General features: G+C 59.1%; 99 protein-coding genes and 7 pseudogenes (1 of these 106 only partly in view). 55 read left to right on the top strand and 51 right to left on the bottom strand.

The annotated features are described in order from the left end of the window. The 3 genes from ACA070_RS19540 to ACA070_RS19530 all read left to right on the top strand — a co-directional run. Positions 1-106, top strand: the 3' portion of a protein-coding gene (locus ACA070_RS19540; RefSeq protein WP_497447967.1) for a purine-cytosine permease family protein. The gene continues 1,292 nt to the left of window position 1, outside the view; the window shows 106 of its 1,398 coding nt (coding positions 1,293-1,398); its start codon lies off the left edge, out of view; the stop codon is at positions 104-106. A 159-nt stretch (positions 107-265) separates the two neighbouring features. Then, positions 266-919, top strand: a complete 654-nt coding sequence (locus ACA070_RS19535) for a peroxiredoxin (protein WP_094467986.1) — start codon at positions 266-268, stop codon at positions 917-919. Between the two features lie 19 nt (positions 920-938). Next, complete coding sequence (locus ACA070_RS19530; protein WP_497447966.1) at positions 939-1,397, top strand: GNAT family N-acetyltransferase; 459 nt, start codon at positions 939-941, stop codon at positions 1,395-1,397. Between the two features lie 230 nt (positions 1,398-1,627). Here the strand turns inward: ACA070_RS19530 and ACA070_RS19525 are convergent, their stop codons facing one another. After that, a complete protein-coding gene (locus ACA070_RS19525; protein WP_497447965.1) occupies positions 1,628-3,088 on the bottom strand; it encodes a M15 family metallopeptidase in 1,461 nt (486 codons plus the stop codon). Between the two features lie 92 nt (positions 3,089-3,180). Between ACA070_RS19525 and ACA070_RS19520 the strand changes: the two are divergent. Continuing rightward, positions 3,181-3,385: pseudogene (locus ACA070_RS19520) on the top strand (response regulator transcription factor); the annotation flags it as partial. Here ACA070_RS19520 and ACA070_RS19515 read toward each other — a convergent pair. The 3 genes from ACA070_RS19515 to ACA070_RS19505 all read right to left on the bottom strand — a co-directional run bounded on the left by ACA070_RS19515 (position 3,348) and on the right by ACA070_RS19505 (position 6,119). Next, complete coding sequence (locus ACA070_RS19515; RefSeq protein ID WP_497447964.1) at positions 3,348-3,947, bottom strand: LOG family protein; 600 nt, start codon at positions 3,945-3,947, stop codon at positions 3,348-3,350. The pseudogene ACA070_RS19520 and the gene ACA070_RS19515 sit on opposite strands and share 38 nt — an antisense overlap. Before the next feature lie 101 nt (positions 3,948-4,048). Next, positions 4,049-5,461, bottom strand: coding sequence for a MocR-like pyridoxine biosynthesis transcription factor PdxR (gene pdxR / locus ACA070_RS19510; protein WP_497447963.1), 1,413 nt, complete (start codon positions 5,459-5,461; stop codon positions 4,049-4,051). A gap of 52 nt (positions 5,462-5,513) precedes the next feature. Next, positions 5,514-6,119: an FMN-dependent NADH-azoreductase gene (locus tag ACA070_RS19505; protein ID WP_497447962.1), complete on the bottom strand. Its 606-nt coding sequence runs from the start codon at positions 6,117-6,119 to the stop codon at positions 5,514-5,516. A 215-nt stretch (positions 6,120-6,334) separates the two neighbouring features. Between ACA070_RS19505 and ACA070_RS19500 the strand changes: the two genes are divergently transcribed. The 3 genes from ACA070_RS19500 (at position 6,335) to ACA070_RS19490 (ending at position 7,642) form a co-directional block, all read left to right on the top strand. Beyond that, entirely contained in the window at positions 6,335-6,790 is a 456-nt protein-coding gene (locus ACA070_RS19500; protein WP_497447961.1) for a carboxymuconolactone decarboxylase family protein, read from the top strand. An 81-nt stretch (positions 6,791-6,871) separates the two neighbouring features. Then, entirely contained in the window at positions 6,872-7,192 is a 321-nt protein-coding gene (locus tag ACA070_RS19495) for a DMT family transporter (RefSeq protein ID WP_497447960.1), read from the top strand. A 114-nt stretch (positions 7,193-7,306) separates the two neighbouring features. Continuing rightward, entirely contained in the window at positions 7,307-7,642 is a 336-nt protein-coding gene (locus tag ACA070_RS19490; RefSeq protein ID WP_497447959.1) for a hypothetical protein, read from the top strand. Between the two features lie 192 nt (positions 7,643-7,834). On the opposite strand, the gene ACA070_RS19485 is transcribed toward ACA070_RS19490, so the two are convergent. From ACA070_RS19485 to glcD, 4 genes are read right to left on the bottom strand one after another with little or no spacing between them, the layout of a single operon-like run. Next, on the bottom strand, positions 7,835-8,236 hold the full coding sequence (locus ACA070_RS19485; protein WP_462027750.1) for a heme-binding protein: 402 nt from the start codon (positions 8,234-8,236) through the stop codon (positions 7,835-7,837). Continuing rightward, positions 8,233-9,474 (bottom strand): glycolate oxidase subunit GlcF, encoded by a 1,242-nt coding sequence (glcF, locus tag ACA070_RS19480; protein WP_497447958.1) that lies wholly within the window; start codon positions 9,472-9,474, stop codon positions 8,233-8,235. The genes ACA070_RS19485 and glcF overlap by 4 nt, the downstream gene beginning before the upstream one ends. A gap of 3 nt (positions 9,475-9,477) precedes the next feature. Continuing rightward, complete coding sequence (glcE, locus tag ACA070_RS19475) at positions 9,478-10,542, bottom strand: glycolate oxidase subunit GlcE (RefSeq protein ID WP_497447957.1); 1,065 nt, start codon at positions 10,540-10,542, stop codon at positions 9,478-9,480. After that, positions 10,542-12,041 (bottom strand): glycolate oxidase subunit GlcD, encoded by a 1,500-nt coding sequence (gene glcD / locus ACA070_RS19470; RefSeq protein ID WP_497447956.1) that lies wholly within the window; start codon positions 12,039-12,041, stop codon positions 10,542-10,544. The genes glcE and glcD overlap by 1 nt, the downstream gene beginning before the upstream one ends. A 234-nt stretch (positions 12,042-12,275) precedes the next feature. Here glcD and glcC point away from each other — a divergent pair, with 234 nt between their 5' ends. After that, complete coding sequence (gene glcC, locus ACA070_RS19465; RefSeq protein WP_497447955.1) at positions 12,276-13,043, top strand: transcriptional regulator GlcC; 768 nt, start codon at positions 12,276-12,278, stop codon at positions 13,041-13,043. A gap of 45 nt (positions 13,044-13,088) precedes the next feature. Here glcC and ACA070_RS19460 read toward each other — a convergent pair whose 3' ends face one another. Further along, the gene (locus tag ACA070_RS19460; protein WP_497447954.1) at positions 13,089-14,849 is read right to left on the bottom strand and encodes a caspase family protein; all 1,761 of its coding nucleotides are present in this window, start codon (positions 14,847-14,849) and stop codon (positions 13,089-13,091) included. 789 nt (positions 14,850-15,638) lie between these two features. Between ACA070_RS19460 and ACA070_RS19455 the strand changes: the two genes are divergently transcribed. From ACA070_RS19455 to ACA070_RS19435, 5 genes are all read left to right on the top strand, one after another. Continuing rightward, the gene (locus ACA070_RS19455; RefSeq protein WP_497447953.1) at positions 15,639-17,642 is read left to right on the top strand and encodes an aminotransferase class I/II-fold pyridoxal phosphate-dependent enzyme; all 2,004 of its coding nucleotides are present in this window, start codon (positions 15,639-15,641) and stop codon (positions 17,640-17,642) included. Between the two features lie 28 nt (positions 17,643-17,670). Continuing rightward, positions 17,671-18,453, top strand: a complete 783-nt coding sequence (locus ACA070_RS19450) for a transporter substrate-binding domain-containing protein (RefSeq protein WP_497447952.1) — start codon at positions 17,671-17,673, stop codon at positions 18,451-18,453. 202 nt (positions 18,454-18,655) lie between these two features. Next, a complete protein-coding gene (locus ACA070_RS19445) occupies positions 18,656-19,369 on the top strand; it encodes an ABC transporter permease (protein WP_497447951.1) in 714 nt (237 codons plus the stop codon). A gap of 5 nt (positions 19,370-19,374) precedes the next feature. Continuing rightward, positions 19,375-20,073 carry an ABC transporter permease gene (locus ACA070_RS19440; protein WP_461959342.1) on the top strand — a complete coding sequence of 233 codons (699 nt, stop codon included), beginning with the start codon at positions 19,375-19,377 and terminating at the stop codon, positions 20,071-20,073. Then, positions 20,073-21,080, top strand: coding sequence for a DMT family transporter (locus tag ACA070_RS19435; protein ID WP_497447950.1), 1,008 nt, complete (start codon positions 20,073-20,075; stop codon positions 21,078-21,080). The genes ACA070_RS19440 and ACA070_RS19435 overlap by 1 nt, the downstream gene beginning before the upstream one ends. Here ACA070_RS19435 and ACA070_RS19430 read toward each other — a convergent pair. Continuing rightward, a pseudogene (locus ACA070_RS19430) lies at positions 21,036-21,521 on the bottom strand (TetR family transcriptional regulator C-terminal domain-containing protein); the annotation flags it as partial. The gene ACA070_RS19435 and the pseudogene ACA070_RS19430 sit on opposite strands and share 45 nt — an antisense overlap. A 172-nt stretch (positions 21,522-21,693) precedes the next feature. Between ACA070_RS19430 and ACA070_RS19425 the strand changes: the two are divergent. Continuing rightward, on the top strand, positions 21,694-22,710 hold the full coding sequence (locus tag ACA070_RS19425) for a M14 family metallopeptidase (RefSeq protein ID WP_497447949.1): 1,017 nt from the start codon (positions 21,694-21,696) through the stop codon (positions 22,708-22,710). Between the two features lie 50 nt (positions 22,711-22,760). Here ACA070_RS19425 and ACA070_RS19420 read toward each other — a convergent pair whose 3' ends face one another. Further along, positions 22,761-22,916: a hypothetical protein gene (locus ACA070_RS19420; protein WP_497447948.1), complete on the bottom strand. Its 156-nt coding sequence runs from the start codon at positions 22,914-22,916 to the stop codon at positions 22,761-22,763. 163 nt (positions 22,917-23,079) lie between these two features. On the opposite strand from ACA070_RS19420, the gene ACA070_RS19415 reads away from it, so the two are divergent. The 6 genes from ACA070_RS19415 to ACA070_RS19390 all read left to right on the top strand — a co-directional run bounded on the left by ACA070_RS19415 (position 23,080) and on the right by ACA070_RS19390 (position 29,173). Beyond that, entirely contained in the window at positions 23,080-23,460 is a 381-nt protein-coding gene (locus ACA070_RS19415; RefSeq protein WP_497447947.1) for a RidA family protein, read from the top strand. A 184-nt stretch (positions 23,461-23,644) separates the two neighbouring features. Next, positions 23,645-24,994, top strand: coding sequence for a GntT/GntP/DsdX family permease (locus tag ACA070_RS19410; protein WP_497447946.1), 1,350 nt, complete (start codon positions 23,645-23,647; stop codon positions 24,992-24,994). A gap of 137 nt (positions 24,995-25,131) precedes the next feature. Next, positions 25,132-26,457: an OprD family porin gene (locus tag ACA070_RS19405; RefSeq protein WP_497451992.1), complete on the top strand. Its 1,326-nt coding sequence runs from the start codon at positions 25,132-25,134 to the stop codon at positions 26,455-26,457. 825 nt (positions 26,458-27,282) lie between these two features. After that, positions 27,283-27,921, top strand: a complete 639-nt coding sequence (locus ACA070_RS19400; RefSeq protein ID WP_497447945.1) for a P-loop NTPase family protein — start codon at positions 27,283-27,285, stop codon at positions 27,919-27,921. After that, a complete protein-coding gene (locus tag ACA070_RS19395; RefSeq protein ID WP_497447944.1) occupies positions 27,921-28,352 on the top strand; it encodes a phage holin family protein in 432 nt (143 codons plus the stop codon). Before ACA070_RS19400 ends, ACA070_RS19395 begins: the two co-directional genes overlap by 1 nt. Beyond that, on the top strand, positions 28,349-29,173 hold the full coding sequence (locus ACA070_RS19390; protein WP_497447943.1) for a DUF3618 domain-containing protein: 825 nt from the start codon (positions 28,349-28,351) through the stop codon (positions 29,171-29,173). The genes ACA070_RS19395 and ACA070_RS19390 overlap by 4 nt, the downstream gene beginning before the upstream one ends. A 60-nt stretch (positions 29,174-29,233) precedes the next feature. Here the strand turns inward: ACA070_RS19390 and ACA070_RS19385 are convergent, their stop codons facing one another. Beyond that, positions 29,234-29,446, bottom strand: coding sequence for a hypothetical protein (locus ACA070_RS19385; RefSeq protein ID WP_497447942.1), 213 nt, complete (start codon positions 29,444-29,446; stop codon positions 29,234-29,236). Positions 29,447-29,500: 54 nt separating this feature from the next. On the opposite strand from ACA070_RS19385, the gene ACA070_RS19380 reads away from it, so the two are divergent. From ACA070_RS19380 to ACA070_RS19370, 3 genes are all read left to right on the top strand, one after another. After that, entirely contained in the window at positions 29,501-30,385 is an 885-nt protein-coding gene (locus ACA070_RS19380; RefSeq protein ID WP_497447941.1) for a manganese catalase family protein, read from the top strand. A gap of 237 nt (positions 30,386-30,622) precedes the next feature. Next, positions 30,623-31,552, top strand: coding sequence for a ZIP family metal transporter (locus ACA070_RS19375; RefSeq protein WP_497447940.1), 930 nt, complete (start codon positions 30,623-30,625; stop codon positions 31,550-31,552). A 36-nt stretch (positions 31,553-31,588) separates the two neighbouring features. After that, on the top strand, positions 31,589-32,740 hold the full coding sequence (locus ACA070_RS19370) for a carboxylate-amine ligase (RefSeq protein WP_497447939.1): 1,152 nt from the start codon (positions 31,589-31,591) through the stop codon (positions 32,738-32,740). Between the two features lie 283 nt (positions 32,741-33,023). Here the strand turns inward: ACA070_RS19370 and ACA070_RS19365 are convergent, their stop codons facing one another. Then, a complete protein-coding gene (locus ACA070_RS19365) occupies positions 33,024-34,730 on the bottom strand; it encodes an amidase (protein WP_497447938.1) in 1,707 nt (568 codons plus the stop codon). Between the two features lie 127 nt (positions 34,731-34,857). Then, complete coding sequence (locus ACA070_RS19360; protein ID WP_497447937.1) at positions 34,858-35,751, bottom strand: LysR substrate-binding domain-containing protein; 894 nt, start codon at positions 35,749-35,751, stop codon at positions 34,858-34,860. 127 nt (positions 35,752-35,878) lie between these two features. On the opposite strand from ACA070_RS19360, the gene ACA070_RS19355 reads away from it, so the two are divergent. The 4 genes from ACA070_RS19355 to ACA070_RS19340 all read left to right on the top strand — a co-directional run bounded on the left by ACA070_RS19355 (position 35,879) and on the right by ACA070_RS19340 (position 40,959). Further along, positions 35,879-37,225 (top strand): NAD(P)/FAD-dependent oxidoreductase, encoded by a 1,347-nt coding sequence (locus ACA070_RS19355; RefSeq protein WP_497447936.1) that lies wholly within the window; start codon positions 35,879-35,881, stop codon positions 37,223-37,225. A 36-nt stretch (positions 37,226-37,261) separates the two neighbouring features. Continuing rightward, positions 37,262-38,917 (top strand): FAD-dependent oxidoreductase, encoded by a 1,656-nt coding sequence (locus ACA070_RS19350; protein WP_497447935.1) that lies wholly within the window; start codon positions 37,262-37,264, stop codon positions 38,915-38,917. A 4-nt stretch (positions 38,918-38,921) separates the two neighbouring features. Next, positions 38,922-40,091 (top strand): NAD(P)/FAD-dependent oxidoreductase, encoded by a 1,170-nt coding sequence (locus ACA070_RS19345; RefSeq protein WP_497447934.1) that lies wholly within the window; start codon positions 38,922-38,924, stop codon positions 40,089-40,091. A 70-nt stretch (positions 40,092-40,161) separates the two neighbouring features. Beyond that, positions 40,162-40,959, top strand: coding sequence for a transporter substrate-binding domain-containing protein (locus tag ACA070_RS19340; RefSeq protein WP_462027725.1), 798 nt, complete (start codon positions 40,162-40,164; stop codon positions 40,957-40,959). A 41-nt stretch (positions 40,960-41,000) separates the two neighbouring features. Here the strand turns inward: ACA070_RS19340 and ACA070_RS19335 are convergent, their stop codons facing one another. Beyond that, positions 41,001-41,138, bottom strand: coding sequence for a hypothetical protein (locus ACA070_RS19335; protein ID WP_497447933.1), 138 nt, complete (start codon positions 41,136-41,138; stop codon positions 41,001-41,003). Between the two features lie 30 nt (positions 41,139-41,168). Between ACA070_RS19335 and ACA070_RS19330 the strand changes: the two genes are divergently transcribed. Next, entirely contained in the window at positions 41,169-41,561 is a 393-nt protein-coding gene (locus ACA070_RS19330) for a GFA family protein (protein WP_497447932.1), read from the top strand. 3 nt (positions 41,562-41,564) lie between these two features. Here ACA070_RS19330 and phnE read toward each other — a convergent pair whose 3' ends face one another. The 5 genes and pseudogenes from phnE to ACA070_RS19305 form a co-directional block, all read right to left on the bottom strand. Further along, positions 41,565-42,332 carry a phosphonate ABC transporter, permease protein PhnE gene (phnE, locus tag ACA070_RS19325; RefSeq protein WP_497447931.1) on the bottom strand — a complete coding sequence of 256 codons (768 nt, stop codon included), beginning with the start codon at positions 42,330-42,332 and terminating at the stop codon, positions 41,565-41,567. Next, the gene (locus ACA070_RS19320) at positions 42,329-43,156 is read right to left on the bottom strand and encodes a PhnE/PtxC family ABC transporter permease (protein ID WP_497447930.1); all 828 of its coding nucleotides are present in this window, start codon (positions 43,154-43,156) and stop codon (positions 42,329-42,331) included. The genes phnE and ACA070_RS19320 overlap by 4 nt, the downstream gene beginning before the upstream one ends. Next, a complete protein-coding gene (locus ACA070_RS19315) occupies positions 43,150-43,947 on the bottom strand; it encodes a phosphonate ABC transporter ATP-binding protein (protein WP_497447929.1) in 798 nt (265 codons plus the stop codon). Before ACA070_RS19315 ends, ACA070_RS19320 begins: the two co-directional genes overlap by 7 nt. Continuing rightward, positions 43,944-44,795 (bottom strand): putative selenate ABC transporter substrate-binding protein, encoded by an 852-nt coding sequence (locus ACA070_RS19310; RefSeq protein ID WP_497447928.1) that lies wholly within the window; start codon positions 44,793-44,795, stop codon positions 43,944-43,946. The genes ACA070_RS19315 and ACA070_RS19310 overlap by 4 nt, the downstream gene beginning before the upstream one ends. A 170-nt stretch (positions 44,796-44,965) precedes the next feature. Next, positions 44,966-45,393 (bottom strand): annotated as a pseudogene (locus tag ACA070_RS19305) (HIT family protein). 195 nt (positions 45,394-45,588) lie between these two features. Here ACA070_RS19305 and ACA070_RS19300 point away from each other — a divergent pair. Further along, on the top strand, positions 45,589-45,972 hold the full coding sequence (locus ACA070_RS19300; protein WP_131063055.1) for a VOC family protein: 384 nt from the start codon (positions 45,589-45,591) through the stop codon (positions 45,970-45,972). Between the two features lie 156 nt (positions 45,973-46,128). Here ACA070_RS19300 and ACA070_RS19295 read toward each other — a convergent pair whose 3' ends face one another. Further along, the gene (locus tag ACA070_RS19295; RefSeq protein WP_497447927.1) at positions 46,129-46,488 is read right to left on the bottom strand and encodes a DUF6124 family protein; all 360 of its coding nucleotides are present in this window, start codon (positions 46,486-46,488) and stop codon (positions 46,129-46,131) included. Positions 46,489-46,937: 449 nt separating this feature from the next. After that, positions 46,938-47,186, bottom strand: coding sequence for a hypothetical protein (locus ACA070_RS19290; protein ID WP_497447926.1), 249 nt, complete (start codon positions 47,184-47,186; stop codon positions 46,938-46,940). A 207-nt stretch (positions 47,187-47,393) separates the two neighbouring features. Here ACA070_RS19290 and ACA070_RS19285 point away from each other — a divergent pair, with 207 nt between their 5' ends. Then, positions 47,394-47,735 (top strand): hypothetical protein, encoded by a 342-nt coding sequence (locus ACA070_RS19285; protein ID WP_497447925.1) that lies wholly within the window; start codon positions 47,394-47,396, stop codon positions 47,733-47,735. Between the two features lie 130 nt (positions 47,736-47,865). Continuing rightward, positions 47,866-48,326: pseudogene (locus ACA070_RS19280) on the top strand (acyltransferase family protein); the annotation flags it as partial. Between the two features lie 79 nt (positions 48,327-48,405). Here the strand turns inward: ACA070_RS19280 and ACA070_RS19275 are convergent. From ACA070_RS19275 to ACA070_RS19265, 3 genes are all read right to left on the bottom strand, one after another. Next, a complete protein-coding gene (locus ACA070_RS19275) occupies positions 48,406-49,008 on the bottom strand; it encodes a P-loop NTPase family protein (RefSeq protein WP_497447924.1) in 603 nt (200 codons plus the stop codon). Between the two features lie 108 nt (positions 49,009-49,116). Further along, the gene (locus tag ACA070_RS19270; RefSeq protein ID WP_497447923.1) at positions 49,117-49,551 is read right to left on the bottom strand and encodes a GNAT family N-acetyltransferase; all 435 of its coding nucleotides are present in this window, start codon (positions 49,549-49,551) and stop codon (positions 49,117-49,119) included. 81 nt (positions 49,552-49,632) lie between these two features. Then, a complete protein-coding gene (locus ACA070_RS19265; RefSeq protein ID WP_497447922.1) occupies positions 49,633-50,010 on the bottom strand; it encodes a winged helix-turn-helix transcriptional regulator in 378 nt (125 codons plus the stop codon). 90 nt (positions 50,011-50,100) lie between these two features. On the opposite strand from ACA070_RS19265, the gene ACA070_RS19260 reads away from it, so the two are divergent. Continuing rightward, the gene (locus ACA070_RS19260; RefSeq protein WP_497447921.1) at positions 50,101-51,258 is read left to right on the top strand and encodes an alkene reductase; all 1,158 of its coding nucleotides are present in this window, start codon (positions 50,101-50,103) and stop codon (positions 51,256-51,258) included. A gap of 477 nt (positions 51,259-51,735) precedes the next feature. Here the strand turns inward: ACA070_RS19260 and ACA070_RS19255 are convergent, their stop codons facing one another. Beyond that, a complete protein-coding gene (locus tag ACA070_RS19255) occupies positions 51,736-53,859 on the bottom strand; it encodes a TonB-dependent receptor (RefSeq protein ID WP_497447920.1) in 2,124 nt (707 codons plus the stop codon). 616 nt (positions 53,860-54,475) lie between these two features. After that, positions 54,476-55,405 (bottom strand): LysR family transcriptional regulator, encoded by a 930-nt coding sequence (locus ACA070_RS19250; RefSeq protein WP_497447919.1) that lies wholly within the window; start codon positions 55,403-55,405, stop codon positions 54,476-54,478. 181 nt (positions 55,406-55,586) lie between these two features. On the opposite strand from ACA070_RS19250, the gene ACA070_RS19245 reads away from it, so the two are divergent. The 5 genes and pseudogenes from ACA070_RS19245 to ACA070_RS19225 all read left to right on the top strand — a co-directional run bounded on the left by ACA070_RS19245 (position 55,587) and on the right by ACA070_RS19225 (position 60,063). Further along, positions 55,587-56,615, top strand: a complete 1,029-nt coding sequence (locus tag ACA070_RS19245; protein ID WP_497447918.1) for an alpha/beta hydrolase — start codon at positions 55,587-55,589, stop codon at positions 56,613-56,615. A 38-nt stretch (positions 56,616-56,653) separates the two neighbouring features. After that, a complete protein-coding gene (locus ACA070_RS19240; protein WP_497447917.1) occupies positions 56,654-57,874 on the top strand; it encodes an MFS transporter in 1,221 nt (406 codons plus the stop codon). 24 nt (positions 57,875-57,898) lie between these two features. Continuing rightward, on the top strand, positions 57,899-58,387 hold the full coding sequence (locus ACA070_RS19235; protein ID WP_497447916.1) for a cyclophilin-like fold protein: 489 nt from the start codon (positions 57,899-57,901) through the stop codon (positions 58,385-58,387). A 78-nt stretch (positions 58,388-58,465) separates the two neighbouring features. Beyond that, positions 58,466-59,335: pseudogene (locus ACA070_RS19230) on the top strand ((R)-mandelonitrile lyase). A 269-nt stretch (positions 59,336-59,604) separates the two neighbouring features. Next, positions 59,605-60,063 carry a metallophosphoesterase family protein gene (locus ACA070_RS19225; protein ID WP_497447915.1) on the top strand — a complete coding sequence of 153 codons (459 nt, stop codon included), beginning with the start codon at positions 59,605-59,607 and terminating at the stop codon, positions 60,061-60,063. Between the two features lie 95 nt (positions 60,064-60,158). Here ACA070_RS19225 and ACA070_RS19220 read toward each other — a convergent pair whose 3' ends face one another. Next, positions 60,159-61,223, bottom strand: a complete 1,065-nt coding sequence (locus ACA070_RS19220) for an alpha/beta fold hydrolase (protein ID WP_497447914.1) — start codon at positions 61,221-61,223, stop codon at positions 60,159-60,161. A 325-nt stretch (positions 61,224-61,548) separates the two neighbouring features. On the opposite strand from ACA070_RS19220, the gene ACA070_RS19215 reads away from it, so the two are divergent. Further along, complete coding sequence (locus ACA070_RS19215) at positions 61,549-62,148, top strand: HD domain-containing protein (RefSeq protein ID WP_497451991.1); 600 nt, start codon at positions 61,549-61,551, stop codon at positions 62,146-62,148. Positions 62,149-62,220: 72 nt separating this feature from the next. Here ACA070_RS19215 and ACA070_RS19210 read toward each other — a convergent pair whose 3' ends face one another. From ACA070_RS19210 to ACA070_RS19200, 3 genes are all read right to left on the bottom strand, one after another. Then, a complete protein-coding gene (locus tag ACA070_RS19210; RefSeq protein WP_497447913.1) occupies positions 62,221-62,589 on the bottom strand; it encodes a DoxX-like family protein in 369 nt (122 codons plus the stop codon). Beyond that, complete coding sequence (locus ACA070_RS19205; protein ID WP_497447912.1) at positions 62,586-63,038, bottom strand: thiol-disulfide oxidoreductase DCC family protein; 453 nt, start codon at positions 63,036-63,038, stop codon at positions 62,586-62,588. Before ACA070_RS19205 ends, ACA070_RS19210 begins: the two co-directional genes overlap by 4 nt. A gap of 75 nt (positions 63,039-63,113) precedes the next feature. Beyond that, positions 63,114-64,025 (bottom strand): LysR family transcriptional regulator, encoded by a 912-nt coding sequence (locus ACA070_RS19200; RefSeq protein WP_497447911.1) that lies wholly within the window; start codon positions 64,023-64,025, stop codon positions 63,114-63,116. Positions 64,026-64,178: 153 nt separating this feature from the next. Between ACA070_RS19200 and ACA070_RS19195 the strand changes: the two genes are divergently transcribed. Further along, positions 64,179-65,189 carry a zinc-dependent alcohol dehydrogenase family protein gene (locus ACA070_RS19195; RefSeq protein ID WP_497447910.1) on the top strand — a complete coding sequence of 337 codons (1,011 nt, stop codon included), beginning with the start codon at positions 64,179-64,181 and terminating at the stop codon, positions 65,187-65,189. 340 nt (positions 65,190-65,529) lie between these two features. Here ACA070_RS19195 and ppk2 read toward each other — a convergent pair whose 3' ends face one another. After that, positions 65,530-66,447, bottom strand: a complete 918-nt coding sequence (ppk2, locus tag ACA070_RS19190) for a polyphosphate kinase 2 (protein WP_497447909.1) — start codon at positions 66,445-66,447, stop codon at positions 65,530-65,532. 199 nt (positions 66,448-66,646) lie between these two features. On the opposite strand from ppk2, the gene ACA070_RS19185 reads away from it, so the two are divergent. Continuing rightward, positions 66,647-67,582 (top strand): Ppx/GppA phosphatase family protein, encoded by a 936-nt coding sequence (locus ACA070_RS19185; protein ID WP_497447908.1) that lies wholly within the window; start codon positions 66,647-66,649, stop codon positions 67,580-67,582. A gap of 354 nt (positions 67,583-67,936) precedes the next feature. Here ACA070_RS19185 and ACA070_RS19180 read toward each other — a convergent pair whose 3' ends face one another. Then, positions 67,937-68,230 carry a DUF3077 domain-containing protein gene (locus tag ACA070_RS19180; protein ID WP_438661464.1) on the bottom strand — a complete coding sequence of 98 codons (294 nt, stop codon included), beginning with the start codon at positions 68,228-68,230 and terminating at the stop codon, positions 67,937-67,939. Positions 68,231-69,353: 1,123 nt separating this feature from the next. On the opposite strand from ACA070_RS19180, the gene ACA070_RS19175 reads away from it, so the two are divergent. The 3 genes from ACA070_RS19175 (at position 69,354) to ACA070_RS19165 (ending at position 73,102) form a co-directional block, all read left to right on the top strand. Continuing rightward, positions 69,354-71,267 carry an alpha/beta fold hydrolase gene (locus tag ACA070_RS19175; protein WP_497447907.1) on the top strand — a complete coding sequence of 638 codons (1,914 nt, stop codon included), beginning with the start codon at positions 69,354-69,356 and terminating at the stop codon, positions 71,265-71,267. Positions 71,268-71,330: 63 nt separating this feature from the next. Further along, positions 71,331-72,614 (top strand): MFS transporter, encoded by a 1,284-nt coding sequence (locus tag ACA070_RS19170; protein ID WP_497447906.1) that lies wholly within the window; start codon positions 71,331-71,333, stop codon positions 72,612-72,614. Positions 72,615-72,766: 152 nt separating this feature from the next. Then, entirely contained in the window at positions 72,767-73,102 is a 336-nt protein-coding gene (locus ACA070_RS19165) for a hypothetical protein (RefSeq protein WP_497447905.1), read from the top strand. Positions 73,103-73,326: 224 nt separating this feature from the next. On the opposite strand, the gene ACA070_RS19160 is transcribed toward ACA070_RS19165, so the two are convergent. From ACA070_RS19160 to ACA070_RS19150, 3 genes are all read right to left on the bottom strand, one after another. Beyond that, entirely contained in the window at positions 73,327-75,012 is a 1,686-nt protein-coding gene (locus ACA070_RS19160; protein WP_497447904.1) for a sensor domain-containing diguanylate cyclase, read from the bottom strand. A gap of 178 nt (positions 75,013-75,190) precedes the next feature. Continuing rightward, a complete protein-coding gene (locus tag ACA070_RS19155) occupies positions 75,191-75,499 on the bottom strand; it encodes a DUF7693 family protein (protein ID WP_497447903.1) in 309 nt (102 codons plus the stop codon). A gap of 67 nt (positions 75,500-75,566) precedes the next feature. Beyond that, positions 75,567-76,142 (bottom strand): acyl-CoA thioesterase, encoded by a 576-nt coding sequence (locus ACA070_RS19150; RefSeq protein WP_497447902.1) that lies wholly within the window; start codon positions 76,140-76,142, stop codon positions 75,567-75,569. Positions 76,143-76,248: 106 nt separating this feature from the next. Between ACA070_RS19150 and ACA070_RS19145 the strand changes: the two genes are divergently transcribed. Beyond that, entirely contained in the window at positions 76,249-77,214 is a 966-nt protein-coding gene (locus ACA070_RS19145) for a GlxA family transcriptional regulator (RefSeq protein WP_497447901.1), read from the top strand. A 38-nt stretch (positions 77,215-77,252) separates the two neighbouring features. After that, the gene (locus ACA070_RS19140) at positions 77,253-77,642 is read left to right on the top strand and encodes a c-type cytochrome (protein WP_497447900.1); all 390 of its coding nucleotides are present in this window, start codon (positions 77,253-77,255) and stop codon (positions 77,640-77,642) included. Between the two features lie 248 nt (positions 77,643-77,890). On the opposite strand, the pseudogene ACA070_RS19135 reads toward ACA070_RS19140, so the two are convergent. Further along, a pseudogene (locus tag ACA070_RS19135) lies at positions 77,891-78,094 on the bottom strand (phage infection protein); the annotation flags it as partial. A gap of 767 nt (positions 78,095-78,861) precedes the next feature. Here ACA070_RS19135 and ACA070_RS19130 point away from each other — a divergent pair. From ACA070_RS19130 to ACA070_RS19120, 3 genes and pseudogenes are all read left to right on the top strand, one after another. Next, a pseudogene (locus tag ACA070_RS19130) lies at positions 78,862-87,924 on the top strand (non-ribosomal peptide synthetase); the annotation flags it as partial. A gap of 157 nt (positions 87,925-88,081) precedes the next feature. Beyond that, on the top strand, positions 88,082-89,290 hold the full coding sequence (locus ACA070_RS19125; protein ID WP_497447899.1) for an MFS transporter: 1,209 nt from the start codon (positions 88,082-88,084) through the stop codon (positions 89,288-89,290). Positions 89,291-89,337: 47 nt separating this feature from the next. Continuing rightward, positions 89,338-89,817, top strand: a complete 480-nt coding sequence (locus ACA070_RS19120) for a VOC family protein (RefSeq protein ID WP_497447898.1) — start codon at positions 89,338-89,340, stop codon at positions 89,815-89,817. A 26-nt stretch (positions 89,818-89,843) separates the two neighbouring features. On the opposite strand, the gene ACA070_RS19115 is transcribed toward ACA070_RS19120, so the two are convergent. From ACA070_RS19115 to ACA070_RS19080, 8 genes are all read right to left on the bottom strand, one after another. Then, entirely contained in the window at positions 89,844-90,737 is an 894-nt protein-coding gene (locus ACA070_RS19115) for an alpha-amylase family protein (RefSeq protein ID WP_497447897.1), read from the bottom strand. Further along, complete coding sequence (locus tag ACA070_RS19110; RefSeq protein ID WP_497447896.1) at positions 90,704-91,678, bottom strand: alginate O-acetyltransferase AlgX-related protein; 975 nt, start codon at positions 91,676-91,678, stop codon at positions 90,704-90,706. Before ACA070_RS19110 ends, ACA070_RS19115 begins: the two co-directional genes overlap by 34 nt. Beyond that, complete coding sequence (locus tag ACA070_RS19105) at positions 91,675-92,328, bottom strand: alginate O-acetyltransferase AlgF (protein WP_497447895.1); 654 nt, start codon at positions 92,326-92,328, stop codon at positions 91,675-91,677. The genes ACA070_RS19110 and ACA070_RS19105 overlap by 4 nt, the downstream gene beginning before the upstream one ends. Before the next feature lie 8 nt (positions 92,329-92,336). Further along, positions 92,337-94,880, bottom strand: coding sequence for a bacteriophage N4 adsorption protein A (locus ACA070_RS19100; RefSeq protein WP_497447894.1), 2,544 nt, complete (start codon positions 94,878-94,880; stop codon positions 92,337-92,339). Then, positions 94,877-96,991 (bottom strand): glycosyl transferase family protein, encoded by a 2,115-nt coding sequence (locus ACA070_RS19095; RefSeq protein ID WP_497447893.1) that lies wholly within the window; start codon positions 96,989-96,991, stop codon positions 94,877-94,879. The genes ACA070_RS19100 and ACA070_RS19095 overlap by 4 nt, the downstream gene beginning before the upstream one ends. A gap of 12 nt (positions 96,992-97,003) precedes the next feature. Continuing rightward, entirely contained in the window at positions 97,004-99,217 is a 2,214-nt protein-coding gene (locus ACA070_RS19090) for a hypothetical protein (RefSeq protein WP_497447892.1), read from the bottom strand. A 41-nt stretch (positions 99,218-99,258) separates the two neighbouring features. Continuing rightward, positions 99,259-100,497: a non-hydrolyzing UDP-N-acetylglucosamine 2-epimerase gene (wecB, locus tag ACA070_RS19085; protein ID WP_497451990.1), complete on the bottom strand. Its 1,239-nt coding sequence runs from the start codon at positions 100,495-100,497 to the stop codon at positions 99,259-99,261. A gap of 607 nt (positions 100,498-101,104) precedes the next feature. Continuing rightward, on the bottom strand, positions 101,105-101,992 hold the full coding sequence (locus ACA070_RS19080) for a LysR substrate-binding domain-containing protein (RefSeq protein WP_497447891.1): 888 nt from the start codon (positions 101,990-101,992) through the stop codon (positions 101,105-101,107). 135 nt (positions 101,993-102,127) lie between these two features. Between ACA070_RS19080 and ACA070_RS19075 the strand changes: the two genes are divergently transcribed. Genes ACA070_RS19075 through ACA070_RS19060 form a run of 4 tightly spaced genes read left to right on the top strand, consistent with a single transcriptional unit; the run spans position 102,128 to position 106,334 of the window. After that, entirely contained in the window at positions 102,128-103,180 is a 1,053-nt protein-coding gene (locus tag ACA070_RS19075; protein ID WP_497447890.1) for an agmatine deiminase family protein, read from the top strand. A gap of 4 nt (positions 103,181-103,184) precedes the next feature. Beyond that, a complete protein-coding gene (gene aguB / locus ACA070_RS19070) occupies positions 103,185-104,093 on the top strand; it encodes an N-carbamoylputrescine amidase (protein ID WP_497447889.1) in 909 nt (302 codons plus the stop codon). A 1-nt stretch (position 104,094) separates the two neighbouring features. Next, positions 104,095-105,192, top strand: coding sequence for an extracellular solute-binding protein (locus tag ACA070_RS19065; RefSeq protein ID WP_497447888.1), 1,098 nt, complete (start codon positions 104,095-104,097; stop codon positions 105,190-105,192). A gap of 23 nt (positions 105,193-105,215) precedes the next feature. Further along, positions 105,216-106,334: an agmatine deiminase family protein gene (locus ACA070_RS19060; protein ID WP_497447887.1), complete on the top strand. Its 1,119-nt coding sequence runs from the start codon at positions 105,216-105,218 to the stop codon at positions 106,332-106,334. Positions 106,335-106,383: 49 nt separating this feature from the next. Here ACA070_RS19060 and ACA070_RS19055 read toward each other — a convergent pair whose 3' ends face one another. Beyond that, complete coding sequence (locus ACA070_RS19055; RefSeq protein WP_497447886.1) at positions 106,384-106,743, bottom strand: DUF6124 family protein; 360 nt, start codon at positions 106,741-106,743, stop codon at positions 106,384-106,386. A 421-nt stretch (positions 106,744-107,164) separates the two neighbouring features. Further along, on the bottom strand, positions 107,165-107,632 hold the full coding sequence (locus ACA070_RS19050; RefSeq protein ID WP_497303515.1) for a hypothetical protein: 468 nt from the start codon (positions 107,630-107,632) through the stop codon (positions 107,165-107,167). A gap of 222 nt (positions 107,633-107,854) precedes the next feature. Between ACA070_RS19050 and ACA070_RS19045 the strand changes: the two genes are divergently transcribed. Beyond that, positions 107,855-108,466, top strand: a complete 612-nt coding sequence (locus ACA070_RS19045; protein ID WP_497447885.1) for a LysE family translocator — start codon at positions 107,855-107,857, stop codon at positions 108,464-108,466. Positions 108,467-108,874: 408 nt separating this feature from the next. Here ACA070_RS19045 and ACA070_RS19040 read toward each other — a convergent pair whose 3' ends face one another. Both ACA070_RS19040 and ACA070_RS19035 read right to left on the bottom strand, forming a co-directional pair. Beyond that, complete coding sequence (locus ACA070_RS19040; RefSeq protein WP_497447884.1) at positions 108,875-109,291, bottom strand: hypothetical protein; 417 nt, start codon at positions 109,289-109,291, stop codon at positions 108,875-108,877. Positions 109,292-109,601: 310 nt separating this feature from the next. Continuing rightward, positions 109,602-111,038: an IS1182 family transposase gene (locus ACA070_RS19035; protein WP_497447883.1), complete on the bottom strand. Its 1,437-nt coding sequence runs from the start codon at positions 111,036-111,038 to the stop codon at positions 109,602-109,604. Between the two features lie 666 nt (positions 111,039-111,704). On the opposite strand from ACA070_RS19035, the gene ACA070_RS19030 reads away from it, so the two are divergent. Next, positions 111,705-112,172, top strand: coding sequence for an NUDIX hydrolase (locus tag ACA070_RS19030; protein ID WP_497447882.1), 468 nt, complete (start codon positions 111,705-111,707; stop codon positions 112,170-112,172). 176 nt (positions 112,173-112,348) lie between these two features. On the opposite strand, the gene ACA070_RS19025 is transcribed toward ACA070_RS19030, so the two are convergent. After that, on the bottom strand, positions 112,349-112,597 hold the full coding sequence (locus ACA070_RS19025) for a hypothetical protein (protein ID WP_497451989.1): 249 nt from the start codon (positions 112,595-112,597) through the stop codon (positions 112,349-112,351). A 536-nt stretch (positions 112,598-113,133) separates the two neighbouring features. On the opposite strand from ACA070_RS19025, the gene ACA070_RS19020 reads away from it, so the two are divergent. Continuing rightward, the gene (locus ACA070_RS19020; RefSeq protein ID WP_497447881.1) at positions 113,134-113,958 is read left to right on the top strand and encodes an alpha/beta fold hydrolase; all 825 of its coding nucleotides are present in this window, start codon (positions 113,134-113,136) and stop codon (positions 113,956-113,958) included. Positions 113,959-114,321: 363 nt separating this feature from the next. On the opposite strand, the gene ACA070_RS19015 is transcribed toward ACA070_RS19020, so the two are convergent. Then, positions 114,322-115,161: an alpha/beta fold hydrolase gene (locus ACA070_RS19015; protein WP_497447880.1), complete on the bottom strand. Its 840-nt coding sequence runs from the start codon at positions 115,159-115,161 to the stop codon at positions 114,322-114,324. Positions 115,162-115,343 lie beyond the last annotated feature (182 nt).

Here is a 115,343-nt window from a genome sequence, read left to right as displayed (position 1 = left end):
CGATATTTCCTGGATCGTGGGGCTGGTGGTGCCGGGCATTCTTTACTACGTGCTGGCGAGAACATCAGCGGTGGCGGTGTTGCCTGAGCAGCCTTCAAAGGCCTGAATCAAGGACTTACAAAGTGCATGCGCCGGTCACCGGCATGTCTTGAAGCGTCTCCTATACTGATCCGCGTTGACAGGTTCAACACAGATCCCGAATGCCGTTGGACCAGCCACATTCGTCCGACGGCTTCCCTACGAACTCACCGTCAGGAGAACGATCATGACCATCCGCATTGGCGACGAAGCGCCGGACTTTACCGTCGAAAGCACCGAAGGCACGCTGCATTTCCATGAGTGGATCGGCGACAAGTGGGCGATTCTGTTCTCGCACCCCAAGGACTTCACCCCGGTGTGCACCACTGAACTCGGTTATATGGCAGCGCTCAAACCAGAGTTCGACAAACGCAACACCAAGGTCGTCGGGCTCAGCGTTGACCCTGTCAGTAACCATGCGAGCTGGGCCAAAGACATCGAAGAAACCCAGGGACATGCGGTCAACTACCCCATGATCGGCGACGAGAACCTGGTGGTGGCCAAGCTCTACGACATGATTCATCCAAATGCCAGCGGCGGCGCACGCACTGCGGTGGACAACGCCACGGTGCGTTCCGTGTTCATCATCGGGCCGGACAAAAAGGTCAAGGCGATGCTCATCTACCCGATGAGTGCCGGGCGCAACTTCGATGAGGTGCTGCGCCTGCTCGATGCGCTGCAATTGAACGCCAAGCACACCGTTGCCACCCCGGTTAACTGGCGTCCGGGCGAGGACGTGATCATTCCGACTTCGGTGTCCGACGAGGACGCGAAGAAGAAATACCCGGATGGTTTTAAAACAGTGAAACCCTATTTGCGCACCGTCGCGCAACCGAAGTAACCCATACGGGACCTCAAGCATGGCCGTCCAAGTCCTGCGCGTCGACGCAACGCACATCGACAAAATCGCCAGCCTCTTCGACGCTTATCGAGGCTTTTACGGCCAGCCATCGAACCTGCTGCAGTCCCGGGATTTCATCGCCGAACGCATCGCCCGGGATGAGTCCGTGATTTTCTTCGCCTCGGACTCCACCGATGATGCGCTGGGGTTCGTCCAGCTGTATCCGACGTTCTCCTCCATCGACGCCCACCGGACCTGGCTGCTCAGCGACCTGTTCACCGCCCCCGAAGCACGGGGGCAGGGCGTGGGGAGGTTACTGATGAACGCTGCCCGAGACTTTGCGCTGTCGACCGGCGCCAAGGGCATGGTGCTGGAAACGGCCACGGATAATTTTGCGGCGCAGCGGTTGTATGAATCATTGGGTTACGTGCGCGACACCGGTTATTACACCTACTGCCTCGATTTGAAGCAGGGCTGACCAAGGCCCGGCGAACACCATTATCAGCAACACCAACGTTCATGTAGCAGCTGCCGAGCAGCGCGAGGCTGCGTTCGGCGACGCAGTCGTCGTGAAATCAGGACGCGCGGTGCATCAGGATGACCGCATGCACAGGTCTTACGACGACTGCGTCGCCGAACGCAGCCTCGCGCTGCTCGGCAGCTGCTACAAGGCTCCGTGATTACCCTGCACTCGATTCACCCGTTCCATCAACGCTGCGGCAACTTCCAGCTTTCGCGCAATCGCTCATATTGCGCTTCAGGCATCTGGACCAACACCGGAGACTCACGCGGATCCAGCCACTCGAACAACCGCGAAATATCCCCCTGATCCATCGCCGTACACCCCAACGTAGGCGAGTCAGGCCCCCGCCAGATATGGAAAAAGATGCACGAACCTGAACCCGGGGTCGCCGGTGTGTTGTGCTCGATGAAGATGCCTTTGCGATAACCATCCTCTTTGCGCATCTGCTCAGAACTGGTCCAGTCCTTGGCCATCGCCGCCCCGTCGACCAGTTCGTTGTAGCGTTCGGATTTGCTGTCGTCCACGCATTCAGTGGTCGATGTCAGCGCGAGATAAGGCAGTTTTGTGTCGCCCGTCGTGTCGTAGCCAAACGCCGTTCCAAGCTTGAAAATCCCGGCAGGTGCTTTTCCATCACCTTCACGTTTGACCGGTCCTTCAACGGAATCCACGTCGCCCAAACCCTTGCCCCAGGCCATCCCGTTCTTGCCAACCACCACCGCAAACCCATCACCGACTTTTCTAAAGCCTTCCCCAACCCGTTCATAGCGCTGGGCGATGCCCTGAATGTCATCCCAGTTTTTTGTGGTGACCACAATCAGCTGGTGACTGCTGTCCAGCACATCGCTTGCACTCAGCGGCGTAATGGGGAAATCCATCACGTTCTTCGGCGCTCCCTCGCCACCAAAAGTGAAGTGCCACCACTCTTTCGAGTACCCGGCAAATCCCTCTTTTTCCATGGCGCTGCTGAGCCGCTGACGGTTTTCCTTGGCGGTCGCGTTGATCGTCGGGTTGGCAGTATGGGCGCGCTCATCGAAGCAATCGAACCCGGTGCCCATGTCGAGTGCGCCGTCGTGCCAGCGCTGGGGATAAGGCGCGGTGCAATCGCTTTGCGCGGCCGAGGGTGTCCAGGTGCCAGCGGGCAGGGCATTTGGACCGGTCAGTGTCAGGTCCACGGTCGAGCCTCTGGAGTGATTCGACACTCGCGCCACATAACCCAGCCGCCAGAAGTCCTGCTTGTCCACGCGCGGATAGAACTCGGCCTTGCGCGGGTCTCCCGGCTCAGTCGCGAAGCGGCCCATATCGGCCACGGCACGGCTGGGTCGATAGCAGTCGAACACCTTCAAGCCGTAGCCTTGCTTTTGAAGTGCCTGTTGCACCCGGGCGAGGGCCTGGGCGGTGTCCAGCGACAGCAGGCACTCGGAAGCGGCGTAACCGTCGAGTGGGTGTCCGGTGAAGTTGTGGGCGCTGGCGTAGCGAATGTCTTGCTCGATGGTCGGATCAATCGTGCGCAAATAGACCATGTGTTCTGGCCTTGGCTCGGCACTGGCGATGCCTGGAACGATGAGGCTCAACAACAGCAATGATCGCAGGCACGGGCGAGCGAACAGGCGGCGGCATTGAACCGGAATTGGTAGCGAGGAGGGCATACGAACCTTCAGGTTTAAGCGCATGAAGTTTTTGTCCGGAGAACACTTCAAACGGATCTTAAACCATGACCGCCGGTGTCTGGCTGATTCATGTCCTTGATGTACGACTTCAAGGTAATAGCGGTCTGGACTTCCAGCGACAGCCGGTTGAATCAAACGCAAATATTCCGATCATTTTCATTACCGGCCAATGGCGACATCGAGATGTCGGTCAAGGCGATGACAGCCGGCGCCGTGGACTTTTTGGCAAATCCGTTTTTCAAGCACCCACCGGCCCAATCCATTTCGTCACGTTTGGCGCTTGCCACTGCTCAAGTGCATCGATCAGCGCCGCAGGGTCGGTGTTGAAGATCAGCATTTCGCTGTGTTCGGTCTTCATGAAACCTTCGCTCACCGCGTGGTTGAGCAGGCTGCGCACCGGGTTGAAAAAATCGCCGATGTTCAGACAGGCAACGCCTTTGTGATGTTCGCCCAGCTGGGTCAGTGTCGCGACTTCAAACAACTCTTCAAATGTTCCCAGGCCACCGGGCAACGCAATGAATGCATCTGCCGAGTCACTCATGCGTGTTTTGCGGCTGCGCATGTCGGGCGTGACTTCATGGCGGGTCAGCCGAGGATGAAGATGCCCGAGGTCGAACAGCAGGCGCGTAATGATGCCGACGACTTCACCGCCCTCGGCGAGCACGGTATCGGCCATGACCCCCATCAAGCCCTTGTCGGTGCCGCCATAAACCAGGCGCAGGCCGCGTTTGGCGATTTCCCGACCCAAGGCCCGGGCACCTTCGACATACGCGGGGTTGAAGCCGTAGTTGGAACCAGAGAACACAGCAATGCTGCGAAGTGGGGGAGGCGTGGGCATCGGATGTTTACCGCAGAAAGGGAGAGCGCCTCATCCTGCGTTCTCCTGGCCTGGTGCAAAAGAGCCAAGAACGGGCTATTTGAATGGGCCATCCGACACGTTTACAGCAACTCGAGGATGCGTTTGCCCAGGTGTTCGGCGCTGTCCTGCGACTGAATGTTGGCGAACCCGAGCAGCAGCGCAGAGCTTGCCGGGCCGCTGATGCTCCAGTCCGAGAGGGCTTCTGCATAAATGCCCGCGTGTTGCAGGCGCTCGACCAGCGAGCGATCGGACTGGGGGTCCGTCAGTCGCACAATCAAGTGCATGCCGCCCGGCTGGGCATCAATGCGAATGTGTTCGCCCAGGGCTTTCTTTAGCCCGCGCACGGTCGCCTCCCGGCGTTCACCGTAGAGCTTGCGCATGCGCTGGATATGCCGGGCAAAATGCCCTTCGGTCACGAACGTGGCGACGATGGCCTGGGTGAGTTCCGGGCAGCCACCGAGGAACGTCTCGCTGACGTGTTCGAAGCGCTCGACCTGGGCTTCAGGAACCACCACGTAGGCCAGGCGGATGCCAGGAAACAGCACTTTGCTGAACGTGCCGCAATAAAGCACCCGACCCTCGCGATCCAGGCTTTTGAGCGCGGGCAGCGGGCGGCTGATGTAGCGGTATTCGCCGTCGTAGTCGTCTTCGACAATCCAGGCTTGCTGCCGGGTCGCCCACTCCAATAGTTCCAGGCGTCGCGGCAACGACAGCGACACGCTCAATGGGCTCTGATGGGCCGGGGTGACGACGGCGGCCCGCGCGCCTTTGTTCAGTCCTTGCTCCACCCGCATGCCGTCCTGATCGACCGGAACGGGGGCCACTTCGATTTGCAGATGCTCCAGCAACTGCCGGGTGGGCAGGTAGCCAGGGTCTTCAACGAGCACGCGATCCCCCGGTTTGAGGAGCGCGTGAGTGATCAGTGACAGTGAGTTCCGGTACCCCGAGGTGATAAACACCTGATCGGGCGAGCAGGTGATGCCCCGTGCGACCTGCAGGTAGGTGGCGATCGCGTTGCGTAACGATTCCAGGCCATAGACCGACGGGTTGGCCATGTCATGGATCTGCGTGGCGCGAACGCATCGGGCGCCGATCTGCGACCAGATTTTCCTCGGAAAGGCGTCCAGCGCGGGCAGGGCCATTTGAAAGGGCATCACCTGCGCCTTTTGCCTGATTGAGCTGCCGGCGGTTGAGCTGAAGGGGCGTTCCGTGGGGGATGAAGACACCCTGGCGTTGATCCCCGGCGCCACGACCGTGCCCGCCTGGCCGCGCGCCTGGATGTAACCCTCGGCGGTCAGGAGTGAGTACGCGGTATCGATGGTGCCCCTGGCCAGTCCAAGTTCTTTGGCCAGCGCCCGGGCCGCGGGAATGCGGTCGCCGGGGGCGAGCAGACCGTCCGCTATCGCACCACGGAACCGCCAGTAGATCTGCCGATAAATGGGCTCGCTGGAGCTGGGGTCGAGCGGTGAAAAGTTGTTGATCTGATTGGCCATGGCCTCGCCGGATTCTGTTTATTTTTGCTTCAGGACATTCAGCATGATGGCATCACAGCAAAGAAAAATGCGCGTGCAGAGCTTGATCTGCCTTGCTCCTGGCCTCGGCGACAACGTCCGGACCCAGGGCTGTGCCTTCAACAGAGAAGAACGTTAGTGCATGCAGTCCGATCATGCCCAGAACGGCTTGCAGATACGGCGTCAGAAAGTCTGGCTGGCGTGGATTCACCCCTGAAAATCTTCCGCCCGAAGACACCGCGACATAGACGGGCCGATCGCGCAGCAAGCTTGTTTTGCCTTGCGCGCCCACATTGAAGGTACGACGAACGCGGGCGATGTGATCGATCCAGACTTTGAGAGCCGCCGGTACGGTGAAGTTGTGCATGGGCGTTGCAATGACCACGGCATCAGCACTGTCCAGTTCTTCAATCAGCTCATCCGAGAGGGCAATAGAACCTTCCTGAGTGACATCTTCCGACGACTGTTGGGACTGCGCGTATTGCTCATCTACCTGCGCGATGGCATTACCCGCTACAACCCGTTTGATGATCGTTGCCGTCGGATCGTTGTTCAGCAGAAAGCCAATAATGTTGTTGGAAAGTCTGTAGCTCTCGGAAGCTTGGCCGCGAGGGCTGCAAGTGACGTGGAGGATTTTCATGATTCACCCGTTTATTAAATGGCGTGGTTGAGGGGAATCATTCTAGGAAGCCCATGACCTATACCAAAGATCCATGAACAGGCTATTGAACTGGGCCATGTTTGTTCGGGAGTGCCGCGCACATGGCCCAGTACACAACACTATTCTTGGACCTTATCAAATAGACCAAGAGACAGCACGATGGTGTCCTCATCCAGCAAACAACAGGACTCATCATGAACAATCGTATCGACTACGCCAAAGCTTCCCCTGAAGGTTACAAGGCATTTGGTGGCGTGTACGTCTGCCTGCAAAACAGTGGTCTGTCGCACGAATTGATCGACCTTGTTTACCTGCGGGTATCGCAAATAAACGGCTGTGCCTTTTGCATCGACATGCATTCCCGCGACTTGCTCAAACTCGGCGTTGCCGTCGACAAACTGGTACTCGTACCGGTATGGCACGACTCGGGTGACGTGTTCAGCCACCGTGAACGCGTTGCATTGAGTTGGGCGGAAACAGTTACCCGCGTCGCTGAAACCGGTGTGCCCGATGCCGACTATGAAGCCGCGGCTGCCGAGTTCGGCGATAAGGAACTGGCGGACCTGACGTATGCCATTGGTTTGATGAACGCCTTCAACCGATTCGGCGTGACGTTCCGTTCGAAACCAGCGGCCGCCAACAAGGCGTGAACCAACCCGTAAGTCATTAGAACTCTCACCACGCCTCGCCGGGCTGTAACGCCTGGCGAGTCAACTGACGGAGCTATCACCATGGCATGGGCATTACTGGGTATCGCCGGCATTCTCGAAATCGCATTTGCCTTCTACATGAAAGGGTCTGAAGGTTTCACGCGATTAGTCCCCGGGCTGATTGCCGCGGGGACCGGTTTATCGAGTGTCTTTCTTCTTTCACTTTCGTTGAAATCACTGCCCGTGGGTACGGCCTACGCGGTCTGGACCGGGATCGGTGCGGCGGGCACCGCGATTCTGGGAATGGCGGTGCTGGGCGACGCTACGACGGCACTGAGAATCGGCTGCATCGTGCTGATTCTGGCCGGCGTGATCGGGCTCAGGCTGGTCTCGGGAAGCTGAGGCTGTTGGCGGGCGGCATCCGATCAATCCATAAGGTGCAAAAGAGGCATTTTGCTGGCCCCGAAGCTTCAAAGTTGTCGCCAAAATCACTTCATTTTCAGGTGGTTAGGCGGAATGCAATTGCGAAGTGTATTTGTCACGATGATCTCGTTCGCCCTGGCCAGCGTTGCAGCCTCTGCCCAGGCCAAGGAATTGGCCACCAATGATCGGTATATGTGCAGCTGGGGCGCGGGGACGGCGGCGAGAGCCCAGGAACTCAAGTTGGCCGGAGTCTCTCTGTATGCTGCTCGTCAGAAGTTACAGGCTTACAAATTCAACCAGCCGTGGATGCGCATGATGGCGATGGGCATCACCGAGCAGACCTACGACAGCAAATCGCGGTTCAAGCCGGCGGATGTGCGTCAGAGTTTCTATGAGGAGTGCGTGCGGTATAAATTGGCGCGCAAGTGAAAAAAGGCCGGACGCCGGTCAGTCCGCAATTTCTGCGACGACACGATTTCTGTAGCAGCTGGCGAAGCCTGCGTTCGGCTGCGAAGCAGTCGTGAAACCTGAGTTCGCGGTCATTCTGAAGCACCGCATAGTCTGATTTCACGACTGCTGCGCAGCCGAACGCAGGCTTCGCCAGCTGCAACAGGACCGCCTTCACTTCAGGCACTGCGCCCCAGCCTTGGCCACTTGCGCATCCTGTTCGGCTTTCACACCGGACACACCCACCGCGCCAATCACCTGCCCATCGACAATAATCGGCACGCCACCCTCAAGGGAGGTCAGCAACGGCGCTGACAAAAACGCGTGACGGCCACCGTTGACCATCTCTTCATAACCTTTCGACTCACGCCGACCCAGGGCAGAGGTGCGGGCCTTTTCGGTGGCGATGTAGGCGCCGATCGGGGCGCAACCGTCGAGGCGTTCGAGGGCCAGAGGATGGCCTCCGTCATCGACAACCACGATGGTCACGGCCCATTGATTGTTCAGTGCTTCGCTGCGGGCGGCGCTGAGGATCTGGCTGACTTCGGTCTGGCTCAGTACGGCTTTGCTTTTCATGGGGATACTCCAGGGCTCGATGAGGGCAACGCGGCTTCGACCAGTTCGATCCAGTGGCGGACGGGTGTTCGGCCCGCACCGTCGAGGTGGGACTGACAGCCGATATTGGCCGTGACAATGACTTCGGGATGACCGCTTTCCAGCGCATTGAGTTTGTTGTCGCGCAGTTGTCGGGACAGCTCCGGCTGGGTCAGCGAATAGGTGCCCGCCGAGCCGCAACACAGATGACCGTCGGGAACGAACGTGAGGTTGAAACCCAGCCTCGTCAGCAACACTTCAACCGCACCACCGAGCTTTTGCGCGTGCTGCAAGGTGCAGGGGCAATGGAAGGCCAGGCGTTGGTCACTGTGGATGCCGAGCTTTTCCAGCGGCTCGTCACGCAGCACTTCAACCAGATCCCTGGCCAGCGAACTGACCTTTTTCGCCTTTTCGGCATACGCCGGGTCGGTGCTGAGCAGGTGGCCGTAGTCTTTGATAAAGGCGCCGCAACCGCTGGCGGTTTGCACGATGGCCTCGGCACCTTGTTCAATGCTCGGCCACCACGCGTCGATGTTGTGGCGGGCGCGATCCAGACCGGCCGCCTGCGCGTCCAGGTGATAATCGACCGCGCCGCAGCAGCGGGCCTCGCGAGCCGGTGTGACACTGATCCCCAGCCGATCGAGGACGCGCGCGGTGGCCGCATTGGTATTGGGCGACAGACTCGGCTGCACGCAACCTTCGAGCATCAGCACCTGCCGCGCATGGCGGGTGGTCGGGCGTTGCCTGGCCGGATACACGTGGCGCGGCAACTTGGCTCGCAGGGTGTCGGGCAGCAGCGCACGGAACACCTGACCACTGCTGACCAGCGCTTTGAACAGCCCCGGATTGGGCACGACGCTGCGCAAGCCTTCGCGCAACAAGCGCTGGTCGAGTGAGCGCGGCACGGCCGCATCGACCACGGCGCGGCCGATGTCGAGCAAGTTGTGGTAGTCGACGCCCGAAGGGCAGGTGGTTTCGCAATTACGGCAAGACAGGCAGCGATCCAAATGCTGTTGGGTCTTTTGGGTGACCTCGTTGCCTTCCAGCACTTGTTTGATCAGGTAGATACGCCCACGCGGCCCATCCAGTTCATCGCCGAGCAATTGATAGGTCGGGCAGGTGGCATTGCAAAAACCGCAGTGCACACACGTGCGCAGGATGCTTTCGGCTTCTTCGGCGCGGGGCAATTGGCGGGCCTGTTCGCTCAAGGTGGTCTGCATGGGTCAAAGCTCCACGTACAGGCGACCGGGGTTGAAGATGCCCCGTGGATCGAGTTGGTCCTTCAAGTTGCGGTGGTAGCGCATCAGTGCCGCAGGCAACGGTTGGAACGGGCTGTCGATCAGGCCGTGGCTGTAGCAGGTCACATGCCCGCCGACCTCATCGACGACCTTGCGAATGAACGCCGCTTCGGCGTCTGATTTGAGCCAGCGCTGGGCGCCGCCCCAGTCGATCATTTGCAGCCCGGGCAGGGAAAGCCGGGGCGTGTTGTGCGGGACGGACAGGCGCCAAAGCGGCTGGTCTTCATCAAAGAAACTCAAGCGATGCTCGTTGAGATCCGCCCAATATGAAGCCTCCAGCAACTCACCACCCAAGCGCTCATGCGCCGCCTTCACCGAGCCTTCGCCACCCTCAAGCCGCAGGTGCAGGCGCTGACCGTCGTGACACGCGGCGCTGATCGGCAGCGGTTGCTGGCCCCATTCCGCGAGGCGCAGCAAGGCGCGATCGCTGTCCATTTCCAGGCTGATGCTTAACGCTTGCCGAGGTTTGGGCAGGACCTTGAGCGAGACTTCGGTGATCACACCCAGCGATCCATAGCTGCCAGCCATCAAACGCGACAGGTCGTAACCGGCGACGTTTTTCATGACTTCGCCACCGAAGCGCAAATGCTTGCCATGGCCGGTGATGACCCGTGTCCCGAGGACGAAGTCCCTGACCGATCCTGACCACGGGCGCCGCGGTCCCGACAGCCCGCTGGCGATCATTCCGCCCACGGTCGCGCCGTCGCCGAAGGAGGGCGGTTCGCAAGGCAGCATCTGCTGCGCCGCGTCCAAGACTTCGGCCAGTTCTGACAACGGTGTGCCGCAGCGTGCGGTGATCACCAGCTCGGTCGGGTCGTAGCTGACGATGCCACGATGGCTGCGCGTATCGAGCACTTCACCCGCCACGATGCGCCCTAGGAATGCCTTACTGTTGGAACCCTGGATGCGCAGCGGCGTTGCGTTTTGCAGCGCCTGGTTGACCTGCTCCAGCAGTGCGCCGCTGTCGTCGATATCGTGTTCGCTGCGCATCAGAAACGCTCCAGTTCAGGGAAGGGCAACTGACCCATGTGAACGTGCATTGCACCGAACTCGGCGCAACGGTGCAGCGTCGGAATATTCTTGCCAGGATTGAGCAGGCCACCCGGATCGAACGCGGCTTTGACGGCATGGAATAGCGTCAGCTCATCACTGTTGAACTGCGCACACATCTGATTGATTTTCTCGCGGCCGACGCCGTGCTCACCGGTGATGCTGCCGCCGACTTTCACGCACAACTCCAGAATCTTGCCGCCCAGGGCTTCGGCGCGATCGAGTTCGCCGGGTTGGTTGGCATCGAACAGAATCAGCGGATGCATATTGCCGTCGCCGGCGTGGAAAACGTTGGCCACGCGCAGGTCGTACTCGGCCGACAGCGCAGCAATCGCGTGCAGCACGCCGGGCAGTTCGCGGCGCGGGATCGTCCCGTCCATGCAGTAATAATCCGGCGATAGCCGGCCCACCGCCGGGAACGCATTCTTGCGCCCTGCCCAGAAACGCACGCGTTCGGCCTCATCGCGGGCCTGGCGGACTTCGGTGGCGCCGGCCTGTTCCAGCACCTGGCGCACGCGGTCGCAGTCATCGTGAACGTCGGCTTCGACGCCATCGAGTTCGCACAGCAGAATGGCTTCGGCGTCGACCGGATACCCCGCGTGGATAAAGTCTTCGGCGGCGCGAATGGCCAGGTTGTCCATCATCTCCAGGCCGCCGGGAATGATGCCGGCGGCAATAATGTCGCCCACCGCGCGACCCGCTTTTTCCACGGAATCGAACGCCGCCAGCAGCACCTTGGCGGTCTGCGGCTTGGGCAGCAGTTTGACCGTGACTTCGGTGATCACCCCCAGCATGCCTTCGGAACCAGTGAACAACGCCAGCAGATCAAACCCGGGCGAGTCGAGCGCCTCGGAGCCCAGGGTCAGGTGTTCACCATCGACGGTGAGGATGTCGACTTTGAGCAGGTTGTGCACCGTCAGACCGTATTTCAGGCAATGCACGCCACCGGCGTTTTCGGCCACGTTGCCGCCGATGGAGCAGGCGATCTGCGAAGAGGGGTCCGGCGCGTAGTACAAGCCGAACGGCGCGGCGGCCTGGGAAATCGCCAGGTTGCGCACGCCCGGCTGAACCCGCGCCGTGCGCGCGGCGGGGTCGATGTGCAGGATGTTATTGAAGCGCGCCATCACCAGCAGAACGCCTTTTTCGAGCGGTAGTGCACCGCCGGACAACCCCGTGCCGGCGCCGCGAGCGACCACCGGGACGTGAAACTCGTGGCAGAGTTTAAGCACGCCCTGGACTTCGTCGATATGGCGCGGCAGTACCACCAGCATCGGCGTGGTGCGGTAAGCGGAAAGTCCGTCGCATTCGTACGGTTTGAGTTCTTCCTGCTGATGCAGGACTTCCAGGTCTGGCAAGCGAGCGTGCAGTGCTTGCAGCAGGGCCGCTCTGTCGACATCAGGCAGAACGCCGTCGACGCGTTCGTCGTAGAGGATGTTCATAAGCAGTTCACGACCCTCAGTTGTTTTTATTTGAGGTCTGTTTCCGGTCACAGCTAACTTGCATCATTGGCCTGACGCGTCCTACTGTCCATGTGTTGTTTGACTGGTCGAACCAGTTCCTCAACGGCTATTTCTTTACTTCTGGAAAAAATAGACGGTTAAACAGGCAGTTAAGGTTGGATTCGAGCGTGAAGGGTTTTACTGGCGAAGCTGGTCATACCAGTTGGAGGTTCGATGGACAGTGCGCAAGTGACCCGTAATCCCCAAGTCGCAGACGTGGTCTGTGAACGTATAGAACGGCTGATCGTGGACGGTGTACTCAAGACCGGGCAGTTGTTGCCTTCGGAGCGTCGCCTGACCGAAAAGCTCGGCGTTTCGCGCACAGCACTTCGCGAGGGGCTGAAGTTGTTGCGTGCCCGGGGGATTATCAAGACGGAGCAGGGCAAGGGATCGTTTGTCGCGGATCTGTCGGGCCACGGTGCCGCGTCGCCGCTGATGCACCTGTTCAGTTCGCAACCGCGCACGCTTTACGATTTGTTCGAGGTCCGCAGCCTGCTGGAGGGCGAGTCCGCTCGCCTGGCTGCACTGCGCGGGACCGAAGCGGATTTTGTCCTCATCACCCGAAGCTACGAAGCGTTGCTCGATGCCCACACGCGGGCGATGGAAGCGAGCGAACACGCCCGGTTCGATCATGCGTTCCATCTGGCGATCTGCGAGGCCTCGCACAACCCGGTGCTGGTGCAAACCTTGCGTTCGCTGACGGACTTGCTGCTCAACACCGTGTTCGCCTCGGTCAACAACCTCTACCATCGCGCACCACAAAAACGTCAGATCGACCGCCAGCACGCCCGGCTCTACAACGCCGTCACCGGCCGCATGCCGGAGCAGGCGCGCAAAGCGGCCATCGCGCACATCCAGAGCATCTGCGAGAACCTCAGGGAGATTGAAAGCGAGGAGCAGCGCCTGGTTCGTGCGACGTTGCGACTGGAAGGGTGGGCATGAAGCTGCCGACCTTTCGCTGCTCCTTCCTGTATCGAGGCTGACCACTCAGGGTACAACTTTGCCGAGCAGTTTCGACGGCCCGACGATCGCCGGCTTCTGGTCATAACCCAGGTCGGCCAGCAATTTGCCCGTCGCACGGACCAGGGCATTGAACGTCGGTCTCTGCTTGGATGAACGCAGCGTTTGGGCCAGTGCGTAGGTGAACGCACCATACGAAATAACGCCGTGACGGTATTCGTAAGACAGCTGGGATTCGCCGCAGGCGTACATGAGAATCGGCAGAAAGGGCCCATCGTGCTTGTAAGCGTTGCGTCGTTTGTCGTAGAGCTTATCGTCATGACCGCGCACCGCAATGGCCTGGCCGACCCGTCGAATACCGTCGCGATTGCTCACGGTGTTGGCTGCTTCGGCCTTCTGCGCACTTTTGCGCGCCCGTTTCACCCAGTCACGCTCGACCCACATCTGCAATTGAGGCTCCCAGCGCAGCGCGCGATGACGGATGTCATCCGGCGGCGTCAGCCCGCGAGCGCGCCGAGCGCCCTCACGCGTCATGCCGCCCGAATGGCAGCAATCGAAGATCGTGATGAACTGCGTATCGTACGGAAGCTGGATGTAGAGGTCGCGAAAGTCGTTGTCGACGATGGCGCGTGCCGGCGTCCAGTCGAAGTCCCACGGGCACAGGCATTCGTCGATGCGGTCGGCTTCGCCCGCGGCATTGGTACTGGGAATCTGCGCACCGTGCCCGGAATAGAAGAGTACCCGGCGATCACCCGCCTGGGCGTCGTCGAGCAGCCAATGCAGGCGATCGCGAATGCCGGCAGCCGTAGCGCGGTCATCAAGTACGACCCGGATATCTTCCGGCGAAAATTTCGACTCTTGCAACAATGAACTCATCAGGAAAACGTCGTTGACGCAGCCTTCGAGTCGATCTGAAGGGTTGGGGTAATTGTTGATGCCGATCAGCAACGCCTTGTCCCGCGAGCGACGCACCGTGCCTCCCTTGGGGACCGCAATGCCCAGTGACTTGTCGACGGCGGCGAGCCGCTTGTCGAAACCTCTCACTCTGCCCGCCTGCAAAAGGGGGCCCCAGACATTGGTCACGGTCTCGGCATGGCCGAGGTAGTAAGTCGCATCATGATTGAGGACGTCGCTGGGCTTATCGAACGGCGTCATGACCTGGGTGAAGTTGGTATCGCGCAGGTACAGCGGCGCCGTAAAAACCTGATCGTGCTCGTTGTAGAGGTGGTACCACTTGCGCGCGTCGTCGATTCCCTCGATGCGCCCGCCAAACGTCTCGCGTACGGCGGGATTGGCGATCTGCGAGCCAAACGTGATCAGCACCCGATTGCTCATCAGGGAGGGATCCCGACGGAACGTGTCATAGGCGACCAGCGTACCCAGGCTGTGCGCGCAGACGATGTCCGGTTGCGAAGCGCTGATAACGGTGGCGAGATCCTTGCGCAGTTGGGTACGCAGTGCCTCGTCCGCGGACCACTGGGCGACCATGCCGGCCGTCCAGCGCAGGCGGTCGGGAAACTGCCCGATGCCGCGGTTGCGCCGGAACACGTCACCCACTGAATGAATGACCGCGCTGGTCAGAAGGCGCAGCGTAGCCTCGGCGATTTCGGACGCACCCAGGCCGCTGGAGGAAAAGCGCTCGTCGTATTGAAAATAGTCAAGCTCGAGGTCCGCACTCGGCGCCACGCGTGACACCGCAGTGGTAATCGCCCGGTGCCAGGACGCCTGAAAACTCTCGTCTGCCTCTTCGTGGCCAATGCCATGGATACACAGAATTTTAATTTTCATTTTTCATTCCCTTGCAGTGACGGCGAATTTGCCGGCGACGTTCAAGGTGGGTGTTTCTGCGGGTGGGTTATTAACGCCCCGTGTGTGGAAACAAGTGCTCGTCTGTGGCGTTGTGGGGGGTGTTGATTATGTAATGTGAGTGCTGTCTTGTTGAGCATATTAGAGGAGTTAAATTCGTTATTTTTGTTTTTATGATGAATTGGAATGAAGGTGCGATTTTTCAGCTGGGTCAGTTGGCTGCTGTTTTTGTTAGGTATTTAAGATGCTGATTTATGAGCATTAAATATAAATAAAAGAAGCTGTTTCGCTGAAATTTAAGTTGCTCTTAAAATTCGCATTTTGAGCATTTTTGAAAGGTTTGTTGAGTGCTACGACGCTTTTACTGTCGACTGTCTTATTCGCGTTACAAACAGGTGTGCCAAACTTGAAACAGTGGGTTCATTTTTGAAACAGATAGTGCTGGTCCGTGGGGAGAAGTTGTTTTCTTGAACCTCAGTTGGCTGCCGACAATAGCCGGATTCATAAACGCTGTTGTTGCTAACTTCGAGTGAAACCAAGCCATCAAGGCACGACAATAATGGGTTGCCAGGCAACGGGCGAAGTTCTCCGAACTCACTGCCGATCCAGGACCTGGAAACGGCATGACTGTCGTAAAAACGACCTGTTTACGCTGAACGCGAACCCTGGTCATTTTTCTGTTGAACGAGTGTTCAGCTTCGACTATGTTCGTTCCACCTCCCCGGCTGGTTTCGCGGGCTTGCGTTTCTTCTATTCGAACGAGGCACTGGCATGCGGTTTTCACCCTTTGTTGAGCGGATCTCAGGCGACGGCGTTGCCGCCTGGGATATTCACAATGCGGCATTTGAAGCCCAGCGTCGTGGTGAGGATGTGATCATTCTCAGCGTCGGCGACCCGGATTTCCCCACCCCCGACTTCATCACCGATGCCGCGATTCATGCGCTGCGTGAGGGAGACACCCACTACACCGAGATCGCCGGTCGACAAGCGTTGCGCGAAGCCATCGCCGCTCGGTACAGCCAGCTGTTCGACCGTGAGGTGACAGCGCCAAACGTCATCATTTCGGCGGGGGCGCAGAACGCGCTGTTCATCACCTCGATGTGCCTGCTCAACACCGGCGACGAAGTGATTGCCCTGGACCCGATGTACGTGACTTACGAGGCGACGCTCAAGGCTTCCGGCGCCACGTTGGTTCGTGTGCCGTGCTCGGCGGATTCAGGTTTCCGCCTCGATGCCGCCGTGCTGGCCAAGGCCATCACCCCGCGCACCCGGGCGATGTTCTTCTCCAATCCGAATAACCCCACCGGCGTCGTGCTCAACCGCGAAGAGCTGCAAGCCATCGCTGACCTCGCCATCCAGCATGACTTGTGGGTCGTGGTGGACGAGGTCTACGAGAGCCTGACCTTCGAGCGTGACCACCTCAGCCTGGCGGCGTTGCCGGGCATGGCCGAGCGATGCGTGGTGATCGGCAGTCTGTCGAAATCCCATGCCATGACCGGCTGGCGCACCGGCTGGATCGTCGCCGATGAAGCCCTCGTGGCTCACGCCGAAACCATGGTGTTGAGCATGCTTTACGGCTTGCCGGGCTTTGTCATGGAGGCTGCGCTTAAAGCCGTGCAAGCCCATGAGGACGTGACCCACGGCATGCGCGATATCTATCGCAGGCGTCGCGATCTGGTGGTGAGCAGCCTGTCGGATTGCCCGGGGATTTGCGTGCTCAACCCCGATGCCGGCATGTTTGTCTTGATGGACGTGCGCGAAACCGGCCTGACTTCGCTGGAATTCGCCTGGCGGCTGCTACGCGAGGCGCGTGTTTCGGTGCTGGATGCGGCGGCTTTCGGCGAGCCGGCCCAAGGTTTTGTGCGGCTCTCGTTCACCCTCGGTGAAGAACGACTGGCCCAGGCCTGCCAGCGGATTCGCGACTTTGTCCTGGTATTGAAAGGCGAAGCGCCGCGGCCGGTGATCTGCCGTGTCACCTGTGAAGCGGTGGTTGAACCGGTGGCGACCAAGACCATGATCGAGGTCGACGGCCTGCACAAACGCTTCGGCAATATCGAGGTCCTCAAAGGCGTTTCCCTGACGGCCCGCGAAGGCGATGTGATCTCGCTGATCGGTGCCAGCGGCTCGGGCAAAAGTACCTTGCTGCGCTGCATCAACATGCTCGAAGTGCCGGACCAGGGGCGCATTCTGGTGGACGGCGAAAGCATTCACTTGAACTTCGATCGTCCCGGCGCGCCGCTGGTGAAGGACGCCAAGCAACTGGTGCGGATCCGTTCGAGCCTCGGCATGGTGTTCCAGAACTTCAACCTCTGGCCCCATCGCACGGTGCTGGAAAACCTCATCGAAGCGCCGACCCAGGTCCTGCGTGAAAGCCGTGCGGAGGCCACTGAACGGGCCGAAGCCTTGCTTGAACGCGTGGGGCTTGCGGCCAAGCGCAACGAGTACCCGGCGTTTCTCTCCGGGGGGCAGCAACAACGGGTGGCCATCGCCCGGGCCTTGGCCATGCGGCCCAAGGTCATGCTGTTCGATGAACCCACCTCGGCACTCGACCCGGAACTGGTCGGCGAAGTGCTGCGGGTAATCCGTTCCCTCGCGGAAGAAGGCCGGACCATGATCCTGGTGACTCATGAAATGGCGTTCGCCCGCGATGTCTCTTCCAAAGTCGCCTACCTGCACCAAGGGCTGATCGAGGAAGCCGGTACGCCGGACGAAGTGTTCGTACACCCACGCAGCGAGCGTTGCCGACAATTCGTCAACGCTCATCAGACTCGCTAATAACATCATAAAAAGACGGGGCAAAATCATGGGAAATCGACGTTTGGCAAACTGGTTTACGGGCGTGGCCTGCGTATTGCTGGCCGGGATGAGCGCAGCGCAAGCCCAGCCGATCAGGTTCGCGGTCGCGGCCGAACCGTATCCGCCGTACACCGAGAAACAGGCCAACGGTGTGTGGAAAGGCTTTGAAGTCGACCTGATCCACAAGCTGTGCAGCGAAATGAAAGCCGAGTGCGAGATCAAGGAAGTGGCGTGGGACGGGATCATTCCGTCGCTGCTGTCGAAGAAGATCGATGTGATTTTCTCCTCCATGTCGGTGACCGAGGAGCGCGAGAAACAGATCGCGTTCAGCAAGGCGTATTACGACTCCGTGATCGCGATTGTCGGCCCGAAAGGCACGTCTGTGAAAAAGTACCCGGATGACCTCAAGGGCAAGATCATCGGTGTGCAGAACTCGACCGTGAGCGCCAGCTACCTCAAGCAGTACTACGAAAAAATCGCCGACGTGAAGTATTACGACACCCAGGACTCGGCCAACGCCGACCTGATTGCCGGGCGCATCGACCTGATGATGGCCGACGGCACAGCGATGACGGCCTTCGTCCAGACCCCTGATGCCAACAACCTGGAATACCTCGGCGCCGTGCCGTATGACCCGATCTTCGGCAAAGGCGTGGGCGCCGGTCTGCGCAAGGACGACGCCGAACTCAAGGCCAGGCTCGACAAGGCCATCACCTCCTTGCTGGCCAGCAAAGCCTATGACGACCTGTCCCAACACTACTTCGGTACCAGCGTGAAACCCGCCTTCTGACGGCGACGCGCTGAACAATTCCATGGAAAGAAAACTTTCCTGAGGAAACACCAATCCCTGTAGGAGCGAGCGATGCGGCGACCCGACTTGCCCGCGAAGCTTTTGGCGGCTTCAAGGGCCCCTTCGCGGGCAAGTCGGGTCGCCGCATCGCTCGCTCCTACAGAGGGCGGTGGTGCATCAAGACCACCGATTGGAGACTGAAATGCCAGCCATGTTCGAATTGATCAACTTCAGCGAAACAGGATGGGGCGGTGCGCTGTTGAAGGGTCTCTGGATGACCCTGCAAATATCGGCCGGAGCCTTTGTGCTCGGGCTGTTCATCGGTCTGGTGGTGGCCTGCCTGAAGCTTGGCGCGCCAAAACCTATCGCGGCGCTGATGCGCGGTTACACGACCTTGTTTCGCGCGATTCCGGAATTGCTGCTGATTCTGTTGCTGTACTACGTCGGCTCCATGCTCCTCAATTCACTGATGGCCCAGATGGGCTACGGCGTCATGAATGTCAGCGGTCCGCTGGCCGCCATCGTGGTGCTGGGGTTGGTGCAGGGCGCCTACGCCTCGGAGATTTTCCGGGCGGCGATCCAGGCGATTCCCTATGGCCAGATCGAAGCGGCGAGGGCATTCGGCCTGAGCGGTTTCGGTCTGTTTCGACGCGTCACGCTGCCGATCATGGCGCCGTATGCGATGGCCGGGATGGCCAACCTGTGGATCAACCTGATCAAGGACAGCGCATTGATCAGCGTGGTCGGCACCAACGAGCTGTTGTACACCGCCAAGCAAGGGGCGGGTTCGACGCGTCATTACTTGTTGTTCTACCTCACGGCCGCGGCGATGTATTACGCGGTGACGTTGGTGTCCAACTACCTGTCTGGACGGCTCGAGCGGCGTATTCGTCGCTGGATGCCTTTGGCTGAGTGAATGAAATGATTCCAGCGTGGATAGTTGAATACGCGGCGCTGTTGGGCCGGGGACTGCAAACGACCATTACCATCCTGTTGATTTCCAGCGTGTTCGGTTTCGCCTTGGCGGTGCTGGTGGCGCTGGCGCGGATCTCGAAAAACAAGGTGATCGCCAAGGCCAGTGTGTTCTACACCAGCGTGTTGCGCGGTACGCCGTTGCTGATCCAGATCTACATTTTCTACTACGGGCTCGGCAGCCTGTTTGCGCAATTCCCGCTGATACGCGGCAGTTTTCTCTGGCCGTATTTGCGAGACGGATACTGGTACATCGTGTTCGCCCTGGTGTTGTCGGTAGGCGCGTATGTCGGCGAAGTGATTCGCGGCGGTCTGTTGGCGGTGCCCAAAGGTGAGATGGAAGCGGCCTCGGCGTTTGGCATGACACCGCGCCAATCGCTGCTGCGGGTACGCTTGCCTCGGGCGCTGCGGTTGCTGTTGCCGACACTGGCCGGGGAGACCGTGATGTTGCTCAAATCCACGGCCCTGGCCTCGACGATTGCGATTGTCGATCTGCTGGGCGCGGCCAACGTGGTGCGGGCGCAAACCCTGCAAGTCTATGAGCCGCTGTTGCTGGTGGCCGGGGTCTATGTGTGCCTGACGTTCCTGATCGAGGCTTTGTTTGCCTTTGCCGAACGGCGCGGGACGCCCGTGCGCAGGTCGGTGTAATGAGCACGTCAGGAGTCGTCGACCGCTCGCTGCAGGGCATTGGCCTGTGCACGTTGGGGTACGCGTTCCTGGCGTTGCAGGACGCTGTGATCAAGTGGCTGGTGGCCGATTATTCGGTGGTCACCATTCTGTTCTGGCGCAGCCTGGTGGTGGTCGTTGCCTGCCTGTTGGCGGGGCGCCTGCGCCTGGTCCAGCGGGCCTGGCGCTCGCCGAGCCGACGCTTGCTGGTGGTGCGCGGTTTGCTGTCGATTGTCGCCTGGCTGTTGTATTACACGGCCGCCCGGGACCTGACGCTGGCGGAAATGACCACCCTGTATTTTTCCGCGCCGATCATGGTCACGGTGCTGGCGGCGGTGATTCTCAAGGAGCGCTCCAGCGGTTGGCAGTGGTTTTCCCTGATCATCGGTTTTGTCGGGGTGATCATCGCCTGCCGCCCGAGCAACATCGCCGATCCGTGGCCGATTGTGCTGACACTGCTGGCGGCGATGTGCTGGGCGTTCACTTACATCCAATTGCGCCAGGTGGATGACCAGACTTCAGTGCTGGAGCAGATGCTGATCACCAACGTGGTGTTTGTGCTGTGCATGACGGTCGCGTTGCCCTGGACGCACACCCCGGCACCTACTCCGGCCTGGCTGGGGATGCTGGTTGCCGGTCTGGTGGGCGGTATCGGCCAGTTCCTGCTGTTCGCCAGTTTCCGGCGGGCCACCGCCACCTTGCTGGCGCCGTTCGAATACACCGGGCTGATCTGGGCGTTCCTGCTGTCGAGTCTGATCTGGGGCACGTTGATGGACGTGTCGCTGATGATCGGTGCCGGGCTGATCGCGGTCAGCGGCACCCTGGCGATGATCTTCGGTCGTCACCCATCACAAGATGTCGTCGGTGCTGAATGCTCCGTGACGCAATCCCTTTATCCAGCAACGACAGATATGGAGGCCGTTGGCGGGGCTGAAGGTTTCGGGGTTGAGGCACCACTCGATCCAGAGTCCGTCGAGCATCGCCGATAAACCGATGGCGGCCAGGCGCGTGTCGTGGATCACGAAACCTTCGCTGGCGGCCATGTCATCGAGCAGTTGGCGCAGCAGATCGAGGTAGGCGCGGTAGCTTTTTTCGTGGGACAGGCTGACATGTTCGGAGTGCCGAATCAGGCTCCAGAACACCACCCAGACGCTCAGCAATTGCGGGTCCATGACCCTTGGCGAAAAAGAGCCTTTGAGAAAAGCGTCCATCTTTTCCGCCGGGGTGCCGACCTGCTGGATTTCATGGAGCAGAGCGGTGGTCAGTTCGTTCGCGATCTTCTGGTACGTGTCGGCGATCAACGCATCGATGCTGCCGAAATGGTGATTGAGCAGGCCGACGGACACCCCGGCTTCGGTGGCGATCCGGCGTACGGAAATGCCGGCATGACCGTCACGCACCAGGCAACGCACCGTGGCGGCCACCAGCATTTCACGGCGCTCATCGGGTTCTGCTCGACGGTTTTTCGGAGAGGGGGTTGTCACAAGGGAATCCTTGGGTGCGGTGCCAGGTGGCGAGCTTAGTTGAACATGCGTTCAATCTCCAGTGTCGACCGCCGCGATGCACCGGTTTTTAACGTTCATGACGGGGGAGGAAAAGCAGATGGCGCAGGACATTTCGTTCAGTGTTCGCACCAATAACGGCGACACGGTGCCGGTCGGCGCGTGGCGTTTCGAGGGCGACGGCAGCGGGCCGAAGGTGCATTTGCAGGCAGGCGTGCATGCCGATGAAATTGCCGGGATGCTGGTGCTGCATCTGTTGATGCAACGGCTTCACGTCGTCGAGGCGCAGGGCCGGCTCAAGGGCAGTGTGACTGTAGTGCCGCAAGCCAATCCTCTGGGCATCGGGCAGTTTCGACAAGGGCGGATTCTCGGTCGCTTTCACGATGCGACCGGGCATAACTTCAACCGTTCGTTCGACCAGTCCGCCGCGATGGAGCGACCTTCGACCAACGTCCAGGAATGGCAAAAAAGCCTGGTGCAACTGGCGGCCACGGCGGATGTGATGCTCGACCTTCACACCGATGACGAGGCCTTGCCGTACCTCTACGTGCACCGCCGTTTCTGGCCCCGAGGTCGCGAACTCGCGGCGGCGATGAAGATGGACGTGGCGATCATCTGGGATGACGGCGGCGACGGTTCCTTCGAAGAAACCATCATTGCGCCGTGGCTGCGCGATGGCACCACCGACCAGCGCATGGCCGCGACCCTGGAGTTGCGCGGGCAGGGTGATGTCAACGACCGGTTGGCCGAGCAGGACGCCGCAGGACTGTACGCCTGGCTGTGCAGTTACGGAGTGATCGATGAGGCGCTGCCACCCGCTGACTGGCCTGTCGAGGTGATGGAAATGGGCCAGATGGAGACCATCCTCGCACCGCAACCCGGGGTGTTGATCTTTGAAAAGGAACTGGGCGATTTCGTCGAGGAAGGGCAGCGCTTTGCGCGGATTCTGCGGCGCCCCGGTGATCCGTCTTCCGAATTGGTGCTGGTGGCCGAGCAAGCGGGGCGGATGGTGACACGCTACCGGGACCGGCTGGTGTCGCAGGGCATGGTCGTGGCGAAATTCACCGGGAGCCGTGTGTCGCGTAACTGGAGTGGCGGGTTGCTGGACCCGAACTAGGTACAAAGCATTGGCCACGCCGCTGAACACCAGCGGTCGTGGCCTTCACGCTAGTTCCCATCCGCCACTTTGCGTTGTATCTCGTCTATTTTCCGTTGGAGCGCCTCCGATTCCTCTTCTTCGGGAAGCGTTGCCGGATCGACCTCTTCGGCGTCCCTGTCCTTCCGGTCCCGTTCGGTGTCATTGACACTGTCATCGCTGTTCATCTCGCCTACCTCTGTTGACCTAAACATTGGATGCAGCGGCAGGGATGGAGTTCGAGATTTTTTGCCGAGGGCTCAGGCGCGCACGCAATCCCGGCTTCGGGCTGTAAACTGTCCGCGCAAAAGGCATCGACCGCCTCTTTACCACTTCACGCAAGAGATCCCCATGGCAAACCAAGACATCGCGTTCACCCCCGATCCCGACGCGGACTCCATCTCCTCCGACGTCGCCGGTTTTGGCGGCATTCTGGTCTCCACGCAGATTCCCACCCACGCCGACGGCACCCTGGAGCTGGGCGACATCACCCTCCAGAGCGAATGCACGTTGCAGGCGCTGAAGGTCGCGCTGGAGCGTGCCGGCAGTTCCATGGACCGGGTTCTGCACCTGACCATCTACCTCACCGACATGGCCGACCGCGCCGCGTTCAACGAGGTCTACAAGCGCTTCTTCGCCAAGCCGTGGCCGGTTCGCGCCGCCGTAGGCGTGGCCGCGCTGGCCGTTGAAGGCATGCGCGTGGAAGTCACCGCGATGGCAGCCAAAGCCTGACGTTTCGGGTCAGGTGTGATGAAAATCCGCCTGACCCAATTTCAAAAACAACGACTGTTCATGCCTCTGTGCGACAAGCCTTATCCCTCTACGAAAATTAGTTTCGCCTCGTTTGAAAATCACTCCTCGAAATGTTTTATGAGTTTCACAACCCATTCGACGTGACCCTTTCGAGGAGTACCGCATGACCCTGTCCTTCGGCTATTGGCTGCTGGTGTATGCCGCCATCGCCATTATTGCGCTGATCGTTCTGATCGCCCGCTACCGACTCAATCCCTTCATTGTGATCACCTTGGTGTCCATCGGCCTCGCGCTGCTGGCGGGCATGCCGCCGTCCGGCGTAGTCGGCGCGTACGAGGCCGGGGTCGGCAAGACGCTGGGGCACATCGCGCTGGTGGTGGCGCTGGGCACGATGCTCGGCAAGATGATGGCCGAGTCCGGCGGCGCGGAGCAGGTGGCGCGGACCTTGATCGACCGGTTCGGCGAGAAGAACGCGCACTGGGCGATGGTCTGCATCGCCTTCCTGGTCGGGCTGCCGCTGTTCTTCGAGGTCGGTTTTGTGTTGCTGGTACCGATCGCCTTTACCGTGGCGCGGCGGGTTGGCGTGTCGATTCTGATGGTCGGCTTGCCGATGGTTGCCGGGCTCTCGGTGGTCCATGCCTTGGTGCCACCACACCCGGCGGCGATGCTGGCGGTACAGGTGTATCAGGCGTCAGTGGGGCAGACCTTGCTTTACGCGATTCTGATCGGCATTCCGACCGCGATCATCGCCGGCCCCTTGTACGCCAAATTCATTGTGCCGCGCATTCAACTGCCGGCGGAGAACCCGCTGGAACGGCAGTTCCTCGACCGCGAGCCGCGCGACAGCCTGCCGGGTTTCGGCATCACCATGGCGACCATTTTGCTGCCGGTGGTGCTGATGCTGATCGGCGGCTGGGCCAACCTGATCTCCACGCCGGGCAGCGGTTTCAACCAGTTTCTGCTATTCATCGGCAACTCGGTGATCGCCTTGCTGCTGGCGACCCTGCTGAGCTTCTGGACCCTAGGCATCGCCCAGGGCTTCAACCGCGAATCGATCCTCAAGTTCACCAATGAATGCCTGGCACCGACCGCCAGCATCACCTTGCTGGTCGGTGCCGGCGGTGGGTTGAACCGGATTCTGGTGGACGCCGGGGTCACCGATCAGATCGTCAGCCTGGCCGACGAATTCCACCTGTCGCCGTTGATCATGGGCTGGCTGTTTGCGGCGTTGATGCGGATTGCCACCGGTTCCGCCACGGTGGCGATGACCACCGCGTCGGGGATCGTGGCGCCGGTGGCCATCGGTCTGGGTTATCCGCATCCGGAGTTGCTGGTGCTGGCGACCGGTGCCGGGTCGGTGATCTTTTCTCACGTCAACGACGGCGGCTTCTGGTTGATCAAGGAATACTTCAACATGACCGTTGCCCAGACCTTCAAGACCTGGACCGTGCTCGAGACCATTATTTCGGTGGTCGCTTTCGCGCTGACTGTCGGTCTTTCTTACCTGATCTAACCCGAACATCCCGATCGCTTTCCTCAAGGCTCATGGTCTCCATCGAGCGCGTCATCGTGCGCGCCGCTGTTGGGGGCCAGCAGCGGAGAGCGGTCGCCAAACACTTAAAAAAACAAAAAATCACCCTGGAGCACCGTATGTTCAAGCGAGCAATCCCCACCGCATTCTTGTTGGCCACAGGTTCCCTGTGCGCACAGGCAGCCGACTCTGCCGCCCACGGTTTTCTCGAAGACAGCAAAGCCAGCCTTTCGATGCGCACCTTGTATTTCAACAGCGACAACCGCGACGGTGCCGCCGATCCCTCGAAAACCGAGGAGGCAGCCCAGGGTTTTGTATTGCGCTATGAATCCGGGTTTACCCAAGGCCCGGTCGGGTTCGGGATCGATGCCCAGGCGCTGCTCGGCGTTACGCTGGACAGCGGCACCGGGCGCCACAACGGCAGCGGCATGATCCCGACTGATGGCGACGGTGCGGCGGACGCCTGGAGCAGCTTCGGCCCAACCGCGAAGATGCGTATTTCAAAAACCGAATTTCGCTACGGCACGCTGCTGCCGAAATTGCCGATCCTGATCTCGAACGATGCCCGGGTTTTGCCGCAATCGTTTACGGGTGCGCAGGTCACTTCGAACGACATCGATGGCCTGATGCTGACCAGCGGTGTGCTTGAACACGCGGTCGGTCGTGCCTCGACTGACCGTACTGGTTTGTCGGTGGCGGGCAGCACCCAGGACAGCAACAAGTTCTACTTCGCCGGGGGTGACTACAACGTCACCAAGGACCTGAAGGCGCAGTATTACTTCGCGCAGATGGAAGATTTCTATAACCAGAACTTCTTTGGCCTGACGCATATCTTGCCAATTGATGGCAAAAGCTCCTTTACCACTGACTTGCGTTATTTCCGCACAACGTCGACGGGGGCCAACAGTTCGGCTGCGGGCAGGGCGCAAGGTTATCGGGTGTCGGGTTATACCGAGGACAACAACGGTGAGATCGACAACAACACCTGGGTGGCGATGGTTACCTATGCGAACAGTGGTCATGCGGTGTCGTTGGGGCATCAGCGGGTGGGTGATGGCAGCAACTTTGTCCAGCCGAACCAGGGGAGTCTGATCGATAAAGGGGCGGGTGGTGGCAGCGTTTACTTGCCTACGGACCGTATGATCCAAAGCTTTGCCCGGGCGGGTGAGGAGACCCATTTTGGTCAGTACAGCTATGACTTTGCGCCGTTGGGTGTGCCGGGGTTGAAGGCTACGATCGTGTATCTGAAGGGGACGGGGATCAAGGCGCAAAATGCCGGGGATCAGTCTGAGTGGGAGCGGGATATGACGCTTGATTACGTGCTGCAATCGGGGTCGCTAAAGGGGCTTGGGTTCAGTTTGCGGAATGGCAAGTCGAATACGGATGCCGGGCGGAATGTGGATCAGAATCGGTTCATCATTAACTACACGCTTTCGTTGTTGTAACCCTTTTGGGGCATATCCGTTTCTGCGGTAACGGCCGCTTAGGGTTCCTCCCTTACGGCGGGTTACTTGGAAATGCCTACGCGGCCCGGCGCCAAGTAACCAAACGCTTTCGCCCCTGACGTACGGTGCCTCGCCTAGGCTCGGCATGCCCTCGCTCCGGTCCTGCTCCGTGGGCCCGCCGCCATCGGCCATCCATGGCCGGGGGCGGCTACCGCGGCATCCTTGCCGCGGTGCCCACTGCGCAGAACCTCCGCTCGGCTTCCCGATGGGGCAGATCAAGATCAAAAGCCAGATCAAAAGCCAAAGCGAGGCGGCCTGATAGCCGACCTGATGTGCGTCAACACCATGTCATACCCGCCAAAAAATCCCTGTGGGAGCTAGCCTGCTAGCGATGGATGTACAGACACCGCGTTCATTCAGACCGCACGCATAATCGTTAACGTCCATCGCTAGCAGGCTAGCTCCCACAGGGGAAATGCATACGAACGAAGAGCCAGATCGGCCCGAAGGCCGCCTCGCGGTGCTGTGGCGGTAGTCGCCCCCTCGAGAGGCTTCGTTCCGGTTCTGCGCAGTGGGCACCGCGGCAAGGATGGCGGCGGGCCGTAAGGGCGGAACCAATAGCCGCCGTTACCGCAGAAACGGATATGTACCCCACCTAGATATCAACCGAAAGGCAGCAACCAACACCCAAGCGACGAACTGAACGCATCACTCATCATTCCGTTGGAACTCCCCATCACCCCCCTTCGTCATCTGCAATGAGGGAGGCTGCACTCATTGCGAACTCCCGGAACGCTTGTTTACAGACAGAAGGCGAGGGATGACATGAATACTTCAGACAGCACAACCGGGAGTCAGCCAGATAAGCCCAATACCGCAGGGCCGGAGCCAGGCTTTGACCACTTGAAGGAGGACGTGACAGAAGCACTTGAGGGCGCGCGACAACAGGCGGACGCTCAGTTCGGGCAATACCGCGACACCGCAGCCGATCAAATCGAGGCATTGGCCAAAGGAGCGAAATCATTCGTGTCCGAACTTGAAAGCAAGGACACCCTTGGCATGTCCGATTACCTGACCGACATGGCGGAGTCCATGAGTGGCCTGGCCGGCAATCTGCGCGGGAAAAGCGCCGAACAGCTGCTCCATGACGGAGCCGAGCTGGCCCGCAGCAATCCAGGGCTGTTCATTGCCGGCAGCATTGCGCTGGGCTTCGGCCTGTCGCGATTCCTGAAAGCCGGCAGTTCCCCGGCGGCGACGTTCGCCAACGCCGACAACCCGGCAGCCGGTCACTCCATGCCACCGTCCGGCGGTTTTGGTACGCAACGCCCCTATGAAACCTCCGTGGCGTCCCGCACCGATCAAAGCCCCGGCATCAAACCGGCCACACCGAGCGAGCAAGACCCCCCTTCGAACTTCGCGACGTCCTCGACACCGGGTTCGACAAACTTCAATGGAGCACTGTGATGAACAGAGAAGAACCAGATTTTCCGGGCTCAAGACCCGTGTCTGCGCCTGATCATGACGCTTCGGTCGTCGGGTTGTTACGGCAGTTATCCCGTGAAGTGCCCGCGCTATTCACCAAGGAACTGGCGTTGGCCAAAGCCGAGCTTCAAGCCAGTCTCACGACGCTAAAAGCAGGGATTGCCGGTGTCGCCGGGGGTGCAATTGTGCTGCTGGCGGGGTTCATCATTCTGTTGATGTCCGCGGTCTACGGCCTCAGCACCATGATGGCGCCGTGGCTGGCAGCGCTGATTGTCGGCGTGGTGGTGATGATCGTCGGGTTCGCCATGCTGCAGTCCGGGAAAAAACAATTCGAGCCGTCCAACTTCAAGCCTGATCGCACACTGGATGCTTTGAACAAAGACCAGGAAGCGCTGCGGAGGAAAGTCTCATGAACAGTGAATTCGACACCGAGGCGGCAAAAAGCCCTGAAACCATCGAGCGTGAAATCGATGCCCAGCGGGCGAGTATCGGCAACATTGTCGATGCGCTGGAAAGCAAGTTCACCCCTGGCCAGATGTTCGATCAGGCGCTGACGCTGATGCAGAGCAACGGCACGACATTCCTGACCAACCTGGGCACCAGCGTTCGCAATAATCCGGTTCCCGCCGTCCTGACATCCGTCGGATTGCTGTGGTTGATGATGAGCCAGAATCGTCCGCCGTCACCCCGTCCAGGCTATCGCGTGGGCCCGGACCAGAACACCGTCGGAGAATGGGCCGACGGCCTGGCGGACGGCATCGACAGTGCCCGTGACCATTTGCACCAGACGGCTGATACGCTCAAGGACGGTTATCAGAACGTCAAAAGCAAGGCTGCCCACCTAGGGGATAACCTGGGTGCTGCTACCGACAACATCAGCCATGCCATGCATGACGTCAGTGACCGATTGGCGCGCAATACGCAGGTGCTGGGCAATCAGTTCAGTCAGTTGTTGAAGGAACAACCGCTGATGGTCGCCGCGGCGGGCATCGCGTTAGGCGCCATGCTGGGCGCGGCATTGCCGTCGACAGCGACCGAGCAACGCTACATGGGCAAAACCAGCGCAGGCCTTGCCGACAAGGTAAAGCAGCAGGCAAGGGAGGGATTCGAAGCCGTGCGCGACACCGTGACCAAAACCACCGATCACTCGGACGTAGAGACGAAACCGGAAGGGGAGTACCGCGCAGCCTCCGATACGCCTGCCGATCTGTCCCGAGGTTTGGGCACTTCGTAATCAGGCACGTGGTAAAGGGCTGCAAAAAAGGCGGGAGGTCTGACACAGACCTCCCGTTTTTTATTCGATTTGCGCGCACCGTCGAACGATGAAAACGCTCGTGACTGCGGTGGAGATCTCCAGGCGGACAAAAGTTTGAATCGATTGATTGATCGCCGACGACTGGTGCCAAAACCACGCAAAAACACCTATCAAATGCCGCCTGTCGCGAGCGGCCAATCTTTTTAAAATTTTCTCAAGCACCGCGCCTTCAGATAATTGTGGGCGGCGCATTTGGTCATTCACCGAATGAGTATCGACGCCTTTTCAGGACTGAGGAGATTCGTCATGTTTTTACATAACAAGCGACTTCAATACACCGTGCGCGTGGCCCAACCCAATCCGGGGTTGGCGAACCTTTTACTCGAGCAATTCGGCGGCGCCCAAGGGGAGTTGGCGGCGGCGTCCAGGTACTTCACCCAGGCATTGGCCGAAGACGATCCGGGAAGAAAGGATCTGCTGATGGACATTGCCACCGAGGAGCTCAGCCACCTTGAGATCGTCGGGTCGATTATCGTGATGCTCAACAAGGGCGCCAAAGGCCGACTGGCCGAAGGCGTGGATGAAGAGGGCGAGCTGTATCGCGCCATCAACGGAGCGGGCAACGATTCGCACATCACCAGCCTGTTGTACGGCGCCGGTGCACCGCTGACCAACTCGGCCGGGGTGCCATGGTCCGCCGCGTACGTCGATACCATCGGTGAGCCCACCGCCGACTTCCGCTCCAACATCGCCGCCGAGGCTCGCGCCAAAATCGTTTACGAGCGCCTGATGAACATCACCGATGATCCCGGGGTGAAAGAGGCGCTGGGGTTTCTGATGACGCGCGAAATCGCCCATCAACTCTCCTTTGAAAAAGCGCTGCACGCGATCCAGCCGAACTTTCCGCAGGGCAAGCTTCCCGGCATGCCCGAGTTCACCAACGTTTATTTCAACCTGTCCCAAGGCGAAGGCAGTACTCGCGGGCCGTGGAACCAGGGTGACGACTGGAACTACGTGGACGATCCACAACCTGCCGTCGATGGCGGGGACGGCACGGCGAGTGTCGAGCTCAGCGCTGAAGACGAGGCGCTGTTACAGGCCATGAAAGTTCGCACGATGTCTGACCCGCAAAGCGATCCGATCACAGGAGCCGACCTCGGGGCCGGCGTGCAAGGAAAGCCCGATGCGTGATGAGGGGGCACCGCACGCCATCCGGCGTGCGGTTTCTTTGTGTTGCTGAAGAGTTGAGGTGAATCAAATGAATTTTAATCCAGACGCTTACGTTGCAGAGGTCACGCAGGACTTTTCCCGGCTGTTCGATGCCACTGCAATGGCTTTCGAGCGAGACGCTTCGCGGATATCAAGACAGGTCCAAATGGCCGCACCAAGAGCAAATCGCAAGCGCTCCAACGGGAAATAGGTGTCCTCATGTCGGAACATTCTTCGCCCGTGAGAGCCCCATGGCGCGCCTGGGTCGAGCAGGGAAAAAGCGGCAGTTGGCAGAGTATTTTGTTCTGGGCAACCCTGGTGGGTGTCACTGTTCTGCTGCTGCTCAGCGGGTACAGCGCCTTGACCGGTGCGGACAGGGTCAACTTGCAGTATGCGTTCCTGGGCGGCGTCTCGGGTTTCGCCGCGACCGCGCTCGGTGCGGTGTTAGCCGTGGTTTTGCGTGACATTGCCGCACGAACCCAGGACATCATGCTGGGCTTCGCCGCCGGGATGATGCTCGCGGCCAGTTCATTTTCACTCATCCTCCCCGGCATCGCGGCGGCGCAGGCCATTTGCGGTAACAAACTGCTGGCGGCGTGTGTCGTGGTCGTGGGGTTGGGCCTGGGCGTGGCGCTGATGATCGGGCTGGATCGCTTTGTCCCCCATGAGCATCAGAATATTGGTCGCAAAGGCCCGCAAGCGCAGCGCATCAATCGGGTCTGGCTGTTCGTGTTGGCCATCACGCTGCACAACTTGCCGGAAGGCATGGCCATCGGCGTCAGTTTTGCCAATGGCGACATGAAGGTGGGTTTGCCGCTGACCACGGCGATTGCCATTCAGGACATTCCCGAAGGCCTGGCCGTTGCATTGGCGCTGCGAGTGACCGGTATCTCGACGTTGCGGGCGGCGTTGATCGCGGTCGGCTCAGGGCTGATGGAGCCATTGGGAGCTGTCATGGGGCTCGGTATTTCCACGGGCTTCGCGCTGGGTTACCCGATTGCGTTGGGCCTGGCGGCTGGCGCGATGATCTTCGTCGTCTCCCATGAAGTGATTCCCGAGACACACCGCAACGGCCACGAAACCCCGGCGACGCTGGGACTGATGCTGGGTTTCGGGCTCATGATGTTTCTCGATACGGCGTTAGGCTAGGCTTGTAATCAAGGGCGTAAGGCGAGGGGTGAAGCGATGAACAGACACCTGAAGTTTGGCATTGAAGAGGAATACTTCATCACCCGCCTGGACAATCGGCGCATGTCCGAGAAACCTCCCGACGCTTCGATCAACGCGTGCCAGGCAGTGTTGGGCGATTGCTTCGCGCATGAGATGTTCAAGGGGCAAATCGAAGTCGCTTCGCCCATTTTCACCAGCGTCGCGCAAGCAACGGAGTATCTGTTTTCCGCGCGCACGAGGTTGCGGCAATCGCTCGAAGGGTATGGCTTGGGACTGCTCAGTGCCGGGAGCCACCCGTTGGCGGATTGGCGTCAGCAGCAGGCCACGGACCAACCTCACTTTCTTCAACTGTTTGAAGACTACCAGCGCGTGGCAAGGCGCAGCCTGCTGTCCGGCCTGCACGTGCATGTTGAAGTGCCAGGGCACCTGGATCGAATTCGGGTGATGAACGAAGTCTTGCCGTGGATGCCGTTGTTGCTGGCACTGAGCACGTCTTCACCCTTTTGGGATGGCGCCGACAGCGGCTTTATGAGCTACCGGCAGACGGCGTGTGATGAGTGGCCGCGGATGGGCATTCCGGAGTTCTTCGAAGATCAAGGCGCCTATGACGCCTACGTCGCCTTGTTGATCCGCACCGGCACGATCAAGCAGGCGGGTGATTGCTGGTGGGGTCTACGACCCGCCGCGAAGTATCCGACCTTGGAGATGCGGATGACGGATGCTTGTCCACGCCTGGATGACGTCTTGTGCGTTGCCTCGTTGTTTCGATTGCTGGTTGCCCATGCCATTGATCAACCTCAACCGGGATCGAGCTATTCGCAAGCGTCGCAATGGATTCTCAAGGAAAATCGGTGGCGGGCGAAACGATCCGGCATCCACGCCTCATTCATCATTGATGGTTACGATCGACCTTTCTCTGCTGGGCAATGGCTGTTCAGGGCGCAACAGATTCTCGGGGACACGGCGCGGAAGATGGGTGTGGAGAACGTGTTTGCTCAAGCCCGCCGGATTCTTCGGGAGGGCACCAGTGCAGACCGCCAGCGGGACGTTTATGCGCAAGCCTTGCGCGGGGGAGAGGATGTGCAAAGTGCTCTGTCGGACGTTGTGGATCAGTTGCTGATGGAAACGTCACAAGCGCCGTGCACCAGTGAAATGGTGTGCACTTAAGCGCAGGCACCACATTTTGTGGCGAGGTGATTTAGCGAAACGTCGCACCGCCCCGTTTGGCTGCGAAGCAGTCGTAAAACCAGAGCACTCGGTCTATTTGGACGAACGCTGGGGGCCGCTTCGCAGCCCAACGGGGCGGTGCGACGTTTCGCTAAATCCCCTCGCCACAGGGTTCTTGTTCGACTGGAGATTGGCGTAAGTCAGTGAGGGTTGTGTCTTGAAACACTGGTGTATTGATTGCGAAGGGAATTGGAGCCTGAGCCCCAACCCCGCTCGCAGTTTTTCAACCCAATAACGGCGGGGTCCGCGGCGGGATCATTCTTTTGGTGCCAACCGATTCAAACGCCGAAGCAAAGCGCAGCAGCGCTGAATCGTCATAGGCGCGCCCGGCAAAAGTCAGCCCGACCGGCATGCCGATGTCCGGCATGACGCCCATCGGCACCGTCACCGTCGGAACACCGAGGTGGCGGATGGCGAGGTTGCCGTTGGCGACCCACACACCGTTACTCCACGCGATGTCTGCCGACTTCAGATCGACATCGGCATTCGCCGGCCCGACGTCGGCCACTGTCGGGAACAGCACCGCATCAAGGTTCAGCCGATCCATCCAGTCTTCAAGGTCGATTCGACGGGTCTCTTCAAGTCCACGCAGGCCGTCAGGCACCGTGACGATCCGGTCCCACGGCGTGATGCCGCGCTCGGCCATCTTCACGTATTCGTCCATGCCTGCGGCAAGGTCGTCTTCGCGGTTGGGCAGGGTGCCCGGGTCGTGCGGGAAAATCAGCGGTCCGTCGACATCGGCCAGACGGTTCAATCTCGGATCACCGTTGGCCCGCAGGAAATCATCGAACGCCCAGGCCGACAGGTCCCACAACTCATGGTGCAGGAACTCCTTGGACACCAGGCCGCGGGTGAACACGGTCGGCGCGCCAGGACGATCACCTTCGCAGTTGGAGACCAGCGGGAACTCGACCTCGATCACCTCGGCTCCCGCGGCTTCGAGTGCCTTGCGCGCGTCTTCCCAAAGGCTGATCACGCTAGGGCGGGTGTTGATTTTCTGCCCGGTCGGGCCACCGATGCCCGGTGCCTCGCTGGTGCCCGCTTCGGGGTCGGCGTTGATGTACATGCGTGGAACGCCAAAGCGTTTTCCAGCCAGCGAATCGGTGTTCACGGCCAGCTCGGCATAGGAGGCGGGGCGCACCGAAGCGACACTCGGAATCGGCACCCAGGGTTGCATCCGCCACAGATCGCCCCGTGTGTCGGGGTCCTCCGCCACCACCACGTCGAGCACTTCGAGCAGGTCGGCCATGGTTCTGGCGTACGGCACCACCACGTCCATCGTCGGCGTCAGCGGCCAGTTGCCGCGCACCGAGATCACCCCGCGCGAAGGCGTATAGGCGCACAAGCCATTGTTCGAGGCCGGGCCGCGTCCGCTCGACCAGGTTTCTTCAGCAAGGCCGAATGCGGCGAAACTGGCGGCAGTTGCAGTCCCGGCGCCGTTCGAAGAGCCCGAGGCAAAAGGGGCTGTCAGGTAGTCAGCGTTGTAGGGGCTCTCGGCACGGCCATAGACACCGCGCTGCATGCCGCCATTGGCCATCGGCGGCATGTTGGTCTTGCCCAGGCAGATTGCCCCGGCGGCGCGCAGCCGTTCGATGGTGAACGCATCGCGATAGGCAATCAGGTTCTTGAAGGCCGGGCTTCCAGAGGCCGCCGTGAGGCCCTTCACCAGATAACTGTCCTTGGCCGTGTAGGGAATGCCATCCAGCGGACCGAGCGTTTCGCCCTTGGCCCGACGGGCATCGGACGCCTGCGCTTCTGCGAGCGCCTCGGGATTGCGAACCACCACCGCGTTGAGCGCGGTCGGCGTGTCGGGGCCGTCGTAGGCGTCGATCCGGGCAAGATAGGCCTGGACCAGCTCAACCGCAGTGGTCTGGCCAGACTCCAGCGCCGCACGCAGTTGGGCGATGGAAACTTCGGTGACTTCGATCATGCTGTTGTCTCAAAATGGGTGTTCATATCGGTTTCTCGTTGCACGGCAATACGCGACAGGGTCTGGACTTGTAGCCTGGCGTTCTATTTAGCACCAAGGCGGGCGCAGAAGGAAACGGTGAAACGGTTTAGGCGCTGTTTCGGGTTTGGCCGGGCACTTCCTGTTCCAGCCAGTCGAGGAACTCGGAAAAGCCGCTTGAGCGCTTCACCCGTTTTGGATAGACCAGCGTGTAACGTCCGCCGGTGATGATGCGGCCAGCATGCACGCGGGTCAGTTGCCCGGTGAGCAATTCATCGCGGGTGAGCACGGCGTCGACGAGTGCGATGCCCTGACCACATTTCACGGCGACAATAGCCGACTCCAGCGTATCGAACGTCAGATGCGCATTATCGGCCCCGGTCGAGCCTGGGTAATACTCTTCCCATCGTCGCCAGTCCAGGCGATCCATGCTCGCGTCCACAAGGCGCCCGGTCTTGAGCACCTCTTCCGGGGTTGTCCCGGCCAGCAATGCCGGCGAGCACACCGGAATCAATTCCTCTTCCCACAACTCCAGCGCTTCGAAGTCGGGCCAGGTGGCGGTGCCGTACGCGATCATGGCGTCAATCGATTCGAACGCAAAGTCGGGAAAGCGGTGATACACCGTGTCGACGCTGACAGTCACTTCCGGGTGCAAGGCATAAAACGCCGTCAGCCGTGGAATCAGCCAGCGCGCCGCCATGGTCGGATGGGCGCGCAGGCTGACACTTCGTCCCACCGAGGCAAGCATGTGCGAGGCATCCGACAGCAGGCCGATGACCTGCTCCGCCACCGGCACCAGGGATCGGCCTTCGGCGGTGAGCACGATTTTGCGCGTGTGCCGCTCGAACAGGCGGTTATCCAGACGGGCCTCCAGCTGCGCAATCTGCCGACTCACCGCGCTCTGGCTCAGGTTGAGCTGTTCACCGGCCTTGCCAAAGTTGCCCGTCTTCGCAACCGTCAGGAAGGCCTGCAAAAGCTCGATGGATGGCAGTTGGCGGCTCATGTTTCTATGCGCTCCTCGCATGGGATTAATGCAGATACATCACTGTAACTTCGGATGATCGAGGCACATTCTTAGCCGAAACAGCGATGTCGCGCTACGCGTCATTCTCAACTTGACGGTTACCCTTATGAACACTCCAGCAGCGGCATTTGCCAAATTCCCGGCCTCCAGGGAAGACCTCCTGCCTCGTGAAGTCGACGTGGCGATCATCGGCGGCGGGCTGATGGGGTGTGCGTGCGCGTACTACCTTAGCAAAGCGGGCGCCAAGGTTCTTCTGCTGGAAAAAAGCCAACTGGCAGGGCAGCAATCGTCACGCGCCTGGGGCTTTGTTCGCCAGCAATCGCGGGACGAGGCCGAAGTGCCGATGATGCAAGCCAGCATCGAGATCTGGCGTTCGCTGGAACACGAACTCCAGACCGACCTGGGATGGCGCAACGACGGCTGTCTGTTCGTCGCAGGCAATGAGGTCGAACGTGAGGGCTACGAATCGTGGCTATCGGTCGCGCGCAGTTTTTCGCTCGATACCGTGATGCTGTCGCCGCGCGAGGTGGCCAAGAAACTGCCGGGTTACGCGGTCCCGCAACTGGGCGGTTTGTTTACCGCCAGCGACGGTCAAGCGGAGCCTACGCTGGTGGCTCGCGCCTTCGCAATGCGCGCCCGTGAACTGGGCGCACACATCATCGAACAGTGCGGCGCCAAAGGCATCGATGTCGCTGCCGGTCAGGTCGTCGGCGTTGAAACCGAACGCGGCTACGTGAAGGCGAAAACGGTGGTGTGCGCCGCCGGTGTCACGACGTTCCGCCTGCTGAAGATGCTTGGCATTTCCCTGCCGCAGCAGTTGGTCAGGGGGACGGTGGCGCGGACCACGTCCGGCCCGACGCTGAGCGGCATCTCGACGATCGCCAATGGTGTGGGTTTCCGGCAACGGCTGGATGGCAGCTTCAACATCGCCGACGACGCCCATGTCGACGTCGACATGACGCTCGGCCACCTGCGCGCACTCCATTGGTATGCGCCATCGCTGTGGGCGCAGCGTAAATCGTTTCGCTTCAATCTGAACGGTGCGTGCCTGACCGATCTGCACCAGCGCATGCCGTGGTCAGAAGCGTCGCGGCTCGGTGCGGGAATTCACCAGCGCAATCCGCTTGTCCACCCCAATGACAAGGGGCTGGGCCACGCCATGCACGCGCTCAAGGCGGCATTCCCCGGGCAGGTGAATACGCAGATCGCCGACCGATGGGCCGGCGCGATCGATGTCTTGCCTGACGGCATTCCCGTTATCGATGCGCAAACCTCGCCGCGCGGTTTGGCGGTGGCCACCGGATTCTGCGGCCACGGCTTTGCCATGGGCCCCATCGTGGGCAAGACCCTGGCGGACTGGATTCACTCTGGCAACCCGGGACTGGACATGCGCCAGCTGCGTCTGTCGCGATTCGCCGAGGGCGACGTCAAGCCGCCGTCTTCGCTGTTCTAGCCCATACCCACGCGCTTACCTTCCGGGGAACACACCGTGAAACGACCTATCGCACCCAACCTCTACTACGATCCAGCGTCGTTGGCCGGCAAAGCTCCGCCGATCAGCGACGAGACCGATATTCTCATTGTTGGCGCGGGCCCGGCCGGCCTCGCTGCCGCATTGACCGCCGCCGGGCAGGGCCTGCGTGTGACCCTGGTGGACGAAAATCCGGTGCCCCTCGAAACCATGGGCGAAGAGGTGCCGCTGCATTTCGGTGGCCGCATGGGCGCTGCGGTTTCCAACCACAACAGCGTGCTGCAGACACTGCTCGATGCCCGCCCGGAAATCGCCGAGGCGCTCGAAGCCGGGGTCGACGTGCGGCTCGGCACGGCGGTCTGGGGCTTGTTTGCGCAGCAACGCACCACGGCGTGGATCGAGGGCGCCGTCGCCGGTCTCGCCGATGCCGAAAACGCGTATCTGCTGCGCTTCAAGCAGGTGATCGTCGCCGCCGGAAGGCGCGACATGGGCCTCGCCTTCGACGGTTGGCATCGTCCCGGCGTCATGGGCGTCAGCGCTGCGCATCGACTGGCGACGGTTTACGAGGCGCTGGATTGCAAGCGCGCCGTGCTGATCGGCAGCGATACCCAAGCGCTGGTGTCAGCCCACGCGCTGATCAGCAAAGGCGTGCAGATTGCTGCAATTATTGAACAGGCCGGGCAGGTGAGTGGCGATTCCGCGCTGCTCGGTCTGCTGGTCGAGCAGGGCGCTCAGGTGTTAACCGGGCATGTTGTTCGCGAGGCGGCCGGGGATGCCTTCGGCGTCAAGCGGATTACTGTGGTGACGATCGACGCGGCGGGTAGCCCCGTTGGCGGAGCTCTGACCGAGATCGAATGCGACACGGTACTGCTGGGGGTGGCGGCCATTCCGGCCATCGAACTGATCGAGGCAGCAGGGGGCGGCACGTCATTTCAGGCCGACCGCGGCGGCCACGTCCCCGACACGGACTCGGCACAACGCACGTCGCTGCCGTTCGTTCTGGTGGCGGGCGACTGCGCCGGCGTCTGGGCTTCGAAAAGCCTCGACGACACGATTTCCCGGCGCGAAGGGCAGATCGCTGCGCGCACCGCGCTGGCAGCGTTGGGTGTGGACGTTGCGCAGAACGACAACGCATCGGCGCCTGACGTGCCGGTCTGCAACGTTGCCGCCAATCGCGAGGCCTGGGTGCGCGCGTCCACCGTCCATGCGCAGAACGAACCCTTCGTTTGCCTGTGCGAAGAGGTCACGGCCAGCGAAATCCTCGGCCAACAACCGCCGCGTTATCTCGACTGGACACCCGCCGACGCAGCTTTGCAAAACACCATGACAAACGATTCGCCCCACCCGGATGTGACCAAGCGTCTTACCCGCGCCTGCATGGGTCCCTGCCAGGGACGTCGTTGCCGCGAACAGGTGGCGGCCTTGCTCGGCATCGGTGCCGGTTTGAATGTCGGCGAGATTGCGCTGGCCTCGTTTCGCCCGCCGGTCCGCCCGCTGTCACTGCACCAGATTGGCCAGATCGAGGAAGCGCCGTCGATGCATAACCGCTGGGATGCCTGGTTTGACATGCCGTCACAGTGGACGCCGTTCTGGCTGTGCACCGGGCAGCAGACCGTGGCCAGGCGCCCGCAGGATGCAGTCGATCACATAAACCCGTCGCAGAACGAGGGCTGACATCATGCAGGCAGTCAAGAAATCATCCAACCGTGCATCTGTCGTCATCGTCGGCGGCGGCGTCACCGGACTGAGCGCCGCCTGGTGGCTGGCGCGCGATGGCGTCGATGTGCTGGTCCTCGATGCCAACCTGATTGGCTGGGGCGCCTCGGGCCGTAACGGCGGAGGGTGTTCGCATCACCACAGTCCGCTGTTTCTTGAAGAACAGCGACTGTGGCCGATGATGGATGAATTGCTCGGTTACCCGACCGAGTATCGTCCGGACCGCATCAGCATTGATCTCACCGAACACCAGTTGTCACTCGACAAAAAAGTCGTGGATGAAGCGAAGTATTATGGGTTGCGCGTTGACCTCCTGGACCCTCAGGAGGTTCGGGAACTCGTGCCCTTCGCGGGTGATAACGTGTTGGCGGGCTACTACTACCATTTCGGCGGCCACGCCAATCCGCACCGCACGCTGCAGGCCTACTCATGGGCGCTGCAAAATCTCGGCGGCCGCGTTCTCGAGCACACACCCGTCGTCGCCATCGAACGCCAAGACGACCGCGTGACGGGCGTGCGCACGGCACAAGGCCTGATCGCCTGCGACCACCTGGTGATTGCCGCCGGCCCGCATACCGGTGAATTGGCAGCCCAACTTGGCGTAGACATTCCGCTGGTCACCGCCCGTGCCGAAATGATCGTGACCGAACCGCTGCCGTTACTGGAGGTGGGTGGTGTGGATGGCAATGGTTTGTATGGCCGGCAAACCCTGCGCGGCAACCTGGCGTATGGCGGTGGCCCGCATGAATGGGTCGAGCTCGCCGATCTGCGCGGCACACGTCCCCAGTCGACACCGCTGCAATGCAATATCGCCAAACGACTGGCCGAACTGTTCCCCAAGATTGCTCACAAGCGGGTGATCCGCAGTTGGGCCGGGTTTATCGAAAATACACCGGATGGTCGTCCCGTCATCGATCGTCCTGCGGCGCTGGATAACGTCACCGTTGCGACGATGTCCGGTGTCGGTTTCGGGCTCTCGCCGGCGAGCGGTCATGCCATCCGCGATCTGGTTGTCGACGGTGAGTGCAGTTTCGCCGACCTGTCGACGTTCTCGCTCTCTCGTTTTGCGACCCTCGAGTCAGATTGGCAAGCGATCCAGGGATGGCTGCCGTTGCCTGTACCCGGGGCTTAAAAAGGCTTTTTTGTTCTGATGTTGAATCGTTTTATTCGCAACCATCCTCCTGAAAAAAAAGGGATCGACCATGAAACGAATATTCCGCAATCTGGTTTTACTGGCCTCAATCGGCATGACGTTGAGTTCCTTTACGGCTCCGGCCAGCGCAGCAGACGACAAGCTGCGTTTCGGTGTGGCAGCCGAGCCGTATCCACCGTTTCTGGTCAAGACACCCACCGGGCAATACACCGGTTTCGAGCCCGACCTGATCCGTGCACTCTGCGAGCAAATGAAAGCCGAGTGCGAGATCAAGGAAGTGGCCTGGGACGGCATCATTCCGGCACTGCTCGCCAACAAGTTCGACGTGCTCTTCAACTCGATGGGCATCAGTCCGGAGCGGCAGAAAGTCATCGCTTTCTCGCGTCCTTACTATGAGACGACAGGGATTTTCGTTGCTGCGAAGGACGTCAACCTGACGCTGACACCGGAAGGCCTGGCCGGTAAATCCATCGGTGTGCAGGGCTCGACCACCAACGCCGAGTTCATCCAGACCGCTTACGGCAAGGCCTCGAACATCCGTATCTACACCACGCAGGACGACTGCAACGCCGATTTGCTGGCGGGTCGTATTGACGTCATGTTCCTCGACAAGTTGGGCGACATCGATTTCCTGAAGTCCCAGGACGGGTTGGCGTACGAGGAGAAGGGCGTCGGCAGCGTCAAGATGGACCCGTTGCTTTATGGTCTGGGGGTCGGTGCGGGCCTGCGCAAGAGTGACACCGCACTCAAAGAGCGAATCGATGTGGCGCTCACGCAGTTGCATGCTTCTGGCAAGTACACGCAAATCTCGCAAAAGTACTTTCCGGTCGATCTCTGGCCACACTGACATCCAGCAGCGGAGGAGACCTTAACTACGTCTGATTTTATCTAGCGACCGGCCGCTGCATCTGAGAGTGCAGCGACCACCTGTTTTTCGATGTCTTTCTCATCCATCCCGCGACCGAAATGCTTGAGGTAGCGGCCCTGGCTGTCGAGCAGAAACAGAAGGGTCGAGTGGTCCATCATGTACTGGTCCGGATTCAGAGGAGACGCAAAATGGACCGATTCACCGGCGGTTGCCTGTGCGGCGATGTTCGAATCGAGGCGTCAGGACGGCCCTACCGGGTCGGCCTTTGCCACTGTCTCGACTGCCGCAAGCATCACGGGGCTCTTTTCAACGCCAGCGCGATATTCCCTCAGGAGGCGGTGAAGGTCGTTGGCGAAACACGTGACTACGCCGGGCGGCATTTTTGTCCCCGCTGCGGCTCATCCGTTTTTGCACGCACCGACGACGAAGTCGAAGTGAACCTGGGATCCCTGGATGTCCCTGACCAACTGATGCCAACCTATGAAAGCTGGATCGTGCGTCGCGAGTCCTGGTTGCCGGCGTTTGCGCTCATCAGACACTACGAGCACGATCGTGAGGGCACGGGACGTTCTGAGGAGTAACCATCAAGCCTTGACCCAGCGTTGACGACTCCAGCTGCTCAATGAATCGACGGCGAAGACCAGGAGCAGCATGGCCAGGATCACTGTGCTGGCTTGAGCTTCCTGGAACAGGCTGAGACTGACATAGAGCATTTGCCCCAAACCACCGGCGCCGACGAAGCCCAGCACACTGGCCATGCGGATGTTGTTTTCCCAGCGGTACAGAATGTAGGCCAGGAGCTGGGGCAACAGGTTGGGCAGTGTGCCGTAACAGAACGCCCAAACGGCATTACCGCCTTGCAGGCGGATGGCTTCGGCGGGTTCTGGCGGGGTGTTTTCCAGTGCTTCGGCAAACAATCGGCCGAGTACGCCAGTGGTGTGCAGGGCCAATGCCAGGGTGCCGGCATTGGGGCCGAGCCCGGCGGCCAGGACCATCAGCGCGGCCCACACCAGTTCCGGAACCGCGCGCAAGGCGTTGAGCACCAGACGCGACGCACTCTGAAAAGGCCAGCCGAAACGCCCGGCCGCGGGCAGTGCCAATAGCAGGCCGAACACCGCCGCGAGCAGGGTGCCGAGAGCAGACATGGCAATGGTTTCCAGTGCGCCATGGCCGATGGCTTGCAGATGACCCGCGCTCAGGTCCGGGCTGAGAAAACGCTGCGCATAGGCCCCCATCTGTTTCAGGTTGCCGGCGGCACCGAGCTCACCAAGGTCGATGTTCAAGTAGCTGAAAGAAGCGGCGACCGCGATGCCGATGGCAAGGATCAGGGCCAGGTTGATCAGGCGATTCATGCCAGCCTCCAGCGCAGCAGGCGGCTGAGTTGATCGGCGAGCAGCACCAGGCCGAGGAAGGTCAGTAACAAACTGGCCACTTCACCACCGGCGAACATGCGCAACGACAGGTCCATTTGCTGGCCCAGACCGCCAGCACCAACGAAGCCCATCACCACCGAGGCGCGGATCGCGCACTCCCAGCGATACACCGTGTACGACATCAGCTCCGCCGCGACGTTGGGCAATATCCCGTAGCAAAACGCCGCCAGCCGACCGCTGCCTGAACGCAGCAACGCGTGGGCCGGGCGCTGGTCCACCGATTCGAAAATTTCTGCGTAGACCTTGCCCAACATGCCGCTGTAGGTAATGGCAATGGCCAGCACCCCGGCCGTCGGGCCGAGGCCGACGGCACGCACGAACAACAGGGCCCAGACGATTTCCGGAACGCTGCGCAGGAAGATCAGCAACCCGCGTACCGGCCAACGCAGCAGTTGGCCCCCATAGCTCGGGCGACCGGCACGGGAGGCCGCCGACAGCGACAGGGCGCGACTGGCCAGCAGGCTGGCGGGGACGGCCAACAGCAACGCCAGGGCCATGCCGGCCGTGGCGATGGCCAGGGTCTGCAAGGTGGCTTGCAACAGCAGCTCGATGAACTCCCCGTCATGGGCCGGTGGCCAGAAGGCCGAGACAAACCGGCCCATCTCGCTCTGACTGTCACTCGCCACCAACACGCTGAGGTCCAACTCGCTGTAGCGGATGCCCGGCCACAGCAAGGCGATCGCCAGCAGGCTGAGCAGCAGACGGGGCAGGGCGGCAGGGTCGCGGGTGGCAGACGTCAGCATCGGGGAATCTGCACACTCAGGGACACGGGAGGCACCGGCGAGGATTGCAGCTGCTCGTTGGCGTAGAGCTTGTCGAGCAGCTTGCGGTCGACCTCGCTGGCCGCGAGGTCGAACAAGACTTGCCCGTCACGCAGGCCGATGATCCGCGAAAAATGCGCCAGGGCCAGCTCCACCGCATGCAGGCTGGCAATCAGGGTGACGTTGTGCTCCCGGGCATGGCGGCAGAGCACCGACAGCGTGTGTTCGGCCAGCACCGGGTCCATCGCCGATACCGGCTCATCGGCCAGCAACACCTCGGGCGCTTGATACAACACGCGGGCAATGCCCACGCGCTGAAGCTGTCCGCCGGACAGTTGCTGGCATTGCGCGAACAACTTGTCGCCGAGGTCCAGCCTGGCCAATGCCGCGCGTGCGCCGGGAACATCCAGCGGATGCAGCAGGTTCAGCAGGCTCTTGCCCAGGCCCCACTGACCCAGTTTTCCGGCCAGCACCGCAGTGACCACACGCTGGCGCGGTGGCAGGGGCGGCGACTGATGGATCAGACCGATGCGCGCGCGCAGACGCTGTCGCTGCCGGGCAGACAGTTGCCACGCGCGCTCGCCGAGTACCTGCAACTCGCCGTTGTCCGGTCGCAAAGCAGTGGCCAGCAAGTTGAGCAAGCTCGACTTGCCAGCGCCGGACGGGCCGATGATGGCAACCTGTTCGCCTGCACCGATGTGCAGGTCCACGTCACGCAACGCTTGAACGCCGTTGGCGTGGGTCAGGCTGGCCTGGGTCAGACGCAATGTCATTTCAGCAGGTCGGCGGCGCGGGCGGCTTCCTCGATGCCTTTGTAATTGTCAGGGCTGGTTTCGATGAAACGGCTGGCGGCCTGCAAATCGAGAATTTCCTTGTCCTTCGGGTTCGCTGGATCAAGTGCGAGGAAGGCTGCCTTGATCTTCGCCGCCAACGCCGGGTCGAGGGTGCCGCGCACCGTCCAGTTGTAATCGAAGTAGGCCGGGGTGGTCGCAAACACTTTGACCTTGTTGGTATCGACCTTGCCGGCGGCGACCAGTTTTTCCCACACGCTGGCGTTCAATACCCCGGCGTCCACTTTGCCGGCCTGGACCCAGGCAACGGTCGCGTCATGGGCACCGGAGTAGCCCACGCGGCTGAAGTAGGTTTCCGGCTTGATGCCGTCCTTTAGCATGAAGTAGCGCGGCATGAGACTGCCCGACGTTGAGGACACCGAGCCGAAGGCAAAGGTCTTGCCCTTGAGGTCGGCGAGGGATTTGACGTTCGGGTCGGCGGTGATGAATTTGCTGGTGAACTGGGCGTCCTGTTCGCGCTGTACCAGAGGAATGGCATTGCCGGTTTTAAGTCGCGCTTGCACGAACGTGAAACCGCCCAGCCAGGCCATGTCGATGCGGTCAGTGGCCAGCGCCTCGACCACGGCCGGATAGTCGCTCACCGGCACGAACTCAACCTTCATGCCCAGTTTTTCCTCCAGATAAGCGCCAAGCGGCTTGAACTTGCGCAGCAATTCGGTCGGGGCTTCATCGGGAATCGCGCTGACTTTCAAGGTGTCGGCGGCCTGCGCCATCAGACTGCCAAAAGACAGGGTAAAGCCGACGGCCAATGCCAGGGTACGCTTGAGCATGGAAGCTCTCCGGTGAATGAACATAAGAATATCGATGCGCCTGGCACAAGCTGAGTGCTGCCTGGCGCTTTGTGAGGGTAGACGAAGCGCAGCGATATTAACCGCTTTTGACCTAATCAATATGTGTCGTGAAGGGGGGCAATCGACCACAACAGACAAACTCGCTGCCCCTATCTGAATGCTTTGCGTAAATCATCAATGACCCGGTCGATTGACGGCCCTTGCACTGCCGGCGGCTCCGGGCTCTCTCCAAATTCACGCCAGATGAACAGCGTCAGTTCCGCCCCGTCAGTTAGTGTCAGGGTGTTTTCGATGCTGGCGAATGTCTGCAAAAGCCTGTACCTGGCATCTTTCCAGAAAAGCTCCTCGACCCAGGCATACACCGGAATGAAATGAAAGTGGATGGGGTAGCCAGGGTCATGACCGAATCGACTGATGTACAGCCACTTTCCGCTAGCGCACCGTCGGGAAGTCCAGCCAGCGAGTTGACGTGAGTCTTCGCCCCCAACATCAGATAGCCGGGAAGCGCCGATGACAGGTGATGATTGAGAAGCCAATGGTCGGTTTCAAGAATGACGAATTGTGGTGCTACTTCCATGTGCTGATGTCCATGATCATGAGGCACACAGAGTATCAAGGCACCGGACGTTGTGAAGGGCACCTCTGTGTCTATGCGCTCTTCGCATCGGATTAATACCGATTCATCACTGTTCTTTCAAATGACCGGGGCACATTCTTGGCCGAAACCACGACGCCATACGCGTCATTCTCAACCTGACGAAGAGCTATAAAAATGAGCGTATTTACTCACGTTACAGTCGGCACCAATGACTTGAGCAAAGCCCGCGGTTTCTACGACAACGTACTGGGAGAACTTGGCCAGAAACGTATCGCAGACCTCGGCGACAACGGTTCTATCTGGGGCGAAAACGCACCGGCTTTCTTCGTTCTGAAACCGGCGAACGGCGCACCTGCCAGCGTCGGCAATGGGGTGACTGTGAGTTTCGAGGCACCGACCCGTGCGGCCATCGACGCGTTTCATGCCGCCGCATTGGCCGCTGGCGGTACGTGTGAAGGCCTCCCGGGACCGCGTGGCTGGGCGCCGAATGCTTACGCTGCGTATGCCCGTGATCTGGACGGTAACAAACTGGCTGCCTATTGCTTCAATCCCGTGTAAGACCGGTCGAGGCCAATGCCGTTCGCTTAAAACAATCTTCAGTCGAGCAACACCTGTGGCGAGGGGATTTATCCCCGTTGGGCTGCGCAGCGGCCCCAAAAAAGGCACAGCTGCGCAACCTAACATCAGCTACCCACTCACCACAGCAGACCGCAACTACTTGGGCAGATCAATCTTGTCCAACACCCGGTTCGCCGTGATCTCCGCCACCATGATGCTGTTGGAAATACCCAGCAGGGCATAACGTGATTCACCCTCCAGGTGATCGATCAATTGATGGACCATCACATCGACCGAGGCCAGCGTCTCGACCAAGTAAACCGCCAGGGTTTCAGCCGTGGCCTCCGGATCCACGGAAAACAGGGTGCTGCGTGTTCGCGGGGTGGCTTTGATGTCGGCATTCGACGGGAAGTGGAAGTCCAGAGCCCGCTCGGCGGCCTCGTTGAGCTTCTTTGAATCGGGTTCGTACGGGGAGGCCGGATCGGTGTCCGGTGGGTTTGGCGTAACTTTGAACATGGCAAAACTCCTAGAGAAATGGAGCTGCCACCATTCGCTGCGAAACGAAAAATAGGTGGCAACTGTACGCGGGTTCGCAGACCAGGACTCTAGGAACCCGGCAGACCCTAAGGTCTCCCACGCACAGCCGCCATGACATGAATGACAGACTTGATGAAGCGTCTGTTCATGAGACGTAGACGTTGTGCGTCTAGAGATTACCCGGGCTGCGAAACCCGATCACTGATGGGCAGTGACACGAGTCAAGTTACCGATGGGCTCCAAGGCGCACAAGCCGGCGGATTCTGGCGCAGCCGTAGGCAACGGCGCAAGGTTTTGTAGCTTTCAGGACGTAAACTTTAGGTCGTTTAAACAAGCAATCTCTAGCCTGTTTAATATGCGAGCGCGCACGCCCTGAGGCGAGCTAATCAAGGCTCAATTGCGGCCAACGAAGCGGCTCGCCATACCCGTCATTGGTCAGGCAAAAGCCACGTATCCACCACCCGCCGATCCAGCTCCTCCCAATCCGCCATGCCCAACACTCGCGTGGTGTTCAACCCGCGCAAATAACCGCGCAGTTGATTGGCGGTGGCTCGCACAAGCTCCGGGTCGGGTGCGATTTCGCTTAGCAGTACGGTTTCGTACTCGATCAAATACTCGGCCACCCGATCACGGAAATCGGGCAGGACGGCGTCGCGGATCAGGTCAAACGTTCTCAAGGAAAGGCCTCATCAATCTTTTTAAGTTGTGATTGAGTGTGTACGAGTCTGCACGGCACGCAACTATTGCTGGAAGTAATAGTGACAATCAAGAAACACAAGTTCTGCTTTGTCAGCAATGACCGGACAATCGTCCCCATCGAACACCGCCCGTGACGCTGTTTCGTCACCTGCTGAACCGGACTTTTTATTTTCAGGATGACATCCATGCGCCCTTTGTTTGTGCCTGTCATGGCGTTTGCCTCTTTGTTGCTCGCCGGTTGCGCCTCTGCGCCGAACGACCCGACGCTGACTTTGCAGACCCGTAAGACACCTGCGCAATACGCCGACTGCGTTGTGCCGAAATTGCAGGGCAGTGCGTTGAACCCGACCGTCTCGCAGACCCAGCGCAGCTACCGGATCGTGGTGCCGAGCAAAGTCTCCGCAGACAACGTGCTGGAAGCTTACAAGGCTGGCAGTGGCGGCAAGGTGTTCGTCTACGAGCGGCAATTGCTGGCCTCGAACTTCCTGCCGTCGAGTTTTGGACGCGCCGCACAGGATTGCATCTGACCCGGCCGTAAACGTTTTTCAAGCGCTCCTTTGGTTGGCCGCAACCAACCAAGTTTTTTGCCCCGCACCGCGTTTCGGTTGTGGGGCTTTTTTTTGTTCATTACGGAATCCCGCGCCACAAAAAACCTGTCTGTTCATGCTCCTGTGCGGCAGTTACCTGTACAAACCGCAGGCCAAGGGCTTGGCGATTGCCGCCGGCACCGCCGTGGTGGCTGCCTTGATGTTTGCGGCAATCGAAGCGGGACTGATTGAGCGTCGGCCGTTTAACGCGGAGGTGACTGCGGGCATCGCGTTAGGCATCCCGGCCGTGTACGTGCTGACGAAACTCAAGTTTCATCGGGTTGACGAGTTCCTCGGGGACATCAGCTATGGCGTGTTCCTGAATCACTTTGTGGTGATGTACTCCTGCGCGCTTTCTGGCCCGTTGCCTACGACGCGCACATCGTTGCCGCCGTTCTGGTCCTGTCGTTCGGATTGAGCTGCGTTTCGTACTACTGAATCGAACGGCCGGCCCTGAAACTCCGTCATGCGCTTCGGGCTGGCGCGAGGTATGGCGTGGGTAAGCCGCAAGGCGGCGAAACAGCGGTTTAGTGCATGTGGTGGCTGGTGTTCGTAGAGCGGAGGCCGATTGGCAATCGACATGCCTTCGCTGGATTGCGGCCTTCTGGGATTACTGACCGCTTGTTGAGTCCGGACATCCGTCCAGGCCAAGACAGCCTGCTCGCGCGGGGGGTGGAGGCCGGACGGAGGTTCCAGACATTGCGGGCAAACTATCGACAAATGCCGCAATCTGTCGCGTGCCGCGCAAGTGCAGCGTAGGAATTTGCGGGCCTATGGTTTGGCGCACTGCCTCGATACCTGCGCGGTAGCCACGATCAAAATTCCACACGAAGTTCAGAAAGGTCAGGAACGCCCGGTCGAGCTTCTCGGTACAGCCTTTCGGAAGGTCATGGCGAGGGCGGTTCATTACGCTGCGCATGATCACCCGGGCGAAACAGGTGAGCCGCGGCGTATCGAGCCAGATGATCAGGTCGGCACGGGGCAGGCGAAGGTCGAAGGTTCGCCGCGCATAGTTGCCTTCACAGACCCAGGCATCCTGTGCGATCGCTTCGCGGACCCGCGCGCGGAACTGCTCAGCGTCGGGCTCGACCCAGCCGGGCTCCCAGAACAGCGTGTCCAGATGCACCACGGGCAGGCTCAAGCGTTTGCCGAGGGCGCGGGCGAGGGTAGATTTGCCGCTGCCGGCATTGCCCAGAATTACAATCCGTTGCATGAAGACTTCCTGTCGCGAAAAAAGCCGGCGATTGTGCAGGTTTTGGAGGGTCAGTTAAAGGCTCAAGTGGCGCGGGACCGTACCACGGGAATGAATGCCGTCGCTCGGTCACACGTTCTCATTATCCAACCGGGTAAACGAATACCGATCGATATCAGACCTGAGCTGCCAACCCTGGCTTTGCCAATAGCTGGCAGCTGCTCCATTGGTCTTGAAAACGTCGAGATGACATTTAAGTATTCCGAGTTTCTCAAGACTCGAAAGGCAGCGCTCTACCAGCGCATTGGCGATGCCTTGCCGCCGATGCTGAGGAAGGACAACCAGATGCTGCAAATAGCCTCTGCGACCGTCGTGCCCACACATGACGCAACCGCACAGAACGGCACCGACTTCAGCCACGAAGCTCATTCCGGGATTTCGTTCCAGATATCTCGAAGTCGATTCACGCGAGTCGGCATCCCGCAAGGAAACGCCTGGGGTACGCCTCATGAGGTCAATGACCGCATCGTAATCGTCCATGGTCATCACACGGATGTTGAACATTGCTTGAGCCTGGCTTTGATCACTGTCGGGTTGGGCAGACTAGCAGAAGCACCGAGCGGCTATCGACCCCAGCATTACGAGTCAGTTAACGCGATCTCGAACAACAGCCTCGCATGGCAGCAGCCTATGGCCCTCGTCGAGTTCTTCGGCGTGATGGACGCCCCAATCGATCAGCGATTCAAGGATGGACCGCAGGCTTTCGCCCAGCGGGGTGAGCAGGTATTCGATCCCCTGACGATCCAGGGCGCTGGGTTGCCGGCTCACCACCCCATGTTCCTCAAGCGCTCGCAGTTGCTCGATCAACACCTTCTGCGAGATGCCTGTAATGCGCTTCTCCAAATCACAGGTACGGTGCGGTCCGTCCAGCAGCACATGAAGGATGACCCCCTTCCAGCGCCCGGAGAGGACAGCCAGCGTGCGCTCGATCGGCAAGCCCGGCAGTCTATTGATTGTCTTCATTTGCCACCACTGACTAAACGGTGTGTAGATGGGCGCGACTTACGAAAAGTACGCTTTCCTTCCGATCAAGACCGATGCGAAGGAGGCCACATGATAGACCTGTTTGAATCTCAGTTGCTTGGCGGCAACGTTGTGGTGAAGAACCGCATGGTCATGGCACCCATGACTCGCACGCGTACGTCCGAGGGTGACGTCCCGAATGAGTTGATGGCCACCTACTACGGGCAGCGAGCCAGTGCCGGCCTGATCATCACCGAGGCAACGGACATTGCGCCGTCCAGCAATGGCTACGCCATGACCCCCGGCATCTACACGCAAGCCCAGCGGCAGGGCTGGCGTTTGGTGACCGATGAAGTTCACCGCAATGGCGGCACGATATTTGTGCAACTGTGGCACGTCGGCAGGATGGCCCATCCATCACTCCTGCCGAACGGCGAGGCGCCTTGGGGTGTGACCGATGAACGGGCTGACTCGCAGGTGTTCGCCCACGGCCCGGATGGCAAGTTGGCCCATATCCCGGCAGGCAAGCCTCGGCGCCTGAGGCCGGAGGAAGTGATGGCTTTGGTCGACACCTTCACCCGAGGCTGCGTCCACGCCCGGGAGGCCGGATTTGACGGTGTCGAAATCCACGGAGCCAACGGTTATCTGTTCGAGCAGTTCATGAACTCGGTGCTCAATACCCGCACCGATTTATATGGAGGCGCAAGCGTAGAAAACCGTACACGGTTCCTGCTGGAAGTCGTTGAAGCGGCGGTGCGTGAATTGGGTCCGGGGCGGGTGGGTGTGCGCCTGTCGCCGTTCGGCAAGTTCAATGGCATTCCGGCGGACCCTCGCACCGAGGAAACCTTGCTGTACGTTGCCGAGCGTTTGGGTCGTCTCGGCGTTGCCTATCTGCACCTGGTCTACGAGCTGATGCCTGCGGAGAACATGGAGGTGGCCGAGTTCAAATCCCACCACCTCGACCACGCTCTGCTGGCCAAGGTTCGGGCAGTGTTTCCTGGCGCAATCATCTGGTGCGGCGGCTTCACTGATCGCAAAAACGCTGAGGATGCGCTCGACACCGGGTTAGTGGACCTGATCGCCTTCGGCAGACCCTATATCGCAAACCCGGATCTGGCTGAGCGTCTCAAGCACGGTTGGCCGTTGGACGAAGCGGACCGATCTACGTATTACACTCGATGCGGGGAGGTGGGTTATACGGACTTTCCTGCCTATTCCCTAGGTCGTGCTTCACGCCGGGTAGGCTGATAGCGGCGGTGGGGCGAGCGGGCGTTTGATACTGGGTGGTGCTGTGAATGCCTGCGGGTCGCCGCCGTCGCTGATGGGGCAGGCACAGCAATACGTGTTGTGAATCTCCGTATCAGCGAGCTACCCAAAGCGGTGACCATGAGTGCGCGGCGCCGTCCCGAACATTTGTTCGAGAGACAATGTGACGTGGGCCGGGTTTGTTGGGCGTGCGGGGGTCGGCTTGATCATAGGTGGCGTGTTCATCGTCAGCTTTTGGCCGATTGTTGCTTTCGCGACGGGCTGCAACCCAAACCGGTCATTCGTGACGGGCAGAAAACGGCCATTAGCTGTCTTTCGTGAAGGGCAGTTTTGGCTTATTTGCCGCATCTTGCCAATCCACCGAATACGCGGAGGGGCAGAACTGGCGGAGCCGATGGAAATGGTACAGGTCCAAACAAACGCCCGACAATGCCGGACGCCTGTTCTCAAGGTCTGTACTCAGAAACGATAGTTGGTGCTCAGCTCCAGCGTCCGAGGGGCACCGGGCGTGATCAGATCCACCGAACCATGCGCCGAAGCATAGTAGTCCTTGTCGAAGACATTGCGCAGACGCAGGGCCATGTCCCATTTCGGCTGGTTGTAGAGCAGTGTAGCGTCCACTGTTGTGTAAGCCGGCATGACCACCGTGTTATCCAGCGCGGTATAGCGATCATCGACATAGTTGGCCCCCATGCCCACACGCCAGGTTTGCGTCAGCGAACGCACTAACCACAAGTTGGCGCTGTGGCGCGGTGTCAAGGTGGGTACCTGGCCTTCGTTGGCGACCCCGTTGGTACGGCTGTTGGACTTGGTGATCTCCGCATCCAGAAAGGCGTAACCGGCATAAACCTGCCATTTGTCACTCAACTGCCCGCTGGCGGTCAGCTCAAGGCCATCGGTGCGCTGCTCACCAGCAAGCACCAGTTTGGTCGGGTTCGCCGGATCGCTGGTTTTCATATTGGTGCGTTCCAGGCGGAAAAGCGCCGCCGTCAACGCCAGGCGATTGTCGAGCAGGTCCCACTTGCCGCCGATCTCGAAATTGGTGGTTGCCTCTGGTTCAAGATCCTGGTTCGTCGTACTCAGGGCGAACATCTCGGCGGAGGGTTGGTAGGAACGGCTCACCGAGACGTAATAGGACTGCACTTGATCAGGCTGGTAGACCAGACCGACTCGCGGGCTCCAGGTAGTATCGGTGCGGGACAGATTGCTGTGCGTCAGGTCGTCGGAGTATTCCTGGTCGAACACGTCATAGCGCACACCCAGCAGAGCCTTCCACTGTGGCGCCAGTTCGATCAGATCCTGCACGTAGAAGCCGGCAGTGTCCTGAGTATTGGTGCCCTTGGCGGTTTGCCGGTTGGCCTGGAACGGCACGTCGACCAAGGCATCGCGGTACACCGGCACCCTTGCCACATCGGATTGGCTGAACACGGACTGGTCCTTCACCTGGCGCCCCAGTTCCACACCATAGAGCAGGTTATGGTTCATCCCGGCGAGCACCGCGCGCTGCTTGAGTTCGGTCTGATTGAACCAACCGTCTTCCTTGCGCTGCACGTTGCCACGGTTGAGTTTTACCAGCAGTTCACCATTGGGCGCAGTAACGAAACGTGTCGGGCTGGAGTCAGCGAGTGTGTTGTTGCGATCCAGGTCGTAGTGGTAGTAACGACTGGTATTGCTCAGACTGAAATCGTCGTTGATCCGGTAGTTGACACCCGCCGTGAATGAGAACACTTCACTGCGGGTGTAGTCATCATCCGGGTCGGCGGCACCGAAGCGCTTGTCGCGGTCCACGTCGACCGGACGATCACCTCGTGCCGGGATGCCGAAGTCAATCAGGCGCTTGTCATACAGATAGGTAGCACCCAGGTCCAGCTCCAGATCATCCGAGAGTTTGAAGTAGGCCGAAGGCGCGATGGCTTTGCGGTCGATGTAGCCGTCATCCCGAAAGGTGTCGCTGTTCTCCACAGCACCGGTCACCCGGAATGCCTTGTCGTTTTGCTGCTGATCGGCCCAACCGGCATCGAACTGGGTGCGCTTTTTGCCTTCACTGTCGAAGCTGGCACCCACTTCCTGCTTGGGGGTGAAGTTGGGTTTTTTACTGATGCTATTGATCAGGCCACCGGAAGAACCGCGGCCATAGAGCACTGCGGCCGGCCCCTTGATCACTTCCACCCGCTCGACGTTGGACAGATCCCGGAAGTACAGCGCATCGTCACGAATGCCGTCGACGTACATGTCGCCAATGGCACTGAAACCACGAATGGTGACCTGGTCGCGCTGACCGTCACCATTGGACAGGCCGATACCGGGGACATTCTTCAGCACGTCTTCCATCGACTGAGCCCCCTGATCCTTGATGACGCTCTGGGGAATCACGTTGACGGTTTGCGGGATATCCCGAAGCGGGGCATCGATTTTCAGCGCGCTCCTGCTCTCGGTTGGCATGTAGCTCTGCTCGCTGTATTCACTGTTCACAGCGGTGGCAGGCAAGGTTAGAGCAGACGCCGTTTCTGCTTGTAAATCAGGTACAACCAGAACGCCCAGCAACGACAGAGACGCTGGATAAATGCGCGATCGAGTCACCATGAACACCTTTTGTATGAATTATCGCGCAGATGATAACGATTATCTTTTGTAAGTAAATACATATCATTCTGATACACATCATTGGCGCCACTCGGTGCGGTCGTCTCAATCTGATAAATCGCCGACTCCGTCTGTATCCCTCGAGGATCAAGGAGAGGAACGGGCTCGGGTGTTTTTGCTGCGTGTTTGAAAAACGCTTGAGTCTTCCAATGGAAGGAAGCTACGCCGACCAATCAGAAGATGGCGCGGGAAAGGCTCGGGGATTGAATGACTGCAATGGGTCGACTGCGGCCCTTCGCGACAGGCAGCAAACAACCATACCTGACGTTGGCGACAGGCAGAAATCGGCCAAAATCGGACATGACCCTCGCGCATTTACCCCTGTAAACCATCAATGCATTCCCGCCATTGCAGAGTCAAAATTTCATCTTGAACCCCATCGCGTCAGAGCAATGCGCATTGCCCTCAAAGCTTTGCTGCTACCCCGCAGATAAGCACCGTGCCGTCTGCACCTTAAGTGGATTAACTACTCGCCGAGTTCGGCCAGAAACGGCGATCTGCATGTGCCCTTGCAAACGCTAGGCGTTTCTCCGCGTACTCGCTCCAATCGTCGCGGTCACGCATCCGTGGCGGTCAGGCTGTCATCTGGTGGCAAGCGGTCCACCCGTAATGCATCAACGACCAGCGAAAATGCCTGGGAAGGTTGCCGGCGGCTGGGGTAGTACAGGTGAAAACCGCCGAAAGGCTCACACCAGTCTTCCAACACCCGAACCAGGCGCCCTTGAGCCAGTTGTGAGGCAAACTCGTCCTCGGGCAGGTAAGCGATGCCCAGCCCGTTGGCCGCTGCATCGGCGATATGGGTAGTGGAGTTGAATACCAATTGGCCGGCTACCCGCACTTTCAGCTTTTTGCCCTGGCGCTCGAATTCCCACGCGTCCATGCCGTCATAAGTAGGGAACCGTATGTCGATGCAGCGATGTGTTGCCAGATCGCGAGGGTGTTCAGGGGCGGGGTTTTGGGCGAAGTAGCTTGGCGCTGCCACGACCGCCATTCGTATAGCCGGGCCGATGGGCACGGCAATCATGTCTTGGGCCACCGTGTCACTGAAGCGCACGCCGGCATCGAAGCGGTCGGCGACGATATCGCGAAAGCCATAGTTGATATCGAATTCCAGCTTGATATCCGGGTACATCTGCAGCAGTGGGGTTAGCTTGGGTAGCAGCGTGGTCTTGATGATGTTGTCACCGCAGGTGATCCGCACCGTGCCGGCCGGCTTGTCGCGCAGCTCGGTCAAGGCTTCTACTTCAGCCTCGATTTCATCGAAGCGATGGCCCACCGCTTCCAGCAGCCGCTCACCCGCCGTGGTCAGAGAAACACTCCGAGTGGTGCGAGTAAGCAAGCGAATTTTTAGACGTGCTTCCAGGGCCGACACCACCTGACTCACTGCCGATTGGGTCACCTCTAGTTGAACCGCCGCGCGGGTAAAGCTGCCCACGCGCGCCACGGTCACAAAGGCCAGCAGATCGTTGAAATTGTGTTTAGCCATAGCGATATCACTCGGGCGATTGATTAGCTGTGTTTATAACCGCATTAAGTATTCATTAGCTAATCAAAATCTCGTCATTCAGCAACAATAGCTGGCATCCCAGCCCCTCTTGCAAGAAGAGGGGCGAGCCCGGCGCTAACTGCCTGCGTCGCCGTTAGCTTTCCTCTGAAAAGGATGCTCCATGAAAAAACTTCTCGTAATGCTCGGGTTGCTGCTGAGTTCATTCACCGCGTTAGGAGCCGATATGTCCAACGGTGCAGATAATTTCTTCAAAAGTGACAAGGTGACCGTGCAAAAGGTCAGCTTCAAAAATCAGTACCAGCTCAATGTGGTGGGCAATCTGTTCATTCCTAAAGGTCTGGACAACGCCGCCCGTAGCCCGGCCATTATCGTTGGCCACCCCATGGGCGCGGTAAAGGAGCAAAGCTCCAACCTGTATGCGCAAAAACTGGCGGAACAGGGCTTCGTTACTCTGGCGCTGGATTTGTCGTTTTGGGGCGAAAGTGAAGGCATGCCACGCAATGCAGTGCTGCCGGACATGTACGCCGAGGACTTCAGTGCCGCCGTGGATTACCTGGGCACGCGGCCTTTTATCGACCGTCAGCGGATCGGCGTGCTGGGTATCTGTGGCAGCGGTAGCTTTGTGATCAGCGCGGCCAAGATCGACCCGCGCATGAAAGCCATCGCCACTGTCAGCATGTACGACATGGGCGCCGCCAACCGCAACGGTCTCAAGCATTCGCAAACCCTTGAGCAGCGCAAGCAGGTCATCGCAGCTGCGGCCGAGCAACGCTATGTGGAATTCACGGGCGGCAAGATCGAATACCCCGGCGGCACTGTGCAGGAGCTCGATGCCGACACCCACCCCATTCAGCGCGAGTTCTTTGACTTCTACCGCACCCCGCGTGGCGAATTCACCCCGACAAGCTCCACGCCACAACAGACCACCCGCCCGACGCTGAGCAGCAACACCAAATTCATGAATTTCTACCCATTCGTAGATATCGAGAGTATTTCGCCCCGCCCGATGCTGTTTGTCGCAGGTGAAAACGCCCACTCCCGCGAGTTCAGCGAAGAGGCGTTCCGCTTGGCGGGTGAGCCTAAAGAGTTGGTCATTGTGCCCAATGCCGGCCATGTCGATCTGTATGACCGGGTAGAGCTGATTCCTTTCGCCAAGCTGACCCAGTTCTTCCAGGACAACTTGAAGTAACCGGCTGCACCACCCCACCGAGGCTTATCAATCCAACCATGAACAACACTTGCGCTGACACCCATTTGGGCGCCACCTCCGCCAGCGAAACAGGCACCCGTACTGCTCACTGGGGCGGCGTTTATGCGATGACATTGTGCGTGTTCGCGCTGATTGCATCGGAGTTCATGCCAGTCAGCCTGCTGACGCCATTGGCAGACGACCTGCACGTCAGTCAAGGTTTGGCAGGGCAGGGGCTTGCCATCTCTGGCGCGTTTGCAGTGTTGGCTAGCCTGTCCATCAGCTGGATCGCCGGCACCATCAATAGAAAGACGCTGCTTCTGGCGCTCACTGGCTTGATGGCGGTGTCGGGCGCCGTTGTGGCATTTGCCCCGAACTACCTGATCTATATGGTTGGGCGTGCCCTGATTGGTGTGGTGATTGGCGGCTTCTGGTCGATGTCGGCAGCCACCGCGATGCGCCTGGTTCCGGCTGCACAGGTACCCAGGGCGCTGGCTGTTTTCAACAGCGGCAACGCTCTGGCGATGGTGGTGGCAGCGCCACTGGGCAGTTATCTGGGCTCCGTAATAGGTTGGCGCGGTGCATTTTTCTGCTTGGTTCCGGTGGCACTGATTGCCCTGGCCTGGCAATGGACAAGCCTGCCCAGTATGGCAACACAGGAACGTTCGCCAGGTGCCGGCAATGTTTTCAAACTGTTGAAAAATCGCACGGTGGCGCTGGGTATGGCCGCCAGCGGCCTGTTTTTCATGGGCCAGTTTGCACTGTTCACTTACCTGCGCCCGTTTCTGGAAACAATAACTTTGGTTAACGTGCCAACCCTTTCTCTGTTGCTATTGACGATCGGCATAGCTGGCTTTTGTGGCACGACGATGATCGGCGGGGTGCTGAAACGCAGCCTCTACGGCACCCTGAGTACTACCTCACTGCTGATGGCCGCGATTGCTTTGGCGCTGATTCCTTCCGGCACTTGGGTTATCGCCGTGGCGGTACTGCTGGGGCTCTGGGGATTTATTGCGACGGCAGCGCCCGTGGGCTGGTGGAGTTGGATTGCGCACGCCTTGCCACATCACGCCGAGGCGGGCGGTGGACTGATGGTGGCAATCGTGCAGTTGGCCATCGCGGTGGGTTCCACCGTGGGCGGCGTACTGTTTGACACTCTCGGCTACCAAAGCACTTTCATCGCCAGCGCAGCGCTGCTGATGCTAGCCGCCTTGATGACGTTTCTAACCTCACGTTCGCCTGTGCCGCACACCCGGTGACCATCCATTCGACGGAGCAAGGCCATGCATTCTCGCCGTCTCGGCACCGATTACTCCCAGAGCTGGAAGGGCCTTTGGCTGGCGGCATTGATGCCATTGGCCCTATCGGCTTCACCCCTCGCCGCTGCGACGGATATCGCAGGCCCGTCAACAGGCAAGGAGAACACCACGATGTGGATGACCGTCGGCCAACAGCGCTTCGCCATATCTCTTGAAGATACCCCGACCACTCGGGAGCTTGTCGCCAGATTGCCGCTCAGCCTGAACATGACCGAGCTGCACAATAACGAAAAGTACGCCACCTTGGAGCATCCGTTACCCACCCAAGCCTACCGGCCAGGAACCCTCCACGGCGGCGATTTGCTCTTGTACGGTGGAGACACCTTGGTGGTCTTTTATAAAACCTTTACCTCGTCTTACTCCTATTCCCGTGTCGGCCGCATCGACAACCCGGCAGGCCTGGCCAAGGCCCTGGGCCGCGACGATGTTCGGGTGACGTTTTCAGTTGACTAGGGATGCAAGGCTAGCGCGACTCGAATTGCTCAAGCGCTGTACGTCAGCCCCACACTTGAACTGATACAGGAGTCTTCCATGAACCACTCTCGCTCCGCCTCAACCCTAGCCGCACTGGCGTTTTTTACCGGCACTTACTTCGGGCCAGCCGTCGCGGCCGAGCAGAACCCGGCTAGCCAGCAAATCACTCGCGCGGGAGAGCAAGCCTCGATGTCAGGGCCTGCCGATTATTTCACTGGCCGTGTACGGATTGACCCTTTAACTGCTGCAACGGCCGACATCAACACCTCAACGGTCTACGTCACCTTTGAGCCTGGCGCTCGTTCGGCTTGGCACACGCACCCTACCGGGCAATATCTGGTGGTGACAGCGGGGGTAGGACGTACTCAGGAATGGGGAAAGCCCGTGCAAGAATTACGCCCTGGTGATGTGGTGTGGTGCCCGCCGGAGGTTAAGCACTGGCATGGCGCCGCGCCATCGACTGCCATGACGCACATGGCTATTACCGGCACGAAAAACGGCAACAACGTCAGTTGGATGGAGAAAGTAAGCGATGAACAGTACCCAACCAGGTAAGCGCTGCCATGTTCGGTTGGGCGCGCTTTGCTCGACCTTGGCACCGACAATCAAACCCGGCTTTTGGGCGCGCCGGTATCAGGACCGCTTTTTGAATTCGCCCCCGCCATTGATCAGTTTTTGAAGGGCCATCTGTTTGGCGACATCTTCGCCCGCGACAACCTTGAATGGGCTGACCGTGAACTGGCCACCGTAGGGGCCATCGCCGCGATGCCAGGGTTAGAGCCGCAGCTGGAGTCGCACCTGAAAATCAGCATGAATGTTGGCCTGACAGTGCAGCAGCTGCATCAGGTGGCTAGCGAACTGAAGGCAGGCGGTGAGCTAGATGGAGCTGAGCGCATTTTAGTGGCCTTGGAAAAAATCAGCGGCTGAACGCGGTATCGGGCAGGGAGCGATTGATGGGCCGTGCGGCTATTTTCATCTTGCGGACCGGCGGCGCTGGCAAAGTACACCACGCCTGGAGGTATGAAGAGTAATTATCAAGTCGTTTAGGCGTGCGTTGATGCGTTCTCTTTTGCTCGCAAAGCGCATTAGCAAATGAAGCCCAACCTGAAACAGCAGGCACAAAAACCACGGCAAGGCTGCTTCTCCTCACCGGGCTACACTCTGTTCCGATTTGTGAACCTGCTGCGGAGCCGTACATGAAAGTTGGTGTGATTTCCGATACCCACGGCTTGCTCCGCCCTGAAGCCCTTGCTGCCCTGGCGGGGTGTGAACGAATCATTCACGCGGGCGACATCGGCAACGCCGACATTCTCGATCAACTAAAGGCTATCGCCCCCCTGTACGTCGTTCGCGGGAACAATGACCTGGACGCCCCTTGGGCAGCAAATATCCCCGATCTTCTTCGTTTCGAACTCAACGGATGGGAGACGCTGTTGGTGCATGACATCGCCGATGTCCCAGCCGAGCTTGAGTCGAGTACAAAACTGGTGATCACCGGCCATTCGCACAAGCCACGCATAGAGTGGCGCGGCGATCAGCTCTATCTCAATCCCGGCGCCGCGGGACGGCGGCGCTTCAAGCTGCCGGTGACGTTGGCTTTGCTGGAAGTGCTCGATACCTCGATGGAGCCGCGCCTGGTCTCGCTGTTGGAGTGATTTTCGCTAGCAGGGGCACTGGAGCATTTTCGCAAAAAAAACGGCCCGTTTAATAAAACGAGCCGTCGTTGTGAAGGTGCTATTTCAGATCTGCCTCACAGGTGATCCGCATCAATCACTGCCTTGGCGAACGCCTGCGGATCTTCCTGCGGCAGGTTGTGGCCGATGCCGCCGCTGATCAGCCGGAACTCGTATTTGCCGGTGAAGCGCTTGGCGTAATCCTCGGGCTTAGGGTGCGGCGCACCGTTGGCATCGCCTTCAAGGGTGATGGTCGGCACGCTGATGGACGGCGCGGTGGCCAGTTTCTGTTCGAGCGCCTCGTATTGGGGCTCGCCCTGGACCATGCCCAGACGCCAGCGGTAGTTGAAGACGGTGATTTCGACATGGTCAGGGTTGTCCAGCGCCTTGGCGCTGCGGTCGAAGGTGGCGTCGTCGAACGCCCATTTCGGTGAAGCCAGTTGCCAGATCAACTTGGCAAAATCATGGGTGTTTTTCTCGTACCCGGCGCGACCGCGGTCAGTGGCGAAGTAAAACTGATACCACCACTGCAATTCAGCCTTGGGAGGCAGTGGGTTCTTCCCGGCCGCCTGATTGCCGATCAGATACCCGCTGACCGAGACCAGCGCCTTGACCCGTTCTGGCCACAGCGCCGAGACGATGCCGGCGGAACGTGCGCCCCAGTCATAGCCACCGAGCACCGCTTGCTTGATCTTCAGCGCATCCATGAAGTCGATGACGTCACTGGCCAGTGCAGCCGGTTGGCCATTACGAAGGGTTTTATCGGACAGGAAATGCGTATCGCCGTAGCCACGCGCATACGGCATCAATACGCGATAACCCTTCGCCGCAAGCAGCGGTGCCACTTCGTCATAGCTGTGAATGTCGTACGGCCAGCCGTGCAGAAGAATCACCACTGGCCCGTCGGCCGGGCCGGTTTCGGCGTAGGCCACGTTCAGCAGGCCGGCCTTGACGTGCTTCAGCGGGCCGAACGGGGAGGGTGTTGAATAAGTGGCGTCGGCCTTGATTGCAGCCGGCTGAGTGGCGGCGGGCGTTTGTGCGTGGGCCGCACCGAGCGCGCCGAACAGGGCAAATGCCAGGATCGACGAGCTGACCAAGCGGCGGCGGGTGTTGCCGATGTTTTTTTGCATTGCCATCTTCATGGTGATGTCTCCGTTGCAAGCCGTTGGCCAGGGGTTCTGGCTGAGTCCCTTGAAACCTTGAGTGCATTTGAGCGCGGTGACGTATCTGGCCTGTGTCGAATCCCGTGCCCGGTGAAAACTGATGTATCAAGAGGATAGCCAGACACACTGCGATACACAGCGGCGCAGCAAAATAACGACCATTGGTGCACTCGAAATTCGCGATATTGGCGCTGTGTTGCGACCCAAGCGGCGCGTACTCTTTTCAAGATCAACGGGCCGATCTGACAGAGGATAAACCGTGGCGACGAACGACCTTTTCAGCGTAAAAATCCCTGACAGCAAAATGGCCCGCGAGGTGACACAGCTCATTCGCGACACAGAAAGCGAGTTGCTGTTTTCCCACTCCACCCGCGTCTTTTTCTGGGGCGCTTTGCTCGGGAAGCGCAAGGGCCTGGCCTTCGACCCGGAGTTACTCTACGTCGCCGCTATGTTTCACGACCTCGGCCTGACCTCGATCTATCACGAGAGTCAGCTTCGCTTTGAGGTGGACAGTGCGAATGCCGCGCGCGATTTCCTGCGAGGCCATCTCATCGCCGAAGGGGACATCGAGAAAGTCTGGAACGCCATCGCGCTCCACACGACGCCGGGCATTCCTGAGCACATGCATTCAGAGATCGCTCTGGTGCAGGCCGGCGCGGGAATGGATGTGGCTGGACGTGGTTTTGAGCTGTTCACAGACGAGCAGCGCCAAGCAGTGATCGCCGCTTATCCCCGCGACAACGACTTTGCCCATCAGATGATCGACGCGTTTTATCACGGGCTGCAGCATCGGCCCCAGAGTACATTCGGGACCTTCAACGATGATTTTCTTGCTTACAAGGATCCGGGTTTCCAGCGAGTGAATCTTTGCAGCGTCATCTTGGGTTCGAGTTGGGAGCGGTGAGTTTTCCACTCCACGGCCCGGATGTTTTGGCCGGGAGATGCCTTTCGCGTGGATCGGTTCACACTTGTCCGCTCAAGCCCTGGTATTCCACGCCACCGCACACAGCGCAAGTCCGGCCACATTGAGGGTGACGGGATTAAAGGCATCCCTGAGCATGGATGGATTGAAAATTGCGACATCCAGCAGCAGGCCAGCCAGCGCCGTCGAAGCAACGATCAGCGGCAAGGCGAGCCGTGACGCGAGCACTATCCATAAGGCCAGGGCAATTTCCGCGACCCCGGCGGCATAGGCAAACAACTCCACCTGATCGATGCCATGGGCTTGAATCATGGTCCGCTCGCCGGGGCTCAGCCACAGCAACTTGGGCACCAGACCGTGGTAGGCAAACATGAACGCCAGGCTTCCCCGGGCGATCCAGTGGGTGCGTTTCAAGGCGCTCACGTGGGCGTTTTCAAGAACCGACGTTCATGGTCGGGATTGGGCAACAGGCACGTGTCGTATTTTCCAAAGAGCCGATATCGATTCAGCGCAATGCGATCGTAGGCCCAATCTCGCAGCCTGCGTGGGCAGGCGCGCAACAGTCTCAGCGGGCGCCAGGCACCGGGCAGTTGGGTGATGACTTCGAAGATGGCATCCGAACGCACCCAGTAATGCTGGTCGCGGATCACGGCCATGGTATCGAATTGATCCAGGGGCAAACCTGCCCACGCCAGCAGCGCTTGCCCCTCGGGCGATTGCACTGCCGCCAGCCGCACGCGTCGGTGATGATCGTGGCGGATCAAAAACCTTGCCCAGCCATTGCATAGCTTGCACACGCCGTCGAACAAGACCACCGTTTCGCCGGGCTGGAGCAACGGCGCGGGTGAGGGTCGGATTCTGGACGCTGGCATAGACACCTGTCTGTTGGGGGTTGGTACCCCGGATCATACCCGCGTGCCTGGGCGAAAGTCTTTACGGGTTACCTGTCACACCAGCCAGTCAGCGTGGAGCTTGGGAAAGTGTTCCTGAAGCCATTCCAGAAAGACTTGCACTTGAGGCGCCAAGTGCGTTCGGCTCGGGTACAGCACGGCGACTGGGCGAGGTTGAGGGCGATATGGCTTCAGAATCTCCACCAGTGCGCCGCTGGCCAGATATTGCCCCACTGTAATGCCTGGCGCTTGAAGGATTCCGAAGCCTGCCAAACCACATTGCACATACGCATTTGATTCGGTAACGGTAATGCCCGCCAGGCTGATATGAGCCCTGTCCTGGCCATTAATCGAGAAGTGCCACGGCAGTGTCCTGTTGTTTTGGCCGGACAGGAAGTTGACACCGCGATGCGCAACCAAATCCTCAAGCGTTGTGGGCTCGCCGTTCTCGTGCAAATAGTTGGGGGCAGCGCAGGTCACCATGGTTGCCATCCCGATCGGGCGCGCTATCAAGGTCGAATCCGGCAGCTCGCCTATGCGTAGCGCGCAATCGACCCCTTCACCCACCAGATCGACTGTCCGATCCGTCACTCCAAGTACCAGATCGATTTCAGGAAAGAGATGGGTGAACGCCTTCAGGCTCTCCATGAATTCAACTTGCGCGAAGGCCGTTGGAATATCGATGCGCAGACGTCCCCCAAGCGTGGAGCCCGAGCGGTCGAACATCGACGTCGCGTCAGCGACATTCCCGAGGATTTCCTTCACCCGCTCGTAAAAGCGCTCGCCTTCCGCTGTCAGCTTCACTTGCCGTGTCGTGCGCTGAAATAAGCGAACGCCCAGCGACGTCTCAAGTTCCTGGATGTATCGGGTCACTTGCGGGCGCCCGATCTGCAGCGATTCCGCCGCTTTGGTGAAACTGCCCAGTTCCGCCAGTTTGGCAAACAGACGCATCGATTGAAGCAGCTCCATGACAATTCTCCTCAGAAATCGATTGTTGCCGCTGAAAAGAACAATGATGTCATTTTCTACGCATTTATTGCGTTCTTTCAAAATTCAACAATGGCGCCAGAGCACACCTGATCAATCGTCAGTGCTGACCCATCACACTTTGGAGAACTGCAAATGAAGGCTTGGTTACTGAAAGACTTTGGACTCGATAACCTTGAGCTCGGAGAAGTGCCGACTCCACAACCCAAAGCCGGTGAGCTGCTGGTGAAAGTCGGCGCCGTCTCCCTTAACTTTCGCGACAAAGCCATCGTCGACGGTATTTATGAACCGCATAAGGTTCCCAAACCGCTGATTCCTGTCAGTGATGCAGCGGGTTCTGTGGTTGCCGTGGGCGATGGCGTGACGCGCTTCAAAGTCGGCGATCGGGTCAATTCGCACCTTTACTCTCGCTGGCTGGATGGCGAACCGGGGCCGCACGAGCCCGATTACTGCTTCGGTTCACCGCTGCCGGGTGGCTTGGCTGAATACATGATCATCCATGAGGACAGCGCGGTGCGTGCGCCGGACAATATGTCTGATGAAGAGGCTGCAACCTTGCCCATCGCCGCACTGACTGCCTGGTATTCGCTGGTCGACTTCGGGCAGATCAAGCCCGGCCAGACCGTTCTCGTCCAGGGCACCGGCGGGGTATCGATTTTCGCCGTGCAGATTGCTACGGCGCTCGGTGCGAAGGTGATCGCCACGTCGAGCAGCGACGAGAACCTGCAAACCGTGAAGCACTTGGGGGCCGTGGCCGGGATCAATTATCGGAGCACCCCCAACTGGGCAGAAGCAGTGCTCAAGTTAACCGACGGCAAGGGCGTCGATCTGCTGCTTGATGTCGCCGGTGGCAGCGGTATCAATCAATCTGTTGCCGCTACAAAGGCGGCAGGGCGTATTGCGCAGATTGGCTTCCTGACCGGGCAGACCGTTGAACTGAACCTGATGCCACTGATCTTCCGTCAGACGACGATTCGCGGTATCGCTGTGGCTCCACGTTCATCGTTCGACCGCATGAACGCGTTTTTGAATGAGCACGACATTCGACCTGTGATTGACCAGGTCTACCCGTTCGAGAAGGCGCGTGAAGCTTACGAACATCTCGCCAGAGGTGCGTTTGGCAAAGTGGTTATCAAGATTGCTTGATGACAGAGAGGGCGTCTAAGTTCGCTCCCACATTTGATCGTCATCGAACACAAATCCTGTGTGCGCTGGAGATTTACTGTGGGAGCGAGCCTGCTCGCGATAGCGATTTATCAGTCACATCAATGCTGAATGTGCCCCCGCTATCGCGAGCAGGCTCACTCCTACATTTGAATCCCGTCGAACACAAATGCCGTGTGCGCTGGAGATTTACTGTGGGAGTGAGCCTGCTCGCGATAGCGATTTATCAGTCACATCAATGCTGAATGTGCCCCCGCCATCGCGAGCAAAGCGACAACGTTTTTAACCGTCAGGCATTGGGATACGGTGCCGGCAACCCCTCTCAATAAACCTGAGGCACGATGATTTCCGGTGGCGTCGGATTGCGCGAGTAGTCTTCCTGGCGCTCGCGTTCCGGTAATTGGATCACCGCCTGTTCCACCTCTTCATAAGGCATCTGCTTGAGCAGGTGATTGATGCAGTTGAGCCGGGCTTTTTTCTTGTCGTCAGCTTGCACCACCCACCACGGGGCTTCGGCGATGTGGGTGCGTTCGAGCATGATCTCCTTGGCCTTGGTGTAGGCCTCCCAGCGCCGACGGGACTCCAGGTCCATGGGGCTGAGTTTCCACTGTTTGAGCGGGTCATGAATCCGACTGAGAAAGCGCAGATGCTGTTCCTGGTCGGAGATGGAAAACCAGTATTTGATCAACTGAATACCGGAGCGGGCGAGCATCCGTTCGAACTCCGGCACGGTGCGGAAGAACTCTTCATATTGGTCGGCGTTGCAAAACCCCATGACCTGCTCGACACCCGCGCGGTTGTACCAGCTGCGGTCGAACAGGACGATTTCACCCGCGGCCGGCAGGTGCGACACGTAGCGCTGGAAATACCATTGCGTACGCTCGCGATCGTTAGGCGCGGGCAGGGCGGCGACCCGGCAGACCCGGGGGTTGAGCCTTTGGGTAATGCGCTTGATCACCCCACCTTTACCCGCCGCATCACGTCCTTCGAACAGAATCACCACTTTATGCCCGGTCTTGACCACCCAACTCTGCAGCTTCACCAGTTCGCCTTGCAGACGAAACAGTTCGCTGAAGTAGCGTCGTCTTTCTTCCTTTTCGCTGTTGTCGCCGACGTGCTCCTCGAACAGCGAGTCGAGGTTGTGTCCATCCTCCAGTAATTCCAGTTCCAGCTCTTCGTCACTGTGATCGAGCAGCTCGCGATGGATACGTTGCACCAGGGTGTCATTGGTTAAAAGCATGGCTGGAACTCCTGACGAGGGTGGAAGTGCCCATGCTAGGCCGGGGGATATGACGGAGAAGTGACGATGGAGGGGCGGGGTCAATAAAAGCGGTGTCATCTTGGTGTCACCTAAGGCATGGCAGGATCATCGCAAACCGTCTTCAACACCCAGCGCAACCCCCGCCCGCGGGCTGATGAATCTGCCAGGAATCCCCATCATGAAAGGAGACGCCTCCCTGTTTGCGGCCATTGACCTGGGCTCCAATGCGTTTCGCCTGATGATTGGCCAGTCGGTCAAACGGAACCAGCAGATCGTGATCCAGGAAGTCAAAACCCTGCGCGAGCCCGTCCGTCTGTCGGAAGGATTCCAGGGCGGTGCGCTGGATGAGTTGGCGTTGGATCGGGGGTGGCAAGCGCTCGCGCGATTCGGCAAAAAACTGCGCGGCTTCGAGGCAGGACGGGTGCGGGCCGTGGCGACCAGCGCGGTGCGCGAAGCCGACAATGCCCAACTGTTTTTGATCAGTGCCGAGCGTCATCTGGGTTTTCGGATTGACGTGATCTCCGGGCATGAAGAAGCGCGACTGGTGTATGCCGGCGTTGCCCATACGATACCGAGTGCCGCGAGTATGCGACTCGTCGTGGACATTGGTGGTGGGTCCACCGAGTTGATTCTGGGGCAGGGCACTCAACCCCTGTTGACCGAAAGCATTGCCATCGGCAGCGGCACTTTTGGCACACGTTACTTTCAGGGCGGGAGCATCACGGCCCAGGCCCTTCTGGAAGCCGAGCGTGTGGCGACGGTGCAGTTTGAAAAGGTTGCACGCCGTTACCGTGCACTGGGTTGGCAGCAGGCCATCGGCTCTTCAGGCACCGCGCGGATGCTTGCCAAAGTGCTTAAGGCCAACGGCTTGAATGACTGCGTCCAAAGCGGAATCACCTATGGCGGCCTGCTGCGCTTGTCGTTGCGCCTTCTTGAAGCGGGGCATGTCCACCAACTCAACTTGGCGGGCTTGCAACCCCATCGCCTGAGTACCTTGCCGGGCGGTCTGGTAGTCATGCTGGCGGCGTTCAAGGTATTTGGCATCTCGCAGATGACACCTTCTGAAGCGGGGTTAAGGCTCGGGGTGCTGCATGGGTTGATGGCCAGGCACTGACTGGATGCTGGGCGCCAGGCTTTACCTGGGCGCAAACCGTCAGTCAGCGAGACCCTGCGACAACGCAGTTCCTGTAGCAGCTGGCGAAGCCTGCGTTCGGCTGCGCAGCAGTCGTGAAGTCATGCGATGCGGTGTATCAGAATAACCGCGTGCAGGTTTTACGACTGCTGCGCAGCCGAACGCAGGCTTCGCCAGCTGCTACGGATCGCGTAACGGCTTAACCGACGGGCATTAAGCAAAGGGGGCGGGGGTGTTCATGACCCTAAAATGGATAAGTAAAGGCGACTTCTTTTTCCACGCCGATGTTTAGAAGCCCCGATCAAGTCGGGGCAAACATCTGAAAGTGAATGGCCGCTATTTTGCGACTTTCAGACTCGCTCTATCAGGTCGTGGCGTAACCGCTTTGACCACATCATCAATCACCGCTTTCCCCATTGCCGTCAAATAGTGTGCGGCCCAGGAAAAACGGTCCGTTTCTCTGTCGTAGGCAGCGTCTTTTGTAAGCGCCTTGGCCAGGAACAGTAGATCTGAAGCCATTGCAAGTGCTGCGTCGACAGGAACGCCGGCGCTGACGTGGAACAGTGGGCGGTCGACGCAATAGATGCAGGGGGTGAAGCCAATGGTTTTTGCTTCTGTTGGTTCGGTCATTGATCACCTCCATAGATGCAAAGGTGAATAGGTGACGAGCAGCACCGCGCAGAAGGCAGGTGGGTTAGAAGACGTATTTCGGACAGATTTAGTTTGTTCATTATCAGTTCCCTTGATTGGATGAACTGCCACTTTGCTGTCTCAAAAGCGTGGGTGGCAGCCGTGCGTGGTGTGAGACCCGGCAATCAAGGTAACCGGTAGGCCCGAAAGCCTTCCACGCACAGCCGCCATAAAACCTGATCGCTGACGAAAAAAAACGCCGCAATAGGTTCTGTGGCGCTTTGCGCCTTGATTGTCCCCGGGGTCTCACGCCCGGTCGCTGAATGTGCAGCGACGTCTGGAGGGTATCCCGACAAAGATAGGAGCAACAAGGCGGCAGCAAGGCAAAAGAGTACTAAACGTACCCCCTTACGCAACTCTAGGATTTTGCCTACAACTCCGACATGAAGCCACTCAATATTCTGAAAGAACACAGCCAGCGACGAAGACGGCCCGCTGTTCGGCGAGGTGGCAGCGCTGGCCCCGATGCAACGCACATGTCCAAGCCCCAAACGGCAGGCGAAAAAAAACCGCCTTTGCGGGGCGGTTCTTTTGTAAGCCACAGCTTGCGACTGAGACTTGGTGCATCTCACGGGAAACACTGGCGTGGGGGCATGATATTGAGCCTTGCTTATCCTTGCAACGTTGTTTTGCTTTGGTTTATTTACGCCATCACGAGTCACTTGACGCAATTTTTGTAGCAGCTGGCGAAGCCTGCGTTCGGCTGCGAAGCAGTCGTGAAATCAGGCGATCCGGTGACTCAGGAAAGCCGCGTGCTCAGGATTTACGACTGCTGCGCAGCCGAACGCAGGCTTCGCCAGCTGCTACAGGGCGCGTAACGGCTGGGGTAATTCATGACCCGGAGATGAATCCGTCGCCATGTCCCGGCAGTCCAGCTCTCCACTCATCACCCCCCCTCAAACCACATTCTGTGAACCCCCACCCCACGTTTCGCACCTTGAAGCCCCAGCCCGTCGGCCTAGGATGGGCCTCAGTGGTTGCACCGGACTGTTGGCCTTCGTTACGCCACCGGCGCTCCCCATAACAATAAAAACCCCACCTTGCCTGGACAGGAGAAAAACTGATGAAACCCCTGATTGGACTTATGCTGGGCGATGTCACCGGCATTGGCCCTGAGTTGGTCGTCAAGCTGTTGTCGACGCCTGAGGCACGTGAGCGGGCGGATGTGGTGATCATTGGGGACGAGCGTGTGCTCGAGCTCGGCATGCGGGATGCCGGTCAGCGCATTCCCTACCAGAAGATTGTGCACCTGCGTGAGGCCGACCATTCCGGGGCCGCCGTGCCCTTGATCGATTTACACAACGTGGACCCTGCGCTGTATGAGCGCGGCCTGGTCAACGCGGAGTCGGGGCGGCTGACGGGCGAAACCCTGAAGATCATGACCGACATGGCCCTGGCCGGCGAACTCGACGGCATCTGCTTCGCGCCGCTCAACAAGGCCGGTCTGCATCGCGGTGGCTGGAAGTACCACGACGAACACCAGATGTTTGCGGCCTGGACCGAGCACGTCGGTTACTTCGGCGAAGTGAACATCATCCCGCAGTTCTCGACTTTTCGCGTGACCTCCCATGTGGCGCTGCGCAAAGCCGTCGACATGGTGCAACCGGACCGCATCGAAGGCGCGCTGCAACTGGCCCACGACACCTTGCGTGCGTTGGGCAATAACGCGCCGCGCATCGGCGTCGCAGCACTCAATCCCCATGGCGGCGAGAACGGTCTGTTCGGTGACGAAGAAATCACGATCATTCGCCCGACGCTCGAAGCCTTGCGCCTCAAAGGCCTGGCCTGCGAAGGGCCGTTCCCGTCGGACACGGTGTTTATCAAGGCGCGTAACGGCGATTTCGACGCGGTGGTGACCATGTATCACGACCAGGGCCAGATCGCGACCAAGCTGCTGGGCTTCTCATCCGGTGTGACCCTGACTGGTGGCCTCAAGACCGTTTACGCGACCCCGGCGCACGGCGTGGCGTACGACATCGTCGGCAAAGGCATCGCTGACGTTGGCGCCATGGCGGCTGCGTTCCGTGTCGCCGCCGACAACGCTGCCGCGCGCAAATCCAAACGCGAAGTGATCGAGAAAAGAATCGAGGCTGACACCATGTTCGAGAATTTCACCAAGACCCTCACCAAAACCAGCGGTGCCGAGATTGTCACCGTCGTGGGGGGCGAAGGCCCGCCCTTGCTGTTGATGCACGGCAACCCGTTCAATCACCTGTCCTGGCACAAGATTGCGCCGCGCCTGGCCAGAGATTTCACTGTGGTGTGCACCGATTTGCGCGGTTACGGCGACAGCTCCAAACCGGAAGGCGGCGGCGATCACTCGGATTATTCCTTCCGCGCCATGGCCCAGGATCAGGTTGAAGTCATGCAGTCGCTGGGTTTCGAGCAGTTCTATGCCGCCGGTCACGACCGTGGCGCGCGGGTGCTGCATCGCATGTGCCTGGACCACGGCGACACGGTGCTCAAGGCCGGTTTCGTCGACATGCTGCCGCAGCATTATTTGCTGAACAACGTGACGCGCCAGTGGGGGAAATTTTCCTGGCACTGGTTCTTCATGACTCAGGACGCACCGACCCCGGAACGAATGATGAACGCCGATCCGGAGTTCTTCATCCGCCGCAAGTTGTCGAAGACCGATCAGGGCACCAGTTTCTTTGGGCCCGAAGCGCTGGCCGACTACATCCGCTGCATCAAGAACCCGGCCACCACCCATGCCATGTGCGAAGACTACCGCGCGACCTTTGGCATCGACCTGGACATGGACACTGCCGATTTCGACGCGGGCCGCCGGATCGACAACCCGGCGCTGATTCTCTGGGGCGAAAAGGGCGGCGTTGGCCGCAACCACAACGCCGCAGAAATCTGGAGCCGCTACGCGACCAACATCGTGCAGACCGCCACTGTGCCTTCGGGCCACTACCTGCAGGAAGAATGCCCGGACGAGACCTACGAGGTGTTGCACGGCTTCTTCAAGTAACGCAATGACAGGCGGTCCTGGATGACCGCCTGCCCACTAGAACTATAAAAAAAGGTGGAAAAAATGATTCCGACTACGCTCGCGCAAAAACGCAGAGCAACGCTGACGTTCGTGTTGCTTTGCATCATGGCTTTCATCATGTACGTGGACCGCACCAACCTGGCCGTCGCCGCACCGACGATCAGCAAGGAGCTGGGTTTCAGCAACACCAACCTGGGCATGATGTTTTCCGCTTTCGCCATCGCCTACAGCTGCTTCATGATTCCCGGCGGCTGGTTCAGCGACCGTATCGGCTCGCGCAAGGCAATGTTGCTGTACGGCATTATCTGGTCAGCCGCGACCATCGCCACGGGGCTGGTCAGTGGTCTGGTGGTCCTGGTGATCGCACGTTTCGTGGTCGGTATCGGCGAAGCGCCGATCTACCCGACAGCCGCGCGCATGATCGCCCGCGCCATTCCCGTCACCCAACGCGGCACGGCTCAGGGCATGATGCATGCGTCAGGACGCCTGGCCAACGCACTGGCGCCGTTGATCGTGACGTTCATGATCATCCAGTTCTCGTGGCGGGTGACGTTCGTCATTCTCGGCGTGGTGACCCTGATCTACATGTTCATCATGTATTTCAGCCTGAGCGAATCGAAGAAACTGGTGGAAGCCACCGCCGCTGTGCCGCTGCCACCCGTGGCGGCCAAACCGGTCAACTGGCCGCAGATGCTGCGTAAAGTCTGGCCTGCCGCTGCCACCTGTTTCTGTCACGGTTGGGTGTTGTGGTTCTTCCTGAACTGGATTCCGTCGTTCTTCACCCAGCGCTACGGCATGGATCTGACCCACACCGCCTTGTTTTCGACCTTTGTGCTGCTCGGCGGGACCGTCGGAACCGCGGTCGGCGGCATGCTCTCGGACTGGCGTTTCAAGGTCACCGGCAACCGTCTGCGCTCACGTCGCGACTTGATCATCTTCGGCTTCCTGGCCTCGATCATTGGCTTGATTCCGCTGATGTTCACCCACGACCTCATCATCTGCGCCTGTGGCCTGAGCTTTTCTTTCTTCTGCTCGGAACTGGCCGACTCGCCGCTTTGGGTCATCGGCACCGAGGTGTCCCACGAACACTCCGCAACCTCCAGCGCCTGCACCTTCACGGGCATGGCCCTGGCGGGCGCCGTGTCGCCGGTGGTGATCGGTTGGTTGCTGGACATCACGGGGAACAACTGGGCGGTGGCGTTCGGTGCTTCAATTGCCGTGGTGCTGATGGGGCCGGTGCTGGCGATGTTTATCAAGCTGGATGATGAGCCTGCTCCAGAGCCCGTTTCATCTGAGCATTCACAGGCAGCGTTTACCCAGAGCTGAGGCTCAACGTTTTTATCCTCCCGAACCGAGCGCCGCCGCCAACCAAGGGGCGGCAATCGTCTGCTTTCGCTGATACCAATTGGCCACCCCATCCGTTAAAGTGTGCGCCGCCCGAGAGATGGATCCCGGGCAACATCTCATGGAGTTTTTCAGTGAAGTACCTCAGTAAAGTTGTTGCCGTTGCCTTGTTCGGTCTGGTTCTGGCGGGTTGCACCGGCACACCGATGAACACCCAGCATTATGAAAGCAGCCAATACACGGTGATCGGCCACAGCGAAGCGACGGCCACTGGCCTGTTGCTGTTCGGTGTGATCCCGATCCAGCAAAACAACCGTTTTGTTCGCGCTCAGAACGCGGCGATCAAAGCCAAGGGCGGTGACGCGATGATCAACACCCAGGTGCAGGAAAACTGGTTCTGGGCTTGGGTCCTGACGGGCTACACCACCAAGATCTCCGGTGATGTGGTCAAGCTGAAGAACGTTCAGTAAGCGCAGAACCCGGTTTGTTGGCGCAAGCGCAATTGTGGCGAGGGGATTTATCCCCGTTGGAGTGCGAAGCGCTCCCAAAATCTTCGACAGTGCCGAGATCTTGGGGCTGCTTCGCAACCCAACGGGGATAAATCCCCTCGCCACAGGTTTTTGCTCAGCTGAAGATTTTCTTAAGTAAACAACATTGCAGCTCAACCGGTTTTTTCATCAGTGGAAGCTGGAGGTCAGTGGCGTTCCGTCACGCGAGCCTGTTGCGCCACCCGATTCCTTCCCGACCATTTCGCCTGATAGAGCTGCTGATCGGCGCGTTTGATCAGCGCGGTGGTATTGCTGTCCGATGACTCGGCGAGCCCAATGCCAATACTGACCGTCACATGCCCGACCGTGGCAAAAGTGGCCGTGGCAATCGCGGCGCGGATCTTCTCGGCAACGACCTCGGGACTCTCGGGTTCCTCGACTTCCGGCAACAGCACCGCAAACTCCTCACCCCCGTAACGGGCCACGAAGTCGGTGGCGCGGGTGTTGTCCTGAATCAGCCGGGCGAGTTGGTGCAGCACTTCATCGCCGATCGCATGGCCGTGGGTGTCATTGATTTGCTTGAAGTGGTCGGCGTCAATGAACAGCAGCGCGAAGGGCCGTCCGGTGCGTTGAAACAGCAGATTGCACTCGTCCAGTTTCTCGTCGAATCGCCGCCGGTTGTAGACGCCGGTCAGTGCGTCGTGGGTGGCCAGTTTCAACAGATCGGCATTGGCCTGGGTGAGGGCGGCGGTGCGTTGTGCGACGGTGGCTTCCAGCGATGCGTTGGCCTCCTGCAACTCGCGCTCCTTGCCGAGCAAGGACTGCGTCATGCCCTGGAGGGATTGGCCCAATTGGGCAATCTCTCGCACCGAGTGATCCCGGGGGAAGGTCACGCCGGGTTGTTGGTTCTGTACCTGTTTAGCTGACTTTGCCAGTTGCTCGATCGGGCGACTGAGGTACAGCGCCAGGTAGTAGGCCACTAGACCGAACACGATGGCGGCGATGACGCCCAATACCAGCAACTTGTAAAACAGGATACGTGCGGGCTGAAGCGCGATGTCCAGGGGTTGCCGGACCGCGATGTACCACGCAACGTCGGTACTCGATGGTGTCGGCACCGCGACAACACTGGTCAGATAACCGTCGCCCACAGCCCAACCAGCGGTGTCGGAATGGTTTTCCCGGGCTAACGGCATGTTCGGCACGCGTTGCCCCATGAGCGATTCCGGGTAGAGCACTTTGCCGTCGTGGTCGACAATCAGCGCTTCCACTTCAGGTGTCATGTCTTTTCGCTGAACCGCCGCGTCAACAATCCGCGTCACCCAGCTCCAGTGGGCATGCGCGCCCAGCACACCGATGACCTGGCCCTCGGCATTGCGGATCGGCGCGGCAAAATCGATGAAGCGCAACGGCTCGCCACCAGCGTTCCCCGGCAGCAGTTTGGCCAGCAACACCGCCTCGTGGGGATCGCCGGTGTAGGCACCGAGCAACCCGGCTTGAAACCACGGGCGCTCCTTTACCGATTGATTCACCAGAAGGCCATTCACGGCTTGGCGCACACGACCGTTGGCGTCCGCGACGCCCATCCAGGCGTATTCGGCGCGGGACTGCGAACGCAGCTCCATCGACGACAAGATATCCGGATCGTCCAGGGCGCCACGCTTGAAAAGCGGGGCCCGACTGAGCAGCGACACTTCGAGCTGACGTTCATGCAACTGAGCGCCCAACAACTCGGCAGCAGACCTTGCCGTGCTCAACAACGCATTGCCGCTCGCTTGCTTCATCTGCTCGGTGGCGATGTGGCCCACATAGAAACCCACGCTCACGAGCGTGAGCAGCGACAAACCGGCAAACCAGAGAGTCAGGTGGCTTCGCAGACTGGCTTTGATCATGGGCGATATCTGAAGTTTTGAAGTCGCAACATGGTATGCGCAATGGTCGGGTGGGTGCCAGTGGCGGCGCTTTCATGGCCCGAGTGGATCGGGGGGGCGCCCAGGTCGATGTCGCGAAACATTTGCCAGCGCGATGACGTGAAGCAGATGCAGCGTTACAAACCGGACTGGAAGGCGGTCAAACCGCGGTTTTGAGTTCCGCCAGCAAACGCTCAATCTGCGCCAACTCCCAGGTGCTGAGCAAACTCACCGGGTCAGTGCCGTAACGTTGCCAGTGCTCGAGCTCACCCACGCGACCATCCGGGCTCTGGCAACGTTGGCAATGCAACAGGCGAGTGCCGTCGAAGCCGAGGCTCAGGCGCCAGCCTTCGATATCGACGTACACGTGGCCGGGCTCGGGTTGTTCGGCGAGGTGTATCAGAGGCCGGACTTCCAGCGCTGCATCGCGCAGTTGCTGGTAAACCTCGCGGTTGGTCAGGGGCGGCACAGCGTTCTCCGGTGAAATGGCGCGGGTGCACAGGATAGAGCCTGCGCTTGCCGCTGTCAGCGGGGCCTCAAACTTCCTCGACTGCCTGCGGATGCCGGGCAGGCTGACCTTCCTCCTCTCGAAGCTCACGGCTCATGTCGTTGCAGCTTTGCGACCAGTCTGTCAGCCACTGTGGCATCGGTGGCGATTGTTCCGCCAGGCCCAGCTCCCGGGCAAACTCGCCGGGTGCAACCGTGCCTTTGCCGGCGCGGAACAGGCCGCGCATCACGACGACGCCAACCACGCGTCCTTTGCTCACGAAGCGGTGTTCCATAAAGCTCCACTTATCGTCCCAACCGAGCATCCGGGTGTGAATCTCGAACGCTTCGAACAGCTTCAGCTCACGACGGAATTTGCCCCAGGTATCGCCAACGATCGGCACCGCTTTATTTCGCAGCGCCACCCGAAATGCACCGCTTCGCAGTACGTAGTCCATGCGTCCCAGGTCGGCCAGGGTGAAATAGCGGCCATTGGTCACGTGGCGGTTGAGGTCGAGATCGAGCGGCCAGACGCGCAGGCGGATCACGGTGGTGGCCAAGGCATCGACCGGCTTGCGCCACGGGCGACGAAACAGCATGAGGAACAGTCGAAACCAGAGATTCATAAGTACGCCGATGATTGAGTGACGTGGTGCACTTTAGGGAGGAGGGATCAGGTAAGGTAGGTGCGCAAATGACTTTTTTCATGCGAAAAGCGCAATGGGATCATTTATGCACGTCACTCTTTTACTGGCGGACCAATGTTCCGCCGCCAGCGCCACCATGGCCCTCGAAGTGCTCAGCGCCGCCAACCTGTTCGCAGACACGGCCGGCGCGCCTTTTGAAGTCGTCATCGCTTCCCTTGATGGCAATGATGTCGCCGCGTGGGGAGGGCAGACGCTGCGCGCGGACCTGTCCACCGTCGAGGTCCCGCGAACCGATCTGGTGCTGATCCCGGGATTTCTCTTCACCCTGAGGGATGCCTTGCCGGCATTTTCGGCCTATGGGCCATGGCTGCGGCAACAGCACGCGCAGGGTGCGGTGGTGGCTTCAATGTGTACGGCGGCGTTCATGCTGGCCGAAGCGGGGCTACTGGATGGCGTTCGAGCAACCACGCACTGGGCCTTTGCGGACCTGTTTCGTCGTCGGTACGCCGAGGTCTGCCTGGAGGAGACGCAGATTCTCTGCGAGGACAATCGCGTGATCACCAGCGGTGGCGCGAGTGCCGCCATGGACCTTTTGCTGCACCTCGTACGCCGGTTTGCTTCATTGGATCTGGCGCAGAAATGTGGCAAATACTTGCTCGTCGACACGGTGCGCAGCGAGCAATCGGTGTATGTCATGTGGTCTATGCCGAAGGGGCACGGGGATGGCGACATCCTGCGGTCGCAAAACTGGCTGGAGGCTCATTTCGATCAGCCACTGCTGATTGATGATGTCGCCCAGCGCTTCGGATTTGGCGTGCGCAACTTCAAAAGGCGCTTCAAGGAGGCCACCGGATACACGCCGATTACCTACCTGCAAACCCTGCGCCTGGAGAAGGCCAAGCAGTTGCTTGAATCCACGCGAATGACACTGGACAGCATCACGTACGCCGTGGGCTACGAAGATGGCAATTCATTCCGTAGACTTTTCCGCCAGCGGGTGGGTTTGCTCCCGGCGGCTTACAGGAAGAAATTTCAACCGAGTGCGAGTTGATTCACGCGCGATAAGCCACAGATGATTTGGAGCAGCACATGAAGAAAGCCGCAGCACTCACCCTGGCCTTGGTGCTCAATGCCGGGTTGTTCGGCGCGCAGGCACACGCGGCCGGCGATGCTGAAGCGGGCGCGACATTGTTCAAACGGATATGCGGCGGCTGCCATCAAGTCGGGGAGTCGGCGCGGGGTTCGTTCGGGCCGCAACTCAATGGCATTTTTGGACGCGCTTCGGGCAGCACCACGGATTATCAATATTCCGACGCCATGAAGTCAGCCGGCATCGTCTGGACCCACGAAACCCTGACCGCATACCTTGAAGATCCAAAGGAAGTGGTCCCTGGCACCCGCATGATTTTCTGGGGGCTCAGCGATCCGGAAAAGATCGAAAATCTGTTGGCGTACCTTCAGACCTTTCAGCCGCAATAGGGCTTCCCGACGTTCGTCAAGGATAATAAAGCGATGCAACGAACCACCTCGCGATTGCTTTTAAGGCCACCCCAAACCGCGGCATGCAACGTGTCGACGTGCAGGACGACGTGCCGGGGCCGGCGCCGAGTTTTTGTTTACAAGGTCAGTCGGTCCTTGATTCGGGACTGATTTATTTTCGCGCATGAAAAAGCCCGGCTGGTCAGGCCGGGCTTTTCATTGAGTACTGCGGTGAAGCTGTTCATTTATGCAGCGTGGCTTTCGATCAGACGGTCGGAGCCACCTTCGGCAACGCGGTTTTCGATCAGACGGTCTGAGCCACCCTCAGCCACACGATTTTCAATCAGACGATCCGAGCCGCCTTCAGCGACAACCGGGTGAGCAGAGGTAGCGGCAAAAGCGTTAACTGCAAAAACCGAGAAAGCGATGCTGAGAAGGATTTGGCGTTTCATGATGGGTGTGCTCCGGGGTGTAGTTGTTTTGGTATGGAGCCGATGTTACGCCGCGGAGTTTTTATGAGAACTTCATTGAGTTGATGGGTGACTATCGACGTAGGCAATGGATGACAGAAGGGTCAAAGCGACCACGCATACGATGGCAATTGATTCGTGGGAAAGCGCTTACAAAAAACACACGAAACGGTTATTTCACACTCATGGATCGAACTGGATAATCGTTAGGATGTGTCAGTTTTCGACCGGTATTGACTTCGATGTGTCAGGGGTAGACTCTTGGCGTAGATGGGCCTCTTAGCTGAAATCGGATCGAAATCGTTTTGCTGAATATACTCAAAGATCATTGTTTATCTCTAACGTAGAAAGTAAACGTCCTGGCTTGTCTGGCCATGGATGTTGTTTTTCATGGGCGGAAATAGACCAGGATTTTTAACTGCGAGCTGTCTGGAATGCCCGGAAGACGTGGGTTTGGTAATGTGTGGCGGCACTGGCGAGATGATGTCGACTGAGACGCCTGTTTTATATAAAAGAAAGTGATTAGTTCTAATGATCGATACTTCGCCGTTGGATTCGTTTGAGACCTGCGGCAGGTAGAAGTCAATAGATAATATTCCATGGACTTGCACTTACATGATGTAGGTGCAATCAATCGATAGAAGTGACCTTGTTCACTTCTGGAGGCAAGGATGCACGACCAAGTTACGTCTGAATATTCTGTTTATCTGTGTATTCATCAGCTATTCGAGGCGCAGGTTGCGCGCAATCCTGAGGCAACGGCACTGGTCTTTGAGGGCGAAGTGCTCAGCTATGGCGAACTCAACGCCAGGGCTAATCGGTTGGCGCATCGGCTGATTGCTTCGGGCGTCAGGCCTGACCAGCGGGTAGCAATCTGTGTCGAGCGATCCCCGGCGATGGTGGTTGGCCTGATGGCGATCCTGAAGGCGGGTGGCGCCTATGTGCCGCTCGATCCGGAGAACTCGGGGGAGCGACTGGCGTTCATTCTTGGCGATACAACTCCGGTTTTAGTGCTGGCTGATGCGGCCGGGTGCCAGGCACTCGGGGACGCTTTGCAGGCTCATACCGTAATCGATCCCCGTGCGGTCCAGACCGAAGCGGACACCAACCCTGAAGTCACCGGCCTTACCCCCAGCAACCTCGCTTATATCATCTACACCTCAGGTTCAACCGGACAACCCAAAGGGGTCATGGTCGAACATGCTCAGGTGGTGCGTTTGTTCGACACGACACATCCATTCTTTGGTTTTAAGTCCAGTGACGTTTGGTGCCTGTTCCACTCTTTTGCTTTCGACTTCTCGGTCTGGGAACTGTGGGGAGCGCTTCGATATGGCGGCACCTTGGTGTTGGTCCCGCATGCCATTACCCGTTCTCCCCAAGCGTTCTACCAGCTGATTTGTGAGCAGGGCGTCACCGTCTTGAACCAGACTCCGAGCGCCTTTACAGCGTTGATGGAGCACGTGAAACCGTCATCGGATCCTCTTCGCTACGTCATCTTTGGCGGCGAAGCGCTGCAACCGTCGACCTTGCGCGACTGGTATGGCGTGCATGAAGAATCAGAATCGTCCCCGCAACTGGTCAACATGTACGGGATCACCGAAACCACGGTTCACGTCACTTGGTACCCGCTGACTTCATCCGATGCGCAACAAGCCGAAAGTGTGATCGGTCAATGTCTGCCAGATCTGAAACTCTATCTTCTGGACGCGCATGGCCAGCCTGTTCCGATGGGGGAAGTGGGTGAAATGTACGTCGGCGGCGCCGGTGTGGCGCGCGGCTACCTGAACCGTCCCGAACTGACGGCAGAGCGTTTCCTGCACGACCCCTTTGCGGGGAAGGCTGACGCGCGGATGTACAGGTCGGGAGACCTGGCCCGTTATCTTCCAAACGGCAATCTGGTGTTTCTGGGTCGCAATGATGATCAGGTGAAGATCCGCGGTTTCCGGATCGAGTTGGGTGAAATTGCGGCCAAACTGGCCGAGCATCCCTCCATCCGCGAGGCGGTGGTCGTGGCGCAAGGCGAGGAGACCGACAAGCGCCTGGTTGCTTATGTTTTGACGCAGTCCGAGGTTCATGACGCATCGGTAGATTCTGAAGCTGGCTTGGCGCTGGCGGGAACGCTGCGTGACTATCTGAGTGGTCGTTTACCCGACTACATGGTGCCGTCTGCCTTTGTGCGGATGGAAAGCTTCCCCCTGACGGCCAATGGCAAGCTTGATCGCAAGGCGTTGCCGGTTCCGCAGGAAGGTGCGTTTGCCCGTGAGGCCTACGAAGCGCCGCTGGGCGAGGCAGAGGTCCTCCTTGCCGGGATCTGGTCGGAGCTGCTTGGCGTTGAGCAGGTCGGTCGCCATGACAATTTCTTCGCACTTGGCGGCCATTCGCTCATGGCCGTGCGGCTGGTCAGTCGCATAGCAGCCTTTGGGGCTGAATTGCCGCTCGCCACCTTGTTCGCCTCTCCAACGCTCAAGGCTGTGGCTTTGGCGATTGAAGCCCAGCGCGACGGCGGCGCTGTGGCGCGTGCACCGATCCGGACCCTCACTCGCGATGAGTCCTTGCCGTTGTCTTTCGCTCAGCAGCGACTGTGGTTTCTGGCGCAACTCGACAGCGGGTTCAGCGACGCCTATCACATCCCCTTGGCGCTGAGATTGCGCGGCCAGTTGAACGTGACGGTCTTGCAGCAGGCCCTTGATGCACTGTGGTCGCGCCATGAGGCATTGCGTTCGGTCTTTGTCACCCAAGAGGGCGAGGTCGAAGTGCGTCTGCTGGCCAGCGACCAGGGTTTGACATTGCGCGAGATTGATCTCCCTGGACCGGGCGCAGAAGCCGAGCTTGCAAGGCTTTGCACCGAAGAGGCTCGGGCGCCCTTTGATCTCGCTACTGGTCCGCTGATTCGGGCTTGCCTGATCCGGGTGCCTGTCGCCGCATCCGCAGATGAGCATGTATTGCTGATCACACAACACCACATCGTCTCGGATGGCTGGTCGCTCGGCATACTTTTGCCTGAGCTGAGTGCGCTGCACACGGCTTTCAGCAACCATCAGGCCAGTCCATTGCCACCGCTGGCGATCCAGTATCCGGACTATGCCGCCTGGCAGCGGCAATGGCTGTCGGGGGAGCGCTTGAATGAGCAGGCCGCTTACTGGAAGCAGGCGCTGGCCGACGCGCCAACGCTGCTCGACCTGCCAACAGACCGGCGTCGGCCTGAGCAACAATCTCTTGTGGGCGCCTCCGTGCCGATCGAACTCAGTGCAGAGCTGACAACGGCCCTCAAGCGTTTCAGCCAGCAGCAGGGTGTGACGTTGTTCATGACCGTGCTGTCGGCCTGGGCGGCATTACTGTCACGCCTGTCGGGGCAGGAAGATATTGTGATCGGCGCGCCAAGTGCCAACCGGGGGCATTGCGACATAGAGCCGCTGATTGGCTTCTTCGTCAACACACTGGCGCTGCGGATCGATCTTGGCGACAACCCGAGCGTTGCCGAACTCATTGCGCGAGTACGCGAGCGGGCACTCAAGGCCCAGGATCACCAGGATCTACCGTTCGAGCAGGTGGTGGAGATAACGCAGCCGCCTAGACGATTGAGCCATACGCCCCTGTTTCAGGTGGTATTTGCCTGGCAAAACTACGATGCAGGCCAATGGGCCTTGCCCGGCCTTGAAGCCAGCCCGGTGGGTTCTTCCTATGAGGTCGCCCGGTTCGATCTGGAGCTGAACCTGGCCGAGGCGGGCGATCGAATCGTGGGGGCGCTTGGCTATGCGACGGCGTTGTTTGACGCAGCCACGATCGAGCGTCACGTGGGTTATCTGAAGACTGTGCTTGCCGAGATGACCCGGGATGCCTGCCAGACTGTCGCCAAAATAGACCTGCTTGATGCGTCTGAGCGCACCTTGTTGCTCAAGACATGGAACTCGATGGATGAATCCTGCCCGGCTCATCTGTGTATGCATCAGCTATTCGAGGACCAGGTTGCACGCAGTCCTGAGTCAACTGCACTGGTCTTTGAGGGCGAAGCGCTCAGCTATGGCGAACTCAACGTCAGGGCCAATCGGCTGGCGCATCGGCTGATTGCTTTGGGCGTCAAGCCTGACCAGCGCGTGGCGATCTGTGTCGAGCGTTCTGCGGTAATGGTTATTGGCTTGATGGCAATCCTGAAGGCAGGCGGCGCCTATGTACCGCTTGATCCGGAGTACTCGGGGGAACGACTGGCGTTCATTCTTGGCGATACGGCTCCGGCCCTGGTGCTGGCTGATGCGGCCGGGCGCCAGGCGCTCGGGAATGCGTTGCAGGCTCGTACTGTAATCGATCCCAATGAGGTCCACGTTGAAGCGTTGAGCGGGGCGGACGCCAACCCAGAAATTCCAGGCCTTACCCCCAATAATCTCGCTTATATCATCTACACCTCGGGCTCAACCGGACAACCTAAAGGGGTCATGATCGAGCATGCTCAGGTGGTGCGTCTGTTCGACACGACACACGCCGACTTTGGTTTTGCGGCCAGTGACGTCTGGTGCCTGTTCCACTCTTTTGCCTTCGACTTCTCGGTCTGGGAGCTGTGGGGCGCCCTTCGTTATGGCGGCACGCTAGTGTTGGTCCCGCATGCCATTACCCGTTCTCCGCAAGCGTTCTATCAGTTGATTTGTGAGCAGGGCGTCACCGTCCTGAACCAGACCCCGAGCGCCTTCACAGCCTTGATCGAATATGCACAACCGTCATCGGACCGGTTGCGCTATGTCATTTTTGGCGGCGAAGCGCTGCAACCGTCAACCCTGCGCGACTGGTATGGCGTGCGTGGCGAATCCGCCCCGCAACTGGTGAACATGTACGGGATCACTGAAACCACGGTCCACGTCTCCTGGTACCCCCTGACTTCATCCGATGCGCGACAAGACGACAGCGTGATCGGTCGGCGTCTGCCAGATTTGAATCTCTATCTTCTCGACGCGTTTGGTCAGCCTGTTCCGACGGGGGCCGTGGGTGAGATGTACGTCGGCGGCGCCGGTGTTGCGCGTGGCTACCTGAACCGGCCCGAGCTGACGGCCGAGCGATTCCTGCGCGATCCCTTCGCCAGCAAACCTGAAGCGCGGATGTATAAAACAGGGGACCTGGCCCGTTACCTGCCGAACGGTAATCTGGCGTTTCTGGGCCGCAATGACGATCAGGTGAAGATCCGCGGCTTCCGGATTGAACTGGGTGAAATTGCAACCCGATTGGCCGAACATCCTCTCATCCGCGAGGCGGTGGTGGTGGCGCAAGGCGAGGATGCCAGCAAGCGCCTGGTGGCTTACGTGGTGGCGCAGTCCGAGGTTCAGGACACGTCGATAGCCTCTGAGGCTGGTTTGGCGCTGGCGGGATCGCTGCGTGATTACCTGAGCAGTCGTTTACCCGACTACATGGTGCCGTCTGCCTTTGTGCAGATGGAAAGCTTGCCGCTGACGGCTAATGGCAAGCTTGATCGGCGTGCTCTGCCGGAGCCTGAGGGCGATGCCTTTGCCCATGCGTCCTACGAGGCGCCGTTGGGCGAGATCGAGGTCACCCTTGCCGGGATCTGGTCAGAGTTGCTTGGCGTTGAACAGGTCGGTCGTCATGACAACTTCTTCGCCCTCGGCGGCCATTCACTGTTGGCGGTGCGGTTGATCGAGCGGTTGCGCCGCCAAGGCTTGAGCCTTGCTGTGCGTGATCTGTTTCAGACGCCGGTGTTGTCGGTGCTGGCCAGCACACTTGGGCAACACCGCGAGGTGGTGGTGCCGCCGAATCTTATCAATCCCGAGACCGGCAGAATCACGCCCGACCTGCTGCCGTTGATCGATCTCAGTCAATCGGACATCGACCTGATCGTTTCACAAGTACCTGGAGGGGCAGCCAACATCCAGGATATCTATGCGCTCTCACCCATGCAGGACGGCATCCTGTTCCACCACATGCTGGCAAAGGAAGGTGACCCCTATTTGCTGGTGGCCCAGATGGCCTTCGCTGATCGTGAAACACTGGAGCGCTATCTCGGCGCCGTTCAACGGGTTGTCGACCGCCACGACATTTTGCGTACCGCTTTTGTTTGGGAAGGGTTGTCTCGCGCCGCGCAAGTTGTCTGGCAACAGGCTCCGCTCTCCGTCACTGATGTTGTTCTCGATCCGGCAGACGGCCCCGTTACCGAACAGCTTTCCCGGCGCTTCGATTCATGTCGGCACCGAATTGACCTGACCTTGGCGCCGGTGCTGCGCTTTATCGTTGTCCAAGACCCTGTCGCAGGCCGCTTCATTCTGATGCAACTGCAGCATCACTTGATTGACGATGCTTCTTCCTTGCAGTTTTTTTATAACGAAGTACAGGCTTTCCTCGCCGATCGCGGTGAGAAATTGCCATCGCCTCAACCTTTCCGCAACCTGATCGGTCAGGTGCGTTTGGGTAAGAGCGTGGCGGAACATGAGCGTTTCTTCAGATCGATGCTGGCTGACATAGAAGAGCCGACGCTGCCCTTCGGGTTGGCCGAAGTGCATCTGGACGGCGCGCAAGTTGGGCAGACCCACCGCATGGTTTCGGCCGAACTCAATGAACGGCTGCGGGCGCAGGCGAGGCGATTGAATGTGAGCCTCGCCAGTCTGTGTCACGTTGCCTTTGCCCAGGTTCTTGCACGCACCAGCGGCCAGGAAAAGGTCGTGTTCGGTACGGTGCTGTTTGGGCGCATGCAAGCGGGCCACGGGTCGGATCGAGCGATGGGCATGTTCATCAACACGCTGCCGATCCGCTTTGACTCAGGCGGCATTGATACCGCTGAGAGCGTCCAGCAGGCTCACGCCCGACTGGCCGGGTTGCTCGCCCATGAGCATGCCTCGCTGGCGCTGGCACAACGATGCAGTGGGGTCGCCACAGGTACGCCGCTGTTCAGCGCATTGCTCAACTATCGGCACAATGATCTGGCGGGGTCGGACAACATCGTCCAGACCATGGGGCAAATGCCGGGCGTCGAGTTCTTGAGTGAACAAGAGCGGACCAATTATCCGTTCACATTATCCGTGGAAGATTTCAGCCACTCACTGGGGTTGACGACCCAAGTGGTTACACCGTTCGATTCCGATCGCGTGTGTGGCTACATGGAGCAGGCGCTGGACAGTCTGGCGCAGACCCTGGAGCGCTCGCCGCAGCGCCCGGTTCGACAGCTGAACATTTTGCCTGCGGCTGAACGTACCTTGCTGCTCAAGACGTGGAACGCAACGGAGGCATCCTGCCCGGATCATCTGTGCATTCATCATTTGTTTGAGGCGCAGGTGGCGCGCACTCCGGAGGCAACGGCGCTGATCGTTGAGGGCGAGGCGCTCAGTTACGGTGAGCTCAATGCCAGGGCGAATCGACTGGCACATCGGCTGGTCGAGCAGGGCGTCGGGCCCGACCAGCGGGTGGCGATCTGTGTCGAGCGCTCGGCGGCGATGGTTGTGGGTTTGATGGCGATCCTGAAGGCGGGCGGCGCCTATGTGCCGCTTGATCCGGCCTATCCGGGAGATCGACTGGCTTACATTCTTGCCGATACGGCGCCGGTCCTGATATTGGCCGATGCGGCCGGCCGGCAGGTACTGGGTGAGGTGTTGCAGTTCCACACCGTGCTCGATCCCAATGAAATCTTGACGAAGGCTGATGCCAATTTCCAGTTTCCCGGCCTTACGCCGCGTAACCTCGCTTATCTGATCTATACCTCGGGTTCAACCGGTCAGCCCAAGGGCGTCATGATCGAGCACCGTGGATTGATCGCATCGACACTGGCACGAACCACGGTTTATAAGCCGAGTTCCGACACTGTATTTTTGCTGCTGTCATCGATGGCGTTTGACAGTTCCGTAGCCGGCATCTTCGGAACGTTAACCACCGGTGGTGCATTGTGTTTGCCAGGTGGCAAAGCCGTCGTAGATCCACTGGTCATCAGCCGCCTGTTGATTGAGAACAAAGTCACGTCAGTGCTGCTGGTGCCGTCTCTCGCAAGATTGGTTCTGCCGCAAGTCGCCCAGTTTGGATATGGACAACTGCGTCAGGTGATCGTGGCGGGTGAAACCTGTCCTGCGAAGCTGGTACAGGAAGTGACTTCAGCCCTTACTGACGTTGAATTGTTCAATGAGTATGGCCCGACTGAAGCGACAGTCTGGGCGGCGGTCCATCGCTGTTCCTCCGATGACGTTGATCCGGTGCCGATAGGCCGTCCGATTTCAAACGCACGGATTTACCTCCTGGACGCGCATGGCGAGCCTGTTCCGCTGGGTGCGGTGGGTGAGATGTACATCGGGGGGATGGGTGTTGCGCGTGGCTATCTGAACCTCGCCGAACTGACGGCTGAGCGTTTCTTGCTCGATCCATTTGCCGGCAAGCCTGACGCGCGTATGTACAAGACGGGGGACCTGGCCCGTTATCTGCCGGACGGAAACCTGGTGTTCCTGGGGCGCAATGACGATCAGGTCAAGATCCGTGGCTTGCGGATCGAGCCGGGTGAAATTGCGGCCAGATTGACCGGGCATCCCTCCATCCGCGAGGCGGTTGTGGAGGTGCAAGGCACTGACCCGGACAAGCGACTGGTCGCTTATGTCGTGGCTCATCCAGAGGTCTCGGGAAATGCCGACTCAGAGGTGGGTCTACCGCTTTCAGGACGACTGCGTGATTATTTGAGTGAACGTCTACCCGACTACATGGTGCCGTCTGCCTTTGTGCTGATTGAACGCTTGCCGCTGACCCCCAATGGCAAGCTTGATCGGCGGGCGTTGCCTGTTCCCGAAGGCGAGGCCTTTGCCCATGCCGCGTATGAGGTACCACAAGGTGAGGCCGAGACGATCCTGGCAGCGCTTTGGTCAGGGTTGCTCGGGGTTGAGCAGGTCGGTCGCCATGACAACTTCTTCGCCCTCGGCGGCCATTCGCTCATGGCCGTCCAGTTGATGCAGAAAATAAGGAGTTATGGTCTGGAGTGTTCGCTGAGCGACATTTTTGAACACCCGCGATTGGCCAACCTTGCCGCTCGGATCGCACAGTCTCCTGTGTTGAACTCGCAGATCGGGGCGATCACGGTGCGCGCTGGCGGGACTGAGCCCCCGGTCTTTTTTGTGCCCTCGGGACTGGCCGATTATTCGTATGCGATTTCTCTGGCCCAACAAATCCGTGTCAGCTGCCCGATCCTTGTCTTGCCGTGGTCGGCCATTGGGGAACCTTTGCCTCACTCGATGGAGGAGATGGCCGAAAGAATGCTGCCGGTCATACGGGCGATCCAGCCTGAAGGGCCTTATCGCATTGCCGGGTATTCCTCTGGCGGGATTCTCGCTTATGCCATCGCCCATGCGCTTATGTGCAAGGAGGCCAGTGTTGAGTTTTTAGGCTTCATTGACGTACCAGCGCCGCATAAGTTGCTTTATAAGAATCTCGATATAAAGCACTACTTTATTGAGCATGTTAAGGCGGTCGCTTTCGAAGCGGAGCGTCATAAATTCGATGTGTTAAATGAGGGTGACGAGTTTGGTGCGCTGATTCAAAAAGCACAGGATTTAGGAGGCTATGATTTAAATGCAGACCTCTCGCAGGAAACAGTCAAATGGCAAGCCATTTATCATTTCTCACACATTTCCGGCGCCTATAAACCCTCTCCATTGCCGATCAATCTCTATCATTTCTACGCGGCTGAACGTGCGCGAAGCAGTCTGCCGCAGGTTGATATGGTAGGCGGGTGGAGAGAGCTCTTGCCTGATTTGGCGATCAGTTCTGTTTCTATTCCAGGCACGCATGTATCGATGATGGAGGATGTCAGTCATCGCAAGCACCTGGCTGAAGCATTGAGTCGAGCGCTTTCGTAAGAGGAAATGATTGAGCGTTTCGCTCATCTGCACGCAAGTGGGAATAGCCCACTTGCATGCTGGCTCAAATAACCATTCAGGCGCCGATATGCCCCATTGGTTTGCGTTGCACGCTAGCGGGCTACTTATCAGCGTCGAAGTATAAACAGGAGGAATCATGGCAAATCCCTACCGCGAACTGCTCACCACCCCGGGCGTCATGGGGTTAGTGATCGCGAGTTCCATTGCCCGTCTGCCCCAGGCAATGATCGGCATCGGCATCATTACCATGTTGGTGCAGCAGACGGGTCTCTATTGGCTGGCGGGCTCGGTCGCCGGTACTTTTACCTTGGCGAATGCGCTGATTGGCCCGCAAGTATCAAAACTGGTTGATCAACGGGGCCAGAGTCAGGTTCTGCCCCTTGTGACGGCCTTCAGCATTGGTATGTTGCTGGCGCTGATCATTGCTGTCTATCTGAGGGCTCCGGCCCCACTGCTTTTTATTCTTGCGGCATTGGCGGGCACGATGCCGAGCATGCCCGCGATGATAAGAGCACGCTGGACGCAGCTTTTCCGTGGCAAGCCGCAATTGCACACGGCCTTCTCTTTGGACACGGTTCTAACTGAATTCGCCTTTATCATCGGCCCACCACTTGCCATCGGTTTGAGCGTCAGCTTTTTCGCCGAAGCCGGGCCTCTTGTAGCCGTGTTGTTGCTGGTTGTCGGCGTGACAGCTTTTCTTATGCAGCGGCAGACAGAACCGAAAGTGGTTGTGGGCATTAAAAGAAGCGCGAGTTCGACCCTGCTTATCCCCGGCGTTCGTACTATCGTGCTGGCGCTCTTGGCTATGGGTGTGATTGGCGGATCAATCGATGTGGCGGTTGTGGCTTTCGCCACCGCTCAAGGCTGGCCAGCGTCCGCCAGTTTCATCCTGGCAGCCTATGCGCTCGGCTCCATGATCGCGGGCCTGACGTTCGGCGCGCTAAGGATTTCCTTGCCAATTGAAAAGCAGTTCTTTATCGGGGTTCTGATAACGGCAGTCACAGCCGTATTGCCCATCCTCTCACCGGACGTCTACATCCTTTCCGGGATGTTGTTTGTGGCCGGTATGTCATTCGCGCCAACGATGGTCATCGTCATGAACCTCGGTACGACCATTGTTCCACCATCCCGGATCACCGAAGGACTAACGTGGATGTCGACAGGCATCAGCATCGGCGTAGCGCTCGGCGGCGTACTGGCAGGCCTTGTTATTGACGTCTATGGCGCGCAGGCAGGGTTCGGTGTCGCCATTGTCGCGGGGCTGGTCATGGTGGTGATCGTGCTTTTGGGGCTGCGTACACTTCGTGCCACGTCTGCGGTGTGTGCCGAGCCGAGCTTTCAGTAATCAGCAAGCTAGAATGATTCATTCATTCCCCAATTTGGAGAACCAGAATGGTCAGCAAAAACACGATTTGTCTCTGGTACGACGGCGCCGCGCTGGACGCCGCGACGTTCTACGCCAAGACGTTTCCTGATAGCGCGGTGGGAACCATTCTTCGCGCGCCTGGCGACTATCCGGCGGGCAAACAGGGCGATGTGTTGACGGTCGAGTTCACGGTGATGGGCATTCCTTGCCTCGGCCTGAACGGGGGCTCGGGGGTCAAGCACAACCAGGCTTTCTCGTTCCAGGTGGCGACCGACGACCAAGCCGAAACGGACCGCTTGTGGAGCGCGATTATCGGAAACGGCGGCGTGGAAAACGTCTGCGGGTGGTGCCAGGACAAATGGGGACTGTCGTGGCAGATCACGCCACGCGTGCTGACGGACGCCATCAACAATCCTGATCAGGCGGCGGCCAAGCGCGCGTTCGACGCCATGATGACGATGGGGAAAATCGACGTCGCGGCGATCGAAGCGGCTGTTAAGGGTTAACTTGACCTGACGCTGAGTGATCGACGTTACCGCGCCAGTTGCTCCACCAGCTCAGGCGTCACGTAGTGCGGTCCGTCGAACAGGTACAGCGGATAACCGTCATACGCCGCCAATTGCGGTTTCAGCTCGGCGGCGGTCGCGGAGCGGAATCCGCCACCAAAGTTGGGGCGGAAGGCCTCAACGATGATTCGCACCCGGTCCTTGCCCAGACGCTGGCGCAAGGCGTCAGCGTAGGTTCTGGCGACCGGTGCGGTGCGGGCGTAGACCCCGACACCGTCCTGGAAGAACACGCCAATGTCATTTGGCAGCCACTGTTTGAGCCATTCCGCCGTGGCGGCGGGGCCGATATTGGCGCCGTCATACACGCTGATCCATAGCGGTCGCGGTAACTTGGCCAGCAGGGCGGGCAGTTCTTTGGCGCGGGTCCAGCTGGGGTCGACTTCGGCGGGGAAATACCAGCCGGTGACGTGCAAGGGGGTCGGCAATTTGGCGATGCGTTCCGAGACAGCGGCCAGCTGCTCGATGTTGTCCCGTGAGCGGTTCTCACTGAAGTAACCGGCCAGTCCGAGGATGACGTCTTGCGCCCAAGGGGCCTTGGCGATGCGTGCCCAATCGGGCAGGACCGGTACGCTGGGCAGGCCGGTACCGGGAATGAATGCCTGATCGTCGACGACGGTCCATTGCACCAGCAACTCACGAGCCCCGAGTTTTTCCCAATGGCCATTGATGCCGACGGTCTTGTTGTCCGGCTGCCAGACGATGCCGACGATTTCCGGGGCCGAGGCCATTTTGTTGGTCACGTAGAGCGTGCCGGTTCCGGTGCCGAGGATGACGGCAAACAACAGACCCGCAAGGGTCGTGCGACTGGCGGTGTAGCCAAGAATGTTCACGGAAGTGCCTTGTTGGTGCGCTGATGCCATTGGCTCAGCGAGGTGACGCCTTTGGCGCTCCAGTTGGCCGCCGCATCGGGGCCGAGGTGGAATTGGCCTTCATTGAATTGCCAGACGATCACTTGGGGTTTGTGTTGGGCAAAATCCGCCGACTCCAGGTATTGCAGCAGCGTAGCCCACGGGCCGACGTCGCCGGGATTCCAGGTCAGTGCGACGGGACGGTCCAGGGCATTGGAAAGCTTCTGGGTAAAACCCAGGTAAGGCTGGACAAAACTGTTGCCGATCACCTGAACCGGTGCCGGTGCGTCATCGATCAGCAAGTCGTTCTCTGCCTGATGGCGAACGGTGTAGATGTCGCGACCAATCGCCTTGCGCTTGATCGCCGGCAGGAAATTGCTCGCCAGGTCACCGAACGCGCGTCGGTCGAACCACTGACCCAGTGCCGCGCCACCGCCGGGTTCGCCTTGCAGACGGTAACGCTCGGTGATCAGTTGCGCCGTGGCGTCGGCGGTGTTTTCCGCGCTCCAGGCAGTCCAGTGGTAGTCGGCGCGGTAAAACGCGGTCTGTTTGCCTCGCTCGGTCTGTTGCAGGACAGGCTTTATGTTCAGCGTGGTCAGGCCAGCTTGAGTCAGTTCGCTCTGCAAGTGGTCGTAACGCTGCATCACGGCCGGGCTCAAGGGCTGATCGGCGGGCAAGCGCGAGGCATAGAACGGCGCCTTCATTGGCACCACCAACACGACCAATCCGATGTGTTCCCGCGCAAGGTGCTGCTGGAGTTCTTTGACCAACGCAATGTTGCGGGTCGCCCCTGGGTTATCGACCTTGCTCAAGCTTTCCCAGGCCGGGAACAGCCAGCCACCTTCGCCAGTGATGACCGCCGAGGCCGCTTGAACGTGGGTGCCCGACAGGCTCAACAACAAACCGGCGATCATGGCGGGAACCGGCAAACGAGATTTCAATTGAAGGGTCATGGCGCGGTCTGGTCGACAAGGCCAATCAGGCGTGGAGCTTGCCGGGAGCCCACCAGGAACAGGCTATAACGATCGCCGGCCTTGAAGGGCGCCAGCTTGAACGGCAGGCTGGTGTTCTGCTCGCAACTGGCAACCAGCGTCGCCTGCACCGGGTTGATCGTGCGCTGGGCCTGGCCGTTGAACGGCACCTGATTGAAGACTGGGGCGCTGTTAGCCAGTTTGACTCCGGCCTTTTCGCAACCGTTGGCCAGGTTGTAGACGTTGAGTTCGGCACGCAGGTCTTTGCCGCGCAGCGGTGGGTCGATGACCATGCGTGGCGCCCGTGCCGGGTCGCTGTCGAGAATCAGCGTGACCCACGCACTTTTCGGCGCGCTCAGGCCCTTGATCTCGCGACCATTGACGGTCACTTTTAGCGGCTGGCGCGAGTCCACGACCTGGAAAGGACTGGCCACCGTGGCCTGGGTGGAAAGGGCGAAGCTTGCGCCTTGGCCCACCTGGACCTGCATGGCGGTGTCGGAGGGGTTGACCACCCGCACCCAGGCCGAACCCTCGGGCAGTTTTGGCGCGTACAGCTGGGCAATTTCAGGGGCGGCGTTTGCCCACATCGGCATCAGGCCAAGTCCCAGCCACAAACAGAATCGAATGTTCATGCAAGTCCTCAATAGGAATAAGTCAGGCGACCGAAGACACCTTGAGCGCGATCATCACCCAGCACCTTGACGCGGTACTGCAGGGAGAAGTCGACATAGGAGCGGGGCGCGTTGTAAGCGTCTTCGCGGAACCAGTACCGGACGTTGTTGCCGACACCCACGCCTCCGGCCTTGCCGGATGATGAGTCCGATTTGCCCTCCGAGTCGGTCCCGCTGTTCATCTTCGAGTCATAGTCGAATGCGGCCACCACATGGGGGAAAGTCACCCAGCGCGAGCCTGCGCCGCCGATGGCATAGCTGCGGCCGACCTGCCACTCGCTGTTGAAATAGTCGCGCGAGTCGTTGACGTAATGTCCGGCTTCCGCGAACAACTGCGAGGTCCACCAGCTGGACGCGTCGACGCGCAAATCGGTCCCGACGCTTGCGCCATAGCCCAAACGCAGCAGCCAGTCACCATCGACGTCCGACGATCCCAACGGGAATGTGCGCTCAACGGCGGCCATCACGTTCAGCGATGTGAAGGGTTTGACCCGTACACCTACGGCCCCTTGCAGCGCATCGAAACCGGTATCCGAATCGCTGTTCTTGCTCCACAGCGTGTCGGTGACGCGTCCGTAGAGTTCGACAAATCGTGCGTTGCGATAACCCAAAGGGCGCCACGACAGTTCGGTGCTGTTTTGCAGGCTGTCATTGCTGCTATTGCCGCCGCTCGGGGCCGAACTCAAGCCGCTGCTGGTGCTGTTGCCGCGATAACTGGTGGTGTTGGTCAACCCCCACGTTCGCGACACATCGGCCACCGCGCGACGGGTGTCGAACAGCTGCTGTGCAGGCATGTCCAGCTCACCGGAATGTTGCGCATCTATGACGCGCTTGAAGTAGCTGACGGCTTGCTCGTCGTCATTGACCCGCATGGCGTTGTAGGCCGCATCCTGAGTGGCTGTCGGCGTGAGTCGAGTGTCGGCATCGGCCTTGCGGAACGAGGCGTGGGCACTGTCATCGTCGCCGGCCTGGACCGACAAGTAAGCGATTTGCAGGTCGCTCATCGATTCCAGTTCACCCGTGTCCCGCGCTTGTTGTAGCCGCTCGCGTGCGGTGCGGCGCTGGCCGATGGCGCTATACAAACTGGCTTCTTCATAAGCGGGCAGGCTGCCCAGCGCCAAGGCCTGGGTAAAGTCTTTGCGAGCCCCGGCATCGTCACCCGCTTGCTGGCGCAGACGGCCACGTTGGGCCAGCAACCGCGCATCATCACCAGTGATCTTGAGACCCTCGCTGGCCACCGCGATGGCTTCGGGTACACGTTTCTGGTCACTCAGGGCGCTGACCAGCAAACGTCGGTATGCCGGATTCTGCGGCGCACGGGCAATCGCTTCGTTCGCCAGGACCACCGCCGAGGCGGGGTCCTTGCCGGCCAGGGCGGCATAGGCCTGACCGGCCTTGTCGGTTCCGCCGTCGCGCTGGTTGCCCGGCCAGATATCACAGACCAGGCCGAAGGCCGTCTCCTGGCAGTTCAACGCCGGAGCCGGAAACTGGGCAACAGCGTTCAAGCCATTGTTTTTCTGTCGCAGCGCCATTCTGGCGGCCGTACGCCGGCGGGCCACTTCGCCGCCTTCGTCATCGGCCAAAGGTTGCAGCTGATCGAGCGCCCGCTGAGGCTCGCCATGGGCCAGCGCAGCGTCGGCGGCGAAGAAACGAATGTCGCGGGTTTCCGTTTCCAGCAGACCATCGATGGCCAAAGCGTGATTCAGGTCAGCCTGAGCCGCCGCTGTTTTGCCCTGTCGATCAAGGGCGTAGCTGCGCAGAATCCACGGTGCGATTTCCCCGTCGTCCTGGGTCAGTGCGCCGGACGCGGCCAGCTCGGCCCCACGGTAATCCTTGGCCGCGAGCAGGGCGCTGATCAACAGTTGCTGATTGGCGCCGATCTCCGGCGCCCAGGCGACGGCTTTCCTGGCCTGATCCACAGCAAGAGGCAGGTTGCCTTGCTCCAGGGCGCGATAACCCTCGACCGCCAGCGGTGCTGCCAATTGACGACGAATCGCTTCGCGGCGCATCAGCAACGTATCGTCGTCGGGGAACACGGCCAATGCCTGGGTGGTGGCCTGATCTGCTTCCTGCAAGTGCTGTTGGCGCTGTAACGACTCAATCAGCAGCAGTCGATAATCCATGCGCTTGGGCGCCTGAGCGATGGCTTTACGTGACGCCTGTGCCGCCGCGCCGAAGTCATCGCGATCATAGGCCTTGAACGCCTGGGCTGCGGCGCCGAAACCCGGCGCCTGACGTGACGGCGGGTAGCGCTTGGGATAATCACGCAGGTCCTTGTCGCGCTGAGCCAGCACGATCAGCGTGTTCAATCGGGTGATATCAGCCCGTTGACGCAACGCTTCGCGAGCCTTGGCGATGGCCAGGTCGTAGTCTTTGCGCTCGTAGGCACTGTACGCCTCGTTGGCGGTGACATAGGCCGGGCCGGTCAACGGCAGTGGCAGCGTTTCGGCATAAGCCAGCGCAGGTATCAGGCTCAGTCCCGTGGCCATAAGGGTCAGCAACGGGCGATTCATGCTGGAAGCTCCGCAGGGTAGTGGCTGTGCTGACGTGCCACGGCCTTTTCGATGGTGGCGCGGGGCAGCACGCCGCTGTCGACCAAATAGTCGCCAATGCGCCCGTGACGCTGCGGGCGGTACTGCAACATGGTGCGGTTGAACACGTCGCGATCCAGCAGGCCCATTTCAATCAACAGATCACCCAGCAGTGGTGCGCGGGCGTCCGGCACCGCTTGGCCATCGCGCACGTTCAGTAGACGCAACTGCGCGACGATTTCGCTTTCCCGGGCAATCAACTGCACCGGCTCGCTGCCCAGTACTTCGCTGACTTGTTGCAGACCTTCGGCCGGCAACGGACTGGCCACGGCCAGTTGTGCTCGGCCGTCGGCATTCAAGCCAACCGGCACCACGCGCCAGCGCAGAGCGAATTCGTCGTCCAGGGTAAGGGTCGACGCCTGCGCCTTGTGAGCCACATCGAACACTCGCGGCAGGTCGTTTTGAAACGCGATGGCTTCGGCCAGCGTCTCGTCGTCCAGCCAGCCGTTGCTGAGCAAAATCCGCCCTAATGGCATGTGCCGGGTTTTCTGTTCGGCGAGGGCACTTTGCAGGTCGGTTTCGTTGATCGCCTGCCAGGACAACAACACGCTGCCCAGCTTGCGCGGCGCGGCGGCGACCAGGTCGGTGGAGGGGAAGTCGTGCATGGTCTTGTCCCACACCAGTTTGCGGTTCATCACTTTGCCGACCAGGAACATGCGCCACGCTCGTGATGCGGCCATGAAGTTGACGAAGTTGCCCACGACCATGCGCGGAATGGACAGCAAGCCGTGCTGCCAGCCGTACAGCACGGTGGTGAAATAGCAGCGGTGCGCGATGCGCCAGACCAGCGCAATACCGTTGGCCAGCAACAGGTATTTGATGAAGCCGTTGGTTTCGAACGGCGTCGGGAAACTCACGTCCCATAGGCCGCTCTGGCGCAGGATGATCAGGCCCAGCAGCTGCACCAGAATCACGTAGGCGATGATGCTGACAAACGCCGTGACCACACCTTTGCGGTCACGAAACAGCAAATATCGGTTGGCCAGCGAACCGTTCCAGCCCATTTGTTCCCAGCCTTGCAGGCCAATGCCCAGTGTCCAGCGGGCCTTCTGGCGAAACGCGGTGCGGAAGGTGTCGGGAAAGAACTCGCGCACGCACAAAGGCATCCGCAGGGTCGATTCGTAAGGCTTGCGAAACCATGATTTACGCAGCACGCGAAACTGCACCGGGAAACGCACGAAGATCGCGTTCATGCCGACCTTGGCCAGACGCGCGCCGACGTCGTAGTCCTCGGTGAGGCTGTCAGTATTGAACGGCTGGTTCTGGGTTTCCCCGGCCAGCACGCGCAGGGCACGGTGGGAGAAACAGGTGCCGACCCCGGCGGACGGCACCGTGTCGGTCATGCTTTCACGCACCACCAGATCCTTGCCATGCCATTCGGCGAATTCGTCCATGTAGGTGCCGGCCACCCATTCGTACCAGTTGCGCTCCAGCGACACCACGGGCAACTGGATCATGTCCTTGCGCGGCAGCAAGTAGTTGAACAGGCGCAATTCCATCGGGTGCAACACGTCTTCGCTGTCGTGCAGCACGACGCCGGCGAAGGTCATGCCGTGGGTTTTCTCGTGCAGGAAGATCGCCTGGATCACCCAATTCAGACAGTCGGCCTTGCAGGTCGGCCCGGCATGCGGGACTTCCACGCGATGCAGCTGCTTGTAGCGCCGACGCATGCGTTCGACTTCATCGATGGTGCGCTGGTCATTGATGTAGGTGCCGACGAAAACCACGTAGTTCTGGTAATCCAGGGTCGACACCATGTTCTCGATCATCGGCGCGATGACGTCGTATTCCAGCCAGGCCGGGACCATGATCGCCAGCGGCTGTTCATCCCGAGCCATCAGCTGCTCGGTGGTCAGCGGCCGGTATTTTCGGTCCGCGGTGAACTTGCGGAACAGGCGGCGAGACCAGTACCACAGGTCAATGAACAGATCGTCCAGGCTGGAAATCAGGATCAGTATCGCGACCACGATGGTCGAGATCTCCAGGAAGCTGTAGTGGTGGGCCAGCCAATAGGGCCAATAAAGCGACGTCATCGAAAGGTTCCGTTACTGGCGATTGCGACGGGCGTTACGGCCAGCCAGCAACAGGATGAGGACCAACAGGATGCCACCCGGAATCAGCCACAACAGCGACGGCGTACGCCAGGCGTCCAGGCCCTTGGGTTCTTCGTTGTCGATCAATTGGCTGCCGTTTGGGTCCTGGGTGTCGAAGGTGGTCAGTGCACCGTTGTCACCGAGGATGGCCACGTCGCCGCGGGTCAGCAGAATCTGTTTGGCGAAGCGTGGTGCGTCACTGCCCAGGGCGCGATAGATCAGGCCGTGCTGGCCGCCGGCATCCACCACCTGCAACGTGGCCAGGTGGTTGAGGGGATGCACGTCAAGCAACACCTGATCTTTGTGATTGATGCGCAGGCGTCCCTGCTCATCGACCTGCACGGACTCCTTGCTGTCTTTGATCGGCAGCTCGAAGGCTAGGAAAGCCTTGTCCAGCGTGACCGAGGCATTCGGGTCTGTGACGACCTTCAATTGCGCCCGCAGCGGCGAAACACCGGCGGCGTCGGCGACCGAAATCACCTGCGGCAGGCTGCTCGCCGGATGCTCGAGGTAGGCCCGCGGCACCAGGAGTTGCGTGTCTACGGCAAAGCGCGCGGCCATGCCGGAGAAGTCATCACCCAGCGCGGTTTTTTCCAGCACGATGTGGCTGGTCGGCAGCACCGACACCGGGAAGGCTTGTGGTGTTTCCAGGCAGCGATCACTCACTGGCTGGCGCTGGAAAGACACGCGCAACACGTTGGTCGCGCCCACGGCATAACGCGGGATCCGCGCTTCGATGCGTTGCTTTTCCCCATTGGCTACAAGCTGCTGCGCACCAATCAGGTAATCATTGAGAAACAGCGAGGCCACCGGCGCGGTGTCCGACGCGCCTGGAGCGGCAGACACGTCGACCACAGCCTTCACCGGCAAGCGACCGTCGTACGCCACGCTGCCCAGAGGGAATGAAGTGCTCCAGTCAGACTTGGCCAGCACGTCGACAGCACCGGGGTTGCCGCCCAGGCGCGACAAGGCCACACGGCCGTCGGTGCTCAAGGGCATCTGGGCTTCGCTGACCGTCAATTGGCGACTGCGCGCCAATTTGTTCCAGGCTGTACTGAACAAGGCCAGTGCCTTGCCGGTGGCATGCGGCGCGATCATCAGCACCGGGCGCGTGCCCACCAAAGCCAGGCGCACATTGTCTGTGCCTTCGGCGGCAAGGCCTGCATTGATGTGCCGCTCACGCCATTGCGTGAAGGCGTTGGCTGCCGTGGCGTCGAGGCTTTGAATCTGGCTTTGCAGCGCATCGAGGGATTCATTGACCGCCTTGAGCAGCTGCGGGTCGTTAACCGCCAGATCCGCCTGGACGTTCGGTGTCTGGCCCAACATCAGCAACGCGCCGATCTCCGCTGGGTTCGCCAGGGTGTGCGGACCTTTGCCGTTGAGGCTGGCGAACGCGGGAATACCTTGCAGTTCGGCCGGGATGCGCAGGCCGTTCAGGTCGACGCTGTCTTGGATGGCAGGGAAGGGCAGGATCTGGCTGTGCTTGCCAATCCGCTCCAGTGCCACACCCAGACGCCACGCCGAATCGTAGCTTTCGGCAGACAAGGTGCCCGGTGCGACCATGATCCTCGGTTTGCCAGGCAATGCCGTCCACGCTGCACCGACGTCCCGCAACTGGCTGGCGTCGTAGCTGTAAGTGAGGCGGGTGTCCGGTTCGATACGCAAGACATTGCCGATGGCGCGTTCGTCTTCGCACAACACACGGTACACGATCGATGACCAGGCAATGCCCAGGCGCACCGAGCCGCTGTCCCGCGCTTTCTTGTCCACGCCCAGCGTGGCACTGGCGTCGCCTTGGGCTTCGCTGAGCCCTTGGGCGCGCACCGGATAACCGTCCAGCGACAGCAGCAAGGTGTTGCGGCCACCTTCGCCATTGAGGTAACTGGCGTCGAAATTCAATGTCGCGTCCGTCAGTGGCACGCCCGCCGGCACCGGCAGATACAGTTCGCGGCGGGCATCGGTGGAGCCGAGGATGATCGGTGCGTCGATCCCCAGATCGCTCAAGCGGACCTCACGCTCTTGTCGGGTGTCGGCGTTGAGTCGGTTGATCGCCTGGGTGAGCGGGCTGTCCGCGGCCAAGGCGAAGGTCGGCATGAGCGCGAGCAGGCTCACGCCACAGGCAAGGGCGCTGAGCGCACCCGTATGGATGGCAACGGAAGACTTCATTCAGGTAGATCTCGAGCTGATAAGGGGAGGAACGGTTCGGTTTATCGAGAGGTAAAAGCCGGGTAATTGTTTTCGGGCACAGGCTGCGCTGACGCGTAGTGCAGAAACTTGGGCAAAGGCTGACCGGCCACGATGAAATCATCCACCGGGCGGCCCATCAGGGCATCGACGATGCGCGCACTGGCCTTGCCGTCGCCGTAAGGGTTGGCCGCCTGGGAGCAACGACGCCATAGCAGGTCGTCATCGAACAGCGCGTTGACGCCTGCGATGATCGAGTCCGGCGAGGTGCCGACCAGGCGCACAGTGCCCGCGGCGACAGCTTCCGGGCGTTCGGTCACATCCCGCATGACCAGCACGGGTTTGCCCAATGACGGCGCTTCTTCCTGCACGCCCCCGGAATCGGTGAGGATCACATGGGCCCGTTGCATCAGGCGCACGAAGGCCAAGTAGTCCAGCGGCTGGATCAGGTGCACGTTGGGCAGGTCGCCCAGATGCTCGGTGACCGGGCCCATGACATTGGGGTTCAAGTGCACCGGATAGACGATCTGGATATCCGTGCGCCGGGCCAGATGACTCAAGGCCTTGCAGATGTCCAGGAAGCCTTCGCCGAAGTTTTCCCGACGATGCCCGGTCACCAGCAGAACCTTGCGGCCGGCCTGCAGGAACGAGAACTGCCGGTCCAGGCTTGCACGCAGGTCAGCGTCTTGCTCAATGCGCCGCGCGGTCATCTGCAACGCATCGATCACCGTATTGCCGGTCACGAAGGTGCGCCCCTGCAGGCGTTCGTCGAGCAAGTTCTGGCGCGACTCGTGGGTCGGCGCAAACAGCATGTCCGCACCCAGGTCGATGCAACGACGGTTCATTTCTTCCGGCCACGGGCTGTAGATATCACCGGTTCGCAGCCCGGCTTCCACATGGCCGACCGGGATGCGCCGATGGAACGCCGCCATCGCGGCGACCATGGCCGAGGTGGTGTCGCCATGCACCAGCACCCGGTCCGGGCAGGTCATTTCCAGCACCGGGTCAATCGCCCCGTAAAGTGCCGCCGTCAGCGAGTTGAGCGTTTGGTGCGGCGTCATCACATCGAGGGTGTAATCGGCCTTGAGGTCGAACAGATCCAGCACCTGTTTCAGCATGCTTTGATGTTGGCCGGTGATGCATATCTGCGAGTGAATGCCAGGTTCCGCAGCGAGGGCTTTAACCAGAGGTGCCATCTTGATGGCTTCTGGACGGGTACCGAAGATCGAAAGGATTTTAATCCTTGAATGATGACGAGCGATGATGTCTTCCTTGCGCAGTTTTAGTGCGCAGCACACTACAGGCCCAAGTTTTATTGAGACTTGAGCAAGCGGGTGTTATTTGGATTTGATTAATGCCGGGGGATCAGCGTAGGCGCTGATGTTCACTTCATGTGAGAGGGTGTATCGCCTGTTAAACCCGGAAGCGGTCGGATTATTAGCACCGAAGAGAAATGTTTTAAAGCGTTATATGAGAATTTTTATTTAATAAATAAGTTTGAAACTTTTATAAGTGTGGTCTGTCTTTTTTTGGTTTTGTGTTTTTTGAAGGTTTTTACTTGATTGTTGTTCGCATCTTAAGGCGTTGTTTTATATGGTTTTTTTATAGTTTGCCCGTTCGTCAGTGTGTTTGAATTATTGATTGGTTATAGCAGTCGTGATCGGCGTTATTAAAGTGTGGTGATCTGTGATGCCAGTCACTTAAATGACGCCTGAATAATGCCACGATACACTGAATAATTTTTTTGAACTAATAAGGTTTCTTGCAAAAGCGCTGTCGCGCATTAGTAGTGGCTGGAGTGCTTTATTGTGGGCAGTGAACTTCGCCAACTACTTGGCTGCGGATACTGGCCAATTGTTTCGCACCGATTCATGTCGCAAGCGTTGACGTCGTCTGGCTGGCTGCGTCCAGGTTATTCAGCAACCATTCGACAAAGTTTCGCGCCAATGGATTGTTCTCGCTGTCGCGGTGAGTCAGCAAAGCCCAGTTCGGGCCGCGAATAGTGTCCTCCACCAAGGGGTGCAGCCGTCCGCTGTCCCGCGCCGGCCGACTCAGTAACTGGCTGACCAGCGCGATGCCGAGCCCCGCGCAGGCCGCGTCCAACAGGAGGCCGGGGTCGGAGAAATTCAGCCCCTGATCCTTCTGGCCGACATCAATGCCAGCCTCCACGGCCCAATGACTCCAGTCCATTTCCCGCTCGCCGTGCAGGGTGGTGCGCTGATCGACGGGCACCGCCAACAGGTCCGGGTGACAGGCCGGGTAGAGGCGGTCAGCGTGCAACACCTTAAAGCTGCACTCGGCCTGCGAGCTGATGTCGTCACGCACCGCGAGGTCGATGGTCTGGGTGGCCATGTCCGGGACTTCATCGGTGCTGAAAATCCACAGATCGACCTCCGGATGCTGATGGCGAAAATCTCCCAGGCGTGGCAGCAGCCAGTGTCGGGCGAATGTCGGCGTGGTGTTCAGCACGAGTTGGTTGGGCTTCTGGTATTGCCCGAGGCGACGGATGCCGACCGCCAATTGCTGCAATAACGCCTGGGTCGTGCTGAGCAAATCATGCCCGGCATCGGTCAGGCTGACGCTGCGTCCACTGCGAAAAAACAATGGCTGCTCAAGGTACGCCTCAAGCGTGCGGATCTGCTGGCTGATGGCCGACTGGGTCAGGTGCAACTCGTCGGCGGCCTTGTGAAAACTGCCCAGTCGGGCGGCTGCTTCAAAGCCGCGAAGGGTGCTGAGCGGGGGCCAGTGCTTGAGCATATTGATAAGTTCCTCTAATCACTTTTCTACAAAATCCATCGTTTGTTAGCCCGTTTTTACGGCCGTAGCATGCATGCATAAACCGCCAAGGCAGTTTTCATTGATCACAATGGCTTAACTAAAAGGCTTTTTATCATGCTGCAGAACGAATTTCAAAACAGTGGCTGGTGGATGCCGGCAGAGTGGGTCAAGCACGCCGCGACCTGGATGGTCTGGCCGCACAATCAGGCGCTCTGGGAGTCGGGTTGGGGCGTTACCTTGCCGTTGGTGCAGGAAGATTTCGCCCGGGTGGCCAACGCCATTGCCCGGTTCGAACCGGTGAAAATCGTGGTCGACCCGTCGGCTGTCGCGAGTGCCGAAGCCCTGTGTGGACCCAACATCGAACTGATCCCGTTAGCGGTTAACGACAGTTGGTGTCGGGATTCCGGCCCGAGCTTCGTCTGTCATCCGCAACACGGCCTGGGCGGGGTGAGCTGGCGCTTCAACGCCTGGGGTGGCAAGTCGCTGCATAACCTGGACGAAAGCCTGGCGCGTCGCGCCCTCAATCGCCTCGGCGTGCCGTGTTTCGGCACCCCACTGAGTAACGAAGGCGGCGCGATTCATGTCGACGGCGAGGGCACGCTGATCACCACCGAGTCAGTGTTACTCAACCCCAATCGCAACCCGGGCATGACCAAGGCCGAGATCGAGGAGATTTTCACCCGACTGTTGGGTGTGAAGAAAACCATCTGGCTGCCGGGCGATCCGGACTACGTGACGGGCGACATGACCGATGGCCACGTCGATGGCGTCTGTGCCTTCGCACGGCCTGGCATGTTGCTGGTGGATGCCACCCACGACAAGAACTCTGTGTACGCCGAGGTTGCACGGGAAAACCGTCGCGTGCTGGAACTGGCCACCGATGCTCAAGGGCGCAAGTTCGAGCTGATCGAGCTCTATGAAGCCACCGACGCCGTGGACACCGAAGCCGAAGTGTTCTGTGCCTCGTACACCAATTTTTACATCGCCAATAACGCGATCATCATGCCGGCCTATGGCATCGACGCCGACAACGCGGCGGCCGAAGTATTGGCTCAGGCGTTCCCGGGCCGCGAAGTGGTGCCAGTGCGGATCAATCACCTGGCCCATGGCGGCGGCGGGGTGCATTGCATCACCCAGCAACAGCCGGCCTGGCCGGTAGAGGGTTGACGTCATGACCCTGTTGACGATTGCCACCACCCAGATGCCGTGCACCTGGGACTTGCCGCACAATCTTGATCAGGCCGAGCAATTGGTCCGTGAGGCGGCGGCGAAGGGCGCACAGGTCATCCTGTTGCAAGAGCTGTTCGCCACGCCGTATTTCTGCATCGAACAAAGCCATAAACATTTGAAGTTGGCCGAAGAATATCGATACAGCGGCGTACTTAAACGCTTTGCCGCGTTGGCCAAGGAATTGGGCGTGGTGCTGCCACTGAGCTGGTTCGAAAAGGCCGGCAATGCCTACTTCAATTCCCTGAGCGTGGCCGATGCCGACGGGCGCTTGCTGGGGGTGTATCGCAAGACCCATATCCCCAACGCCATTGGTTACCAGGAGAAGGAATACTTCAGCCCCGGCGACACCGGCTTCCGTGTCTGGGACACCGCGTTCGGACGTATCGGCGTGGGCATCTGCTGGGATCAGTGGTTCCCTGAAACGGCTCGCTGCCTGGCGTTGATGGGCGCCGAAGTCTTGCTGTTTCCCACCGCCATCGGCTCTGAACCGGGCTGCGCAGCGCTGGATTCCCGTGACCACTGGCAGATGACCATGCGCGGCCATGCCGCCGCCAACATCCTGCCGGTGGTAGCGGCCAATCGCGTCGGCCGTGAAGTGGCGACCACCGATTCGGACTTGCAGATGAGTTTTTACGGCTCGTCGTTTATCTGCAACCACAAGGGAAAGTTGCTCGCCGAGACCGACCGCGACAACACCGGCGTGCTGGTCCATAGCCTGGACCTCGCCGCCATGCGCGAAGAGCGCCTGAGTTGGGGCATCTACCGCGACCGTCGCCCGGACATGTACGGGGCGTTGTTGAGTCAGGACGGTCGTCACCTTCATGCACGCTGGAACACTCAAGGAGTCTGACATGCGCATTCCCCACAAGCTGTTGCTCGGCGCCTTGGGATTGGCAATCGCTTCGTCGTCGCTGCATGCCGAAGAGAAAACCCTGCGGCTCTACAACTGGGCCGATTACTTTGCCGAAGACACGCTGGCCAAATTCACCGCCGAAACCGGGATCAAGGTGATCTACGACGTCATGGATGGCAGCGAAACGCTGGAAGCCAAGATGCTGGCCGGCAACAGCGGCTATGACCTGATTTTCCCCGGCGACACCGTCGCAGAACGCTTGATGCGCGCCGGCAGCCTGCTGCCGCTGGACCGCTCAAAACTCACCGCTGTGGATGACATCGAACCCGGGTTGCAGAAGCTGCGCAGGCAGTATGAAACGTCGAGCAAGGCCACCGTCCCCTACACGTGGGGCACCATCGGAGTGACCTACAATGATGAGCAGATCAAACAGCGCTCGCCGGACGCCCCGGTCAACAGCCTCGACATGCTGTTCAAACCGGAACTGGCCGGAAAATTTGCCGACTGCGGAATCTCGATGATCGATTCGCCGGACGAGGTGCTGGCTGTCGTGCTCAATTATCTGGGCCGCGAGCCACGTAGCGCAAAACCTGAGGACCTGGCCGCAGCGAGTGAGTTGCTGATGAAACTGCGACCGTACATTCGCAAATTCCAGTCGCAACCCGTGACCGACCTGGTGAACGGCAACCTGTGCCTGTCCCTCGGTTACAGCGGTGACATGACCCAGGCACAACGGACGTCGGACAGCGCCGGCAAGCACACCCGGTTCGAGTACCGCGTTCCCCGCGAAGGCACCACGGTGTGGATGGATACCATGGCCATTCCAGTGGACGCCAAACACCCGGAGTACGCCTATGCGTTCATCAACTTCGTCATGCGCCCACAGAACATGGCCGCCATCAGCAACTTCACCGGGTACCCAACCTCCAACGCCAAGGCCCGGCCGGACGTCGATGCGACGATGCGCAACAACCCGGACATCTACCTCGATGACGCCACCTATGCGCGGCTGATTGCGGGCAAGGACATTCCACAATCCGACATGCGCGCGCGGATGCGCACCTGGACCAAGTTCAAGACGGCCACCGCAAAATGAGTGCTTCACACAAGGATCCACACATGCGGACGCGTCGGGATTTCATCAAACAAGTGTCGGTCATTGCCGGTCTAGGCGCCGCTGCCTCCATCGGTTTCAGCCTTGCGCCAGTGCACGCGGCGACCCAAGGTCGCTGGCGTATGCCGGATGAGGGCGACCAACACGAACGGGCCTTCATCGCGTTCGGCGCACAGAAAGCCATCTGGGAGAATTTCACGCCCCATGTGCAAGCGGCCATTGGCCTGATCGCCCGCACCATCGCCCGCCATGAACCGGTCACCGTGTTCTGCCGCCAGCGTGAGCGGAGTCTGGCCGAACAACAGTGCGGCACCACCAACATCACCTACGTCACCACCGAACTTGACGACATCTGGATGCGCGATATCGGCGCCAATTTCGTCATCAACGGCGAAGGCGGGCTCGGCGCCGTGGATTTCAACTTCAACGGCTGGGGCAACAAACAGCAGCACGACAAGGATGCACAACTGGCCGCTTTGGTGGCCGACACTGCGGATGCCCGTTACCTGCGCAGCGAACTGGTGGGCGAGGGCGGAGGTATCGAAGTGGATGGCCACGGCACGGGGATCATGACCGAAAGCAGCTGGATCAACCGCAACCGCAACCCCGACTGGACCAAGGCTGAGGTCGAGCAGGAACTGAAAGACCGTTTGGGTTTGCGCAAAATCATCTGGCTGCCGGGTATCAAAGGCAAGGACATCACCGACGCCCATGTCGATTTCTATGCGCGTTTCGTCAAGCCCGGCGTTGTAGTCGCCAACCTCGACAACGACCCCGATTCATACGACCGGAAAGTGACATTGGCGCATCTGCAAATCCTAAAAAACGCCACCGATGCCGACGGCCGCAAGCTGCAAGTGCACACCCTGTCGCCGCCGCTCAACCCGCGCAAGAGCCAGTTCAACCGCAACAACCCGGACTTTGCTGCCGGTTACATCAACTACTTCCTGGTGAATGGCGCGGTCATTGCGCCTGAGTTTGGTGACAAGGCTGCGGATACGAAAGCGTTTGATCTGTTGTCGCAGCTGTATCCGGACAGAGAGGTGGTGCAGTTGAATATCGACGCCATCGCGGCGGGTGGCGGGGGGATTCACTGTGTGACCAGTCATCAGCCGGTGGCTTGATCGGGATGGAAGCGAAGGCGCAATGCCTTCGCCTCACGGTCTTCCGTGATTAAGCGTGTGGAACGTGGTTGTCGAGCATTCGATTCACCGCCAGTTCCCCGAGCATGATGACCTGCTGAAGCGCCAGCAAGGTGTTGCGGTGGGAGCCCTCCATCATCCCTGCAATGTCGCTGGCCATGACACTGGCCGACGCCATGGACTCACACGCTTGCACCAGCAAGGTTTCGTTATCGACATCCGGGGCAATCATGTAAATGGTGCTGGGTTTGCGTGGTGTTTTCATGAGCGCCGCCGGATTGAGGTAGAAATTGAGCGCGCGCTCGGCGGCTTCGTGCAGTTTTTTTGAATCGAGGGTTTCGTAGGGGGAAGCCGGATCGGTGTCCGGTGGGTTGGGTGTGGGCTTGAACATGGTGAATCTCCTAACGGCGTTAAAGGAGCCATCACCCTCGCTACCAACGAAGGGTGGAGGCCATACGCAGGTTGGTAGACCGGCCGTCAGGAACCCCGGCGCGTCCGAAGACGCCCTGCGCATGACCACCATAAAACGGAGACGAAAAAACCCCCGCAAAACGGTAGTGCTGTGCAGCTGACGAAACCGGGCTACCAAACCCGATCGCTGTTATTCAGCGACGGGGAAACGATAAAACCCAGGCCGTAGGCGCACAAGCCGGCGGATTCTGGCTTACCCGTAGGCAACGGCGCAAGGATTTGTAGCCTTTGGGAAGTAACGTGGAGTGTCGTTAAACAACGGCGTTAAACATGCAGGCGCTCGCTTTCAACGTCTGGACGCTACCGATCTTCAGGGGCTGATATCGACCCTTAGCTGCCGCTCATGAAGTCGTGTCCCAACGGAAATGGATGTACTCATCTTCATACTCCGCGAACAGCGAAACGATGAATTCCGTTTTCATTGAGTACATCAATAGCGCTCCTACGAAACCGGTCGACTCATGCAGAGGTTGTTTGAGTGGAGCGACCAATTCAATCGCCTGATCCGCAACCATCTGATTGAAAACAGCTTCAGAGATTTCCTCAAACTGAGCGTCGGAAACGTATCCGGGGAAATAACTTTCACCTCCGGGTCGCCAATCGATCCATTCCGCGTGAAGCCAGAAGTTTAATCCATTCTCTTCTTGCCGCTTGAAGGAGCGGGTTACCCTGATGGTCTCCTGAGATGCCGGGCACTGAAAGGCGCTTGATGGATAGGTGACGTAATAGAGCACGGGACAATCATTGTGCGATCTCCAAAAAAGCAGTTGCTCACTGGAGAGCTGATCAAAGTCGTTTCTGTTGAACATGGAAGAACCTAATGTTTACACCGTACCAATGGGAAGAGCGACCAGAAGTGGCAAAATGATAGCAAATGTTTTTCGGGAACCGTCAGCTATTGGCCGCTTGCAGCCGGCCATCACAAGTGCATGCCTTGTCGTGCATGGGGAGCTAACGACCGTATTGTTTTCCCTGTTCACCAAGTGCGAACATTCCGCTTTGTATACCAAGTCAACATGGAGGCTTCGAACGTGAGCGCTACTTCTTCGATCTGGTTTTTTGTCGTGCCATTCGCGATTGCAGCAGCAATCCCCGGTCCCGCTCAGGGAGCCCTTCTAGGTCAAGTGGTGTCGCGCGGCGCAAGGTCTACGATACCCTTCATCGGAGGCATGGTTCTGGGAAATGCTGTCTGGCTGCTGGTCGCTACCCTCGGTCTTGCGGCGCTGGCACTGCAGTTCGAGCATGTGTTCATCGCGGTGAAATGGCTCGGTGTTGCCTTTATCCTGTTCATCGCGTGGAACTTATGGTCGAAGAACACCGAACAACTTCAAGAACCTCCCAAGCGCTCAGCAGGCCGAGGCCTTCTTGCAGGAGCTGTGTTGACCCTGAGTAATCCAAAGGCCGTGGTATTTTTCGGTGCGGTGCTGCCTCATGCATTTGATCTGATGGCTCTGTCCTGGCCAGAAGTCATTTTTATTACCGCCCTCGGCATTGGGATCGATCTCACCATCCAATTGGCTTACCTCGTTACCGCATCGCGAATCAAGCGGGCCATCCAGTCACCGAAGGCAATGAAGCGTCTGAATAGAACGTCAGCCGGCGTAATGACTGGATGTGCGGGTTGGATGGCCGTTTCGCACTGATCTCCTCTGCAGTACGGCTTTGCAAGCCTGCAAAGCCTTCACTCTTTGCCGTTGATCGACTAGGCCACCCCATTTGCCCTCCAAGGACCTGATCTCTCGGTCGCATGCTTGGGCGGACGTCTGCTATTGGCCGAGGCTGTGTAAAAACGTTTTTGAGCGCGACAGGTGCTCAAAACCGGACTGAAAATCGCGCTTCTACGCGAAATCCACATCTGCTGACGTGCCGATAAATTTCAGATTTAACGTAGACGCGCACACTTCAATTTTGGCGCAGCTTTTTTACACACTCTGGGCCGATAGCAGTCAGTCAGCAAGGGCAGCTTGCAACGTAAAGTGGACACTCATTGCTGGAAGCCGCCGGCCAGAAGCGGCTTCGAGTTCACCTGTCAGCCTCTATGACATCCGCACCTACAAGTTGCTAAGAAGCTCGCGTCTCACCTGAAGAGCAATCGCTGCAAAGCCCTTTCCACTGCCACGCTTGCGGGGTGTGTAGTCCTGATGAGTAGAAACATCCGCCCATTGACTCACCGATTCCACGTACCTATGAGTGCTATCGGTATCAATTTCAAACGCAATGAACTGTTCTTTTTGAGTGAGCAGTAGCCCATACAGGCGTGGCATTCCGGGAAAGTCGACTTCAAGGTCGAGCACGACGGTTTCTGGCCATATAATGCCTTTTGACTCGCCATAGGTTTTTAAGGCGGGGGGAACTCCTGTGGCCAGCCAAGCTTTGGCGGTTACCATGAGTCTGTGGGCCACAAGAGCATTTTGCTCTTGCACGTTCAGTTGCCGCTTTTTTATCAGGCGGTCAATGTCCACTTCCATCTCCACTGAAATCGTCGATCCAAGGATGGCGATGATCTATTAAACGCGCAACGACTCAGACGATTCCCACCTGCACGCTGCTACTCGAACTAAGCGGGAGGTCCCGATGGAGTCAGCGAAAGACGACTTTCGACCCAGGCTGTGTGAAAACGCGCTAAATACCTCGAAAAGTGAGAGTCGCGAGGGTTGCCTATGGAATCAGCTGGCGGAAGCGCGAATTAGCTTAGTCAGTGACATAGAAGTTCGTAATGCCGTTTGGGCCGCGTCAGCGGCCCAAACGGCTACTAACTGGCGAGCCAAACGGCTGGATTCACGCCCTGATCGCCTCAAGCAGTCCTGCGATGCCGAAGATGCTCATCATTCGTTTGAGGTTGTAGGCGAGTACATGAAGGCTCATCTCAGTGCTCACCCTCGGCAGGGTTTTGGTCAGGAAGTGGGTACTTCCCATCCAGTACTTGAGCGTTCCAAAAGGATGTTCAACGGTCTGTCGACGAACCCTCATCATCGCTGGATCATGTTCTAGCCGAACCTGCATCGCGTCGATTACTGACTCATGTTCCCAGCGCTTCACACGGCGCTCCTTACCCGTCGTACATTGCTTTTGCATTGAGCAGGACTGGCAGCCCGAGAAGTAGTAACAATGCAATAACATGCCGTCTTCCATCGACGAATGCCGCCTGGTGAGTAACTGCCCCGCAGGGCATCGATACTCGTCCGACGCAATAAGATAGATGAAATCCTGTTTGCCGAATCTGCCTTCGGCTTTGCTGCCAGATGTGAGGGGTTTCGGTACGAAAGTAGTGATGCCGGCTTGCTCGCAAGCAAGGATTTCCAGACCTTTGTAATAGCCTCGGTCGGCAACCACCGTTAGCGATTCAGCCTCCATTTCTTCACGCGCTTGGTTCGCCATATTGCTCAGTTGCCCACGATCATTACCGACGTTGGTCACCTCATGGGCAATGATCAGATGGTGTTTGTCGTCGACAGCTGTTTGTACGTTGTAGCCAACCGTTCCGGTGCCTCGGCCGCTCGTGGCCATTGAGCGTGCATCTGGATCGGTAAGAGAGATTTGCTGGTCTGGACTTTCGTGGAGCTGCGCCTCGATGTCCTTGAGTTTCTGCATCTGCTTTTTCAGTGTTTCTATCTTTTCTTTAAGCCGCTCTGCTTTTGCCTCGGCCACTTCGGGCGTTGCCCGATCCGCCGAATCCATCGCCGCCAGATATCGATCAATGCTCTGCTCGATCTGCTGCATGCGTGCCTTCACCTTGCCCTGAGTGAAGTTGCGGTCGCGATTATTGACGGCTTTGAATTTGCTGCCGTCGATGGCGATGATCGATTGGGAGAAGAGATTGAGGTTGCGACAAAGAACTACGAACTGGCGGCATACGCTGCGAATGGCTTTGCCGTTGTCTTTGCGAAAGTCGGCAATGGTTTTGAAGTCCGGAGCCAAACGCCCCGTTAGCCACATCAACTCGACGTTGCGCTCGGCCTCTCGCTCAAGTCGGCGGCTGGATTGAATCCGATTGAGATAGCCGTAGATATAGATCTTCAGCAACACCGCTGGGTGATAGGCCGGACGACCCGTTGCAGCAGGATGAACACCTTCAAACCCAAGTGGACCCAGGTCGAGTTCATCGACGAAAACATCGACCACGCGCACTGGATTTTCTTCGGCTACGTAATCGTCCAGACACTCCGGCAGCAAGGTGACTTGCGTCCGAGCCTCACCTTCAATAAATCGCTTCATGATCGCCCCCGCTACGATCTCGACGATCAGAAGATTAGACAATTGCGGGAGTTTTCACCGGGTCTGGTCGACTGCTGGCTGTCATGAAAAGCCGTTTCGATCTAAACAACCCCCGTCATCGTCTCTAGAGCGATGATCGGTCGACACCTTGTACAATCTCGCTTGTTACAAAACCCACCCCGCAATGATCGCAATAAAACCCATCAACCAGCTGCTCCAGTGGCGCTGCTTTCAGAAGGGCAGTCTTGCATTCATCAACTGCTAGCTGATCCAAGCGTTGATAGCCTGCTTTTTCTTCCCCATTGAAGCGTTTTTTTGGGCTTGCTGCCCCTATCAAAATTCCCTTTGGTCTGACGTGTTGGACTGATCCACAGCGGGGGCAGGATTCCATAGGGTTATGGTTCATGGCATGACCTGATTTGAGAGGGGCGAGAGTAATGATACCGATGAACTCTAGAAATCCTTTAACCAATGTCGTAAGAACTGACTTCCAGAGTAGTGAAGATGATTCCGAATATCTACGGACTTCACGTAGAGTCGCCCCGTCCCTATCGATGCTGACGTTTTCACACAGCCTGGACCCAAAGCGGACATCTGAATATCTGGCCGCTTGCGTAAAGGATAAGGTCGTAAGATGTGTGCTTCATTGCCGATAAGGAAATCGCCATGTCACCGAACAAGGCTTGCCCCGTCATCCTCTCCAGTCTTCCTGGCGCACACATCCTTCTGTTCCGCCATCCAATAGCAGGCGTACAACTGGTCAAAGGGACAATCGAGAAGGGTGAAACTCCAGCTCAGACCGCTCTGCGTGAATTAAGGGAAGAATCAGGCATAGAAGCCGCCTCGGTTGTCAGCGACATGGGGTGCTGGAACGCCGGGCATCTCGACCAGATATGGTCATTTCAGCTGTGTTTCACCGAGGCACCTTTGCCGGAGCAATGGACTCATCACACGCTCGATGACCATGGCCATACCTTCAGCTTTTTTTGGGCTCCGCTCGATGATTTGCCGTTTGCCGACTGTCATCCGGTCTTCCGTCGAGCATTACGGTACCTGACGGCCACGCTGACAGTGCAAGGTTATGTATTGGCTCATGATCAAAGCACAAACATATCATCCGAAGCTCCGACTTGATTTTCGCAAGCGGCTTTCGAGCGGCTGTTTCTGGCTGAAGCGGTCGTGAGTCGTAGAAAGGATGTGCTATCAAGCTGTAGACCCCAACCAAGCCTGAAATTTACGGCTATTGATAACCATCGAAGGCAACACGGGCTGAGGAAGCTAGGGCGTAAAGCCCTAGCAGATAGCAGATGTCACTTTTTCTTTTTCGCCGGCTTTTCTGCCTTCTCTGATTTCTTAGCCTTTTCTGGCTTGCTATCAGCTTTTTTTGCAGATTTCTTTGGTTCGGCATCTTTTTTCTTGTCTTTCATTTCGGAAGATTTCGAAAGAGCCGAGGCCGCAGCTGATTTCTTTGCCGGTGATGACTTCTTGTCTTTCAATTCCTTGCTGGCTTTCGAAGCGTCACCTTTGCTTTTCTTCTCGTCTTTAGCCACGTTGATCACCTCTCGGAGTATGCCGGTATTGGCACAATTGCCTGTGCGATTCTCCACAAGCTGATCATTAGGCGAGCGCGTCCAAAAGCGGTTCAAATTATTTTGATGCGTCGAGATAGGCTTTGGGTGATGCAGCGATAGGTAATGAGGGCAGGACATCCAAAATAGGTCATCAGCTACGCCTCGGAGTTCCAGGCTATCAATTGGAGTTGTGACCGACCCATTGAATAACTGAGCCGTCGATCCATTGCGTCGGGGAGGCTGATGGGCGGCCATGGTCGGCCATTTGCCCGCCGTTTTCGTCGTCTATGCTGATTACCGGGACCGATCTGGCACGGAGGCTGCCTCCATTCCCTCAATCGCCGACGGATTGGCTGGATGGTGCCCAATACGATGTTTCATATCAGCGCGAAACTCCCGACCAGTTGGCTGACGGCGGCGCAGTCCTGGCGGTCGGCTCCTTGCTGCCGGGCTTAAGCCTGGCGTCTTCGCAATCCTCTCCACCCGTTTCCATCCAGAAAACCTCGAAGGGAGTGCACGAATCCATGAGTACCTTCACCACCAAAGAAGGCGTAGACATCTATTACAAGGATTGGGGCAAAGGCCCGGTTGTCGTCTTCAGTCATGGCTGGCCACTGAATGCCGATAGCTGGGAATCGCAGATGTTTCACCTGGCCTCCAACGGCTGTCGCTGCATTGCCCACGACCGGCGCGGTCATGGCCGCTCCAGCCAACCCTGGGACGGCAACGACATGGACCACTACGCGGATGACCTGGCTCAATTGCTCGACCACCTTGATGTAAAGGACGCGACCCTGTTCGGTTTCTCCACGGGCGGCGGCGAGGTGGCGAGGTACATTGGGCGTCACGGGACCCAGCGGGTTAAAAAGGCCGGACTGATTTCAGCGGTGCCGCCCTTGATGGTCAAAACCGAGGCCAATCCTGGAGGGTTGCCCGTCTCCGTATTCGACGGCATTCGCGCCGGTTTTATTGCCGACCGCTCGAAGCTGTTCATCGATATCCCGAGCGGTCCGTTCTTCGGCTACAACCGTCCCGGCGCGACGCCGTCGCAAGGAGTCATCAACGCGTGGTGGATGCAAGGGATGCTCGGCGGCCACAAGAATACCTATGACAGCATCAAGGCATTTTCCGAAACCGACTTCACTCAGGATCTGAAGAAGTTCGACGTACCGACGCTGATCATTCACGGAGACGACGATCAGATTGTCCCCATCGATGCGGCAGGACGTGCCTCGGCGAAACTGATCAAAAACAGCAAGCTGATCGTCTATGAAGGTGCGCCCCATGGCATTACCGATACCCATAAGGAGCGGCTGAATGCTGACCTTTTGGCCTTCGTAAAGTCCTGAGCGCACATCGCCGTCCTCTGAAAACACTCAACTACGAAAAGCCCGCTGAACGATTTAGCCAATCTGTTGCATCGACCGGTTGAATCCACAGCCAAAAGCAGTCGTTTGGAAGGGGATAATAAATTTATTCCCTTTTCCTTTGGGAGACTCCTTACGTTGGGGGGCGCGAAGGCATCAGGCCGTTGAAAAACTATCTGTGTTGGCAATACAGCGGCAAACACGGCGAAAAAATGCTCATTTACAGCTCGTAAAATTCGCTTGTCGGCCGCTTTTGCATTGTCTTGCCTGCCTCGCCTACGTTTTTCAGCGGCCTGCTAGCGAGCTTGCACGACTTTGAACAAGCCCATTAGCAGGCATCGGCGATCAATTCCGCTCAGATTGCAGCAGGCGTGGTTTGAACATGCCGTTGGCGATCATCGGCGCGGGCTCTTCGTCGCCGTGCTGCTGGCAGAGGAATTCGCGAATCGCTTCAGCGGTTCGCCTGGCGCTGGTCACCACGAAAAAATGTCCCTCGCCCTGCATCACGTGCAGTTCAGCACGGCGAATGGTGCGGCGCAGGATGTGCGCGTTGTACAGCCGCACCAGGGTGTCGCGCTCGCCGGTGAGGATCAGCGTGCGCTGGCGCATACGGAACAACCGCAGCAAGCTGGTCCAGCCGACCAGGGCGGTGAGCTGGTGGTAATAGGTTCGCGGGTTGACCGTGAGCATGCCGTTCACCACACCGAAGCGCAGCAGCGTCTGTATCGAATTTCGCGAGCCTTCTTGCTTGCGCAGTTTGGTGCTTTTGCTCGTACCAAAAAAATCCAGGATGTCGGCGGGTTTCACCAGCATCGCAGGGCCTGCCGAGGTCGCCGCGAGGATCAGCCGGCGCACCATGTTCGGGTAACGCAGGGTGAATTCTTGCGCCAATGCACCACCCCAACTCACGCCGAACACATCGACCTGGTCGATTCCCAATTGCTTGAGCATCTCGGCGATCAGGTCGGCATGGCACGGCAGACGCATCGGCCAGCGGGGCATTTGCGATTTGCCGACCCCGGGCACATCCAGCGTAATGGTCCTGTAGTCCGCTAGTTCATCGCGCAGGGGGTCGAAGCTACGGATCAAACCACCCAGACCGTTGAGCAAGAGCAGCGGTGAGCCTCGGCCGCGGATTGACACGTTCAACTGCAAGTCTTTAATGGTTAATTTTTGCGTCGTCATGGTTTTCCCCTTGGCCTACCCGCTGTTAAGACAGCGTCTTGCGTGCATATGATCCCGGGGCCACTTTGACGAGGAAAATGTTCAACATCACCCCTTGATGAAATTAATCATGAACGTCCTCGATCTGTGAGAGTTGGCGACTGCTGCCCTTCGTGACAGGCAGAAAACGGCCGAGGCTGTGT

It is taken from the genome of Pseudomonas sp. LBUM1678, assembly GCF_059695575.1.
This window is presented reverse-complemented; position numbering and strand designations above follow the sequence as displayed.

Coding starts and splice junctions, on each gene's coding strand:
- ACA070_RS19225 (WP_497447915.1), top strand. CDS start 59,605: ATGAAAGTTGGTGTGATTTCCGATACCCACGGCTTGCTCCGCCCTGAA.
- glcF (WP_497447958.1), bottom strand. CDS start 9,474: ATGCAGACCACCTTGAGCGAACAGGCCCGCCAATTGCCCCGCGCCGAA.
- ACA070_RS19445 (WP_497447951.1), top strand. CDS start 18,656: ATGCCAGCCATGTTCGAATTGATCAACTTCAGCGAAACAGGATGGGGC.
- ACA070_RS19530 (WP_497447966.1), top strand. CDS start 939: ATGGCCGTCCAAGTCCTGCGCGTCGACGCAACGCACATCGACAAAATC.
- ACA070_RS19060 (WP_497447887.1), top strand. CDS start 105,216: ATGCGGACGCGTCGGGATTTCATCAAACAAGTGTCGGTCATTGCCGGT.
- ACA070_RS19065 (WP_497447888.1), top strand. CDS start 104,095: ATGCGCATTCCCCACAAGCTGTTGCTCGGCGCCTTGGGATTGGCAATC.
- ACA070_RS19400 (WP_497447945.1), top strand. CDS start 27,283: ATGAATACTTCAGACAGCACAACCGGGAGTCAGCCAGATAAGCCCAAT.
- ACA070_RS19365 (WP_497447938.1), bottom strand. CDS start 34,730: ATGATCGAAGTCACCGAAGTTTCCATCGCCCAACTGCGTGCGGCGCTG.
- ACA070_RS19460 (WP_497447954.1), bottom strand. CDS start 14,849: ATGAAAATTAAAATTCTGTGTATCCATGGCATTGGCCACGAAGAGGCA.
- ACA070_RS19500 (WP_497447961.1), top strand. CDS start 6,335: ATGAACAATCGTATCGACTACGCCAAAGCTTCCCCTGAAGGTTACAAG.
- ACA070_RS19415 (WP_497447947.1), top strand. CDS start 23,080: ATGGCAAACCAAGACATCGCGTTCACCCCCGATCCCGACGCGGACTCC.
- ACA070_RS19200 (WP_497447911.1), bottom strand. CDS start 64,025: ATGGAGCTGCTTCAATCGATGCGTCTGTTTGCCAAACTGGCGGAACTG.
- ACA070_RS19105 (WP_497447895.1), bottom strand. CDS start 92,328: ATGAACATTCGATTCTGTTTGTGGCTGGGACTTGGCCTGATGCCGATG.
- ACA070_RS19285 (WP_497447925.1), top strand. CDS start 47,394: ATGCGCCCTTTGTTTGTGCCTGTCATGGCGTTTGCCTCTTTGTTGCTC.
- ACA070_RS19295 (WP_497447927.1), bottom strand. CDS start 46,488: ATGTTCAAAGTTACGCCAAACCCACCGGACACCGATCCGGCCTCCCCG.
- ACA070_RS19115 (WP_497447897.1), bottom strand. CDS start 90,737: ATGGCATCAGCGCACCAACAAGGCACTTCCGTGAACATTCTTGGCTAC.
- ACA070_RS19455 (WP_497447953.1), top strand. CDS start 15,639: ATGCGGTTTTCACCCTTTGTTGAGCGGATCTCAGGCGACGGCGTTGCC.
- pdxR (WP_497447963.1), bottom strand. CDS start 5,461: ATGGCCAATCAGATCAACAACTTTTCACCGCTCGACCCCAGCTCCAGC.
- ACA070_RS19035 (WP_497447883.1), bottom strand. CDS start 111,038: ATGAAGCGATTTATTGAAGGTGAGGCTCGGACGCAAGTCACCTTGCTG.
- ACA070_RS19370 (WP_497447939.1), top strand. CDS start 31,589: ATGAACAGACACCTGAAGTTTGGCATTGAAGAGGAATACTTCATCACC.
- ACA070_RS19320 (WP_497447930.1), bottom strand. CDS start 43,156: ATGCTGACGTCTGCCACCCGCGACCCTGCCGCCCTGCCCCGTCTGCTG.
- ACA070_RS19270 (WP_497447923.1), bottom strand. CDS start 49,551: ATGTTCAACATCCGTGTGATGACCATGGACGATTACGATGCGGTCATT.
- ACA070_RS19110 (WP_497447896.1), bottom strand. CDS start 91,678: ATGACCCTTCAATTGAAATCTCGTTTGCCGGTTCCCGCCATGATCGCC.
- ACA070_RS19090 (WP_497447892.1), bottom strand. CDS start 99,217: ATGAAGTCTTCCGTTGCCATCCATACGGGTGCGCTCAGCGCCCTTGCC.
- ACA070_RS19015 (WP_497447880.1), bottom strand. CDS start 115,161: ATGACGACGCAAAAATTAACCATTAAAGACTTGCAGTTGAACGTGTCA.
- glcE (WP_497447957.1), bottom strand. CDS start 10,542: ATGCGCAGCGAACACGATATCGACGACAGCGGCGCACTGCTGGAGCAG.
- ACA070_RS19205 (WP_497447912.1), bottom strand. CDS start 63,038: ATGCCAGCGTCCAGAATCCGACCCTCACCCGCGCCGTTGCTCCAGCCC.
- ACA070_RS19250 (WP_497447919.1), bottom strand. CDS start 55,405: ATGGCTAAACACAATTTCAACGATCTGCTGGCCTTTGTGACCGTGGCG.
- ACA070_RS19195 (WP_497447910.1), top strand. CDS start 64,179: ATGAAGGCTTGGTTACTGAAAGACTTTGGACTCGATAACCTTGAGCTC.
- ACA070_RS19125 (WP_497447899.1), top strand. CDS start 88,082: ATGGCAAATCCCTACCGCGAACTGCTCACCACCCCGGGCGTCATGGGG.
- ACA070_RS19440 (WP_461959342.1), top strand. CDS start 19,375: ATGATTCCAGCGTGGATAGTTGAATACGCGGCGCTGTTGGGCCGGGGA.
- ACA070_RS19525 (WP_497447965.1), bottom strand. CDS start 3,088: ATGCCCTCCTCGCTACCAATTCCGGTTCAATGCCGCCGCCTGTTCGCT.
- glcD (WP_497447956.1), bottom strand. CDS start 12,041: ATGAACATCCTCTACGACGAACGCGTCGACGGCGTTCTGCCTGATGTC.
- ACA070_RS19330 (WP_497447932.1), top strand. CDS start 41,169: ATGGACCGATTCACCGGCGGTTGCCTGTGCGGCGATGTTCGAATCGAG.
- ACA070_RS19515 (WP_497447964.1), bottom strand. CDS start 3,947: ATGCCCACGCCTCCCCCACTTCGCAGCATTGCTGTGTTCTCTGGTTCC.
- ACA070_RS19275 (WP_497447924.1), bottom strand. CDS start 49,008: ATGCAACGGATTGTAATTCTGGGCAATGCCGGCAGCGGCAAATCTACC.
- ACA070_RS19255 (WP_497447920.1), bottom strand. CDS start 53,859: ATGGTGACTCGATCGCGCATTTATCCAGCGTCTCTGTCGTTGCTGGGC.
- ACA070_RS19380 (WP_497447941.1), top strand. CDS start 29,501: ATGTTTTTACATAACAAGCGACTTCAATACACCGTGCGCGTGGCCCAA.
- ACA070_RS19020 (WP_497447881.1), top strand. CDS start 113,134: ATGAGTACCTTCACCACCAAAGAAGGCGTAGACATCTATTACAAGGAT.
- ACA070_RS19340 (WP_462027725.1), top strand. CDS start 40,162: ATGAAACGAATATTCCGCAATCTGGTTTTACTGGCCTCAATCGGCATG.
- ACA070_RS19345 (WP_497447934.1), top strand. CDS start 38,922: ATGCAGGCAGTCAAGAAATCATCCAACCGTGCATCTGTCGTCATCGTC.
- ACA070_RS19265 (WP_497447922.1), bottom strand. CDS start 50,010: ATGAAGACAATCAATAGACTGCCGGGCTTGCCGATCGAGCGCACGCTG.
- glcC (WP_497447955.1), top strand. CDS start 12,276: ATGGACAGTGCGCAAGTGACCCGTAATCCCCAAGTCGCAGACGTGGTC.
- ACA070_RS19315 (WP_497447929.1), bottom strand. CDS start 43,947: ATGACATTGCGTCTGACCCAGGCCAGCCTGACCCACGCCAACGGCGTT.
- ACA070_RS19360 (WP_497447937.1), bottom strand. CDS start 35,751: ATGAGCCGCCAACTGCCATCCATCGAGCTTTTGCAGGCCTTCCTGACG.
- ACA070_RS19450 (WP_497447952.1), top strand. CDS start 17,671: ATGGGAAATCGACGTTTGGCAAACTGGTTTACGGGCGTGGCCTGCGTA.
- ACA070_RS19435 (WP_497447950.1), top strand. CDS start 20,073: ATGAGCACGTCAGGAGTCGTCGACCGCTCGCTGCAGGGCATTGGCCTG.
- ACA070_RS19385 (WP_497447942.1), bottom strand. CDS start 29,446: ATGCGCCGCCCACAATTATCTGAAGGCGCGGTGCTTGAGAAAATTTTA.
- ACA070_RS19075 (WP_497447890.1), top strand. CDS start 102,128: ATGCTGCAGAACGAATTTCAAAACAGTGGCTGGTGGATGCCGGCAGAG.
- ACA070_RS19490 (WP_497447959.1), top strand. CDS start 7,307: ATGCAATTGCGAAGTGTATTTGTCACGATGATCTCGTTCGCCCTGGCC.
- ACA070_RS19245 (WP_497447918.1), top strand. CDS start 55,587: ATGAAAAAACTTCTCGTAATGCTCGGGTTGCTGCTGAGTTCATTCACC.
- ACA070_RS19050 (WP_497303515.1), bottom strand. CDS start 107,632: ATGTTCAACAGAAACGACTTTGATCAGCTCTCCAGTGAGCAACTGCTT.
- ACA070_RS19100 (WP_497447894.1), bottom strand. CDS start 94,880: ATGAATCGCCCGTTGCTGACCCTTATGGCCACGGGACTGAGCCTGATA.
- ACA070_RS19095 (WP_497447893.1), bottom strand. CDS start 96,991: ATGACGTCGCTTTATTGGCCCTATTGGCTGGCCCACCACTACAGCTTC.
- ACA070_RS19375 (WP_497447940.1), top strand. CDS start 30,623: ATGTCGGAACATTCTTCGCCCGTGAGAGCCCCATGGCGCGCCTGGGTC.
- ACA070_RS19175 (WP_497447907.1), top strand. CDS start 69,354: ATGAAACCCCTGATTGGACTTATGCTGGGCGATGTCACCGGCATTGGC.
- ACA070_RS19425 (WP_497447949.1), top strand. CDS start 21,694: ATGGCGCAGGACATTTCGTTCAGTGTTCGCACCAATAACGGCGACACG.
- phnE (WP_497447931.1), bottom strand. CDS start 42,332: ATGAATCGCCTGATCAACCTGGCCCTGATCCTTGCCATCGGCATCGCG.
- ACA070_RS19030 (WP_497447882.1), top strand. CDS start 111,705: ATGTCACCGAACAAGGCTTGCCCCGTCATCCTCTCCAGTCTTCCTGGC.
- ACA070_RS19215 (WP_497451991.1), top strand. CDS start 61,549: ATGGCCCGCGAGGTGACACAGCTCATTCGCGACACAGAAAGCGAGTTG.
- ACA070_RS19120 (WP_497447898.1), top strand. CDS start 89,338: ATGGTCAGCAAAAACACGATTTGTCTCTGGTACGACGGCGCCGCGCTG.
- ACA070_RS19145 (WP_497447901.1), top strand. CDS start 76,249: ATGCACGTCACTCTTTTACTGGCGGACCAATGTTCCGCCGCCAGCGCC.
- ACA070_RS19235 (WP_497447916.1), top strand. CDS start 57,899: ATGCATTCTCGCCGTCTCGGCACCGATTACTCCCAGAGCTGGAAGGGC.
- ACA070_RS19260 (WP_497447921.1), top strand. CDS start 50,101: ATGATAGACCTGTTTGAATCTCAGTTGCTTGGCGGCAACGTTGTGGTG.
- ACA070_RS19310 (WP_497447928.1), bottom strand. CDS start 44,795: ATGCTCAAGCGTACCCTGGCATTGGCCGTCGGCTTTACCCTGTCTTTT.
- aguB (WP_497447889.1), top strand. CDS start 103,185: ATGACCCTGTTGACGATTGCCACCACCCAGATGCCGTGCACCTGGGAC.
- ACA070_RS19055 (WP_497447886.1), bottom strand. CDS start 106,743: ATGTTCAAGCCCACACCCAACCCACCGGACACCGATCCGGCTTCCCCC.
- ACA070_RS19410 (WP_497447946.1), top strand. CDS start 23,645: ATGACCCTGTCCTTCGGCTATTGGCTGCTGGTGTATGCCGCCATCGCC.
- ACA070_RS19405 (WP_497451992.1), top strand. CDS start 25,132: ATGTTCAAGCGAGCAATCCCCACCGCATTCTTGTTGGCCACAGGTTCC.
- ACA070_RS19185 (WP_497447908.1), top strand. CDS start 66,647: ATGAAAGGAGACGCCTCCCTGTTTGCGGCCATTGACCTGGGCTCCAAT.
- ACA070_RS19485 (WP_462027750.1), bottom strand. CDS start 8,236: ATGAAAAGCAAAGCCGTACTGAGCCAGACCGAAGTCAGCCAGATCCTC.
- ACA070_RS19180 (WP_438661464.1), bottom strand. CDS start 68,230: ATGACCGAACCAACAGAAGCAAAAACCATTGGCTTCACCCCCTGCATC.
- ACA070_RS19495 (WP_497447960.1), top strand. CDS start 6,872: ATGGCATGGGCATTACTGGGTATCGCCGGCATTCTCGAAATCGCATTT.
- ACA070_RS19080 (WP_497447891.1), bottom strand. CDS start 101,992: ATGCTCAAGCACTGGCCCCCGCTCAGCACCCTTCGCGGCTTTGAAGCA.
- ACA070_RS19505 (WP_497447962.1), bottom strand. CDS start 6,119: ATGAAAATCCTCCACGTCACTTGCAGCCCTCGCGGCCAAGCTTCCGAG.
- ACA070_RS19420 (WP_497447948.1), bottom strand. CDS start 22,916: ATGAACAGCGATGACAGTGTCAATGACACCGAACGGGACCGGAAGGAC.
- ACA070_RS19355 (WP_497447936.1), top strand. CDS start 35,879: ATGAACACTCCAGCAGCGGCATTTGCCAAATTCCCGGCCTCCAGGGAA.
- ACA070_RS19240 (WP_497447917.1), top strand. CDS start 56,654: ATGAACAACACTTGCGCTGACACCCATTTGGGCGCCACCTCCGCCAGC.
- ppk2 (WP_497447909.1), bottom strand. CDS start 66,447: ATGCTTTTAACCAATGACACCCTGGTGCAACGTATCCATCGCGAGCTG.
- ACA070_RS19140 (WP_497447900.1), top strand. CDS start 77,253: ATGAAGAAAGCCGCAGCACTCACCCTGGCCTTGGTGCTCAATGCCGGG.
- ACA070_RS19220 (WP_497447914.1), bottom strand. CDS start 61,223: ATGAAGATGGCAATGCAAAAAAACATCGGCAACACCCGCCGCCGCTTG.
- ACA070_RS19150 (WP_497447902.1), bottom strand. CDS start 76,142: ATGAATCTCTGGTTTCGACTGTTCCTCATGCTGTTTCGTCGCCCGTGG.
- ACA070_RS19040 (WP_497447884.1), bottom strand. CDS start 109,291: ATGGAAGTGGACATTGACCGCCTGATAAAAAAGCGGCAACTGAACGTG.
- ACA070_RS19300 (WP_131063055.1), top strand. CDS start 45,589: ATGAGCGTATTTACTCACGTTACAGTCGGCACCAATGACTTGAGCAAA.
- ACA070_RS19335 (WP_497447933.1), bottom strand. CDS start 41,138: ATGATGGACCACTCGACCCTTCTGTTTCTGCTCGACAGCCAGGGCCGC.
- ACA070_RS19170 (WP_497447906.1), top strand. CDS start 71,331: ATGATTCCGACTACGCTCGCGCAAAAACGCAGAGCAACGCTGACGTTC.
- ACA070_RS19395 (WP_497447944.1), top strand. CDS start 27,921: ATGAACAGAGAAGAACCAGATTTTCCGGGCTCAAGACCCGTGTCTGCG.
- ACA070_RS19160 (WP_497447904.1), bottom strand. CDS start 75,012: ATGATCAAAGCCAGTCTGCGAAGCCACCTGACTCTCTGGTTTGCCGGT.
- ACA070_RS19535 (WP_094467986.1), top strand. CDS start 266: ATGACCATCCGCATTGGCGACGAAGCGCCGGACTTTACCGTCGAAAGC.
- ACA070_RS19390 (WP_497447943.1), top strand. CDS start 28,349: ATGAACAGTGAATTCGACACCGAGGCGGCAAAAAGCCCTGAAACCATC.